We start from the raw sequence: 114227 nt of genomic DNA, 5'->3' as shown, positions 1-114227 counted from the left end.
AAGACGGAACGGCGCCTGGAACATCGCCGTGTTGGTGCTGACGGGCGTGCCGTCCACGTACATCGTGCCGGTCGAACCCGATAGCGTGACGGCCACGTGCACCCATCGCTTGCTCGGCAGCGCGGTGGGGGCGTCGATGATCTGTTCCGGAGGGCCGTCGCCGGGGCCGTTGGCCGTCATGGCGAAGCGCATGCCGGCCCAGCCGGTGCGCGACTGCCCGCGCGGCGTGAACATCATGTAGCGGTGAAAGCCGGTGCCGAAGTCGAACAGGCGTGTCCACGTCTGCGAACCGTTCCAGAACACCCAGCTCGCGATGGTGAAGTCCGACACATCGGCCAGCAGATCGTCGGGCAACGCCACATACGCGCCCGAGCCGTTGAGCGAGACCGCGTTGCCGCCGCGCCCCACGGCCCACGTTGCGCCGTTCAGCGTGCCATTGCGCCCGTTGCCCGAGCTGTCGGCGGCCGTGACGCCGCCGCCTTCATCGAATGCGAGGTGCGCGAGCAGTTGCTGCGCCGTGATCACTTTCACTTCGTTGGAGAGCGCCGATTCGCCCGCAATCGTTTGCGCCGTCACGACATAAAAATACGTGCCGGCGCCGGCGGGCATATCCGTATAGGTCAGCAGATCGGTGATACCGCTCTGGATGGTTTTGTACGGTCCGCCGGCCATGGTGGCCCGCTTGACGGTGTAGCTGACGGCGTTGCTGCTGCCCCACCACGACAGCACCACCTTGCCCGCGCTGGCATAGCCGGTCAGGCCGGTCGGCGTTGGGGCCGGGGCGCCGGGGTCGAGCGTGCAGGTGAGCGTGCCGTAGCCGAGCTGGTCGAAGCCGCCACTGTTGGGGCCGTAGTTGCCGCCGCCGCCTTCCGGCGCCACCAGCTCGGCGGCGCGCCTGGTGTAAGGCGCCGCCAGACCTTTGCGGTTGATGTAATGGTTGGCCACCAGCGCCCAGCAGGGCCGCCCGAGGGCGCCGCCTTGCCCGCCGGTGGAGAACTGCGTCTGGACGACGCCGGCGCTGTTCTGGTACGTGACGAAAGGCACCGTGTAGAACGTGCCGTCCGCCTGCTTCAGGTTGGCCTTGGCCACGTATTCCGCGCCCGCCAGAAAGCGATTGTTGTCATAGCCGTACAGGTCGATGCCCTGATTCCACGCCATCTCGCAAATGGCGCCCGTCAATGCAATGCCGAGCGTGCTGTGGCCCTGGTCCCGGCCGGCTTCCTGCCATTGCCCGACGTTGCCGGGGTGCAGGTAATACACGGCTTGCCGGATACAGCCATTACTGCCACCGGTCTTGAAATGGGTGACGGCCTCGTCGACGAGTTCGGCATCGTCGCACAGCACGCCGATGGCCAGGACACACGCGATGTTGGCCAGGCCCCAGTTGGCCCAGTAGTGCGTGTCCATCGCGGTGTCGATACGGGTCAGGAAAGCATGGCTGACCGGGTAGAAGACATTGCGCATCATGGCCTGAAACGCGGCGAGTCCGGCCGGACTCCAGCCGCTGTAGCCGCGCATGATTTCGGCTGCGTTGGCGAACTCGTAGCCGTAGATGCCGGCGGCGAGCGCCACGTCGCTGCCGCCAAGCGTCGTCAGCGTCGACGCCCATTGGTCCAGATACTCCACGGCCTTGTCGGCATAGCGTGTGTCGTTCGACACCTTCCAGCGCAGCGCGTCGCCATAGGCGGCGGCGATGTCGTTGTAGAGGGCGCCGTAGTTCTGACCATGCGTCGGATCATTGCCGCGATAGATGCCGACCTGCGGGTTCGGCTTGTTCGTCAGGCGCGTGTGACCGTTGGCGACGAGCACGTTCCAGCTATCGATCCACGGGGAAGCCTGCGCGGCGACTTTAGCGCGCATGCGTTCGAAATCAGCGTCGGTATGCAGCAAGCCAGGATGCGTGAAGGTGCGGGTTTGGGCGGTGCCTGCCGACTTCGCCCCTGCGCCGCTACCGTCCGAAGCCGGAGCAACTCCGGACGCCTGGCCGCTGCTGGTTGCCGATATACGCTCGCCGTCTGTAACCGCGCTACCTCCGTCGCCGCCGCATCCGGCCACAAGCGTTGCACCGAGCCCCATCACGAAATGGCGTCGTGCAATATTCTCGATGCCGCCGAGTGGAACGATTTCCTCGGACAGCAGCGTCGCTGCTCCCTTGTCTCGCATGTCTGGATCCTCTGTTTTTTGCTATGGTCGAAGCGACAAAATGTACTAACCATTCCGTATTTATCGGAACGGGTAGCATTCTATCCAGTGCGACCGGGATCCAATCAAGCGAAAAAAACAAATTCATCAATGACACGAACGTGTCACATCGGTGATGCAGGGATCGAGGGATGCGCGAAGTGGTTGGGCAGAACCAAGCAAAGGTCGTCACCGTTTGCGGAGTAAAAATGTCACTTCATCGGTCGACACCGACGCGGAATCGGTAAACTCTCCCGGAATCGTGTCTTTTCGTTGGACGAAATAAAATCGTCAGCAACCGCGGTGTCGCGAAGAGCGGTGTCGCCTCCGCTGCCGTGCCTGCATCACCGCCCTACCGCCCCAGAACCCGCTCCACCAACTTCACGAAATAACTCGCCCCCACCGGCAGCAACGCATCGTTGAAGTCGTAACTGGCGTTATGCAGCAGGCACGGCCCGCCGCCGTGCCCATGCACGCGATGATCGCCCGCCCCATTCCCAAGGAATGCATAACAACCCGGCTTCTCGCGCAGCATGAACGAGAAATCCTCCGCCGCCATGGTCGGATCGACGGCTGCGTTCACATGCGCGTCGCCCACCAGCTCGCGCATTACCGCCACCGCCACCGCCGTCTGCTCGGCGTCGTTCACGGTGGCCGGATACTGGCGCTGGAAATCCACCTCGCTCTCGCAATCGAAGGCCGCGGCCGTCGCGGCCACCACGGCGCGCATGCGCGTCTCGATCAGGTCGAGCGTCGCATCGGAGAAGGTCCGCACCGTGCCGCCGAGCCAGGCATCGGTCGGCACCACGTTCATCGCCTCGCCTGCATGCACCTGCGTGACCGACAGCACCGCACCGTCGATCGGATTGCGGTTGCGCGTGACGATTCCCTGCAGGGCGCTCAGCACCTGCCCCGCCGCGAACACCGGATCGCGGCCCAGGTGCGGCATGGCCGCATGGCAGCCGGCACCGCGCAAGTCGATCCGGAACAGACTGGTCGACGCCATCAGCGGCCCCGGCCGCACCGCGAAATCGCCGGCCGCGATGCCGGGCCAGTTGTGCAGCCCGAACACGGCATCCACGGGGAAACGCTCGAACAGGCCGTCCTCGATCATCGCGCGCGCGCCGCCGCCCGCTTCCTCGGCCGGCTGGAAGAACAACTGCACGGTGCCGTCGAACTCGCCATGCCGGGCCAGATGGCGCGCGGCCCCCAGCAGCATGGTGGTGTGCCCGTCGTGGCCGCAGGCATGCATCGCGCCGGGCACCGTCGACCGATGCGCGAAGGTGTTGGCCTCCTGCACGGGCAGCGCATCCATGTCGGCGCGCAGGCCGATCGCACGCGCACTGTCGCCGCGCTTCAAGGTGCCGACCACGCCGGTGCGGCCGACGCCGCGCGTAACGGCGTAGCCCCATTGCTCGAGCCGCCCGGCAACGAGTTCGGCGGTGCGGAACACGTCGTAGCCCACCTCGGGATGGGCATGGATATCGCGGCGTAGCGCCGTCAGTTCGTCGGCGTGCGCGACGATGGAATCGATCAGTTTCATGCGGATGGGAGCGCTTTTGTCAGGTCGTCGCGGCACGGCGGCGGGCCGGCCCATGCCGCCCGCCGCCGTGCCGCGAGGCATCGGATCAGATATGGAACAGTTGCGCCACCAGGGTCGCGCCGATGAAGGTGCCGGCATTGGCCACGAAGGACACCAGCACGATGCGCCAGCCGAGCCGGCGGAAGGCCGGGATGTCCTTGGCGATCGACAGCCCCGCGAACACCAGCATCGGCGTGGTCACCCCGAGGAAATCGTTGTGCGAGCTGAGCGCGGCGATCTGCGATGCCCACGGGGACCACGGCGAGGTCAGGAACATCGCCACCACCGACACCCAGCAGACCGCCGGAATCCGCCGCCCCGTCACGCGCGCCAGCGCATCGCCGACGATCGTCGCGCCCACCATGATCGCGATTCCCGGCAGTCCCGCCAGCGGTGTGGTGCCGTGGGCGATCCAGTCGCACACCAGCGCCATCGCGGCCGTCACGATCCAGGCCAGCAGCTTGCCGCCGTAGCCGAGCGCGGGCGCCTCGGTCCTCACCTCGCCCAGCGACGGGCTGGCCGCCTCGGGCTGCGCCGAGGCCTTGGTGGTGCGGCCGATCAGCGGCTCCAGCACGCGATAGCCCCAGACCGCCAGCGGCAGCGAGATGAACAGCGTGAAGTACGTGCCGATGGTGGTGGTGATCAGGTTGCTGGCCGCGGCGAACGCGAGCACCGATTTCGCCGTCTCCGGGTCCTGCTGCGCGGCGATCGCGCCCGAGGCGGCCGCCATCATGCTGCCCGAGCCGACACCCGAGCCCATCGCCAGCGCGAGCGGATCGAAGATGCCGAGGCTGGTCACGAAACCCGCGAACACGGCGATGAACACCGCACCGAACACGGTGCCGGTCAGGTACTCGGCCAGCACGCCGCGGCCCTCGGCCGAATCCATGCCGTACTTCTCGCCGATGATCGCCAGGCTCGGCTCGCGGCCCACCGAGAACGTCGCGCCAATCGCCTCGCGCTTGATGCCGAGCAGCAACGCGAGCGGCAGGCCGAGCAGGATGGTGCCGACGAAGTGGCCGAATTCCTGGAAGGCCAGTGCCCAGCCCGCCGACGCCAGCTTGGGCAGCGCGCTGCCCACCATCAGCCCGAGCTTGGAGACGAACAGCAGCAGCGCCGGCTGCAGGATCGCCGCCGCGAAGAACTGGTCGGGCACGCTCAGGCGCGCGCTGCCGTTCCAGCGCGCGCTGGCGAGCCCCACCGCGGCGCCGAGCAGCAGCGCCCAGATCATCGGCAGCAGCACGACCTTGCCTGGGCCGAGCTTGAACGTGAACGAGCCGATCCATTCGGCGACCAGCAGGATGCCGGCCGCGTAAAGCAGGACCTTGGCGGTGGCCGCGCCGCCCAGCTCGCGGCGCTCGATACCCAGTGCGTGTTCCATGACGAGTCTCCCCTTGAAGCCCGGCTGCCGTCGAATGCGGGCCGGTGGTTACAGATAACCGAACGCGGTGGGCGGCGCTTCGGCCGTCTCGACCCACACGCTTTTGGTCTGCGTGTATTCGTACAGCGCCTCGACCCCGCTCGAGCGGCCGTAGCCGCTCATGCCGTAGCCGCCGAACGGCGACGCCACGTTGATGGTCTTGTAGCCGTTGACCCAGAAGGTGCCGGCATTCACCTGCGCGGCCACGCGATGCGCGCGCGCCACGTCGGTGGTCCAGGCCGCGCCGGCCAGGCCGAAGTCGGTGTCGTTGGCGATCGCGATCGCCTCGTCCTCGGTGTCGAACGGGATGGCGGCCACCACCGGCCCGAAGATCTCGGTGCGCGCCACCTCCATCGCGTTCGACGCGCCGGCCAGCACGGTGGGCGCCACGAAGTAGCCGCCGCGGCCCTCCGCGACGCGCTCGGCCGAGCCGCTGGCGAGCGTGGCGCCAGCGGCCACACCGCGCTCGATCATCGACATCACGTGGTCGTACTGCTTGCGATTGTTGATCGGGCCCACCTCGGTCGCCTCGTCGAGCGGCGCGCCGACACGGATCTTCTTCGCGCCGGCCGCCACCATCGCGACGAATTCGTCGTAGACGGCGCGCTGCACCAGCAGGCGCGAGCCGGCCACGCAGCTCTGGCCCGCGCCGGCGAAGATCGCCGCCTGGGCGGTCAGCGCGGCGCGCTTGAGGTCGGCGTCGGCGAACACGATATTGGCCGACTTGCCGCCCAGTTCCAGCACGCAGGGCAGCACGCGCCGCGCGGCGGCCTCGGCGATGCGCGCGCCGGTGGCCGGCGAGCCGACGAACACCACCTTGCCGACCACGCGATGCGCGATCGCGGCCTGCCCGGCGGTGTGACCGAAGCCGGCCAGCACGTTGACGAGGCCGCGCGGCAGCCCGGCCCGCTCGCCGAGCCGGGCGACCGCCAGCGACGTGAAGGGCGTCAGCTCCGAGGGCTTGAGCAGCACGCCGTTGCCCATCGCCACCGCGGGCGCCACCTGCCAGCCGCAGGTGAATACCGGCGCGTTCCAGGGCGTGATCTGCAGCACCACGCCGGCCGGCTCGCGGCGCGTGTAGTTGAGGTGCGAGGTCGGCACCGGAATCACGCTGCCGTAGAACTTGTCGGTCCAGCCCGCGTAGTACTCGAACATTTCGGCGACCTTGCCCACCTCGCCGCGGCAGTCGCGAATCGGCTTGCCCGAGCCCAACGCCTCCAGCCGCGCGATCGCCTCGGCCTCGGCACGGATCGCGCGCGCCACCTCCTGCATCACGCGGCCGCGCGCGGCATGCGTGAGCGCCCACCATTCGCGCTGCGCGCGGCGCGCGCTTTCTGCGGCATGGTCGATCACGGCTGCGCCGGCGTCGCGATAGGCGAGCGTTTCGTCGCCCGTCGCCGCATCGTAAAGCTGGATCGTGTCGCCCTGACCGGCGACGAGTTCGCCGTCGATATACGAGCCGATCGTGGCGGCACCGGGGAAGAAATGCGCGAAGGCGGCGAGCAACTGGTCTGCGTGCTGGGTCATGTCGGGTTTCCGTACAGGTGAGTCGAGCGGGATCGTGGCGCGGGCGGCCCGGCCTCAGGCCGGGTCGAGGAAGTCGACGATGCGGTTGAAGTCCTCGCCGTCGGCGACGGATGCCTCGCTGGCGGCCCACACGCGCGCCGCCTCGCGCGCCACCGGCGCGACGCTGTCGAACTGGTCGAGCAGGCCCAGCGCGAGCCGCACGTCCTTGCGCATCAGCTTCATCGTGAAACCGGAATCGAATTTGCCGTTGAAGATCCAGGTCGGGTAGTTGGTCAGCGTCGCGCTGTTGCGGCCGGAGCCGCCGTTGAGCGCCTCGACCAGCTTTTCCGGATCGACGCCGGCCGCGCGCGCGGTGCGTACCGCCTCGCTGGCGGCCAGCAGGTGCACGCCGGTCAGCAGGTTGTTGAGCAGCTTGGTGACGTGGCCGGCGCCCACCGGGCCCACATGCACGCGCTTGGCGCTGATCGTCGCGAGGATCGGCTCGATGGCCGCGATATCGCTGTCCGAGCCGCCCAGCACCATCGTCATGGTGGCGGTGGCCGCGCCCTTCGGGCCGCCGCTCACCGGGCCGTCGACGAAGCCGATGCCGCGCTCGGCCAGCGCCGCCGCCACGCGCCGCGTGCTGTCCGGATCGGCCGTGGTGGTGTCGATCACGATCGTGCCCGGTCTCGCGCTCTCGAGCACGCCGCCCGCGCCCAGCACCACCGCCTCGACCACCGCCGAGGTCGGCAGCGACAGCAGCAGCACGTCGGCGTCGCGCGCGATCCCGGCCACCGAATCGCGCGCCGACAGTACCGCCTGTTCGGCCAGCGCGAGCGCCACGCCGGGCGCCGCGTCGTAGCCGAGCACCGTGTAGCCGCCGCGCCGCAGCGAGCCCGCCATGCCGCGCCCCATGTTGCCCAGACCGATCACGCCCACCGTTTTCATCCGACGACTCCCGATAGCTGTTGGTTCGAGGCCGGCGCGCCAGCTTGCGCCCGCCCTGCATGACCACGATGTTCGGCCCGGCGATCCGTATAATCAATCAACGCCAATATTGAGATTGTTCTCTTTTTTAGAACGCCAGGATCATGAGCGAGACCCTTACGGACAGCCGCATCGTCTATTTCTACGAGGCCGTGCGCTGCGGCACGATCCGCGCCGCGGCCGACTGGCTCGACGTGGCGCCCTCGGCGGTGAGCCGCCAGATCGGGTTGCTGGAGAAGGAGCTCGACGCCACCCTGGTGGAGCGCCACGCGCGCGGCGTGACGCCCACCGAAGCGGGACGCTGCGTGATCGAGTATTTCCGCGAGCAGCTCGCGCACCGCGACGACCTGATCTCGCGTCTGCAGGAACTGCGCGGGCTCAAGACCGGCGAGGTCAGCCTGGTGCTCGGCGAGGGCTTCGTCTCGGATCTGCTGGCCGGGCCGATGCAGCAGTTCTGCCGGCAGTTCCCGGGGATCCGCGTCAACCTCGACGTGGGCAGCACCAACGACGTGATCCGCAAGATCTCGAACGACGAGGGCGAGATCGGCCTGGTGTACAACCCGCCGGCCGAGCCCAAGGTGGTGTCGCGCGCGTCGAAGCGGCAGCCGATGATGGCGATCGTCGGCCCCGATTTCCCGCGCCGCACCCACAAGGTGCTGACGGTGCAGCAGCTCGCCACCTACCCGCTGGCGGCCACTCACCCGTCCTACGGTACGCGGCAGATGATGGAGGCCGTCGAATACGCCGAGCGTGTGCGGCTCACGCCGGTCGTCACCACGAATTCCTTCGCGATCCTGAAGGAGTTCGTGAAATCCGGGCTCGGTATCTCGGTGATGCCGGCCTTCGCGGTGACGGCCGAACTGCAGGCCAAGGAGTTGTTCGCGATCGAGATCGCGCATCCGATCCTCGAGAACGCCGAAGCGCACATGGTCACGCGCGTGGGCCGCAAGCTCTCGGTGGCCGCCAACAAGATGCTGCAGATGATGACGGGGCAGATGCGGGCGTTCCGTTAGCGGGGGCTGCCCGTACGCCGTCCGGCGACGCGAGGCCGGGCTTGGAGACGGTTTGCCCAAGACCGCTGATTCCGCTGCAAGGTGTTCCGGCAGATCACAGCTGCAGCCGAATTCGAGAAAGGCTTCATGGTCATGGGCACATAACCAAAGTCAAACGCCGTCAAACATCCGGATCCTGAATCCGCGCCGACTGAATCACCACCAGCGTATCGCCCGCCTCGATCCTGCACGGCGGATCCTCGTAAAACGAATAGATCTTCCCGCAGCGATCGAGCCCGACCACGATCGCGCCCGGCACCACGTTCGTCAGGCAGCCGATCTCATGCGGCAACGCCTCGCGCTCCAGCAGCGTCGCGCGCCCGCGCGTCGACAGCATGTCGTTCACGAACGGCACGATGTAGCGGCTGTGGACCGCATCCGCGAGCAACAGCGCGCCGATCTTCGTCGACGACACGATCACGTCCGCGCCCGCCTGCCGCAATTGCCGCTGGTACAGGTTCTCCTGGATCCGCACGACGATCTTCGTATCGGGCGCGATGCTGCGCACCGACAGCGTCAGCAGGATCGCGGTCGGATCGTCGGTCACCGAAATGATCACGGCCTTCGCCGCGCGCACCTGCGCCTGCTGCAGCAGATCCTCGTGCGCCGGATCGCCGAGCAAGCCGGTCACGCCGAGCGACGTCGCCGCCTCGAGGGCCTGCTGCTGCGAATCGATCACGATGATCGTCGCCGGATCGACGCCGCTTTCCAGCAACTCGCGCACCGCGATCGATCCCGACAGGCCATAACCGCACACGACGATGTGATCGGACAGTTGCTTCTGCAGGCGTTTCATGCGGAATTCCTCGATGACGCGCTGGATCACGAACTGATACGCCGTGCCCAGGAAAATAAACCAGATGCCGATACGGATCGGCACGATGAAGAACGCATCGAGCAGGCGCGCGCGCGCCGTGACGGGCACGATATCGCCGTAGCCGACAGTCGCGACCGTGACCATCGTGAAGTACACGAGATCGGCCACCGTCATCGGCGTGCTCTTGGTCGAATCGCGCAGGCCGTCGCGATCCAGATACAGCACGAGGAACGCAAGCGTGCACAACAGCACGACCGCGCCGAGACGGAACAGCAGCGTGCGCTGCGGCGACGTCGCCGGGCGCGTGAACAGCGTGCGCGCGCGCGGCGCCTGCCACGGGTTGCGGGCGCGACGCAGGCGCATGCGCAACGAGCGGCGCTGATCGGATGGCGTGGCCAACGGGGAATCTCCTGAAGGATGCGGGCTCGATTCTACGACGGGAACGCACGCGCGCAGCCGTCACAGCATGCTGCGCGGCCGCACCATCGTCCCGTCGACGAAACGCCGCGCGCGAAACGCCGACAGATCGAGCGACGGCGCGCCCGTGTCGATCCATTCGGCGAGCAGCCGGCCGACGATCGGCCCCATCGCGAAACCGTGCCCGCAGAACCCCGTCGCGATCGCGAGCCCCGACGGCGTACCCGGTGCATCGATCACCGGAATGCCGTCGGGCAGCACGTCGATCAGGCCGGCCCACGCCTCGACGATCTGCGCATCCTTCAGCGCAGGAAAGATCGCCTTGAGCTTCGCGAGCGCGCGCGGCGCATGCGCGCGATTCGGCTGCGGCTGCGGATCGCGCGGCTCGATCGGCCCCGTCGCGCCGCCGATGCGCGCGAGCACGTCGCGCCATGCGGACGCATTCAGGTGCAGCCGGAATTTGTCGCGTTGCGACCAGAATTGCGGCCAGAAGAGGCTCAACCCGCGCAGGTGGCCAAGCGTCAGATCGACGTCGACCTGCATGTCGTCGGCAAGATTGATCGCGCCGTTCGTGCGCTGCCGGATGCCGAGACCATGGCCCCACATCGTCGCCGCGGACACCGGCGGAACCACGTTGGTGCGCATGCAGGTGCCGCGCACGGCCTGCTGCGGCAGCCGGATGCCGACGCCGTCGAGCAGCCGGAAACTGGTCGCGCCGGCCGCGCAGATCACGCGCCGCGTGCGGATCGCGCCGCGCTCGGTCGCGACGCCGACGACCGCGCCGCCGGCCGTCTCGATCGCCGTCACGCCGCAGCCTTCGAAGAAACGCGCGCCCGCCTCGGTCGCGCGCGCCGCGAATGCGGCGGCCACGCGACGCGGCTCGGCCTGCCCGTCGGTCGCCGTATACAAGCCGCCGAGAGTACGGGCCTGCGCCGACAGCCCGCTCACGTGTTCGTCGATCTGGGCGCGCGTCAGCGTGCGCGTGTCGAGCCCGTGTTCGCGCGCCACGGTGAGCCACGCCTGGAACGACGCCCAGTCGTCTTCGTTGTCCGCCATGTAGAGGCAGCCGCCCTGCCGCCATTCGAGATCGAAGCCGAGCGCCTGCTCCAGGCCTTCCCAGATCCGCATGCCGGCCATCATCAGCGGCACTTCGGCGGATTCGCGCCCCTGCTGCCGCACGAAGCCCCACGCGCGCGTCGATTGCTGGCCGGCGATGCGCGACTTGTCGAGCACGACGGCTTTCAGGCCGCGCAGGCCGAGGTAGTAAGCGGCCGCGCAGCCCATGATGCCGGCGCCGGCGATCACGACGTCGGCTTCGGTCGGAAACGCCGTTTCGGCGTGAGTCAATGCGTCGTGCAGCGGATAGGTGGTGGTCATTGTTTTCTGTTGGTAATCGGTGCATGGCCGGCAAAGCTTATCGCGGCAACGTCATCCGATGAAGCGAGCGCCGCGCAACGATCCCGGGCGCCTTGCGCATCCGCACACGACAGCCCGCTCGCGTCTTTCCGGCCGTCCCCGTTTTTTCGGCTTGACGCCCCCGGATCGTCACGCGACGATACTGGATATCCATACAGCATCGTCGCAGCAAAATGATCCTCCCCCCATTCGATCCGCCCAAGCTGAACGACCTCACCGAATGGTGGACGCAGTGCACCTACGCGGACGTCCAGCGTCTGATACTCGAAGTGCAGCACCTCCGCCTGACGCTGTGGGAGTTGAAAGCCCACGTCGCGGACGCATCGCGCCGCATCCGCGTGCTCGATCCGGACATGCTCGCGCATGGGTCCGCGCTTCGGCGGCTCGGCTACCTGCTCGACAAGGAGATCGAGCGCGCCAATCCGATCGGACGCACCCGCGACGTGTATGCGCCGTTTTCGGACGAGTGGCGGGCTCGCGCGGCACTGCGCTGCGCATTGCGCGGGCAGCCCGAGCCGGCCGACGCAGGCACGCTGCCGCGCGCGATTCCGGAATTTCAGCGCATCACCTGGGCCGAGCTTCGCGATCGCTGGCGTCACCTGAGCGACAGGAAATCGAATCGACAGAACGTCGAGCAACGGATGGTGCTCGAGATCGCCCGTCAGCGAACCGTGATCCTCGCGCGGGCGCGCAAGCTCGTCGACGCCGCGATCGCCGAGGCGGCGGCGGAGGGAAACCGGTTATTCGCGCTGGATCAGCTCCAGCGGCTCCTGGCGGTCGAGCGGGAGGACGGCGAGCCGTTCATGTACATGCCGCCGTAGCGCGAACGCCGTGAACGACGGTCTGCATGCACAAAGTGGACATTCGCAGCCTCCAATCGCGTTGCCCTCGGACGATCGATATCTCACGACGGGAGCCGTCAATCTACGAATTTCCGGGGGCATTCGCAATATTCAGGCAGGAATTCCGGCCGTTCGGGGCGCCGCACGCGCTGCACTACGCATAGCGGCTCAGCCATTCTTCGGAGAATCGTTTCGCGTACGCGACGGCCTCGGCTTCGGTGTCGAATTCACCCAGCTTGCGGAACGCGGCTTCACGGCTGAAACCCACCTTCGTGACCTCGACCTGCGCGGCGTATTTGCCGGCCTCCGTCACGCGCGGCTCGCAGTTCATCTCGTAGCCGCGCATCAAGAATTTCTTCTGCATCGGTTCAACACTTTTTTGAGACGGCGAAATCGTAGCACGCAGCGCCGCGGGCGCCAAAAAATGTATCCGCGCTGGTTTCACTAGAAGAAACCATCGATTATTCGTCCTGCAACTGCTTCGGCCGTTCGCCGCGCGATATCCTCCGAACATCCCGGCCGGGCGTGATCGCGCCCTGCGTTGGTGCGTCGCGTTGCGATTACCTGCCGCCTCGTGGGGAATCACACGCCGGCCCATGGGAATGCAGCCCAAAGGTGCCGAACGCACCGTCGCGCGCACGCGCCGACGCAGGCCCGGCGTAACTTCATGACACACCTTTCACACAAACGCACCTTTCACCACACTGAATGACGACCATTTTGCGGTAAAGTTATCTTTTCCGTGCGTGGCCGGTCGGCTCGCCATTGGACGTCATGAAGACTGTCCGCCGAGACTGCCGCAAGGCGTCGTTCTGAACGTCACGATCCGTTCCCGTAGCATGACCACTGAAGCAATCACCACGGATTCCCTCGCGGTTGCCGAGCGCGTGCGCGAGCTGATGACCCGCAACGGCATCGGCAAGCGCCAGCAGACCACCGAGCTGTGCCGCATCCTCGATCTGAGTTTCTCCCAAGGCCACCGCAAACTGCGCGGCAGTAGCCCCTGGACGCTCGCGCAGATCAAGAAAGTCGCCGAAGCGTACGGCGAACCCGCCGCCCAGCTGTTCGGCGCGCAAACGCTCGACCCGGGCATGGTCGGCGCCTATAGCCAGGAAGCCGTCCTGTATGCGGGCGTCGCCGAGATTCCATGCACCGCCTGGATCGGCGCGCCGCTCGAAGCCGGCGCGCGCCCCGAGTTCGTCGCGTACGAACAGAACGGCCGCTGGCGCGTGCTGCGCCATACCGGCGTGCTGTACCAGAACGCATACGACGTGCACAAGATCGAGATCTATCCGCGCCGCGCGGAAAGCGACAAGCTCGTCGTCGCGGTAATCGACCCCGATCGCGTCAGCGCAACCGAGCTGTGCCGCTATCTCGAACGGCAGGGTTTCGCGACGGCCGCGTTCGACGGTCTCGCGGCATTCGTCGATGCGCTGCAGGGCCAGGCTTTCGACGCAGTCCTGACCGAATGGCTGTTCGACGACGGCACGGCCGCCACCGCGATCAAGGCCGTGCGCACGTCCGACAACCCGGGCGCGCCGGTTTTCGTGCTGACGGGCGCCCTGCTCACCGGCCGCGCGAGCGAAGCCGACATCAGCGAAGTGATCCGCGCGTTCGATGTGGTGTGCTACGAAAAGCCCGCGCGCATGGCGATCCTCAGCGCCGATCTCGCGAAGCGGCTCGCGCGCGGCTGACGTTCGCCGGGCCGGCCGCCCGTCGAACGGCCAACGCCCGCGCGGCGCCGTGGGCATGAACCGGTTCCTCAGTACAATAGCCGCACCCGTTCACGCCCACGCCGGCATCCGCCGCCCGACGCCATGGCCCGCCTCATCCCCGACGACTGGAAAAGCCTCGCCGCGACCGGCGCGGCCGAACGCGAGCGCGAAACGCTCGCCGCGCTCGAACACGCGCTGCCCGACAGCTACACCGTGTATCACGGCGTCCACTGGACGCGCGCCGATCAGGCGTTTTCGGTATTCGGCGAAGCCGCGTTCGTCGTCGTGAGCCCGGCCGGCCGCGTGCTGCTGATCGAGCAGAAGGCCGGCTTCCTGCGCGAGACCCCGAAAGGGCTCGTGAAGGTCTACCTGCAAAAGGAGCGCAATGTCCCGATCCAGCTCGCACGCACGCAGGAGACGCTGCACCGGCGCCTGACGGCCGCGCTCGGCGCGGGCGTCTACGGCGTCGAGGCGCTGCTGTACTGCCCCGACTACTCGATCCGCGACGCGTCGATCGCCGGCGTCGCGCCCGAGCGCATCGTCGATGCGTCGCGCAAGGCGCAGCTCGCGCAAGTGATCCTGCAGATCCTGCCCGAGGACGACGAACACTTTCCGAACGCGCCGAAGCTCCACCATTTCCTCGCGGACGAGCTCGCGCTCACGCCCGACACGAGCGCGCTCGTCGGGCAGGCCGGCACGCTCGTCACCCGGCTGTCGGGCGGGCTCGCCGCATGGGCGCGCCAGCTCGACTTCGCGCCGTTCCGGCTGCGCGTGACCGGCACGGCCGGCTCGGGCAAGACCCAGCTCGCGGTCCAGGTGATGCGCGACGCCGTCGCGGCCGGCAAGCGCGTGCTGTATGTGTGCTTCAACCGGCCGCTCGCCGACTACATCGCGCGCATCGCGCCGCCCGGCGCGAAGATCGCGAACTACCATCAGCTGTGCGACTGGGTCGCGCGCGATGGCGGCTATACGCCCGACTTCCAGGCGCCCGGCGAATTCGAACGGCTCGAGGCGCGTTTCGCGCAAGCGCCGATCCCCGAGCGCTGGCGCTTCGACGTGCTGGTCGTCGACGAAGGGCAGGATTTCCACGCACCGTGGGCGGCCGCGCTCGAGCGGCTGCTGGCGCCGGACGGCGCATGGTGGTGGCTGGAAGATCCGCTGCAGAACCTGTACATGCGCGAACCCGTCGCGCTGCCCGGCTGGGTCACGCTGAAGGCGCTCACGAATTACCGCAGCCCGCGCGACCTGCTCGAATTCGTGCGCGACGTCGTCGGCCGCGTCGAGCCGCTCGCGGCCGAACTGCGCTCGGGCAGCCCGTTCGACGGCTCCGAACCGTCGGTGTCGGCCTACGGCGAAGACGGCGCGTCGGACGACGCATTGGCGCAAGCCTGCATCGATGCGACCAAGCGCGCGATCACGCATGCGTTGTCGCTCGGCTTCCGCAAGCAGGACATCGCGGTGCTGTCGTACCGCGGCCGCGAAGGCTCGGTGCTTGCGCCGCTCGACCAGCTCGGCCCGCACCGGATCAAGCGCTTCACCGGCAAGTACGACTTGTTCGGCAATCCAGAGTATCGCGAAGGCGACGTGCTGCTCGATTCGATCTACCGCTTCAAGGGTCAGTCGGCGCCGTGCGTGATCCTCACGGAAGTCGACTTCGACGCGCTCGACGCGCGTGCCGCGCGCAAGCTGTTCGTCGGCGCGACGCGCGCGACGATGAAGCTGCTGATCGTCGCGTCGTCGCGCGCGGCCGCGCAACTCGCGGACGCGGCGGGTTGACGCGGCGGGCGGGCGAACGCACGCCCTGGACGAACTTCGACATCGTGGCCGTTGACACAATCGGGCACATTTCCCGACGCTCCGCACCCTTGCCCACGCTCGTTTCAACCTGTTTCGGCAATCCCTGACGCTTTGTCCGCTTGCAGCCGGCCGCTACGATGCCAGGCCATTCGTTGCACGCGGAATATTCGATGGCCGACGTAAAAAAGCTGCCTTACTACGAACCGAAAAAGGGATTGTTCGGATCGGCGTTGAAGGAATACAAGGGTTCCCGAGGGTGTGTCCCGCTCGATACGCAAAGGAGCGTATCGATCGACCGGCTTGCACCGGGGGAAAAGCCGCCGCCGCCGCCCAAAGCGATTTCCAGGCCTTCGATTGCTCCGAAGCCTCCTGCAGCACCTCAACCGCCGCCGCAAGCCGATCAGGCGATAACCAAACGACCGCAGACGCAGGCGGAATCGGAGGTTTGCGAAAATCCGCCCCCTTTCGATCTCCAGGACGTGCCAATCGCGATGGACAATCTGGGCTGGAAGGTTTCGGCCAGGCTTGCCCGGATCTGGTTCGCGGGCGCTGCGCATGTTTACAACGACGATCCAACGTCAGCCCAGCCGCTGAATGACGATGACGTTACCCTCGAATGGATTTTGAAATTCGGAAATGTCAGAAAAAAGTACAATAAACTTCTCGCGAGCGATATCTACAGCGAACGTTCCATACGAACAGCATCAGATATAACCAAGTCTTTTGTCAAAGAGCTCTTTTTAGAAAGAAATTCTACGTTCAACTTCAACACCGCCTCATTCACAAGAAATTTGCGTAAACTTCACAACGACTGGCAATTCCAGCTATATCGAAAATAGGAAATTGGGACACCCTGGAGAACCTTTCCCCAACGGATCTCACGGGGGCGCTGGCCAATTTCAACATTTATGCAGCCATTGGAAATGTTGAAATTTCAAGCGAAAAATACTTCAAATATGAAAAATCAGGCACGCTTTACTGCCTAAGCGCCACGGGTAGAATCACGCATATATATGTTTACGTGAAAGACAACTACTCATTCAACGGAAAACAATATTTAGGCCACTGGAACAAACATGGCGTCATCATCGCCCCGGGGTCAATTCTTACAGGATCAAGCTCGCCAAAACGAGAATCCGACATTGACATTTGGTCAAAAAACATCAACAAACCTGTCGACACACGAAGAAGTATATTAGGAAAATTCAAGACGTCCGATGTTTATTTTCCAATCCATAATGCAGACTACACCCGATGGCGAGAAAGACATCACAGGGGCAGGGACTTCATGATATATTCGAATCCAGTTTATTTGAAGCTGAAGAAACCGATCGATCTTGATCTTGGTGAAATATGCAGAATAGAGCCATCAGATACATTGGCTTAGCCATTGTCATTTACGTATGCGCAGGTTTGATCGTTCATTTCAATCGCCCCGCCTATGGACGGTGTGACTTCTATGATCGCCCGGAGACATTAGATGGCGGTATGAAAAACATGAATGGCGTTTGGTACCGATTCAAGCTGTGCGGCACCGGCGGAAATGATCAGGACGCGACGAATGACAACATTGAGTTAAGAGTGTTTAGTGAAAAGGGCGAGCTTCTTGCAAAGCGATATTTCTCCGTCAACTGGTATCATGGAGAAAGCTCTCACCCGCCTCTGGGTTACGAGGGCAATCTGGTACGCTATATCGACTTGGCCGATGAATCGAATTACAAAAAACATCTGATGATTCCGCCCTCCAAGTGGGATTGGCTTCGTGCCAGACTACCTTTGTTTTAAAGGTTGCACATCAAATCTTGATTTACAAAAAACAAAGCCCCGGTAGCGGGGCTTTGTTTCTCAATAGACTACTCGCTCGATCATACGACGATAGCATCGACCCACCCGTGAAACAGGTCGCATCAGCCGACAGATCCGCTGCGATTCACCTCGCCCTGCTCAAGCCACCCGGAACGCCCCCACCGCACGCCGCAACCCATCCGCCTGCTCCTCGAGCGACGCGGCCGCGGCCGCCGCCTGCTCGACGAGCGCCGCGTTCTGCTGCGACACCTGGTCCATCTGCGACACCGCGCGGTTCACCTGCTCGATCCCGTCGCGCTGCTCGCTCGAGGCGGCCGCGATCTCCGTCATGATGCCCGTCACGCGGCCGATCGCCTGCTGGATGTCCTGCATCGTCGCGCCGGCCGTACTGACGAGCCGCGAGCCCGTCGCGACACGCTCGACCGATTCGCCGATCAGCGTACGGATTTCCTTCGCCGCGGACGCCGAGCGCTGCGCCAGCGTACGCACCTCGCCCGCGACCACCGCGAAGCCGCGGCCCTGCTCGCCCGCCCGCGCGGCTTCGACCGCCGCATTCAGCGCGAGGATGTTGGTCTGGAACGCAATTCCCTCGATCGTCCCGATGATGTCGGCGACCTTCTGCGAGCTCTGGTCGATCTCGTTCATCGTGCCGATCACCTCGCCGACGACCGTCGCGCCGCGCGTCGCGATCTCGCTCGCACTGTCCGCGCAGGCCTGCGCCTCGAGCGCGTGGTCGGCATTCTGCTTCACGGTCGCCGTCAGTTGCTCCATGCTCGCGGCCGTCTGCTGCAGCGCCGACGCCTGTTCCTCGGTGCGCTGCGACAGGTCGGTGTTGCCGGCCGCGATCTGGTGCGTCGCCGTCGAAATCGCCTCGGAACCCTGGCTGACCTGGCGCACCGTGTCCGCGAGGCTGCGCTGCATGCCCGTCACGCCCTTGACCAGTTCGGCCATCTCGTCGCGCGACGACCAGCGCAGTTCCGACGTGAGATCGCCGTCCGACAGCCGGCGGAAATGCGACAGAAGGCGATTCACCGGTTGCGTGATCGCGAAATGCAGGCCGATCGCGCAGCCGAGGCATGCGGCCAGCCCGAATGCGATGCCCGCGATCGCGCCGATGCGCATCCAGCCGTAATAGGTCTGCGCGGTGTCGTACACGTCCTTGCCGCGTGCGGCCTGGTACGCATCCAGCGCGTCGGTCGCCTGCGTGAGCGCGACCGACAGCGGCGGCGCGACCGTCATCAGCAACCGGTCGGCTTCGTCGCGCCGCCCTTCGCGGATCGCATCGATCATCGGCTTCAGCGCCTGCCCGATCAGCGCCTGGCGCGCGGCATCGAGGCGGCTCGCGAGCGGGCCCTCGTCGCCCTCGTGCGGCATCGCCGCGTAGTTGCGCCATGCCGTGTCGGCCTTCGCGAGATAGCCCTCGGCCTTCTTCACGAGATCGGGAACCTCCGCCGCGTCCGGATGCAGCAGCGCACGGTCGAGCGTCGTTCGCACGATCGTCAGGTTCAGGCTCGCCGCGGACAGCGCGGTCTTCGCCGCCAGTTGCCGCGTATAGGCCTCGTCGAGGGCGCGATTGGAACTCTGCATGCCCGCGAGGCCGATCAGCCCCGACACGACGAGCAGCGCGGCGACGAGGCCGAGCGTGGAGAAAATCCGCGTACGGATCGAGAAACGGGAAAACAGGGCGTTCAGGTTCATGACGGCACGTGAGCGATGAAAAATGCCGCGGCAATCGGTCCGCGGCCCTCTGTATTACGGTTTGCCTGCACAAAACTTGAGTCCGTCCCTGCTTCGCGGCTGATCGTCGTCAATTTTTCGGGCGGGCAAGCCGCCCGCGCCCGCCGTCACGCCAGCAGCACGACGCCGCCCGTGGTCGCGCGCGACTCCAGCAACCGGTGAGCATCGGCCGCCTGCTCCAGCGGCAGCCGCGCGCCGATCTCGACGTGCATCCCGCCCGCCAGCCGGTCGAGCGTCGCGCGCGCGGCGTCGCGATACGCGCCGACGTCGCGCGCGATGAAGCCGAGCACGCTCGGCCGCGCGAGCGCGATCGAACGCGCCGGGCCCAACTCGTCGAGATCGAACGTCTGTCGCGCGCCGATCGCGGCCACCTGCCCGATGCTCGCGACCATCCCGAACGGACGAATCGCCCCGAGCGTGCGGGTCAGCACGTCGCCGCCGATGCCGTCGATCGCGTAGTCGACGCCCGCACCGCCGCCGAACGCACGCGCCGCCGCGACGAAATCCTCCTCTCGATAATCGACCACCGCTTCGGCGCCGTGCGTGCGCACGAGCGCGGCCTTCGCCGCCGAACCGACGGTGCCGATCACCCGCGCGCCGAGCGCACGCGCCCATTGCGTCGCCAGCAGGCCGACGCCGCCGGCCGCCGCATGCACGAGCACCGTATCGCCGGCGCCGACCTGCCGCACGCGATGCAGCAGCATGTACACGGTGATCCCCTTCAGCAGCCCGGCGGCAGCGGCTTCGTCGCTCAGGCCGTCGGGAATCGGCAGTACGCGCTCGGCCGGCATCGTGCGCAGGCTCGCATAGCTGCCGGTCGGCATGCCGGCATAGGCGACGCGCCGACCGGGCACGAGATCCGGCACGCCCGGCCCGACCGCGTCGATCACGCCGGCCGCCTCGACGCCGAGCGCCGCCGGCAGCGCAGGCAATGCATGCGCGCCCGTTCTGAAATAGATGTCGACGAAATTCACGCCGATGGCGGTCTGGCGAATCCGCACTTCGCCGGCGCCGGGCGGCGCGACGGGCGCATCGACGCGGCGCAGCACGCCGGCGTCGCCGTAACGATCGATCCCGATCCGGATGGCGTGGGTGGTTTCGGTCATGACGTTCCTCGTTATCGAATGAAGTGACACGATCATCCCATCGGGCATAATTCGACGGAATTCACGTTGAATGCCCATCTACTGTGCAAAATTCGACCGACCGCGATCCTGTTACCTCGCCCGCATTGCCGATGAGCTGGGACGACATCCGCTACTTTCTGGCGGTGATGCGCGGCGGCAGCCTGTCGGCCGCCGCCCGCGTGCTACAGGTCCAGCATTCGACGGTCGCGCGGCGCATCGACGCGCTGGAATCGGCGCTCGGGATCCGGCTGTTCGATCGGCTGCCGCGCGGATGGCCGCCGACCGACGAAGGGCTGCACCTCGCCGAGCACGCCGCCCGCCTCGAAGCCGACGCGCATGCGTTCGCGCGCGCCGCGCAGGGCGCGGCCTCGCTCGACGGCGTGGTACGCGTATCGGCGTCGCCGGTGTTCGCGAGCCACTTCCTCGCGCCGCGCCTCGCCCGTGCGCAGCGCGCGTGGCCGGCGCTGCGGATCGACCTGATGGGCGAGATGCATGCGGCGAACCTGTATGCGCGCGAAGCCGATCTCGCGGTGCGGCTGTCGCGGCCGAGCGAGCCGGGGCTCGCCGCGCGCCGGCTCGGTACGATGCGCTTCGCGCTGTGCGCGGCACCGGAATGGGCGGATGCGCCGCCCGACACCTGGCCGTTCGTCGGCTACGACGACGCGCTCGCGCAAACGCCGCAGCAGCAGTGGCTCGAACGCTTCGCGGCCGGGCGCCGCTTCGCGTTCATCGCCAACGACCTGGCCGCGCAACATCGCGCGTGCGCAGCCGGGGCCGGTGTCGCGCTGCTGCCGCGCTTTCTCGTCGACGATCCAACGGCGCACGCCGGCGCGCCGCTCGTCGAGCTGACGGCCGCCCCGCGTTGCGACATCGAGCGCGAGATCTGGCTCGTGGTTCATCCGGACGTGCGCCGATCGCCGCGCGTGCAGCGCGTCGCCGACGCGATCGCCGACGCGGTGCATGCGGCGGACGGCCGCCTGTAAGCCGCCGAAACCGCAAACGGCTTTGCCACGCGCGTCGGCGGCCGGCATAGTAGCGCTTTCACTTCATTCGCCCCGCCGCCATGTCCACCGCCTCCGCCTGCGTCGTGCGTGACGCGACCGACGCCGACCTCGATGCCATCCATGCGATCTATGCGCACCACGTTCGCCACAGCGTCGCGTCGTTCGAGGAAACGCCGCCCGACGTCGCCGAACTGCGCGCACGCCGCGATGCGGTGCTGAACCACGGGCTGCCGTACCTCGTCGCCGAATGCGACGGCCGCGTGGCCGGCTACGCGTACGCGACGCCGTACCGCACGCGCAGCGCGTACCGCTTCACGATCGAGGATTCGATCTACATCGACGATGCGCAACGCGGGCGCGGAATCGGCCGCGCGTTGCTCGCGGCGCTGATCGCGCGCTGCGAAGGCGGCCCGTGGCGGCAGATGATCGCGGTGATCGCCGACGGCGGCACCGGCGGCTCGACGTCGCTGCATCGCGCGTTCGGTTTCGAGCCGGCCGGCCTGTTGAAAGCGGTCGGCTTCAAGCACGGCCGCTGGATCGACACGGCGCTGCTGCAGCGCCCGCTCGGCGACGGCGCGAACACGCGCCCCGCCTCGCCCGAGCCTGCCCCGGCGCGCTAGAATGGCCGCATGTCAAAACAGACTCATTCCACGCCCGACGAGGCCGCGCCGGATTCCCGCAACGAATACACGGTCGACGAGCTCGCGCGCGTGTCCGACACCACCGTGCGCAACGTCCGCGCCTACCAGGATCGCGGGCTGCTCGCGCCGCCGGAGAAACGCGGGCGCGTCGGCATCTACGACGACACGCACGTCGCGCGCCTGAAGCTGATCAACCATCTGCTCGCGCGCGGCTACACGCTGTCGAACATCCAGGATCTGATCAAGGCGATCGACGAAGGCCACGATCTGCGCTCGATCCTCGGCCTCGAGAACGCGATCGGCGGCCGCTGGTCGCACGAGTTGCCGAAAACCTACTCGCTCGCGCAACTCGCGCAGATGTTCGGCGCGCAGGCGACCACGCAACTGTCGCGCGTGACCGAGCTCGGGCTGCTCGAACGGCGCGGCCTGTCGTTCGTCGCGAAGAGCCCCGCGCTGCTCGAGGCGGCGGCCGCGATGACGAAAGAAGGGATTCCGCCGCGCGAGTTGCTCGACGTGATCAGCCTCGCGCGGCCGCATTTCGACGCGATCGCGCGGCTGCTCGTCGATCTCGTCGTGAAGCGGCTCGACCGCTACGACGCCGGCACGCTGCCGCCGGCCACCGACGTGCCCCAACTGGTCGACGCGATCTGGCGCCTGCGCCCGCTCGCGGCCGTGTTCGTCGAAGGCGAGACGAACCGCGCGCTCGAAACCGCGGCCGGCGCATATCTCGGCGGGCGGGTCGCGACGATCCTCGACAAGAAGCTCAGCGACGAAGCAGCGCGGCAGTCCGGCACGACGGACACGCCCGATCCGGCAGGCGGCGGCGACAAAGCATAGGCCCGACGCCGTCATATCCATATCGGCAATGCTTCGTTTGCGGGCGCGATCGCCCGTGCGACGATTCTTCCAACCGAGCGGCGCCGGCCGCTCCCCGAAGATGCCTCGCATGGAGTTCGTTCGATGATTCGTTTCACCCGCTGGATCACCCGCGCCGCCGCCGTCTCGCTCGTTGCCCTGTCCGCCGCGTCGGCGCTCGCGCAAGGCGGCGCCGACAAGATCGTGCGCATCGGTTATCAAAAGGCCGGCCTGCTGTCGGTCGTCAAGGCGCAGGGCGCGCTCGAAGCGCGGCTCAAGCCGCTCGGCTATGGCGTTCAATGGTTCGAATTCCCGGCCGGCCCGCAACTGCTCGAGGCGCTGAACGCGAACAGCATCGACTTCGGCTACACGGGCGCGCCGCCGCCCGTGTTCGCGCAGGCGGCCGGCGTGCAGTTCGTCTATGTCGGCGCGGAACCGCCGGCGCCGCACAACGAAGCGGTGTTCGTGAAGGCCGATTCGCCGATCCGGACGGTGGCCGGCCTGCGCGGCAAGAAGGTCGCGCTGCAGAAAGGCTCGAGCGCGAACTACCTGCTGCTCGAGGCGCTGAAGAAAGCCGGCGTGCGCTATGACGAAATCCAGCCGGTGTATCTCCCGCCGGCCGATGCGCGCGCCGCGTTCGAAAGCGGCAACGTCGATGCGTGGGCCGTGTGGGATCCGTACTACGCGGCCGCGCAAAGCGCGCTGAAGGTGCGCACGCTGTCCGACTACACGGGGCTCGCCGCGACCAACAATTTCTACGAGGCGACGCGGAGTTTCGCGCAACAGCATCCCGACGTGGTCGGCGCGATCCTGAAACAGGCGCGGGAAACGGGCCAGTGGGTCAACGCGCATCCGGCCGACACGGCGGCGCTGCTTGCGCCGAAGGTCGGGTTGCCGCAGGCGCTCGTCGAGACGTGGATCAAGCGCGTGCCGTTCGGTGCGGTGCCGATCGACGAACGCATCGTCGCCGCGCAGCAAGGTGTGGCCGATGCGTTCCACGCGGCGAAGCTGATTCCGCAGAAACTGAGCGTGGCCGAAAACGCCTGGGTCGACAAAAGCGTGGCGGGTGCGCTGGCGGCGAAGTAACGCGCGCGGCCCCCGCATCGGCAGGCCGGCCGGGCGCGAGGCCCCGCCGGCCGCTGTCGCGTGCCGCGCGCCACGCGCTCAACGCAACGCCCCCGCCACCTTCTTCTGCCGCCACAGACACAGCAGATCGCACGCCACATGCGCGGCCGCGATCGCCGTGATGTCCGCGTGATCGTACGCCGGCGCCACCTCCACGACGTCCGCCCCGACCAGATTCACCGCCCCGAGCGCGCGCACGATCGCCAGCGCCTGCGCGGACGACAACCCGCCCGCGACCGGCGTCCCCGTTCCCGGCGCGAACGCCGGATCGAGGCAATCGATATCGAACGTCAGGTATGCAGGCCGCGTACCGACGATCTCGACGATGCGCTCGACCGCCGCCCGCGCACCCTGGTCATGCACCCACGCGGCGTCGAGCCGCTCGATCCCGAGAAAGTCGTCGTTCCACGTGCGGATGCCGACCTGCACCGACGTCGCGGGATCGATCAGCCCTTCCTTCACGGCCTTGTAGAACATCGTCCCGTGATTGAGGCTGTCCGGATCGTCGTCGGCCCACGTATCGCAGTGCGCGTCGAAATGGATCAGCGACAGCGGCTTGCCGTGGCGCTCCGCGTGCGCGACCAGCAGCGGATACGTGATGTAGTGGTCGCCGCCGAGCGTCAGCATCTTCGCGCCCGAGCGCAGGATCGTGCGCGCATGCTCGACGATCGCCGGCTTGATCGACAGCGGGTTGTGCGCGTCGAACCAGCAGTCGCCGTAGTCGACGGCCGCGAGATCGTCGAACGGATCGAAGCCCCACGGATACGGATGGAGTTCCGCGAGCTGCACGCTCGCCGCGCGGATCGCGGCCGGCCCGAGCCGCGCGCCGGAGCGATAGGTCGTCGCGAGATCGAGCGGCACGCCGGAGATCGCGACGTCGACGCCGTCGAGCGCGCGCGAGTAATTGCGGCGCATGAACGACAGCACGCCCGCATAGGTGTTTTCGATCGAGGAACCGTACGGCGTCGTGCGACGGATCGCGCCGTCGCCGTGGAGAAGTTCGGTCATGGTCGGACCTGTTTTCGTGGCGGCCGCGCCGCCCCGCTTCGAACGAGCGCGCGGGCCGGGCACGGCGGGGATTCATCGGGCATGCATCGGCTCGCGCATTCAGTCGAGAGGCGACGCGGGACATCGACAGCGACAACGGCAATACCGCGGCGATCATAGCAAGCCGAATCGCAGCTGTTGCCCCGGTTCCGCCGGGGCAACGCGCGGAAAAATCCGGTGCCGCAGCGCAGGCCGCCGTCGTCGTTTCCTAGAAGGATTCGCCGGTTTTGGCGTGCTCGTTCTTCCGGATAATGGCCGGCAGCCGCGCCCCCGACGGCGCGTCGTCCACCGCAGACGACAACAAACCGGAGACACCCGCCTTGATCGCCACGCTTCCCGCCACCTACCGCCGGCTCTGGCCGCTCGCCATCGCTGCGGCGCTGCTGTACGGGCTGTCGCTCGCCGCCGCCCCCTATCCGGGCCAGGCCGCCGCGAAAGCCGCGATGGGCATCCTGCTGCTCGCGGCGGGCAGCACCTGCGGCGCGGCGCGCGAACGCGCATGGCTGTGCGCGGCGCTCGCGACCGCCGTGCTCGGCGACGTGCTGCTCGCGCTGCCCGACTGGCCGCTGTCGTTCGTCCTCGGCCTCGGCGCATTCCTGCTCACGCACGTGTGTTATTGCGCGATCTTCTTCCGATGGCGCGCGCGGCCGCACGGCTGGCGCATCGTTGCGCTCGTCGGGCTGTGGATCGCCGCGCCGGCGTTCTACGCGGCGTTCTTCCCGCACCTCGGCGAGCTGCTGGCGCCGGTCGCCGTCTACATGCTCGTGCTGTGCGTGATGGCGAGCTTCGCGCTCGCCGCCCGCACGCGCGGCCCGCTGGTCGCCATCGGCAGCCTGATCTTCGTCGGCTCCGACACGCTGATCGGCGTCGGCCGCTTCCTCGGCGTTTTTCCGGGCATCGACTATCTGATCTGGGGCCTCTATGCGCTCGCGCAGGTCACGATCGTGGCCGGGGTTTTCCATGAGATCGCCGGCCGGTCGATCAGCCCCTGATACCGTTTCAAACGGGCCGCCGCGCGCGGGCGGCCCCCGGTTTTCCCCTGTCTTGCCCTGCCGACGGCCTTTTCCGCTCATCCCGCATTGCGGAAGCCGGACCGTTCCAAACCCCGCTCAGCCTTTTCCCGTCCGGCTTCCGGCCCTTAGAGCGCCGCCTCTAGCCTCTTGCGGTTTCCAGGTTCACCCACTATCGTTACATCAACCAATGTAACATTAAAAAATGAGCCAGATCGGAGACACCCGGATGAATGCTCGCACGTTGCCTTTCGGTCCACCCGGCCACGACGGCCTGGACGAAACCATCGACATCGCCATCATCGGCACCGGCTTTGCCGGCCTCGGGATGGCGATCCGCCTGAAGCAAACGGGCGTGACCGACTTCGTCGTCCTCGAGAAGGCCGCGTCGGTCGGCGGCACATGGCGCGACAATCATTACCCCGGGTGCGCATGCGACGTGCAATCGCACGTCTATTCGTTCTCGTTCGCGCCGAACCCGCGCTGGACGCGCATGTTCGCGCCGCAGCCGGAGATCCGCGCGTATCTGGAAGACTGCGTGCAGCGCTTCGGCATCGGCCCGTACCTGCGGCTGAATCACGAGTTGCAGCGCGCCGAATACGACGAAACCGCGCAACGCTGGCGCCTCACGTTCGCGAACGGCAAGCGGCTGTCCGCGCGCGTGCTGGTGTCGGGAATGGGCGGGCTGTCGCGCGCCGCGCTGCCGGCGATCCCCGGTGTCGAAACCTTCCAGGGTCGCGCGTTCCATTCGCAGCAGTGGGATCACGACTATCCGCTCGAAGGCAAGCGCGTCGCGGTGATCGGCACCGGCGCGAGCGCGATCCAGTTCGTGCCGCGGATCGCACCGCGCGTGAAGTCGCTCGCGCTGTTCCAGCGCACGCCGCCGTGGATCATGCCGAAGCCCGACCGCAACCTCACCGGCTTCGAGAAATGGCTGTTCCGCACGCTGCCGTTCACGCAGAAGGTCGTGCGCAGCGGCATCTACTGGATGCTCGAATCGCGCGTGCTCGGCTTCGCGATCCATCCGTCGCTGATGAAGAACGTGCAGAAGCTCGCGCTGCGCCACATCCGCAAGCAGATTCCCGATCCGGAACTGCGCAAGGTGGTGACGCCGAACTACACGCTCGGCTGCAAGCGCGTGCTGATCTCGAACGACTACTATCCGGCGCTGTCGCGCAAGAACGTCGACGTGATCACGACCGGCATCGACCATATCGAAGCCGACGCGGTCGTGACGACCGACGGAAAGCGCCATGAAGTCGATTGCCTGATCTACGGCACCGGCTTCCAGGTGGCCGACCCGTATCCGCGCGGCGCGATCGTCGGCCGCGGCGGCCTCGACATCGTCGACGCCTGGCGCGACGGCGCGCACGCGTATCTCGGCACGACGCTGCCCGGCTACCCGAACTTCTTCATGATCGTCGGCCCGAACACGGGCCTCGGCCACAACTCGATGGTGTTCATGATCGAGTCGCAGATCGAATACATCCTCGGTGCGTTGCAGGCGATGCGCCGCGAGCACGCGGACGCGATCGAGGTGCGCCCGCTCGTCGAGGCCCAGTTCAACAACGATCTGCAGGGCAAGCTGAAAAAGGCGATCTGGTCGACGGGCGGCTGCAAGAGCTGGTACCTCGATCCGCGCACCGGCAAGAACACGACGCTGTGGCCGGGCTTCACGTGGCGCTTCCGCCAGGCGACCGCACGCTTCTCGATCGCCGATTACCACGCCTATCGCGCACCGCACGACACGACCGCGCGGCCCGCCGCCGCGCCGGCCGCTTCCGCTTCCACGTCCGCCGAAGCGGCCTGAGCCAGACAAGGAGCCACCGACATGAGAGATTTCGCCAACAAGGTCGCCGCGATCACGGGCGCCGGCTCGGGCATGGGCCGCGCGCTCGCGATCCAGCTCGCACAGGCCGGCTGCCACGTGTCGCTCGCCGACAAGAACGGCGTCGGCCTCGCGGAAACCGAACGGATCGTCCGCGCGATCGCGCCGAACGTGCGCGTGTCGACGCGCGTGCTCGACGTCGGCGATCGCGACGCGATGTCCGCGTGGGCCGACGACACCGCGCGGGAGCACGGCAAGGTCAACCTGATCTTCAACAATGCGGGCGTCGCGCTGTCGAGCACGATCGAAGGCATGGACTACGGCGATCTCGAGTGGATCGTGAACATCAACTTCTGGGGCGTCGTGCATGGCACCAAGGCGTTCCTGCCGCACCTGAAGGCGTCGGGCGACGGCCACGTGATCAACACGTCGAGCATCTTCGGGATCTTCGCGCAGCCGGGCATGAGCGGCTACAACGCGACCAAGTTCGCGGTGCGCGGCTTCACCGAATCGCTGCGCCAGGAACTCGACATGATGAAGTGCGGCGTGTCGGCCACGTGCGTGCATCCGGGCGGCATCCGCACGAACATCGCGCAGTCGAGCCGCGTCGCGAAAAACATGGTCGGCTTCATCGTCGAGAGCGAACAGCAAGGCAAGGACAGCTTCGAGAAATTCTTCATCACGAGCGCCGACGACGCCGCGCGCACGATCCTCGCCGGCGTGCGCAAGAACAAGCGCCGCGTGCTGATCGGCCGCGACGCGAAGGGCGCGGACTGGATGGCGCGCATCCTGCCCGCCGCATACCAGGCGCTCGTCGTGCTCGCGACGCGCCGCGAGGCCGCGAAGGCCCGCCGCGCCGCACGCGGCACGCCGGCGCCGGTGCACGCCACCTACAACAATGCAGGCAATCAGGGAGAACAATCATGACGACACCGAACATGATGCCCGTGCGGCGCGACATCCGTTTCGCGCTGCCGCCCGAACGCGCGAAGGACTGGCACGTGCAGGGCGTACCCGTCACGCACTTCATGAATGCGCTGTCGCTGCTGTTTCCGGCCGGCGAACGCTTCTTCATGGACTCGGTGCGCAATTACCGCGACCGGATCGAGGATCCCGAGCTGAAGAAGCAGGTGCTCGGCTTCATCGGCCAGGAAGCGATGCACACGCGCGAGCACATCGAGTACAACGACCTGCTGCAGGCGTCCGGCCTGCCCGCGCACAAGCTCGACAAGCGGCTGTGGACGATCCTCGGCTTCTTCAAGAAGACGCTGCCGCATTCGATGCAGCTCGCGATCACGATCGCGCTCGAGCACTACACGGCGATCCTCGCGAACCAGTTGCTGTCGGGCCACGAGCACCGGATCGACGGGTCGGTCGAAGGCTATCAGCAGATGTGGATGTGGCACGCGATGGAGGAAACCGAGCACAAGGCGGTGTCGTACGACGTGTGGAACGTCGTGATGAAGCCGGGCCTCGGCAGCTACCTGCTGCGCACCGGCACGATGCTGCTTACGACCGTGATGTTCTGGACGATCGTGTTCGACTTCCACGTGCGGCTGATGCTGTCGCACCGTCGCAAGCATGGCAAGTTCGGCGGCATGTGGCGCCTCGTGAAGTATCTGTACAGCCCGAGGAATGGCGTGTTCCCGAGCATCGCGCGAGAATGGCTCGACTATTTCCGGCCGGGCTTCCATCCGTGGGACCACGACAACCATCAGTATCTGCAGGGGCTCGACACGCTGCTCGCCAACATCGACGCGACCAACGCTCGTTATGCGGCGCAGGCTGCGCCACGCCGCGTGCCGCTGCATCCGGTTGCGCAGGCATGACGCGATGGCGCACCCTCACGAGATGCTGACCGTCCCGTCCGGCGACGTGAAACTCGCCGTCTACGTCAGCGGGCCGCGTCGCGCGCCGCCGCTGATCCTCGTGCATGGCTACCCCGACTCGGCAGCCGTGTGGGCGCCGATCCGCGCGCGGCTCGCGAAGCGCTACCGCGTGATCGCGTACGACGTGCGCGGTGCCGGCGCATCCGATGCGCCGCGCCGCCGCGCCGACTACACGCTCGAGCGGCTCGCCGGCGACCTGAAGGCGGTGGCCGACGCGACCTGCGGCGGCCGGCCGTTCCACCTCGTCGGCCACGACTGGGGCTCGATCCAGTGCTGGGAGGCCGTGACCGACCCTGCGTTGCGCGGCCGCATCGCGTCGTACACGTCGATCTCGGGCCCGTGCCTCGATCACGTGTTCCGCGCGAAGATGCGGCTCAAGCAGAGCCTGAAATCGTGGTACATCGCGTTCTTCCATCTGCCGCTCGTGCCGTCGCTGGTGTGGCGGCTCGGCGGCGCCGCGCTGTGGCCGCGCTGGCTCCAGCTCACCGAGCGCGTGCGCGCCGAGCGCGATCCCGCGCAACTGAAGAACGCGCTGAACGGAATGCAGATGTACCGCGCGAATTTCATCGCGCGGGCCCGCAAGCCGCGTGAACGGTATGCGCAGGCGCCGGTGCAGATCCTGGTGCCCGTGCGCGACCGCTACGTGACGCCCGAGATGTCGGCCGACCTCGACCGCTGGCTCGGCGAGCACGTGCGCGAGGAAATCGACGGCGCGCACTGGATCGTGCTGCGCCATCCGGACCTGATCGCGTCGCGGATCGACCGGTTCGCGTCCGCGCATGAAGGGGCCGCGGTCGCGGCAGTACCGGCGGCGACGCCGGCCATGCGGACGGGAGCGGCCATTCAGCGCAGCGGCGGCAAACGCTTGAACAGCGTTTCGTAGTCGATCACGAGCCCGTCGTCGTCGATGTCCATCTCCGCCGTGAAATTCCGGAAGATGCCTTCGTATCGGTAGCGACGGCCCGGTTCGATGCACGCATAAGCCTGCTTGACCGGCGTGACCTTCAGATCCGGCGTCGAGATGTACGCGACGTCGATCGGCCGTCGCTCGCCGCGCGCGAGGCCGAGGCGGCCGATCGGCAGCGAATTCGTGAACGGCGTCGCAGCGATGTCGATGTCGACGCAGCCGTCGAGCTCGTGCAGTTCGCGGCCTGAACCGTCGCGCCAGTGTCCGGCCCCGTCGCCGCGCAGTTCGAGCGTGCCGCCGCCCATCACCTTGAGCACCGCGCAGGTCACGCGCCATTGCGCATCGCACTCGACGCGATACGCCAGCCCGTATGCACGGCCGTACCGCTGGCCGACCACCGCGCTTTCGACGACGATGCCGGAATCATTCCGGTCAAACGTCAGATGTTCGATTCCGTCGCCCTCGAGCGACGCCCACCGCAGTTCGCGCATTCTGCTGCCTCCTTGTTACCGCACATCGAGGCATCGTCACACAAATCCCGGCTATCGAGAATGCCGCCGTCGACGAGTCCAGCGCGCGTCATTCGTGTTCGGCTGCTATTGCCAGCCCCTCGAACACCGATCGGATAGCTTCCACGACTCGCGCCGCTCCGCGCTCATCCTCGAACGGCGAACTCGGTCCACCCGGTGGCTGGCGCACCGTCCAAGGTTCAGTCCAGATTCACGCTCGCCACTCGTTCACGTTCAAGCATGTGGCACGCGCACGGTTAGCCCTGGCAAATCAGCGAAATCCGCGACGTTCAGCGTCATCAGCGCATAGCCGTGCTCAATCGCCTGCGCTGCAATCCACAGATCGTTGTAGCGCGGCCGCGGCGAGCGGCCCGCCTGCTTGACAGCAGCAGCCAGCACCCCGAAAGCGGCCGCAGTGTGGCGCGTGACTTCAAGCACAGGTCGGCGCTCAAGTTGGCGCAAATGGGCGGCGCGCCGCGCGCGTTGGGCAGCGTCCGCGCAAGCCTGCACGCCGAATGCCAGTTCGCCCAACGAAATCGTCGAGATGAACACAGGCGCATCGCCCGCCGTGTCGATCACGGCACGCGATTCGATCGTGCCGCCGGCCAGCCCCACCCACACGCAACTGTCGATGATCATGCCCACGGATCACGAACTCCGTCTTCGAAGCCGCTGCGACTATCTCGCAGCCAACGGGCTGCGTCCTCGGCGTCGAAACTTGCAGGCAGGCCTTCGAGCGCTTGTGCGGCGTCCATAACGGGCTCGGCCGGGACCAGCCGCGCGATCACGGTCTGGTTGCGTTCGACCACGATCGTCTCACGGCGTTGGGCGACCTGATCGAGGATCTGGCGAGTATGGCGGGCCAGTTCAGTTGCGGTAATGGTGACCATGGCGTCTCCGGGACGAGTAATACGTATTGTACGTATTATACGCATTCAATGCCCGGTGCGAGAACGAATGGCTGAACGTGGCGGGCTTCGTGGGCGAGTCGAGACCCAGAGTCCCCTTGCCGCACGGTTCTACAACAGCGCATTCGCGAGAGCAGACCTCGCTATCGAGCTTCGGTCCGCGTCCGGCGAGCGTGGTCGAACCGCAACCATATCGCCTTGAGATCACAGCCTGGTCGAGCTCTCGGAGCGATACGCGATTTCGTCCAACGTTGGGTCGTCGTGGTCAACATGACCGGGGCGCCGAGCCGCTCGGCGAAGTCGACTACCCCCGCGCCGAATACACACCGACCATGCCCCACATCAGGGCATTCGCCACAAATCCTGACTATCCAGAATTCCCTATTCCGGTGCATCGAAACGTGCCCTATGCTCGCGGCTTGTCCTGCTCCGCCGCCATCATGCCTACCGCCCGCCCCGCCTCGCCGTCGATCGACCTGCGCATCCTGCTGCGCGGCGTCGGACAGATCGTGCTCCAGGCGCATGCGCTCACCGGCGCGCTGCTCCTGGCCGCGCTGGCGCTGACCGACCTGCGGCTCGCATGCGCGGCGCTGGTCGGCTCAGCCGCCGCCAGCATGACGGCGGTGCTGACAGGCGCCGAACGCCGCGACGTCGAACAGGGGCTGCACGGCTTCAACGGCGCGCTGGCCGCGCTGATCGCCGTCCTGTTCGCGCCCGGTCAACTCGCCGCCATCGCGCTGGTGCCGCTGGTCGCGATCGGCGCGGCGCTCGTGCAACGCGCGATGCGGGCGCCGCTCGCCCGCTGGCGCCAGTGCCCGTATTCGAGCCCGTGCCTGGCCGTCACCGCGCTGTGGCTGCCGTTTGTCGCGTCGCAGCATGCGGACGGCGCGAGCGCCGGCCCCGTGCCGACGCTCGCTTCCGCAACCGACGCGCTGCTGTCGGGGCTCGCTCAGACCACCTTCGCGCAAGGCGCCTGGGCCGGCGCGCTGGTCGTCGCCGCTCTGGCCGTCGCGTCGCGTCGCGCGGCCGCGTTCGCGCTCGGCGGTGCGATCGCGTCGACCGTGCTGCTCGTCGCGCTCGGCGCGAGCGACGCATCGCTCGCCGATGGCCTGCTCGGCTTCAACGGCGCGCTCGCCGCGCTCGCGCTGATGTCGCGCGGGCCGCGTGCGGCGCTCGCGGCCGCCGCCCTCGCCGCGCTGATCCAGTGGCTCGCGATGCGCGCAGGCATTACCCTGTTCACGGCCCCGTTCGCGCTCGCGTCATGGGTGACCGTAGCCGTCGCGCGCCGCCTCACCCTCGGAGAACCCGATGTCATTCGCACACCGTCCTGATGCCGTGAAGCCCGGCGGCCCGATCTCGGACGCCGAACGCAAGCTGCGCGTCGACCTCGCCGCCGCGTACCGGCTCGTCGCGCTGAACGGCTGGGACGACCTGATCTACACGCATCTGTCCGCAACCGTGCCGGGCGAGCCGGGCCACTTCCTGATCAACCCGTTCGGCCTGACCTTCGACGAGGTCCGCGCCTCGAACCTCGTGAAGATCGATCTGGCCGGCAACCGGATCGGCGACGGCGAGCACGCGGTCAACGTGACCGGCTTCGCGCTGCATGCGGCCGTGCACGCCGCGCGCGCGGACGCCGTCTGCGTGATGCACCTGCACAATACGGCCGGCATCGCCGTGTCGATCCAGCGCGACGGGCTGTTGCCGGCGTCGCAGCACGCGCTGCGCTTTCATGGCGATCTCGCGTACCACGAGTACGAGGCGCTCGCGTTCTCGCCGGACGAAGGCGCGCGGCTGACGGCGAGCCTCGGCGCGAAATCCGCGATGCTGCTGCGCAATCACGGCACGCTGACGGTGGGCCGGACCGTCGCCGAAGCGTACGTGCTGATGGATACGCTGATCAAGGCGTGCGACATCCAGTTGCGCGCGCAAGCAGGCGGCGGGCCCCTCGTGCTGCCGGAACCGGCCATCGCCGAGCGCACCGCCGAACAACTGCGCGACGGCGGCGCGATCGAGGGTGAACTGGAATGGCCGGCGCTGCTGCGCCGGCTCGACCGGATCGATCCGTCGTATCGCGACTGACGCCGCATCCGCACCGTGCCGAATCGCTCGTCTTCAATCGTTCAATCCCAACCGGAGCATGTGTCATGCCGACTTTCAATATCCAGCTGTTCGAAGGCCGCACCGTCGAGCAAAAGCGCGCATTCGTCGAAGCAATCACGCGCGTCACGTGCGAGACGCTCGGCTGCGCGCCGGACTCGGTCGATATCATTCTCACCGACGTGAAGAAGGAGAACTGGGCGACGGCCGGAAAGCTGTGGAGCGATGAGGGTTGAGCGACACGGGCGGCGTCGCTTCGGCGTCGTCTGCCCGGTGCCGCACCCAAACCCTACCCCGCGGCGCCCGCGACAGGCGCCGCACGCGGGCGCCTTCGCCCGCCGCCGTTGTGCGCCCGCACATCGCTTCGTCACGCAATCGGCGCATAATGCGGGACAGACGCAGCAGCCGATGGCCACCCGACGAGGAGACCGCCATGGAAGCGAAGAACGAGGAAGTCGTCGCACACCTGCTCTCCGATGTCGTCGAATTCGCGCGCGCTCGCCTGCCCGACGCCACGTTCCGGATCGTCGAACCCTTCCTGCGTCATTACTACGACTTCGTCGATGCGGACGATCTGCAGAGCCGCGGCATCGCCGACCTGTACGGCGCCGCGATGGCGCACTGGCAGACCGCCCAGAAATTCGTGCCCGGCAGCGAACGCCTGCGCGTGTACAACCCGATCCTCGAACAGCACGGCTGGCATTCCGACCACACGGTAATCGAGATCGTTAACGACGACATGCCGTTCCTCGTCGACTCGGTGACGATGGCCATCAACCGTCTCGGGCTCGCGCTGCATTCGGCGCTGCATCCGGTGTTCCGCATCTGGCGCGGCGCCGGCGGCGGCATCGAGCGGGTCGACGCGGGCGGCGCGACGTCCGGCGACGGCCAGTCGCAACTCGCGTCGTTCATCCATTTCGAAGTCGACCGCTGCGGCGACGCCGCGTTGCTCGACACGCTGCGCGAGGACATCGCGCGCGTGCTCGGCGACGTACGCGCGTCGGTGGAAGACTGGCCGAAGATCGTCGACATCGCCCGCGCGACGATCAAGGAGATGAAGGCGCGCGAATCGGCCGCGGAGGACATCGAGGCGCGCGCGTTCCTCGAATGGATGGCCGCCGATCACTTCACGTTCCTCGGCCAGCGCGACTACGCGCTCGTGTCGGACGGCACGGGTTTCGGCCTGCGCGGCATCGAGGGCTCGGGCTTCGGCATCCTGCGCGAATCGTTGCGCACGTCGGGCGCGCCCGACGTGACGCCGCTGCCGCCGGCGGCCGCCGAGATCATCACTGGCCCCTGGCCGATCTTCCTGACCAAGGCGAATTCGCGCGCGACCGTGCACCGGCCCGGCTATCTCGACTACGTCGGCGTGAAGCTCGTCGGTGCCGACGGCAAGGTCACCGGCGAGCGCCGCTTCATCGGCCTCTACACGTCGACCGCCTATTTCGGTTCGTTCACCGAGATCCCGATCGTGCGCCGCAAGTGCGCGAACATCGTGCGGCGTGCGGGCTTCCTGCCGAAGGGGCATCTCGGCAAATCGCTCGTGACGGTGCTCGAAACCTATCCGCGCGACGAACTGTTCCAGGCCGACGAAGACCGGCTCTACGACATCGCGCTCGGCATCCTGCGCCTGCAGGAACACCAGCGCACGCGGCTGTTCGTGCGCCGCGACCGCTTCGACCGCTTCGTGTCGTGTCTCGTGTTCGTGCCGCGCGACAAGTACAACACCGATCTGCGCCGCCGCATCGCGAAGCTGCTGGTCGATGCGTACAACGGCGTGAACGTCGAGTTCACGCCGCTGCTGTCGGAATCGGCGCTCGCGCGCATTCATTTCGTCGTGCATGCGGAACCGGGCACGATGCCCGACGTCGACACGCGCGAGCTCGAAACGCGGCTCGTGCAGGTCACGCGCCGGTGGCAGGACGATCTCGCCGACGCGCTGCTCGACACATTCGGCGAAGAGCAAGGCAACCGCCTGCTGCAGCGCTATGCCGATTCGTTCCCCGCCGGCTATCACGACGACTACCCGGCGCGCACGGCCGTGCGCGACATCGAGCTGATCGAGCGCGTGAAGGACTCGGGCCAGCTCGCGATGAACCTGTACCGCCCGATCGAGGCCGAGCCGCGCGCGTTCCGCTTCAAGGTGTATCGCGCGGGCGACCCGATCGCGCTGTCGCGCAGCCTGCCGATGCTCGAACATCTCGGCGTGCGCGTCGACGAGGAGCGGCCGTACCGGATCCAGACGCAGGACGCCGCGCATGCATGGGTACACGATTTCGGCCTCGAGCTCGCCGACGATACCGAGTTCGACATCGAGCGCGTGAAAGGCCTGTTCGAGGACGCGTTCGACCGGATCTGGAGCGGCCGGATCGAGAACGACGACTTCAACCGTCTCGTGCTGCGCGCGCACCTGAGCGCACGCGAAGTGACGATCCTGCGCGCGTATGCGAAATACCTGCGTCAGGTCGGCTCGACCTTCAGCGACGCGTATATCGAACGCGCGCTGACCGGCAATCCGGCGATCGCGCGGCAACTCGTCGAGCTGTTCCTGCTGCGCTTCGACCCGCGCATCGGCGACACGCGCGACGTGCAGGCCGAACGGCTGCTGAAGGCGATCGAAGGCGCGCTCGACCAGGTGCCGAACCTCGACGAGGACCGCATCCTGCGCCAGTTCCTCGGCGTGATCAACGCCACCGAGCGCACGAACTATTTCCTCGCCGACGCGAACGGCGAATCGAAGCCGTACCTGTCGTTCAAGTTCAACCCGGCGAAGGTGCCCGGCCTGCCCGAACCGAAGCCGATGTTCGAGATCTGGGTGTATTCGCCGCGCGCCGAGGGCGTGCACCTGCGCGGCGGACGCGTCGCGCGCGGCGGCCTGCGCTGGTCGGACCGCCGCGAGGATTTCCGCACCGAGGTGCTCGGGCTGATGAAGGCGCAGATGGTGAAGAACGTCGTGATCGTGCCGGTCGGCTCGAAAGGCGGCTTCGTCGTGAAGAACCCGCCGCCGCAGACCGATCGCGAAGCCTGGATGCGCGAAGGCATCGCGTGCTACCAGACGTTCCTGCGCGGGCTGCTCGACCTCACCGACAACCTCGCCGGCAACGCGATCGTGCCGCCGCCCGACGTCGTGCGCCACGACCCCGACGATCCGTACCTGGTCGTCGCCGCCGACAAGGGCACGGCCACCTTCTCCGACTACGCGAACGCGATCTCGCACGAATACGGCTTCTGGCTCGACGATGCGTTCGCGTCCGGCGGCTCGGTCGGCTACGACCACAAGAAGATGGCGATCACCGCGCGCGGCGCGTGGGAATCGGTGAAGCGGCACTTCCGGGAGATGGGCATCGACACGCAGACGACCGACTTCACCGTGGTCGGCGTCGGCGACATGTCGGGCGACGTGTTCGGCAACGGGATGCTGCTGTCGCCGCATATCCGGCTCGTCGCCGCGTTCGATCACCGGCACATCTTCCTCGACCCGAACCCCGACCCGGCGACGAGCTTCGCGGAGCGCCAGCGCATGTTCGCGCTCGAACGCTCGAGCTGGGCCGACTACGACGCGGCCGCGATTTCGCCGGGCGGCGGCGTGTATCCGCGCACCGCGAAGACGATCCCGCTGTCGCCGGCGGTACAGGCCGCGCTCGGCATCGACGCGCACGCGCTGCCGCCGACCGAGCTGATCCGCGCGATCCTGCAGGCGCCGGTCGACCTGCTGTACAACGGCGGCATCGGCACCTACGTGAAGGCCGCGCGCGAAACCCACGCGCAGGTCGGCGACCGCGCGAACGACGCGGTGCGCGTGAACGGCGCGGACCTGCGCTGCAAGGTCGTCGGCGAAGGCGGCAATCTCGGCTGCACGCAGTTCGGCCGCATCGAGTTCGCGCAGCGCGGCGGCCGCATCAACACCGATGCGATCGACAACTCGGCCGGCGTCGATTGTTCGGATCACGAAGTCAACATCAAGATCCTGCTCGGGCTCGTCGTGTCCGACGGCGAGATGACCGAGAAGCAGCGCAACGCGCTGCTCGCCGAGATGACCGACGAAGTCGGGCTGCTCGTGCTGCGCGACAACTACTACCAGACGCAGGCGCTGTCGATCGCGGGCCGCCATGCGGTCGAGCTGCTCGACGCCGAGGCGCGCCTGATGCGCTGGCTCGAACGCGCGGGCCGCCTGAACCGCGTGATCGAATTCCTGCCGACCGACGACGAAGTCGCCGAGCGGCAGGCCGCGAAGCTCGGCCTCACGTCGCCGGAGCGCGCGGTGCTGCTCGCGTACAGCAAGATGTGGCTCTACGACGCGCTGCTCGAATCCGACGTGCCCGAGGATCCGCTGGTAGCGGCGATGCTCGTCGACTACTTCCCGAAGCCGCTGCAGCAGCGCTTCAGCGAGCCGATGCGCCGCCATCCGCTGCGCCGCGAGATTCTCGCGACGCACCTGACCAACGCGCTCGTGAACCGCGTCGGCTGCGCATTCGTGCACCGGCTGATGGAGGAAACCGACGCGAAGCCCGGCGACATCGTGCGCGCATGCATCATGGCGCGCGACGTGTTCGACCTCGATGCGGTGTGGCGCGACATCGACGCGCTCGACAACCGCGTCGCCGACGACGTGCAGGCGCGCATGTTCGTCGACGTCGCGCGGCTGCTGGAGCGCGCGGCGCTGTGGTTCCTGCGTCACCTGCAAGCGGGCGCGGTGGCCGACGGCGGCGTCGCCGAGCTGATCGCGCGTTGCCGCGACGCCGCACAGCGGCTCGCGCCGCAACTGCCGTCTCTGCTGCCGGCCGACGATCTCGATGCGCTGTCCGAGCGGCAGCGCGTGCTCGTGGATGCCGGCGTCGACAGCGCGCTCGCGGTACGCGTCGCGAGCGGCGACATCTCGGCCGCGCTGCTCGACATCGCCGAAGTGGCCGCGACCGGCAACCGCAGCCTCGAACTCGTCGCGGGCGTCTATTTCTCGCTCGGCACGCTGCTCAATTACGGGTGGATCGGCGAACGCGCGGCGACCCTGCCGACGCCGACGCACTGGGACATGCTCGCGCGCGCCGCCGCACTCGCGGAAGTCGCGCGGCTCAAGCGCACGCTCGCGACGAGCGCGCTCGCGGAATCGCCGGACTCGACCACGCCGGACACGATCGTCGCTGCGTGGCGCGCGCGCCGCGAGGCCGCGCTCGCGCGTTACGAGCACCTGCTCGCGGATCTGCGTGCGTCGGGCGGCGCGAGCCTCGCGGTGCTGCTCGTGGTCGTGCGGGAAATGGCCGTGCTCGAACGCGCGTGACGGGAACGACGGGCGCGACGGGTCAGACCGTCGCGACGAGCAATTCTTCCGCGCGGTTCGGCGGCCGCAGGCCATCCGTGCGGTCGGCGAAATAACGGCGCGTCAGCTCGGCGGCCGACACGTGTTCCGCCTTCGCGAAGCCGGCCTCCAGGGCGAGCGCCTGGATCTGGTCCGGCATGAAGAAGCTGATGAACGGCGTGCCGCTCGCGTGCGCGCCCTTCGCGGCCATTTCCATCCCCGGGCGCACGTCCGGATCCGCATTGTCCAGCGGCAACAGGAACGTCATCGCGAACGTCGAACCGGGCGCGAGCGATGCGACTTCGCGCAGCGCGGCCGCATTCGCTTCGCGCGTCAGGTACATGCTGACGCCGGTGGACACCACGACCGCCGGTTTGCCCGCATCGAAGCCCGCGCCGACGAGCGCGTCGCGCCACGACTGCTTCGCTTCGAAATCGACCGGCACGAAGCGCAGCCAGTCCGGCACGCCGAAGCCGAGTTCGACGAGGCGCCGCTGCTTCCAGCGCTGCGGCGCCGGCTGGTCGACTTCGAATACCGTCACGCACGACGCCATGTCCGGCCGGCGCTGCACGAAACTGTCGAGCCCCGCGCCGAGGATCACGTACTGGCTCACGCCGCGCGCGACCTGCTCGGCCACGAGGTCCTCGATGAAGCGCGCTCGCGCGACGATCGACGCACGAAACGGCCGCGTGAACTGCGGATCCATGTCGCCGCGCTGCTGCCAGCCGGGTGCCGGCGCGAGCAATTGCAACCCGATCTCGTCGGCGAGCACATGCGGCGGCGCGTCGAGTTCGACGTGCAGCGCGCGCCACAGCGCGACACGCGCGGCCGTGCTGTCGGGTGCGTCGTCTTCGCGGATATCCGTCATGTCGACCTCATGCGCCCTGCTTGCCCGGCGCCTGCAGGCGCCACACGCGACCGTCCGGATCGCGCACGGTCATGTCGCGCGTGCCCCAGTGCGTGTCCTCGAACGGCGTGACGACATCGACGATCGGCTGCGGCTGCACCGCCTGCTCGTCGGCCACCTTGATGACGACCTGCATGTCGGGCTTTTCGCTCGGCGGCACTTCGGCGATGAACAGGAACGGGCCGTCGCCGCTGCGCAACTGGCCCGACTGGTGATCGGTTTCGAATTCCAGCCTGAAGCCCAGCGCCTGAAAGAACTTCGCCGACTTGCCCCAGTTGTGCGTGGTCAGGTACACGGCTTCGATCCGTTCGGACGACATGTCACCCCTCCTTGTTGGACGGCTCCGCGCCGGGCGGCGGCGCGGCCAGATACGCGCGCAACGCGTCGGCCACCAGCGCGGACAGCGATTGCTCCGTCTCGATCGCGCGATGCTTGACCTGCCGGATCAGGCCGAGCGGCAGGTACACGTTGAATTGCTTCACTTCTTCGTCGGTCATGAAGGCTAGTATGCTAGCAATCTAGCAAAAGTCAACGGAGGACGATGGCGGGATGATCGCGGCCCATGTGCGAGCCGCCGTCGGATGTCGTGCGTCCGCGTTACCGCGCAGCGCGCGCCGCAAGCCGCACGAACAGCGCGTCGAGGTCGAATCCCGCCGTATCGATGCCGATCGTGTCGCGCAGGCACGCGGCCCAGTCGGCTGCATTGTCGAGCGCGATCGTGCGCCCGGCCCCCGCCGCGTCGCGCAGCGTCAGCACGGTATTGAGCAGCGCCGCGCGGCCGTCCGGCAGCACGCGGCACGCGATCAGGTCGTTCACGAAGATCGAATCGGGATACGTCGACGTGAACCAGTTCGCGGCTTCGTAATCGATCCATTCGGCCGGCTTCAGCGAGAAGCGGTAAGTCGTCTGCCAGCCGTCGGGAATTTCGAACTGCATGTCGAATTCGCCGTCGACCGGTGCGTCGACCACACGAAACGCGCCGTGCGGCGTCAGTTGCCGCTCGCCCGGCGCGAAGCGCAGCGGCGCGGTCAGCGTCGCGCTGCCGAAGCCGATGTCCGCGAGCCACGCCGCGCCGTCGACGTCGATGCGCAGCAGCATGTGCGTCTGCGCGGTCACGATTTCGGGCGGCCGCATCCAGCGCACGCGCGCGATCAGCGGCGTCACGCGAAAGCCGATCGTCGTGAGCGCGGTGTAGAACAGCTTGTTGAGTTCGAAGCAGTAACCGCCGCGGCGGCGTTCGATCAACTTGTCGACGATCGCGGGCAGGTCGAGCGCGACGCGCGCGCCGGTCAGCGGATTGAGGTTTTCGAACGGAATCGCCTGCGGATGCAGCAGGTGCAGCCGGCGCAGCACGTCGAGCGTCGGCTCGGCCGGGCCGTCGTAGCCGATGCGGGAGAAATAGCGCGAGAGGTCGAACGAGTCAGTCATGAACCGGCACCGATAAAAGGAACACGCCACGATAGCATCGCGCGAAATCCCCATGTTGGGCGGGACGATCGTTCGTGGTCGGCGCGCGCGATGCCGGCGACGCATCGCGCACGCATCCGCGCGACGTTACGGCAGCAGCTTCAGTGCGGACGACGCAACCGACGGCACCGAAATGCCCTGGCTCGTCGCGAACTGCACGGCCTGGCTGAGCGTCGCCGCGAGCGATTGCAACTGGCTCGGCGCACTTTGCGCGATATACGACGCGGCCTGCATGTTCTGCGGATTCAGGCCCGATTGCAGCAGCGACGCCGCGCTCGTCGAGCCGAGATTGCCGAGCCCCGACTGCAGTTGCGAATACTGCGTGAGCCCCTGCCCGAGCGAGGCGAGGCCGTTGCTGAACGCCTGCTTGTCGATCGGGCCGTGCGTGGCGCCGCCGCTCGCGAACGCCTGGCCGAGCGCCTGCGACACCGATTGCTGCGCGCCGCCCATCTGCGACAGCGTGGCCGGCGACAGCGCATCGCCGCCGGACAACTGGCTCGCGGCCTGCTGCGCCTGCCCGGCCGCGCCCGTCAGCCCCATCGCCGATGCGAGCGACGACTGGCCACTCAGCACCTGCTGGTTCGCGCCGACATAGGCCTGCAGCAACTGCGCGACACCGCCCTGCGCCGGCGCTGCCGCCTGCTGCTGCCCGCCGCCGAGCAGCGACGCGCCGATCGACTGCAGGTCGAGCTGCGCGTGTGCGGCGCCGCTCACCAGGATGCCGAATGCGATGCCTGCCGAGGCCAGATGCCGGCCCGTCGCGCGAATGTGCTTCATGTGTTTCCCTCGTGCCCGAATGATCGAGGCAATATTGTCGAAGCGCGTCGCGCGCCGCCGCAACGACTGAAACACATCGAAACGAAATCACGCCGCGCCGCCGCTTGCAATTCGGCGACCGACGGGCCCCGTCGCGCGGATTCGCGTACGTTTGCCGCGCGATGCCGTGCACGCGTTGCGATTCTTTCTCCGGTTGCATCAATGAATGCCGGCTCCCGCCTGCGCCGGCGAGCTTCAAGCGAATGATGCAAAACGAAACGGGCAGCTCGCCGCCGCCCGTTTCGTCACCCGCCTACCGGCCACCCGCCGGCCGCGGTATCACGCCGCCATCCATGCCGGCACGCGCCGCGCCACCCAGTCGGCCGCCTGCTCGTATCCGTGCGCAAGCTGCAGCACGGCGAGATCGGCGCGCGGACGCCCGATCAGCTGCATCCCCATCGGCAATCCCGCGTCGTTGAAGCCGACCGGCACGTTGATCACCGGGCAGCCGGCGAGCGTCCACGGCACGACCGTTTCCATCCAGCGGTGGTACGTGTCCATCGCGCGCCCCGCGATCTCCTGCGGCCAGCGCTGTTCGACGTCGAACGGGAATACCTGCGCGGTCGGCGCCGCGATGAAGTCGTAACGATCGAAGAAGCTCAGCACCGCCTGATGCCACGCGGTGCGTTCGACGCTCGCGTCGAACACGGCCGCGCCCTGCATCGCGAGCAGCCCTTCGACCTCGTAGATCGCCTCGGGCTTCAGCAGCGCGCGGCGCACCGGGTCGCGATAGTGCGCGAGCAACCCGCCGCCCGACAGCAAGTGTCGATGCGTGAGCCACAGGCGCCAGATCCGGTCGGGCGCGAACGCCGGCAGCGCGGCATCGACGTCGCCGCCGATCTCGCGCAGCGTCGCCAGCCCGCGCTCGCACTGCGCGAGCACGCCGGCCTCCGTCGCGAGATAGCCGTTCCAGTCGCCCACCCACGCGATGCGCTTGCCGCGCAGGTCCGCGTCGAGCGGTTGCGCGAACACGGCCGGATCCTCCGCGAGCGACAGCGGATCGTTGCGGTCGTAGCCGGCCTGGATCGCGAGCAGTTGCGCGACGTCGCCGACGGTGCGGCCCATCGGCCCTTCGATGCCGAGCTGCTGCATGAACACGTCGACGCCCGGCCAGCGCGGCACGCGGCCTTGCGACGGACGGAAGCCGACGATGTTGCAGAACGCGGCCGGATTGCGCAGCGAGCCGCCGAAATCGCTGCCGTCCGCCACCGGCAGCATCCGTGACGCGAGCGCCGCCGCCGTGCCGCCGCTGCTGCCGCCCGCGCTCTTCGTCAGGTCGTACGGGTTGCGCGTCGCACCATAGACCTCGTTGAACGTGTGCGAGCCGAGCCCGAACTCGGGCGTGTTGGTCTTGCCGATGAAGATCGCGCCGGCCGCGCGCATCCGCGCGACGCCGACGGAATCGGCCTGCGGCACGTTCTCGCGGAAGATCGGCGAGCCGTAGGTCGTCCGCAGCCCCTTCGTCATCGCCAGATCCTTCGGCGCCTGCGGTATCCCGTGCAGCCAGCCGCGGTACTCGCCGCGCGCCAGCGCCGCATCCTTTTCCGCGGCTTCGGCCAGCAGCGCATCAGGCTCGCGCAGCGCGACGATCGCGTTGACCGCGCCGTTCACACGCTCGATGTGATCGAGATACGCACGCATCGTCTCGACGCACGAAACCGCCTTGCTGCGGATCGCCGCCGCGAGCTCACCGGCCGACAGGCGCACGATCGGATCGACGGAAATGGAAGCGGGGGCGAGAAACTGCGGGGCGCCGTGCGGCATGCGGGGTCTCCTGGAATCGGAATGGAAGGCTCGACGGCGCTCGCTCCCATGCCCGCCGGGAGGCGGTCGCGCCGCGGCCGATGCTCTACTCTACGTGACGCCGGATGCTCGACCTCCGATATTTTCCGTCGCGATTCATTGAGGATTCGACTAAATCCCGGCGCCTCATGCCGAACGGCTCCGGCCGCCACGCCCGATGAAATCGTTTATGCGCATAAACTTAAATTTCTTATATTTCCAATAGGCGCGTCATGTGCCGGCGCCCGTTAACGACATTTTTACGCGGCCGCGCGATCTCTTTAGACGGCCCGGCCCGGCCGCGCGCTACGCTGGAAGCATCCCGTTTCCTGGATATCGCTCATGCTCAAGCTGCTGGTTCCGGTCGGCCATTCGCCGCGCTCGCTTCAGGCGGTTCGCCACGCGACATTCCTGTATCGCGAGCGCTGCGCATCGGAGGTCGTGCTCATCAACGTGCAGGCGCCGCTCGAATCCACGCGGCTCGAGGCCTATCACCCGCTGTCGCGGTTGCGCGCGATCGAAGAAAAATTCGCGGCCGGCGATCTGGCGATGGCAGAGCGGATTCTGAAGGAGGCCGGCGTCAAATACACCGTCGAGGTGAAGGTCGGCCCGGTGGCCGACACGATCGCGGCCGTGGCGGCCGAGACCGGTTGCGACGAGATCGTGGTGGTCGCGCCGCGGCACGATCCGCTGCACGCGCTGATGTCGGTGTTTCGGCGCAGCGTGATGGGCCGGCTGATGCGGATTTCGAATGTGCCGGTGACGGCGGTGCAATGACGGCAACGGCGCGTCACGCGTGCGCCCCGGGCGCACGCCGTCGCGCAGCGTTTATTTGATGGCCTTGCGCCAGAACACGAAATAGGCGGCCGCCGAAGAAGCCAGCAGCAGGATGGCCCACATCGGGGCAAGACTGATCAGGACGGAAGAGACGTTCAACATTTGGATTCCTCACTATTTCGACAGCGATATTCAACATTTGCCTGCTTGCCGGACCTGATGGGTCGACCCCGCATCGCGTTCCGTCAAATCATGCATTCATGCTATCGCTTTGAACGGCCGCGCGACCGCCGTCGCCCGCCCGCACCCTGACATTCGTCAAACTCGCGCGCATTGCCCGCCTCTCCAGCAACGGCGGAAAAACAGGACGGGATCGCCCTGCCCCGCCACCGCTTTCAGCAGACGTTTACCGGGGGAAGCCCCAAGTGCTTCGTCGGACGTGTCCGCGTTACGCTTGAGCGACGAGGAGACGAACCATGAGACGAGCCGTACATATCGCTGTTTTCGCGCTGCTGGCCTATCTCATCGGCGATCGCGCGATCCTGCACGCGCAGGGCCGCGACGCCAGCCCGCTCGCATGCGAGCAAGGCGCCGCGCAAGTGAAGGCCGATGCGCTCGGCCGCGGCTTCGGCGAAGCCGCCGCCGGCAGTCAGAGCGAGGCCTTCATGTCGGGCTGCCTGGTGACGGGACGCAGCAGCCAGGACGTTGCGATGGCGGCCCGCTGACGCGTATCATCCGGCGGCAAACCAGCCGCGCCTGAGCCGGCCGCGCCCGACGTGGCTCGCGCGGGTGTCGGCTCGCGCTGCCCGCCGCCGCTTTTCCGTTCGACGTTTCGACGAACGTCACCACCCGCCTCCCTGCGCACTCATACCCGACATGACCGATCCGAACACCGCATTGATCCAGCGCTTCTACACGGCCTTTCAGCAGCGCGACATCGACGCGATGCTCGCGTGCTATGCCGACGACATCGTGTTCAGCGATCCCGCGTTCGGCGAACTGCGCGGCGAACTCGCGCGCGACATGTGGCGGATGCTGGTCGCGCGGGCGCAGGAATTCTCGCTGACGTTCGGCGAAGTCGCCGCGGACGGCCAGGCCGGGCGCGCGCAGTGGAGCGCGCATTACCGGTTCGCCGCGACCGGCCGAATGGTGGTCAACCGGATCGATGCGCGCTTCCGGTTTCGCGACGGACGCATCGTCGAGCATCGCGACCATTTCGACCTGTGGCGCTGGGCGCGTCAGGCGCTCGGGATGAAAGGCGCGCTGCTCGGCTGGACGCCTTTCATGCAGCGCGCGATCCGCGCGCAGGCGCGGAAGAATCTCGACGCGTATCGCGCCAAACGGCGATAAACCGCGCGCGCCGCGGCAACTCCGCTAAGGCTTCATCGTCGCGTCGATCAGGTCGTAGGCCAGGTCCGGCACCACGCCGTCCGGGTTCGCGAGACCATTCTGGCGATACCAGCTTTGATCGGCCTCCGGATGCGGACCGGCAAGGCCGACGCGCCCTTTGCCGTAGCGGTACGTGGCCGCCGCGATGTCCTTGTTCGGGTAGATCGCCAGCACGATCCCGCCGGAGCCGATCGGCGCGACCGGGAGCCTCGCGCCGTCCTGAAAGTAGATCCAGCGCTTTTTCCCGCGCCAGACGACCGGCGTCACCGTGTCGGCGATGCCGTGAAGCGTCGAACCCGGCCGGTCGACCTCGGCGTCGATATCGCCGGCAACCAGCCCGAAACCCTGCGCGCCGGCCAGGTAGGCGCCCATGCACAGTCCGAGGTATCGGCCGCCGTTCGCTACGTATCGCCGCACGGCCCGGATTTCATTTCGGCCGATGCTGGCTGCCGCGCCGGCAATGTCCTGCCCGCCGCCAGGCTGCACATAGAGCGCCGCACCGGCCAGCGCCGCGGGCGTGATCTTAAGCTTTTCCGCCGGCCCCACATAGATCACCCGGAACCGGTGGGCCGATTCCCACAGGCGTCTGGCGATGGTTTCGGCGCACCCGTCGCACGCGGCAGGACCGCGATAGACCAGCGCGACCGGCCGGCTCGCCGGATCCCGCGTTTCGTCGCCGGGCGCGGCCGCGTGAACGGCCGGCGACGCGACGAGCGCCATCATCAGGAAAATCGCGTCTCTGGAGCGCATGTCGTGGATCGCCGGAGTCAAGGGAATCGCTGCCGCCCGGGGCGAATCGACAGGCGCGCGACGACCCCCGCCTCCCGTTCCGACACTCGATGCAAGCCGCGTGACAGCAAGCGTAGCGGCCCGAACGCGCCCGGTGTGTACCGTTTCCTGCGCGCTTGTGCAGATATGTGCGACACCGACGGACCTGAACCGACACCCCAGCATCCGCCCGACAAGGCCGGCTGCGCCATACGGCCGCGCCCCGTCTTCCCCACCCCTAAGTCTTATATAAGACATAAGACATTTGACGTTCCAGACCATTGAGACTAGAATCCCGCTCAAAGCAGTGCCTGGAATAGCCCCGGAGTGCCGGCAAGGCCTTCCCCTCCAACGCAATATCAGCAGGTCTCCCCATGCTTGAAAACTTTCGTGCTCACGTGGCCGCCCGCGCCGCGCTCGGTATTCCTCCCCTGCCGCTGACGGCTCAGCAAACCGCCGAACTGGTCGAATTGCTGACGAACCCGCCCGCCGGCGAAGAGCAGACACTGCTCGACCTGATCACCCATCGCGTGCCGGCCGGCGTCGACGAAGCCGCCCGCGTGAAGGCCGGCTTCCTGGCCGCCGTGGCCAAGGGCGAGACCGCCTGCCCGCTGATCTCGCGGGCGCGCGCGACCGAACTCCTCGGCACGATGCTCGGCGGCTACAACATCCAGCCGCTGATCGAGCTGCTGTCCGACGAAGCCGTCGCAGCGGTCGCCGCCGACGCGCTGAAGAAAACCCTGCTGATGTTCGACCAGTTCCATGACGTGAAGGAACTCGCCGACAAGGGCAACGCGCACGCGAAGGCCGTGCTGCAGAGTTGGGCCGATGCCGAATGGTTCACGAGCCGTCCGGAAGTGCCGGAAAGCCTGACCATCACCGTCTTCAAGGTCACGGGCGAAACCAACACCGACGACCTGTCGCCGGCGCCGGACGCCACCACCCGCCCCGACATCCCGATGCACGCGCTGGCGATGCTGAAGAACGCGCGCCCGGGCATCACGCCGGAAGAAGACGGCAAGCGCGGCCCCGTCAAGTTCATCGAATCGCTGAAGGAAAAGGGTCACCTGGTCGCGTACGTCGGCGACGTGGTCGGCACGGGCTCCTCGCGCAAGTCGGCCACCAACTCGGTGCTGTGGTTCACCGGCGAGGACATCCCGTTCGTGCCGAACAAGCGCTTCGGCGGCGTGTGCCTCGGCGGCAAGATCGCCCCGATCTTCTACAACACGATGGAAGACGCCGGCGCGCTGCCGATCGAGCTCGACGTGTCGCAGATGAACATGGGCGACGTGGTCGAACTGCGCCCGTACGAAGGCAAGGCGCTGAAGGACGGCAAGGTCATCGCCGAATTCCAGGTGAAGTCCGACGTGCTGTTCGACGAAGTGCGCGCCGGCGGCCGCATTCCGCTGATCATCGGCCGCGGCCTGACCGCGAGGGCGCGTGAAGCGCTGGGCCTGCCGCCGTCGACGCTGTTCCGCCTGCCACACCAGCCGGCCGACAGCGGCAAGGGCTTCTCGCTCGCGCAGAAGATGGTCGGCCGCGCGTGCGGTCTGCCGGAAGGCCAGGGCGTGCGCCCGGGCACGTACTGCGAACCGAAGATGACGTCGGTCGGCTCGCAGGACACCACGGGCCCGATGACCCGCGACGAACTGAAGGACCTCGCGTGCCTCGGCTTCTCGGCCGACCTCGTGATGCAGTCGTTCTGCCACACCGCCGCATACCCGAAGCCGGTCGACGTGAAGACGCACCAGACGCTGCCGAACTTCATCAGCACGCGCGGCGGCATCGCGCTGCGCCCGGGCGACGGCGTGATCCACTCGTGGCTGAACCGCATGCTGCTGCCCGACACCGTCGGCACCGGCGGCGATTCGCACACGCGCTTCCCGATCGGCATCAGCTTCCCGGCGGGCTCGGGCCTGGTCGCATTCGCGGCCGCCACCGGCACGATGCCGCTCGACATGCCGGAATCGGTGCTGGTCCGCTTCAAGGGCAAGATGCAGCCGGGCGTCACGCTGCGTGACCTCGTCAACGCAATTCCGCTGTACGCGATCAAGCAAGGCATGCTGACGGTCGCGAAGCAAGGCAAGAAGAACATCTTCTCGGGCCGCATTCTCGAGATCGAAGGCCTGCCCGACCTCAAGGTCGAGCAAGCGTTCGAGCTGTCGGACGCGTCCGCCGAACGTTCGGCTGCCGGTTGCACGGTGCGCCTGAACAAGGAGCCGATCATCGAATACCTGAACAGCAACATCACGCTGCTCAAGTGGATGATCGCGCAGGGCTACCAGGATCCGCGCAGCCTGCAGCGCCGAATCGCGGCGATGGAACAGTGGCTGGCCGACCCGCAACTGCTCGCGCCGGACGCCGACGCCGAATACGCGGCCGTCATCGAAATCGACCTCGCCGACATCCACGAGCCGATCGTCGCGTGCCCGAACGATCCGGACGACGTGAAGACGCTGTCCGACGTCGCCGGTGCGAAGATCGACGAAGTGTTCATCGGCTCGTGCATGACCAATATCGGTCACTTCCGCGCCGCGTCGAAGCTGCTGGAAGGCAAGCGCGACATTCCGGTCAAGCTGTGGGTCGCGCCGCCGACCAAGATGGACCAGAAGCAATTGACGGAAGAAGGCCACTACGGCGTGTTCGGCACGGCCGGCGCACGCACCGAAATGCCGGGCTGCTCGCTGTGCATGGGTAACCAGGCACAGGTGCGCGAAGGCGCGACGGTGATGTCGACGTCGACCCGCAACTTCCCGAACCGTCTGGGCAAGAACACGAACGTGTATCTCGGCTCGGCGGAACTGGCGGCGATCTGCTCGCGTCTGGGCAAGATCCCGACCAAGGAAGAGTACATGGCCGACATGGGCGTGCTCACCGCGAACGGCGACAAGATCTATCAGTACATGAACTTCGACCAGATCGAGGACTTCAAGGAAGTCGCCGACACCGTGCAGATCTAAGCGCGCAACCGGGCGGCGACGGGTGGTCGACGTCGCCGCGCACCAGGCGCCGCGGGCCGAATGGCCGCGGCGCCTTTTTTATGCGGGCGGAAAGGACGCAGCGATCGGCGCATCGCGGTGTCGATGCGGCGTTGCCGCCCTGCTCACGAAGGCGCGCTCCGAATCACCAGTTCGTTGAAACCGGTGTCCGCATCGGGCTCGCGCGAAAAACGATGCGCCGGCAGCAGCGCGAGCAGGATCTCGGCCGTCGTGCGCACCACGCAGCCGCTCGCGACGTGGCCGCCCGTCACGCGGCCGGCTGCATCCGAGATCGATATATGCAGATGCGCGCCGTCCGGCGACACCGAGCCGGCCAGCGTCAGGATTTCGAGGTCGCCGCGCAGCTCGGTCGGCTGGTCGGCGCCGGCGAAACGCAACTGCGCGACGCTCAGGCTGCCGATGCCCTGGATCACGAAGGCCGCGTGCGAATCGTGGCGGCGCAACGCCAGCTCGATCGCGCCGCGCAGATCGTCGCCGGGGGAAAGACGCAGAGGACGAGCTTGCATGGTCGAGAACCTGTGGGTGGACCGTGATATCGACCAAGCGTACGTTCGCCCGGTGAATCCGGCAAGTCAGCCGTTTACGCGCGACGCTCGCTCGCGAGCAACCCGTACAGCGCACTGTCCGACACTTCGTCGCCGACGATCCAGCGTTCGCGCAGCAGCCCTTCCCGCACGAAGCCGAGCCGTTCGAGCAGCCGCGCCGACGCGGCATTGCGCGGATCGATATCGGCTTCGAGGCGGTTCAGTCGGAGCGTACCGAAGGCATGATCGATCATGGCCGACGCCGCTTCGCGCATGTATCCGCCGCCCCAGAACCTGCGCCGCAGGCTGAAGCCGATCTCCGCGCGCCGGCACTGCGCGTTCGCATGGAACAGCGCGCATTCGCCGAGCGCTTCGCCAGTCTCCCGCAGTTCGAGCACGCAGGTCAGGCTCTCCCCGCTCGCGGCGGTCTGCACGTTGCGCGCGACGCGCGCCCCGGCCTGTTCGAGCTGCGTCATCGGCGAAAACGAGAAGTAGCGCATCGCCTCCGCATCGGACCAGATCTCGAAGAAGGCGTATGCGTCGGCGTCGCGGAGCGGCCGCAGGACGAGGCGGGACGTATTCAGCGTGACAGGTTCGAACAGGGGCATGGCAACGGTCTGATGAAAATCGGGACCGTGAATTAGAACACGTGAATCATGCGGCAACCGTTGCGCCAGTTTGCAACGCCCGATACGGCATGGCCGGATGCCGCGAAACAAAAGGCCCGGGGAACGTCACCCGGGCCTGTGCACATCGTCCGTTACGCCGGCCACGCTTACGCCTCGAGCGCCTCCAGCACCTTCCCCTTCGTCTCGATCCCGACGAAATGCACGGTCGCCGCCGCGATCAGCGGCACGACGCCGATCAGGTAGAACGCCGGCGCGAGGTTCCCGCCGATGATCGCGTGCGGCACGATCATCGGCGCCGCGAACGACGCGATCTTCAGCCACGCGCTGCCGAGCCCGCAGCCCGACGCGCGGATGCTCGTCGGATACTGCTCCGGCGTATAGACGTACGCGGTAATGAAGCCCGACGCCATCAGCCCGAGCGACAGCGAGCAGAAAGTCGCGACCACATACACCGACGACGCGTGATAGATGCCTGCGAACGCCAGCGACAGCGCGCACAGCACGAACGACCACACGATCACCGGCTTGCGGCCGAGCTTGTCGACCAGCAGCGCGGAGGCCAGCGACCCGAGCACGCCCATCACCGAGCCGATCACCGCGAGGTTCAGCGCGAGCTGCAGCGGCGCGTGATAGAAGTTCTTGTAGATCGTCGGCAGCCAGGTCGACAGCCCGTACTGGATGAACCCGCAGGTCGCCCACAGCGTCGCCACCGCGAGCGTGCGCTTGCGATACGCGGCGCTGAACAGGTCGCTCATCCTGCGCTTCGGATGCTGACGCACCATCTCGTCGAACGCGGCCGCCTGCGTGGCCGGCGGCAACTCGCCGCGCACCGATTCCTCGAACGCGCCGACCGCACGCCCGGCTTCCGCGAGCCGCCCGCGCGACGCGAGCCAGCGAGGCGACTCCGGCACGAGATGCGTGAGCACGAGCGACAGAAGCAGCGGCAGCCCGCCGACGAAGTACATGATCTCCCAGCCGAAGCGCGGAACGAGCCAGGCGCCGAGCGCCATCGACACGAGCAGGCCGATCGGGAACACGATCTCGTACAGCAGCACGAAGCGGCCGCGGCCATGCGCGCGCGTGATCTCGTTGATGTACGTCGCGGCGACCGGCAATTCGCCGCCGAGCCCGAGCCCCTGCAGGATCCGCAGCAGCACGAACACCTCGAACGTCGGCGCGAAGCCGCACGCGATGCTCGTGATCCCGATCACCGCCGAACTCCACGCAATCGCCTTCACGCGGCCGTGCTTTTCCGCGAGCGCGGGAAACAGGAATGCGCCGATCAACTGGCCGATCGCGCCGGACGCGATCAGCATGCCGATCTGCGTCGGCGACAGCCCCCACTTGTGAATCAGCAGCGGCAGCGTCGCCGCGATCGTGATCACGTCGAAGCCGTCGAAGAACGTCGCGGTGCCGATCAGCACGCGCGCGCGGATCTGCATCGCGTTGGCCGGCAGCCGCTCGAGCCGCGCGATGATCGCACCGGGCGTGGCGGCGGCAGCTTCCATCGTGGCCCTGCCGGCCACGACGTTGTCGAAAGTGCTCATGCGGGGTATCTCCTGGATCTCTTTCCGGGTTGGGCCGGTCAGGCAAGCGCCTGGGTCGTGTCTGCCAGAGCTTCCGTATCCACCGCCCGGCCCTGGTTCATCCACTTGCGCGCGAGCTTCAACTCACGCGCGTTGTTCACCGCGACGACACCTCTCACATGCCCGTCGCCAACGAAAAACAGCGTCGCACGGCGCGCGGCGAGATCGCCTCGCACGACGAGCTGCGCATCGGCCGGCAGATCCCCGAGGATCTGCAGGTTCACGTCGTACTGATCGGACCAGAACCACGGAATCTCCGCATACGGTGCGCGCACGCCGAGCACGGCCTTCGCCGCCGCGATCGCCTGGTTCTGCGCGTTGGCCCACGATTCGAGCCGCACGCGCCGCTTCAGCCAGCCGTTGTGATGGTTCGCGACGTCGCCGCACGCGAAGATCGCCGGATCGCTGGTCGCACCGTATTCGTCGACGACGATGCCGTCGTCGATCGCGAGCCCCGCATCGCTCGCGAGCGACACGTTCAGCGCGAGGCCGATGCCGGCCACCGCGAAATCGGCGTCGATCGTCGTGCCGTCGGCAAGCGTCGCGCGTACCTTCGACGCGTCGTCCGGCTGCGGGTCGAGCGACGCGAGCGCCGCGCCCGTCCGCACCTCGACACCGTTCGAACGATGCAGGTCGAGCAGGAAGTCCGACACGATCTGCGGCACCGAACGGCCGCACAGGCGCGGCGCACCTTCGACCACGATCGCATCGACGCCGAGCTTGCGCGCCGTTGCCGCGACTTCGAGGCCGATCCAGCCGCCGCCGATCACGAGCACGCGCCGGCTCGCGCGCAGCTTCTCGCCGAGCGCGGCCGCTTCGTCGAGCGTGCGCAGGTAATGCAGGTTCGGCGTGTTGACGAGCGCATCGGGCAAGCGGCGCGACGTGCCGCCGGTCGCGATCACGAGCCGGTCGTATGCGATCTCGCGGCCGCTTTCGGTCTTCACCACGCGGCGCGCGCGATCGATCGACGCCGCGCGTTCCGGCTGCCACGCTTCGACGTTCAGCGCATCGAATTCGTCGGGGCGCACGACGCGCACGGTTTCGATGTCGGCGTCGCCGGCCAGCACGGCCTTCGACAGCGGCGGGCGCTCGTACGGCAAGTGCGGCTCGTCGGCGATCATCACGAGGCGGCCCGCGAAGCCTTCCGCGCGCAGCGTCTTCAGCACCCAGCCGGCGGCCTGGCCCCCGCCGATCACGACGACCGTGCCCGGCGTGGCCGATTCCTGCGAGTTCGTTTCGCTCACGATTTGCGCTCCGTCATGAACTTGCCTTCCGGCGCCTTCGCGTTCTTCTGCCGGCGCGTGTTGCCGTCGAGGCCGCCGTCGACCGCCCATTCGGCGAACACGGTCGGGCCCGGCTCGAATTCGCGCGGCTGCCACTCGGGCGTGAGCACGTCCTCGTCCGCGTAGTATTCGATCAATGCGCCGGCCGGGTTCTGGAAGTACCAGAAGTACGCGGACGACACCGGATGACGCCCCGGGCCGAGCTGCGTTTGCCAGCCGCAGCGGTCGATGTGCATGCCGCCGCCGAACACTTCGTGGATGTCGCGCACGGTGAACGCGACGTGGTTCAGGCCGCGTTTTCCATTCGGCAGCGCGAGCAGGAACAGGTCGTGATGGCCGCCGTGCGGCGCGCAGCGCATGAACGCACCGCGGCCCGGGTAACGATCCGACGTCTCGAAGCCGAGCAGTTCGTGATAGAACGTTTCCTGCGCGTCGAGGCGGTTCGTGAAGAACACGACGTGCCCGACCTCGACCGGCTCCGCACGCGCATAGATCGGGCTCGGCTGGTCGACGCGCAGCGTCTGGCCCCACACGTTCGACGGCGAGCCCGTGATGTCGAGTGCGCGCTTGCGCGTGACTTCGACGCGGATCGCCATCCCGTTCGGATCGATGCAGCCGACCGCGTCGTCCTGCGCGTAATAGCCGGGCTGGCCGGCGAGCTTCGTGCGCAGCGCGTCGAGTTCCTGCCGCGTCGCGACGCCCCACGTGACTTCACGCAGCGTCGGGCCGGCTTCGAATGCGGGCGGCAGCGACGGATCGTCGGCCCGCACGACCAGCACGGTGCAGCCGTTCAGCGTTTCGAAACGGGCGCGGGTGTCGTCGTGCGCGACTTCCTTCAAGCCCCAGTCGGCGAAAAAGCGCCGGCAGGTGGCGAGGTCGTCGACACCGTACGTGATCTGCTCGATTCCCAAGATGCTCATTGCGTCATTCCCCTTCGCTCAGTTCGCCCACGGCAGCGGCGCGTCGTTCAAGCCCCAGTAGAGGCTCTTCTGCTGCATGTATTCGCGGATGCCGAGACGCCCCTTCTCGCGCCCCATCCCGCTCTCCTTCCAGCCCGAGAACGGCGTGGAGATCGAGAACAGCTTGTACGTATTGATCCACACGGTGCCCGTCTCCAGCGCCCGCGCGATGCGCCACGCACGCTTGTAGTCGCGCGTCCAGATGCCGGCCGCGAGGCCGAACACGCTGTCGTTCGCCTGTGCGATCAGCGACGCTTCGTCGTCGAACGGCATCGCGACCAGCACCGGCCCGAAGATTTCCTCCTGGCAGATGCGTGCGCTGTTCGGCAAGCCTTCGAGAATCGTCGGCTGATAGAAGAAGCCTTGCTCGCGCCCGTCGCCCGTCGGCCGCTCGCCGCCGCACAGCAGGCGGCCGCCTTCTTCCAGCCCGAGCGCGACGTAGCGTTCCACCGACTCGCGATGCTTCGCGGTGATCAGCGGGCCCATCTGCGTGTCGGGCCGCGTCGGGTCGCCCACGCGCAGCTTGCGCGCGCCGGCCACCAGGCGCTGCATGAATGCGTCGTACACCGCGTGCTGCACGAACAACCGCGACCCGGCGATGCACGCCTCGCCCGACGAGCTGAAGATCCCGTACAGCACGCCGTTGACCGCGTGATCGAGATCGGCGTCGTCGCACACGATCGTCGGCGACTTGCCGCCCAGTTCGAGCGACACGGGCATCAGCTTCTCGGCCGCGATGCGCGCGATGCCGCGGCCTACCTCGGTACCGCCGGTGAACGACACCTTCTTCACCAGCGGATGGCGCACGAGCACGTCGCCGATCACCGAACCCTTGCCCGGCAGCACGCTCAGCACGCCCTTCGGCACGCCGGCTTCCTCGCAGATGCGCGCCAGCGCGAGCGATACGAGCGGCGTGACCTCGGCCGGCTTGAGCACCACCGCGTTGCCGCCGGCCAGCGCCGGCGCAAGCTTCTGCGCGTCGGACGCGATCGGCGAATTCCACGGCGTGATCGCCGCGATCACGCCGATCGGCTCGTACACGCTCATCGTCAGGTAATCGCCGCGCGACGGCGTCAGTTCTTCGTCGAGCGTTTCGAGGCAGGCCGCGAAATAGCGGAACGTGTTCGCGGCGCTGGCCACCAGCACGCGCGTCTCGCCGATCGGCTTGCCGTTGTCGCGGCGCTGCAGGTGCGCGAGCGCCTCGTGGCGTTGCATGATCAGGTCCGCGACGCGGTACAGCACCTGCGCGCGCTGGTGCGGTTTGAGCCCGGCCCAGTCGGCGCGGCGCCATGCGGCGTCGGCGGCCGCGACGGCGTCGGCCGCGTCTTCCGCGTTCGCCGTCGACACTTCCATGTTCACCGACTGGTCGGCCGGATAGATGCTCGTGTAAGGCGCGCCACGGCCGCGCCGCCACTCGCCGCCGATCAGGATGTTGCCGTCGGGCACGAGGCTCGTATCGAAAGAAGTCATGTCACCAATCCCACAAATCTGTCTCTGCGCATCCGCCCTCGCCGTGGCGCGGGCGAACGCTCGATGGTCCGGTCAGATCACGCAGCGGGCCGCGCGGTTGCGCAGCGCGCGGATCGCGCTGTACGCCGTCAGCGCGGACGTCTTCGGGTTGTCGGGCAGCGGCTTGCCGCTCATTTCCAGCGACATCTCGCCGAACGCGCCGCGCGCGGTGATGCGGTGCACGTTGCGCGCGACCGCCGGATCGGCGATCAGGCGCACGTGGGTCGCGTCGAGCCCGAGGCCCGCGAGCGCGACCGTCGCCGCGACGTTCGCGTTCTTCGGATAGAGCCGCGCCGCGTCGCGCGCGGTGCCTTCGAAGATCATCTTCTCTTCGGTCATCGCGTGCAGGTCGCACAGTGCCTCGGCCGGTGTGCCGAGCCAGCCGAGCGGCGGCTTGCGGCCGACGTACAGCACTTCGTCGAGGCCGCCCTGCTTCGCGGACGCCAGCGCGTCGATGCCGCCGATCGCACCCGACAGCAGCGTCACCGTCGTGCCGCCTTCGTCGGCGGCCTGCGACAGTACGTCGAGCAGCGCGAGATCGGACAGCGCGCCGATCGACGCGACCGCGCAGTCGGTGCCGGCCTTCAGCAGCGGCACGACGTGATCGACGAGCGCGCTGTGGCCCGCGCATTCGAGCGCGAACTCGGGGCGGCGAGCCAGTGCGTCGACCGACGACACGACCTCCACCGCGCCGCCGAGCTCACGCTGTACCGCGTCGCGCTGGTGTTCCGGCACGATCACGTGCGCGACGCGCAGCGACGCATCGTGCTCGACCGCGTGGTACACGGCCGCGCCGATCGCGCCGAAGCCGATCATCGCGATGTCGACCGGGGCGTGCGCCCGCTTTTGCCCGTTATGCATACTGGCGCTCCGTCGGCGCTTCCTGCTTCACCGGCGGGCCCGCGAAGGCGGACGCGAACGAGCCGACCGACAGCATGTCGACCTCGACCATCACCGGCCCTTCCTTCGCGATCCCTTCGCGCACGACCGCCTCGGCCTGGTCGAGCGACGTGATCCGGTAGTGCGTGAGGCCGAAGCTCGCGCAGAACTGCGCGAAATCCGGCTGGTGCAGCTGCACGAAGCAGCGGCGGCCGCCGTAGTGCGCGTCCTGGATGTTGCGGATCACGCCGTAGCACTGGTCGTTCATCAGCACGATCATCACGTTCGCGTTTTCCTGCACGGCCGTCACGAGTTCGCCGACGTTGACCATCAGGCCGCCGTCGCCGACGAGGCAGACCGTCTTCGCCGCGGCGCCCGCGAGCGCCGCGCCGATGCCCATCTGGATGCCCTGGCCGATACCGCCGCCGAGCGCATGCACGCCCGAGCGCGGCTCGAAGATCTTCAGCAGGCGGTTGCCCCACGTGCTGTTCGAGATCGTCACGTCGCGCACCCAGTTGTAGTCGCGGCCGACGGCGCCCTGCAGCGTGTCGACGAGCTTCTTGTACGGCCCGAGCCCCTTCGCCACGTCGGCCACCGCGTCTTCGCGGGCCGCCGCGAGATCGGCCGCGAATTGCGGATCGACGGACAGCCGGCCTTCGAGGCGGTCGGCCAGTTCAGCCAGCACGCGCTTCGAATCGCCATGCACGAACAGTTCGTTGCGATAGCCGCGGTTGTCGGCGAGCGCGTCGGCATCGACGCGGAACAGCGGCTGCGGCAGCGCGAGCTTGTACTTCAGCGTCTCGTTGCCGCGCAGGCGCGAGCCGACCACGACGAGCGCGTCGCAGGTCTTGTAGAACGCTTCGACCGACGCATGCACGTTGAACGCGCCGAGCGTCGCCGGGTGATCTTCCGGCAGCACGCCGCGGCCCTGCACGCTCGTCACGACGCCGAAGCCGAGCTTCACGAGGCGTTCGACTTCCTCGCGTGCATGTCGCGCGCCGCCGCCGAGCCACAGCAGCGGGCGGCGCTTGGCCGCGAGTGCGTCGGCAAGCTTCGCGACGCGCGCGGTGTCGTGCTCGCGCACCGCGACGTGGGCGGGTGCGAGGTCTTCCGGCCATTCGATTTCGGCCGCCTGGATGTCGATCGGAATCTCGACGGACACGGGGCCCGTCGGGGCGGTCTGCGCGATGCGCACGGCTTCGCGAATCGTCGGCAGCACGGTTTCGACGGTGCGCACGCGGAACGCGGCCTTCGAGATCGAGTCGAGCATCGACAACTGGTCGGGCGCTTCGTGGATGTACGCGAGATCGCGGTCGAGATACGGCGTCTCGATCTGCCCGGTCACGTGCAGGAGCGCGGTGCCGGCCGTCAGCGCCTCGACCATCGCGCCGGCCGCATTGCCGGCCGCCGTGCCCGTGCTCGTGAACGCGACGCCGAGCCCGCCCGACACGCGGGCCAGCCCGTCGGCCATGTTCAGCGCGCCGGCTTCACCGCGCGCCCCGACATAGCGGATGTTGCCGCGCGAGTTGATCGCGTCGAGGATCGGCATGTTGTGGATCGAGATGACGCCGAACGCGGTTTTCACGCCGCACTGCTCGAGAAAGGCGGCAATCAGCTCGCCAACCGTGGTTTTTTTAGACATGGCGTGCAAAGCCTCCAGAAACGTCGATATGGCTGCCCGTCGTGTAGGACGACAGATGCGTTGCGAGATAAAAAAGTGCCCAGGCGGCCTCGTCGGGCTTGCCGAAGCGATTCAGCGGAATGTTCTTCTTGCGGGCGAGCGCGCCCGTCCAGTCTTCCCAGCTTTCGCCGGGCTGCGCCTGCGTGTCGTAGCGGCGGCGCCACTGCCCCGACTCGACGATGCCGATCAGGATCGAGTTCACGCGGATGCGCTGCGGCGCCAGTTCGGTCGCGAGCGATTTCACGAGGCTCAGCACGCCGGCGCGCGCCGACGACGTCGCGACCATGTGTGGCTCCGGCTGCAGCGCGAGCAGCGAGTTCACGCAGGTGATCGTCGGCGCGGCCGCATCGCGCAGCAGCGGCAGGAAGGCGCGCGTCGGACGGATGATGCTGAAGTACTTCAATTCGAGTTCTTCGCGCCAGGCGTCGTCGGTCGTATCGGCGAAAGTCGACACACGGCCCTGGCCTGCATTGTTGACCAGCATGTCGGCACGGCCGAAACGCGTGGACACCGCTTGCGCGAATGCGGTCACGTCGGGTTCGTCGAGCACGTCGCAGCGCGCGGCCAGCAGTCGTGCGCCTGCGTACTTGTCGCGCAGCATCGCTTCGGCGCGGGCGAGGCGCTCGCCGTCGCGGCCGCAGATCGCGACCGACGCGCCCGCCTGCAGGAACCGTTCGGCGGTCGCGAGGCCGATGCCGGACGAACCGCCCGTCACCACCGCCACCTGCCCGGTCAGATCGATCTCGATCATGTCGTCGGTCCTCGCCGGGCCGCCCCAAGAAGATTGACCGCCCCGTCGGGGGGCAGCGTGCGAAGCATGCGTTGGGGTCTCATTTCAGTCCTAAAGCTTTCATGAACGTGTGCTCGTCATCCGAGCGGTAATTGAGCCGCCGCGACAATTCCGCCGCCGCGCGCTGCACCTTGTCGATCAGCCCGTCCGCGATCAGCGCCGCGTCGATCTCCGGCCTCGGCACCGTCACCGTGATGCACGCGACGATCTTCTGCGTCTCGTTGCGCACCGGCGCCGTGACGACCGAGATCCCGCGTTCGAACGACGAATTGCTGACGCCGTAGCCGCGCAGTGCGTCCTCGCGGATCACGTCGTACAGCGCGTCGACCGTTTCCGGCGTCGCGCTCGTCATCCGGTTCAGCACGCGTTCCGGATACAGCGCATGCAGTTCCTTCAGCGACAGGTCGCCCATCAGCACGTGGCCGTGCGTCGTCGCATGCGCGGGCAGCCGCGTGCCGACGTTCACGCGGATCGAGCTGAACACCGGCGACTGACTCTGCGCCTTCGCGACGAACACCACGTCGCGGCCGTCGCGGATCACGATGTGCGTCGTGAAGCCGGTCGCATCGCGCAGGCTCTCGATCACCGGCAGGCCGAGATCGGTCAGCTCCAGCGAGCTCAGGTATTCGAAGCCGAGCCGCAGCACCGCGATGCCGAGCTTGTAGTTGCGATCCTTGTCCGCGCGTTCGAGAAAGCCGAGCGATTCGAGTGTCTGCAGCAGACGGAACACCGTCGTGCGCGGAATGCCGAGCCGTTTCGACAACTCGGGCGCGCCGAGCACGGGCTCGCGCGGCGAGAATTCGGCGAGAATCCGCAGCCCGCGTTCGAGGCCCGGCACCACGTAGCTGGCTTCGGCCTTCGCGTTGTCGGATTCGTTTTGTTGCAGCGGTTCGCTCATGCCAGCCCCCACTGCGTGTCGCACTGCCGGCAGAAGCCTTCGATCAATGCGGAATAGACGGACGGCGCTTCCACGTAACCCGCATGTCCTGCCTGCGGAATCACCTGCAGCCCCACGTGCGCGGCCGCGGCGATCCGCTCGCACGCGGCGGGCGGCGTGATCGCATCGTGCGCGCCGACGGCCACGGCCGTGCGGCCGCGAAAGCCGGCGAGATCGGCCGCGAGATCGGCGTTCGCGAGCAGATGCGTGGCCTGCGCATAGCCGGCCGGCACGATGCGCGCCATGTTCCAGCGCACCCACGCCCGCGCCTCCTCGTTCGCGAAACCGGACAGCATGTTGCCGCTGCGCTGCTCGGCGAGCCCGGCCGGGCCGAGTTCCGCGAGCATCGCGAGCCGCGCGTCGCGGCGCGATTCGCGGGTGTCGGCCGGTGCGCTGCCGTAGCCGCCGGCGGGCGACACCAGCAGCAGGCCGGCCATCCGCGCGGGCATCACACGGGCGAGAGCGCCCGCGATGATCGCGCCGAGCGAATGGCCGACCAGCACGCAGCGTTCGATGCCGAGTGCCTCGAGCCACGCGTTCAGCGATGCCGCGTAATCGGCGGCGGCGGGCGACGCGCCGTGCACGGGCGTCGACACGCCGTAACCCGGCGCATCCCACGCGAGCACGCGGCGCGATGCGCCGAGCGTGTCGAGCTGGCACACCCACGATGCGGCGCCCGAGCCGATCCCGTGCAGCAGCACGGCGGGCAGCGCGCGGCCCGCATGCCGCGCGCCGGCCTCACGGTAGCCGATCGTGCCCGCCGCGCCGGCTACGCAACGCTGTTCGGGAAACTGCCCGAGCAGCGCGGCGAACGCCGCGGTGCGGTCGCGTTCACGTTTGTCGATGACACTCATTGCTTCGCCCGCCCCGCCTCAGCGCTTGATCTTCGCGAGCGGCGAATCGGGCGGATACGTCGGCGTGATCGGCTTCGGCGAACCGAGCATCACGCACATCAGCGCATCTTCCTCGCCGATGTTGATTTCCGTGCGATACACGCCCGGCGGCACCGAGATCAGGTCGCGCTCGCCGAGGATCGCTTCCCACGTCTCGCCGTCGCGCTCGCAGATCACCTTCATCTTGCCGCGCAGCACGAAGAAGATTTCCTCGACGTCGATATGGATGTGGCTCGGGCCGATGTTGCCGGCCGGGATGACCATCGTCGAGAACGTGAAGTTGCCGGCCGGCACCGTGTTGACGTCCTTCGCGACGCCCGTGCCGCCCGTGCCGACGTAGCGCATCTGCGCGCGGCGGTACTTCGGGTCGTAGTCGGCCTGGAACTTCAGCGCGTCCCAGTCGTAGCGCCGCGTCGCGTAGCGCGCGACGCGCCCTTCCATCCAGTCGTTGAAGCTTGCGCCTTCCGGCTGGTCCCACGACTTGCGTTCGAGATCGGCGTCCGCCATCGTCCTCTCCTTCATTCCGAGTGAAAACTTCAATTCAGTTCATTACGAAGCCGCCGTTGACCGGCAGCAGTTGACCCGTGACGAAGCGCGCGCCGTCCGACAGCAGGAACAGCACCGGGCCCGTCACGTCGCCAGGCACCTGCGCGCGCGTCAGCGCACGGCCCTGCAGGTAGAACGCATGGCGCTCGGCCGGTACGTAGGCGGTCGCCTCGACTTCGGTGAGCCCTGGCGCGATCGCGTTGACCGTTACGCCGTGCGCGCCGAACTCGCGTGCCTGCGCATGCGTCATCGCGATCACCGCGCCCTTGCTCGCGACGTACGCGAGCAGCTTCGGCGCGCCCCACAGCGCGGTATCCGATGCGAGGTTCACGATCGCACCGCGTCCCGACTGAGCGAGATAGGGCAGCGCTGCATTGCTGACGAGCCATACGCCGCGCACGTTCACGTTCATCACGGCGTCCCACGTCGCCACGTCGAGCTCGGTGGAAAGCTTCCCGCCCGAGTTCGTGATCGCCGCGTTGTTGATCAGCGCGTCGATGCCGCCGAGCGCCGCCGCGCCCTGCGCGACGAAAGCGTCGATGCTGGCCGGATCGGCAAGGTCGAGTGCAAAGAAATGCGCGGCGTGGCCGGCTTGCGTGAGCTGCGCGGCGAGCGAGCGCCCCTCTTCCGCGAGCACGTCGCCGAACGCGACCTGCGCGCCGGCTTCGACGAGCGCCTTCACGAACGCCGCGCCGAGACCGCGCGCCCCGCCCGTGACGAGCACGCGGCGACCGGGCAGCGCCACGACCGGTGCGAGCTCAGCCATTCGCGGGCTCCGCGGCGGCGTGCGCCGCACGATGCACGTCGAGCGCGGACAGGTGTTCCTGCGCCCGCTGGCGCAGCATCCGGCGCACACGTGTGATGCCGACGTCGTGCTGGTACAGGTATTCGTGATCGCGCGCATGCGGCGCGAGGCTTTCGAGGACGTAGCGGTCCTGCTCGAGCACGTCCCAGTGCAGGCCTTCGAGGCGGTTGCGGTACATGAAGCGCCACACGTCGCGCTGCCAGCCGCTGACCTTGCGGGTACGCCAGAAATAGACCTGGCAGTGGTCGCCGTCGACCGGCGTCGCGAAGCCGATGATCCCGAAGTTGCCGCCCGGGCCGAATTTCTGCTTGTACGGAATCGCGAGACGCATCCACAGGCAGCCCGTTTCGCCGAGTTCCACCCAGTCGAAGTTCACGTCGCGCTGGCCGATCTTCTCGAACATCAGGCCCGTTTCCGTCTTGCGCACGCGCATGTCGGCCTGCTTGTCGCCTTCGGCCATCGAGTGCGACGTCGCATGCAGATACGCGCCGTGCATCGGGTCCATCACGTTGTCGATCGCGTACTGGTAATTGCACTTCCAGTTCGATACGCACAGAAAGTGGCCGTACTCATCGGCGACCAGTTCTTCCGGCAGATTCAGCGGCGCCGGCTCGCCGTGCGCTTCGTCGCCGAACCACAGGAAGATCGCGCCGGCCTTCTCCTCGACCGGATACGACTTCACGCACTTCGTGCCTTCGAGCGGACAGTTCGATACCGCCGGCACGCGGTTGACCGTGCCGCCGCCGTCGACTTCGATGCCGTGATACCAGCACGCGATCTTGCCGCCGAGGTTCCAGCCGAGCGACAGGCGCGCGCCGCGGTGCGGGCAGCGATCTTCCAGCGCATGGACCTTGCCGTCGTGATCGCGCCACAGCACGATCTGCTCGGACAGGCGCGTGACGCCGACGGGCGCGTTCGACACCTGCCAGCTCGGCGCGACGGGATACCAGTAGTTCTTGATGCCGCGATCGAGGTAGTCGCGGACCGGGTCGTGTTGGGTTTCGTGTTGGTCGGGGGACGTCATCAGTGTGCTCCGGATGCGGTTGTCGGGTCGGCGCTCAGGCGCGCGGCGCGGTCGGTGCGCTCATTCCGCCAGCGAGGCCATTTCGGCGCGGAAACGCTCCACGGTCCATGCGGTGCCGTCCGGCGCGCGAAAGCCGATGCGGTTCAGCCCGGCGACGACATCGTCCAGTTCGGTCGCGCCGCTCTCGAACACGCGTTCGAGCGCATCGCCGAGGTCGTTCTCGTACTGGGTGGGTTCCGCCTTGCGGTTCTGCCAGACCAGGTTCTCGACCTGGCCGGGGATCTCGATCTGCCCCTTGCCCGCGACGTTGTTCGGCTGCGGCGCCACCCACGGTTTCAGGAAGGGATTGAAGTTGACGGTCGCTTCTTTCATGTTCAGTCCACCTTGATCTGGATTTCCTCGCCGGCGAGGCGCACCGCGTACTGCTTCAGCGCGCGCCCGCCCGGGCCCTTCAGGCATTCGCCCGTCTTGATGTCGAACACGGCCTCGTGCAGCGGGCATTCGACCGTGCCTTCGTCGACGAACCCCTGCGTCAGCAGCGCGTACGCATGCGGGCATACGTTCTCGAGCGCATACACGTCGTCGCCGACGCGGTAGATCCCGATTTCCACGCCGTCGGTCCGCTTGAACTCGATCGGCGTGTCTTCCGACAGCGCGCCGGCGTGACCGGCGCAAATCCATTGTTCAGACATCTCGCACCCTTCCTTCTGATCGACTCTCGGTTTGTTCCGTTTTGTTCCATATCAGGAACATCAGTTTATGGATGGTGATTATAGGAGCGACTTTCCGCGAGTAGAACAAAAAGCTGCGTGTCCTAGGGAAAACACCGACCGGGAGGTCGACGAACGCTTTCGCCTGCCTGAGCGAATGTAATTTTTTGTTATGTGACGTGGATTTATCGGCTTTTCCCACGCATCGCGCCGTATGAGCGTGCGTCGGCACGGCGCCCATCCGTCCCGAAAAATTTATTTTTGATACGGTGTTCGGCGCCTCTATACTCCATTCCACCAGAGGCACGTCGTTCCTTATATGGAACATACAAATGCCCATGCGGCGATGAACATGCGCGACGGTCGGCCGTCCCCGCGCAGGCCGTCACGACACGTATTCATCAGGTTGGAGAGCCAGGAGACAAAATGGTCAAGCATGCGGTAGCAGCAGCAGTCATCGGAATGAGCGCCGCGTCGGGCGCGTGGGCGCAGAGCAGCGTGGTGCTGTACGGCAGCATGGACGCGGGTGTCGCGTACGTGAACAACGTCGGCGGCCACGCGAAGTGGGCGATGATCCAGGGCAATACGCAGCCCGACCGGTGGGGCCTGAAAGGCAAGGAAGATCTCGGCGGCGGGCTGTCGGCGATCTTCCAGCTGGAAAACGGCTTCTATACGAACAACGGCCAGTTCGCGACCGCGAACACGATCTGGAATCGCGCGGCGTTCGTCGGCCTCGGCGCCGAGCGCTACGGCACGCTGACGCTCGGCCGCCAGACGCCGCTGGCGTTCGACTATCTCGACCCGCTCAGCACCGCGTACCTCGCGATGAGCTGGTACGCGTTCCATCCGGGCAACATCGACGGGCTCGCCGCGACCGGCAACGTGCCGTACAACAATTCGATCAAGTATCGTTCACCGACCTTCGCGGGCTTTTCGGCCGCGGCGACGCTCGCGCTCGGCAACACGACGAACTTCTCGACCGGCAAATCGGTCGGCGTCGCGCTGAACTATGCGAACGGGCCGTTCAAGGCGTCGGCCGTCTACTCGAACGAGCACGATCGCTCGCTCCTGATCGGCCAGACGGGCATCACGTCGTTCCAGGGGCAGAACACCGCGAACGGTTATCTCGCCAGCAAGGTCGAGAACATCGGCGCGGGCGCGTCCTACCAGATCGGCGACTTTCTCGTGCACGGCCTCTACACGCGCGTGAAGATGCAGTCGAACGGGTTTTCCGACACGTTCCAGAGCTACGACGCGGGCGTGAACTACCGCAGCAGCGCGTTCAACACGATCGCGGGCGGCGCGGCAACCACGACGCTGGCCGGCCGCCGCTGGACGCAGGTCGAACTCGGCGACATCTACGCGCTGTCCAAGCGCACGCAGTTGTATGCGAACGTGCTTTATGAACACGCTTCCGGCGGCGCGAAGGCCGCGTTCTTCACGGCCGGCGTGTCGAGCACCGCGAACCAGGTGATCGTGCTGACCGGGATTCATCATTCGTTCTGAACGCGTTCGGGCACCGGGCTTCGGCGCCCGAAAACGACAAGAGCGGCCCGCGGGCCGCTCTTGTCGTCTGCAATGCCGCGCGCGGCGGCCGGATCGATACGCGAGCGTCAGAACATCGCGACCTTGTGGCGCGCATGCGCGAACGTCGGGTCGCTTTCGAGCGGACGATAGTTCAGCCGTTGCGACAGGTCGACCGCCGCACCGCACACGGCCTCGACGAGCCGCTCCTTCTCGCCGGCCTCGCCGATCTCCGAGCGCGGCACCGTCGCGGTGATCGCCGCGACGATCGAGCCCGAATGATCGCGCACGGGTGCGGTCACGGCCGAAATGCCGCTCTCGAACGCCGCCTCGCTGACCGCATAGCCGAGCCGAGCGTAATGACGCACGCGTTCGTACAGTTCGTCGACGGTGCCGGGCGTGCGCTCGGTGAACTGTTCGAGTTTCTTCTCCGGATAGAGCTGCCGCATCGCATCGCGCGTCAGGTCCCCCATCAGCACGTGGCCGTGCACGGTTGCATGCGCGGGCAGGCGCGTGCCGACGTGCACCTTCACCGAACCGAACATCGACGCATTGCTCTGCGCCTTCGCGACGAACACCACGTCGCGCTGGTCGCGGATCAGCAGGTGCGTCGACAGGCCGGTCGAATCGCGCAGCCGTTCGAGCACGGGCGTGCCGAGATCGGTCAGTTCGAGCGAATTCAGGTATTCGAAGCCGAGCCGCAGCACGCCGACGCCGAGCCGGAAATAGCGATCGCCGTTCACGCGTTCGAGAAAACCAAGCGCCTCGAGCGTCTGCAGCAGGCGGAACGTCGTGGTGCGCGGAATGCCGATGCGCTTCGACAGTTCCGGCGCACCGAGCACGGGTTCGCGCGCGGAGAATTCGGCGAGGATCCGCAACCCGCGTTCGAGCCCCGGCACCAGATAGGACGAAGCGCCGCCCGACGATTCTTCGTCGCCGGGCGCCGCCGGATCGGGTGCACCGCTCATCGTTGTCTTGACCATGTGGACATGGACGGAAGGAAATCGGTCACGAAACAGGTCATCGATCGTCGTGGATATTCAGTCATGCTACCTCAGTGCGCGCGTGGGCTCGCACCGGCGCGCGGCGCCGCGACGCAGCATGCGCGTCCACGCCACCATGACGCGTCATTCAAGGTCGAGAGGATAGCAGCGTTGGACCGCGCGACGCCATGCAGAAATCGCCGGACGCCAGCGCGCTGACCGCACGGCGCCCGCCCACGGCACGCGGCCGGACGACGGCCAGCAGCACGGAACTTGACGTCGGACCGCCTACAGGCGCGACAGATAAACACGAATGGTCGTGCGGTCGTACGTAAAACCGCCGGCCGGATCCGGCTGCAGCACGCGTGCCAGATCGACCGGATGCAGCCAGCCGGCGCCCAGCAGGCCGCCGTTGATCCCGCGGATCCGGGTGCCGCCGACGGCAATCGCCGCGTGAAAGACATTCGCGCCGCGAGCGAAGCCGACCGCGGTGCCCGCCGGAATGCTCGCGCGCCCGTCCCATTGAGTGCCGGTCTCGAAGTTGAAGCGCGTCCTCCACGACTGGCCGATCGTGTCGAGCAGCGCCGCGGGCGTGATCATCGCGTCCGCGCGCAGCAGATACCGCACGTAGGCCGCGGCGTCGTAGCAGACGCCGCCGGACATGTACTCGTCGATGTTCGCCATCCCGAACATCAGCGCCTGCGCGTGTTTTTGCCGTTCGGCGATGCCGGATTGGGCGACATGCCCGCCTAACTGGGTCAGTTGCACGGATAGCTCCTTTCAGGAAAGCGGGACGTCATTGTCTCGCCGATGCAATAACCTCATATCTTATTACGATATGAATCGGCGTTTTCCACGCTCCCTCGTGCGATATGTGGTTCGCACCTGCTCGGGAGGTCATGAGCCTGCGTGCAGACTTTCGCCACGCGTGTCGCATCGTCGACGCGATGCCCGCGCATCGAAGGCGGCATAGGCATGCCTGTGTCGAACGGCACGGACCATTTGGCACAGCGAATGCCGGCAAACGGTCGCATTTCGCGCCTGGAGAAAAAACGGAAGCAGTCGGAAAAGCGCCGTCCGGCAACGGACGGCACAGAGGAAGGCGATCCCCGCGCCGGATCGCCGCGACGACGTCAGGCCGTCACGGCGGCGTCATATTCGGCGCGGGCAAGCTGGCCAGCGGCGTATGCCTCGGCTTCGCCGCGAAAGCCTTCGCGGCTGAACGCCACGACTTTCACGCCGACGCCGGTCGCCCGCTTCACCGTCAGCGCCCATTGCCATCCGCCGTCTTGCTCGAAGACGTGCAGCGAGGGTTCGAAGGAAGGGTCGAATACGGTCACGCGTTGTGCTCCTGCCCCGTTGCGCGCTGCATCGGCAACGCACGGAGGCATGTCGAAAAGGGGGCGCGCCGGTGTGCCGACGCGCTTCTGCCATTCCACAGTCTAATCAGCGATTGTTGCGACGCACCATCAGAGGTTTCACTCATCTATCGGAACCGCCCGTTCGATCGAATCTGACTCAAAGCCTTGCGGGACGGGGCTGAGCGACACGTCGGCCGGCCCGCCATCGCGTTCGTGCGGCAACGTGCCGCACGCGCGATGGCTTGCATTGGCCTTTCGCGAATCACGGAAACGGGGTGCGACCTATTCGGCCGCCATCGACACGCGCCGGAAGGTCAGGTTGACGCGTTCGCCCTGTACGCTGGGCGCCTTCGGCACGCGGTGCTGCCATTCGGCCTGCGTGCGTCCGCGCATCACGAGCAGGCTGCCATGCACGAGGCGGTATGCATGCGTGACGCCGGTCGCGCGATGGCGAAGATCGAACACCCGCATCGCGCCGAGGCTCACCGACGCGATCACCGGCGCATCGCCGAGTTCGGATTCGTTGTCCGCATGCCAGCCGAGGCTGTCCAGCCCGTTGCGATAGCGATTGAGCAGCACGCTGTTGAAACGCACGCCGCACGTCGCCTCGACCGCATGCTTGAGGCCGAGCACGGCCGGCGTCCATGGCTCCGGCACGTTGCGGATTCCGGAGTACACGTACACGGCATCCGGTTCGCCCTGCCACGCGGTGAGCCTCGGCAACGGAATGCGTCCGCGCGGCGTACGGATCGTGTCCTGCCGCCACGCGACCTCGTCGATCAGCGCGGCCAGCGCGCGATCGGCGTCGGGCGGCGCCAGCCAGTCCGGGTACCAGTCCACGTCGGGCACGGGCGTATCAGCGAAGAGATCGGGCGTCGACATGTCGGCAGGAACGGGCAAGGAACGGAGCGAACGCGCATGTCTGCATACTAGCCAACGGCGCCGCACGCCGCCATGCGCTGTCATTCCCGACGAAAGGAAACCGCGGGGCGCGCGATGCGCGTTCGCGTCGCGTAACGGCCGTCCTCGGCCACCGGCTACCCGCGTGTCAGCCGAATCAGCGTGATCTCGGACGGCACGCCGAAGCGGTTCGGCGGCCCCCAGTACCCAGTGCCGCGGCTCGTATACAGCCACATGTCGCCGATGCGGTTCAGCCCGCCGATCACCGGCTGCTGCAGACGCACGAACGGCGGCCACGGCAGGAACTGGCCGCCATGCGTGTGCCCCGACAACTGCACGGTAAAGCCCGCGCGGTTCGCCGCTTCCGCGCTGCGCGGCTGGTGCGCGAGCAGGATCTTCGTGCCGACGTCGGGCGGCGCACCGGCCAACGCCCGCTCGGGATCGCTGCGATGGGCGGGATCGAAGCCGCCGGCCGTGAAGTCGGTCACGCCCGCGAGCACCGCCCGCGCGCCGCCGCGCTCGATCAGCACGTGCTCGTTCAGCAGCACGGTCAGCCCGATGCGACGAAATTCGTCGATCCACGCATGCGCACCCGCGTAGTACTCGTGGTTGCCCGTCACGAGGAAGGTGCCGTGCCGCGAGCGCATTTGACCGAGCGGCGCCGTATGTTCGCGCAGGCGCTTGACCGAACCGTCCACCACGTCGCCCGTCACGACCACCAGGTCGGCGTCGAGCGCATTGACCGCGCGCACGATCCGTTCGATGTAGGGCCGCTTGATCGTCGGGCCGACGTGGATGTCGGACAGTTGCACGATCGTCAGCCCGTCGAGCGCGGCCGGCAGGCCGGCGACCGGAATCGACACGCGCTTGACCGCCGCCGTGCGGCGCGCGCCGACGAACCCGATCGCCGTCACGAGCACCGCGGCCGCCAGCACGCCGAGCGCCGTGTCGGGCGCCGCGCCGCTCCATGCGCCGTCATGCCCGAGATGCCGCCACGCGAGCACGCCGAGCAGCACGATGTCGCGCAGGAACGTCAGCACCAGCAGCGACGAGAAGAAGCCCATCGCGAGTGCGCCCGCCCAGCCGACCAGCGTCGCCGCCCACCCTTCGTCGAAGCGGCGCGAGAACATCCCGACCGGAATCAAGACGACGAAACTCGCCAGCACGAGCGCCGCGATCGTGCGCGCGAGCGGCGACACGAACGCATCGGGAATGATCCGCATCCCGACGTACAGATGGAACAGCACGCCGATCGCAATGAACCGGACAAAGAAACTTCGCATGGAACGCTCACCTTCGTTGCACGACCGCTTCCGCGACGCGCGCGGCATCGGGCCGCCATGCCCGGTGCCGCGCGTCGCACCCTACGCACGATGGTACACAGATCCCGGCCGCGACGACGGGTCGCGGCCGGCGGTGCGGCGCCGCTGTCTCGTCGATCATCCGCACGTGACATCGCCATGCAGGAACGGGTGAGCCCCGACATCGTGCGCGCTGCGCAGGCAGGCTTGATCGACGTCGGCATCGTCGCCGGCGGAGTGCTGCTCACGCTGCGCAGGCGCATCCAGGTCGGCAACTTCGAGACGGCCTGCCGAATGATCGAAGCAAACGTCGCGTGCTGCCCGAAGGCACCGCGCGCCGTCATGCGAAGACGATGGCGCCGCGCCTCGTCGCGCTCGAAGACGACCGGGCCGAGCGCCGGCTGCAGATCTGCTCGCCGATCTCGATGCGCCTCCGCGTTTCGCGCGCGATTTCGCCGGCCTGCTCGTCGAGGACGCACGCGGCCAGCCGGACTGATTCGCATGCGTTCGAGCGGCAATCAGCGGTTTGCGCGCCAATTGCCGCTGCGTCGACATGGCAAACCCCGCTGCACGATTTCGTCTGACGATCCTTGACAGTCCATTCGCAACCCTGCGCGAGCGGGTGCTGGCAGAATTGCGGCGGTCCGATCATCGCTGCCGACACGCACTGCCGGACCGTCCGGCATGACCGATGGCGCGGCCACGATCGGCCCCGACCCCTGCCGTGGACGCGCGCCGGATCGCTGGCGATCCGCATTACGCTGATTTATGATCGGCCCCGTATCCTGAAATCGTCGTCGCGGCCCGGCCGGTTGCGACGATCCGCATTGCGCCGTGCCCGGCATCCACCCCCAACGTCGAGCTCGTCACACCATGAGAACAACAACGCCGCGCGCGCCGCTGCGTATCGCCGCCGTCCTCGCGCCCGCCCTGCCGCTCGCGGGCTGTGCATCGCGCGGCGCGCCGTCCTACGTGCTGTTCGGCGCGTACTTCCCGTTGTGGCTCGTCAGCGCGATCGTCGGCATCGTCGGCGCGATCGTCGCGCACCGCGTATTCGTCGCGACCGGCTGGGCCGCGACGGTGCCCTACCAACTCGCCGTCTGCACCGCGATCGGGCTCGTGGTCGCCGTGCTCGTCTGGCTCACCGGCACGGGGCCGTTCGCATGAAGGCCGCCGGCATCGCCCGCCCCTCCGTGAAAGGCCGCGTCATCGCGCTCGCGATCGTCGCGCTCGGCATCGCGGCGCTCGCGTACGCGTACCACCGCACGACGGCCTACCCGTCCACCGACGACGCGTCGATCGACGCGGACGTCGTGCACGTCGCGTCGCCGGTCGGCGGCCGCCTCGTGCAGCTCGCGGTGCATGAAAACCAGCGCGTCGCGAAAGGCGACCTGCTGTACGTGATCGATCCCGTCCCGTACCGGCTGACCGTCGCGCAGGCGCAGGCCGATCTCGAACTCGCGCGCGCGTCGCTCGACACACGCCGCCGTTCGCTGATCGGCGAGCGTTCGAACGCGTCCGTCGCCGCCGAGCAGGTCAAGCGCGCGACGCAGAACTACGATCTCGCGACGCGTGACGTGAACCGGCTCGCGCCGCTCGCCGCGCAGGGCTACGTCAGCGCGCAGCAGTTCGACCAGGCGAAGGTGCGCCAGCGCGACGCGTCCGTCTCGCTCGCACAGGCGCGGGAACAACAGCGCGCGTCCGCGCAGACGATCGGCGACGACGCCGACGCGATCGCGACGCTGCACGCGCGCGAAGCGGCGCTGGCCCGCGCACGGCATGCGCTCGACGATACGGTCGTGCGCGCGCCGCACGACGGGCTCGTGACAGGCCTGAGCGTGCTCCCCGGCGAAACGCTTGCGCCGAACCAGTCGATCTTCACGCTGATCGACGCGAGCGAATGGTTCGCGGTCGGCAATTTCCGCGAAACGTCGCTCAATCGCATCGCGGTGGGCGACTGCGCGACCGTCTATTCGATGATCGACCGCGACCGCCCGATGACGGGCAAGGTCGTCGGCATCGGCGCGGGCATCGCGGACAGCGACCGCATCAACCTGCCGCGCTCGCTGCCGATCGTGCAGCGCTCGGTGAACTGGGTGCACGTCGCGCAGCGCTTCCCCGTGCGCGTGAAGCTCGACGAACCCGACGGCAAGCTCGTACGTGTCGGCGCGAGCGCGATCGTCGAGGTCCGGCATGGCTCAGCCTGCCGCTGACGTCCGCTCGCCGGGCCCGCGCGAAGTCCTGCGGCTGCTCGCGCCGTTTCCGGGGCGCGCGGCCATGGCCGTGCGCGTCGCGCTGATCTGTGCGCTCGTCGTGCTCGTGACGAGCGGATACGGCACGCCCGAAGCCGCGATTTCCGCGTATGTCGTGTTCTTCCTGAACCGCGCCGATCGCGTGACGAGCGCCGTGCTCGCGGTCGCGATGCTGCTGCTCGTCACGCTCGTGATCGCGCTCGTGATCGGCGTCGCGATCTTCAGCATCGAGTATTCGGTGCTGCGCGTCGCGTGCATGGCCGTGCTGTCGGTCGGCCTGCTCTACCTGACGTCCGCCAGCAAGCTGCGCCCGGTCGGCGCGATTCTCGCGATGATCGTCGGCTTCGGGCTCGACGAGCTGGGCCTGGCGCCGGTCGGCGAAGCCGCGACGCGCGCGCTGCTCTATGCGTGGCTGATGGTCGCGATCCCCGTCGGCGTCGCGATCGTCGTCAACCTGCTGATCGCGCCGTCGCCGCGCAAGCTCGCGCACGCGCAGCTCGCGAAACGGCTGCGGCTCGCCGCGCGGCGGCTGCGCGGCGACGGCGGCGCGCGCGACGCGTTCGATGCCAGCCTGCGCGAAGGCGACAAGCAGTTGCTCACGTGGCTGAAGCTGTCGAAATTCGAAGGTTCGTCGCCCGGTGCCGATGTCGTCGCGTTGCGGCAGGCCGTCGCGTCGAGCACCGCGCTGCTCGTCGCGGTCGCGCTTGCGGATCGCGAACCGGCGGCGCGGCTGCCCGACGCATTCGCCACGCCGATCGCGGCGACGCTCGACGAGATGGCCGCGATCCTCGAACAGGGCGGCTATCCGGTCGACGTGACGCTCGCGCTGCCGGCGCCCGGTGCACTGCCGCCGCTCGCACGCGTCGTCGCGGCGGACCTGCACATCGCGATCACGCAGTTCGCGCAGCCGCCCGCAACCGACGCACCGGCGGTATCGGCCCCATCAACCGATACCGCCGCCGACAAACCGGCGGAACCCGCCGCACCACCCGCCCCGCGCGGCGGCTTCTTCCTGCCCGACGCGCGCACCAATCCCGACCACGTCCGCTATGCGCTGAAAACGACGGCAGCGGCAATGTTCTGCTACCTGCTGTACTCGCAACTCGACTGGTCGGGCATCCATACCTGCTTCATCACCTGCTACATGGTGTCGCTCGGCTCGACCGCGGAAACGGTCGAGAAGCTCACGCTGCGCATCGCCGGCTGCATCGTCGGCGCGCTGATCGGCACCGCCGCGCTCGTGTTCGTCGTCCCGTCGCTGTCGTCGATCGGCGAACTGATGGCGCTCGTCTTCGCCGGCGCGTGGCTGTCCGCGTGGGTCGCATTCGGCTCGCCGCGCATCGCGTACGCGGGTTTCCAGGTCGCGTTCGCGTTCTTCCTGTGCGTCATCCAGGGCGCCGGCCCCGGCTTCGACCTGACGCTCGCGCGCGATCGCACGATCGGCATCCTGCTCGGCAACGTCGTCGTGTATCTCGTGTTCACGCGCATCTGGCCCGTCAGCATCGGCAAGCAGATCGACTCCGCGTTCGCCGCGCTGCTCGACCAGTGGCGACGCATCGCACAGATCGCGCAGCCGGCCGAACGGCGCGCGCTGGCCGCCGAAGCGTTCGCCCGGCACGGCGCGATCTCGCAGGAGCTCGGCCTGATCCATTACGAGCCGTCGTGGGTGCGGCCGGCCGCGGCGTGGCTCGCCACCCGGCGACGCGCGCTCGCGGAACTCGGTGCGCTCGAAGGCCCGCTGTTCCTGCTCGCCGAACGCAAACCCGGCGACGCGGCGATCGGCGAGCAACTCGCGCGCGTGACCGCGCCGGGCGATGACGAAACCGCGCCCCGCGCGAATGCCCCGGCGGCGCCATCGAGCACAGCCCATACCGACCCCGCGCGCGACGCGCTGCTGAACCTGATCGACACGCGGCTCGCGCACATCGCCGACGCCGCCCGTCAAGCCACACCGAAGGAGCCTGCCCCTCATGCGCGTACCTGAACCGCCGGCCGCCCCGATCGCCGCCGCCGCGCTCGCGACCGCCGTCGCGCTGGCCGGCTGCGCGACGTCGTCGATCGATCTGGCGCCGGAGGCGTCCGACCGCCCGTGGCAGCCGCAAACGTCGGCCGCGGGCGACATCGTGGCGGCGCCGCCACACGCCGCCGTGCAAGGTGCGCACGACTACATGCTGCCCGCGTCGCCGGCGCTCGCGTCGGTGCCGCCGCCGGCCGCGCTCGATGCCGCGCATGCGTACACGCTGCCGGAACTGATCGATCTCGCCGAATCGGCCAATCCGCTGACCCGCATCGCATGGAACGACGCGCGCAACGCGGCGCTCGCGGTGGGCCTCGCCAAGTCCGCCTATCTCCCGCGCCTGTCGGCGACGGCGATGGGCGCATATCAGGCGAACCACGGCTCGACGTCGACGATCCTAGGCGATTCGTCGAGCAACACCAGCGTGCACGGAACGATTTCGGCGCTGTCGCTGCAATGGCTGCTGTTCGATTTCGGCGGCCGCGCGGCACGTGTCGAAGCGGCCGAACAGGCGTCGATCGCATCGAACGTCGCGTTCACGGCCGTGCACCAGCAGGTGATCCACGACGTGACGGTCTCGTACTACCGCTACGAAGCCGCTCGCTCGCGGGCCCTGAGCGCGCAACAGGGCCTCGCGAACGCGGATGCGATTCTCGCGGCGTCCCGTGCACGGCTCAAGCACGGCGTCGGCACGGTCGTGGAGCTCGCGCAGGCGACGCAGAACCGCGCGCAGGCGAACCTCGCGCTCGTGCAGGCCAACGGCGCCGAGAGCGACGGTTACCTCGCGCTCGTCTCCGCGCTCGGCATCTCGCCGCTGTCGAAGCCGACGATCGCCGCGCTGCCGAAGCGGCCGCTGCCGCCTGCGCTCGGTTCGTCCGTCGACGCGATCGTGTCGGACGCGATCGCGCGCCGTCCCGACCTGCAGGGTGCGTTCGCGCTCGAAAAGGCCAATCGCGCGAAGATCAAGGCGGCGCAAGCCGCGTTCATGCCGAAGATCTTCCTGTCCGCGTCGACGTCGTATGCGAGCGGCGGCACGTCCATCTCCGCGCTGCCCGCGATCGGCGACCAGGCGCCGACCGTCAACCTGAACGGCAGCCGCTACGGCGGCGGCGTGTTCCTCGGCGTGACGATCCCGCTGTACGACGGCGGCCTGCGCTCGGCCGTGCTGATGCAGGCGCGCAACGACGCGGAAAGCGCATCCGCGCGCCTCACGCGGACCAAGGAGGAAGCGGTGCGCCAGATCGTCGCCGCGCAGAACGCGGTGCAGACGAGCCTCGCGTCGCACGACGCCGCGAAGGCGCTCGTCGATGCCGCGCAAACGAGCTACGATGCGGCGCTGACCGCGTACCGGAACGGCGTCGGCTCGGTCACCGACGCGACGATCGCGCAAAGCCAGTTGCTCGCCGCGCGCAACGCGGAAGTCGACAGCTATGCCGGCGCCTTGTCGGCCGCCGCCGCGCTCGCGCTCGCGACGGGCACGATCGGCTCGGCGCAGTAGCACCGCCCAGGCGGTTGACGCGGCCGCGCGCCGCCTACTAGAATGCCGCCCATTCTTCCTTCAGGAACCATCGTGGACAGTTGCAGCACTCCGTTGCGTGCGCCGCTTGCCGCCTGAACGCCTGTCCGCCGCAGTTCTCCTGCCCCGGCTCGCGTTCCGCGAGCCGCACGCCATCCGTTTCACATTTGAATGACGCATTCGCGCGGTACAGTACCGCGCGATGACGGCTGACGCCGCGTCGCCTTCGGCCTTGCGCCGCGGCGACGCGAGCCGGCACGCGCTTCTTGCACGGCAGGACAACCATGACTTTCGATTTCGCACTCCGTCTTTTCACCGCGTTCGCCTGCGGCGTCGCCATCGGCCTCGAGCGCCAGATGCGCCAGCGCACGGCCGGCCTGCGCACCATCACGCTCGTCGCGAGCGGCGCATGCCTGTTCGTCACGCTGGGCGTGCTGACCGGCAACGGCGTGGCGGGCGTCACGCAGATCGCCGCCTACGTCGTGTCCGGCGTCGGCTTTCTCGGCGGCGGCGTGATCATGCGCGACAAGGGCTCGATCCAGGGCATCAACACGGCCGCGACGCTGTGGTGCTCGGCCGCCGTCGGCGTGCTGGCCGGCTCCGGCCACTACGTGCCCGCGCTTGCCGGCACGGGCGTCGTGCTGCTCACCAATACGGTGTTGCGCGGCGTCAGCCAGGCGATCAACGCGACGCCCGTCTCGAACGCCGACCTCGTGCGCGAATACCAGATTACCGTGATCTGCCTCGCTGCCGACGAAGTCCACATCCGCACGCTGCTGTCGAACGCGATGTATGCGAAGCCGCTGTCGTTCCAGAGCCTCACGAGCGAAGACGTGCCCGACCAGCCGGACCGGCTGAAGGTCACCGCGACGCTGAAGCTGCATCCGAAGGATCAGCAGAAACTCGAGCAGATCGCGAGCCGGATGAGCATGGAGAAAAGCATTTCCAGCGTGAGCTGGACGGCGAAGGAAGTGGAACCGATGATGGAGTGAGCCGCGTGGCGGCAGCCGCCTCCGGCGGCGCCGTCGCGCAACGTCACGTCACGGTGCTTCGATGAGCCCGGCCGAGATCGCCTTGACAACCGCCTGGACCTTGTTGGTCGCGCCGAGCTTCTCGAGGATGTTGTTCACGTGGAAGTTCACAGTCCGCTCCGAGATGCTGAGGATCTGGCCGATTTCGCACGCGGTCTTGCCCTCGGCCGTCCAGCACAGCACCTCGCGCTCGCGCGCGGTCAGCGTGACGCCCGCCGCGGGCGACAGCTTCGGCACCATGAAGCGGCTCATCAGCGAATGCGACAGGTTCGCGAGCCAGTTGGTCTGCAGCGTCAGCATGTTGATCTCGGCCGGCGTCAGCCGGTCGGCATGACGGGCGATGCTCAGCAGACCGAACGCACCGCGCGCCGCCCAGCTCGACTGCGCGACGCCCACCGACAGCCCGAAATCGCGCGCGTCCTGCCACAGCGGGCACGGGTCGATGTTGTCGACGTCCGGCCAGACGATCATGTTGGTGCTGAGTGCGCCGTCGCGAACCGTCGAATCGATCTCGATATAGTTCCGCGCCTGGTAGTGCGCCATCCAGCCGTCCGGATAGGTATTGAAGATGGCGACCGCCGGCTTCGAAACGGGTAGCGGTACGCGAATGCCGTAACAGCAGTATTCGAACCCCAACCGCTTGGAATAGGCAGCAATCCGCTGGAAGAGCTGCTGCTCGTCTTCCGCGGCGCTGAATTGTTGGTAGGCATCCTGCCAGCGCAGTTCCATTCTTTCTCCGACAACGTCACGCTGTCATACTTGTCAGGTTCCAGCACCCTTTCGAGGCTGATACATTCCGCGCATGACTTCACCCTTGCTGCACCCTGTCGCCGGCCCGTCCCCGGACGGCTACGTACGCCTGTCAGAAAGCGCACTGGCCGCCCTTGTGCTCGACCATGTCGAGAGCGGCCTCGACCCGTCGCTGCTGGCCGAACTGCGCGACAACGCGATCGACGCGCGCCTCGCCGGCTATACCGAATGGCATCGCGCGGCCGGTGCCGGCGTCGCGTACGTGACGGTCGGCTGGGACTGGTATCTCGAACGCGCGACGGGCACGTTCATGATCGCGGGCGGCGATGTCCGCAGCAACGTGATGGCCATCGACGCCAAGGGTGCCGACATCGGCATGTTCCGCACGGCCGCCGCGCTCGCCGCAAGGCTCGCCGCCATCGACTGGCCCGCCGCGGTCGCGTCGGCCCTCCTCGGGCACAACGACGCCTATCATGCCGGTCCGACGCTCCAGTGACAACTGGCTGCGCATTCCTCTGACGATATTGCAAGACTGGCGCTCTTTATAAGCAAAAGCGGCCCGGTTTTCAATCCCGTCGATCAAGAAACCGTTGCCACGTCCCCAATGGCGTCCATCGACGCCACCCTGTAAGAGTTACCAGTTACAGGCTCCTCGTGCCGCGCGCTGTAATGCACGCATACAAAAGCACAGATCCGAGGACATCCATGCAGACCTTCGTTCACGAGGAAGGGCGGTTGCCACACGAACTCGCGGCGGATCTAGGGCGCTATCGGCGCCGTGTGTTCGTCGAACAGCTCGGCTGGGCGCTCCCGTCGGCGAACGAAAGTTTCGAGCGCGACCAGTTCGATCGCGACGATACCGTCTACGTGTTCGCGCGAAACGCCGCCGGCGACATGTGCGGATGCGCGCGCCTGCTGCCGACGACGCGCCCGTACCTGCTGAAGTCGCTGTTCGCCGACCTGGTCGCGGAGGACATGCCGCTGCCGCAGTCGGCCGCCGTCTGGGAACTGTCCCGATTCGCGGCGACCGACGACGAAGGCGGGCCCGGCAACGCCGAATGGGCCGTACGCCCGATGCTCGCGGCCGTCGTCGAGTGCGCGGCGCAGCTCGGCGCGCGGCAGTTGATCGGCGTGACGTTCGCAAGCATGGAGCGGCTGTTCCGCCGGATCGGCATCCACGCGCACCGCGCAGGCCCGCCGAAGCAGGTGGACGGGCGTCTGGTGGTCGCGTGCTGGATCGACATCGATCCGCAAACGTTTGCCGCACTGGGAATCGAGCCCGGGCAGGTCGCCCGGCAAGCTATCGCCGCCTGAGCCGGAACGCGCGTTTCCGTCCAGGCGGCATCGTAACGAAGGAGAACCAACGTGGACCAGTCTCAGGTCTTTCGCGCGATGATGCCCGGGTTGACGGGCGTCGGCGGCGCCCGCATCACGGTCGCCTATCCGTCGTTTCCGAGGCCGTTGCCGCTCGTGCGGCTCGACCGCCGCGGGCTCGTGTTTCGCGCCGCCGGCGCCGCGCCGCTCGTGTGCGGGCTGCCGCGCCCGGCAACCCTGCTGGTCGCGGACGAACCGCTGTGCTCGCTGCGCCTCGTGATCCGCGACATCGCCGCGACCGGCGACGGCCGGCACGACCTGACGATGCAGCCGTCCGGCGCCGCCGGCGACGAACTGCTGTGGCACGCATTGCGCGATCGGGCGCCGTACCGGCGGATCCGGCACCCGCTCGCGCCGGTCGATCGGCCGGTCGCCGTCGACGGCGAACCGCATGCGGCGGCCGGCGAAATCGCGTCACGCCCGTCGCGCAGCGCGGCTTTTCGCCTGCCCTGCCACAGCGACGCGCTGTTCTTCGCCGACTGGCTCGAATATCACTTCGACGAACTTCGCGCGCTGTCGCAACAGCACGGGCCGCAACTGCAGCTCAATCAGCTCGAACGACAGGTTGGCGAGGACGAGGTTGGCGTGCGTTTCGTCTACGACATCGATGGGCATGCGACGCGGAACGCACTGACTGACTGTGCGCGCGAGGCGTGTGCATGGATCGAGACGGAGATGCGCAGCAAATATGCGTTGCCCGTCGCGCAACGGCGGTTCGGCGCGTTTGCGGCGCATGCACGAGCCGGCAGCGTGTGAACGAAGCTCGTGCCGCGCGCCGCCACCGGGCGGGCTGGGGCGGCGGCAGGTTGTGCGGATACAACAAGCGCTTGCAAACGTCCGGGTTTTCCCTTAAATTTACGTCTGTCTCCTCCATGTCTCCAAACATGGATTCGGCCCGCTCAAGCAGCGGGCTTTTTTATTGCCTGAACGGTTTTCGGGGCCATATCCAGCCCCACGTCAGGCTAGCCCGCTGGACGCACGCTGGCCGGGCGTAGCCAGTAGTGATGCACCGCAAATATCAGCGCGACCATCACGACCAGTATCAGCAGCAGGTACAACCAGCCCTTTCTGGTCGTCGGCAGGTCCGTCACGGCGCCGACGTCGCCCGTCAGCGCCGCCAATGCGACCATCGTCAGGCCGGCCAGCGCCAACGTCCCTTTTGCCACCCATCCGAAGGCAACCTCTAGTCCGGCCGCCCATCGCGACTGGCGATAAGGTCCGGCAACTGGCCGGCGAAGATCGGGCTTACCCATTCGTCACGTCCGAGCCGGCATGCGCTTAAATTTCTCCACGCGCACGCTTCAACTCGCGGTAGTTCTGGTTTGCCACTGGATCATCCGCCCGATATGCAACATTCGGAGCACTGCTGCCATCCTGTCCGTCGAGGCCCGGCAGTGACATCAGATGGTCGCGAAGATCGCCGCCAGCAATGGGAGCGATCATCAACGGCAGGAGATACGTGTCCAGGTGCTTGCCTTGGGGATCTTGCAGTTCCCGAGTAAGCGCCTCCAGGTAATCGTCCTTCCGCGACGCATTCCAGTTGATCGCGAAGCCTGCGCGGTGGCATAGCTCCGCGTGAACAAGAAGCATGGTGCGACCATTTCCGTCGAGAAAAGGGTGCCCCCAAGCGAAAGCACCCATGACCATCCCGGGTTTTTCGCGCATCGTGTTTGGATTGTTGCCAGAAGATAGCCCCCATTCGACGGCACGCTGGCACAACTCCGAAGCCTCGAACTGTATTCGCTGCCCCTTTCCGACAAGTCGACCAACGCCGAGATGATGGCGATCCTGACCCGCCCACGGGTAGAACTCGCCGAACAGGATTCGGTGAACTTCAAGAAAGTGAGCGTACGCGATCGGACCTCTGATCGCCTGAAGGTACGCCAACGCAGTCTCGAGACCCGACTCGAAGAACCCGTGCTCAATGTACTTGAGTTCGTCCAGGTCCTTGATGCTGTCAATGTTACGCAGATAGCCCCTGGTGTCGTAGTCCCCGAACGGGTCGAACACGCTTGATCTCCCTGATGTGGTTCGCCATCAATCGGGCAAATTGCCGACCGTTGATTCGATGCTGCTTCTTGAGCGCGACCAGCAGTTTCCCCGTGCGATCAAGTTCGACATCGTCGCCCGCGACTCGCGTCACTGCTTCTGCGAAATCATCGAGGCCCGAGCGTCTGTATTGCACGTCGTAGGCTTGTGCGAGCCGCTCAACAAACGTGCCGACATTTCGGGTCGGAAGCTTGTCGACATCTGCCGGAAGCCTGGGCACCGCGCCCGTGGACGGGCTTTCCTGCTCACCGACATATCGGACGGTGATGTTGCCCCACCCAAGCTTACGAGAAATCCGGCTCCTGCCGGTGTTGACCAGGCAAACGGTGCGACCGTTTTCGTGCTGAATCGTCACATCGATCACCTCGACGCCCAGCTTCCCGAGTGCCTCGCGCAACAGTACCTCATTGCCGACGGCAAATCGCGCATTGCCTTCGAGATCCGAATCAGTCTTGGCATAAACGCCCGCGCCGAGCCGAGTGAGACGTCCCTCGGCAACGAGGCGTTGAAGCGCAGTACTAAGGTGTGATGAACTCCCCAAGCCTGCCAGTTCACGCCGGAGCACGACGTTACCAGAGCGCTTCTTCAACGACATCAAAAGCTTACTGTCCAGATTCATCGGTCACCCCCAACCTCCAGCACACGAGGCTCCATTATAAACCGCGAAAATTTCCTTGTTTAACAATGATTTACCGATTCAGATTCGGCCGATTTGACGGCATGCTTTGTCGCGCGGACACCTCTGAAGGCACCTCAGACATCCCTGCAAATTGGCCGATTGGTCCAGGCCGAGAAGGAAGGATCGAGGCGCCGCAAGACTCGGCAGCACCTGCCATCGCGCGACCGTCGGTCGGGGGAGCGTGTTCGGCAATCGCGGGCGCGAGGCGCGGATCTCGAAGGTGGGGCCAGACACCAACGGCTGGGGCAGGCGCACGCCTGGCACAATTCGCGCAGGCCACCGATACCTGCTCTACGATAGTTACGCCTCATACCACGCATGCATCGCCGCTCTCACAATGTCTTTCGGCAAGAATTCTTGTTCCAAGCGCCCGCGCTCCTGCGTCAGGAGGTATTCGAAGAAGGCGCCCTCGTCCTCGGTTAGTCCGTCAGGACGGCGCCCGTCGACGGGGACGAGTTCACGCACGGCCAGATTTGCCGCGTATCGTTCAAAACAGTCCCGATTCATCAGCAGCGCGCTCAAGGACGGAATAGCTTGACGCACTTTCCCCAACATTTTCAGCCCCCAGGTATCCATATCCCCCCAATACGCTACACGCTTGCTCGCGAGCCACGGATCATGCGTCCAGTCCAAACTCAGTCCCGCACCGAGGATCGCCACCGCATCAGGTAGCTCCGCCAACTGATGAACGGACCGTTCGTTTTCCACAATGATGATGTGGCCGACGCACTTCGGAAGCTGAACGAGTTCACCGGCCCGGATGCGCTGCTGGCGAAACGGCAATATCCCGGCCGCGAGCGGCACGACGAGCAACCAACGCTCGTCGTCCTCAGGCGCGCCGAGGAACGCCTCGAGCCCCAGTTCGGAAACTTGTCCGCCAAAGCGAACGTTGAGCATGTGACAGAGCAACGCCCGGTGCCGCTCGAAGAACTTGCTATCGGTATTGCAGACACCAAGCGCCCGCAGTGGACGCCCTTGCGCACATCCCGGCGATAACGCCAAGGCCACTTCCCCAGCCTTGATGATCTCGTGCACCGGGCGCTCCATCATCAACCTTCGCTGACGTACCACCAGTGCGTGGAACTGCGCGTCCATGTGCCGAACCACCTCACCGAGCCGTTCGTACTCGGCCGCAATCGCGGCATCCTGGGTCGCGCGCACCCAGTCCGACGGGCTTCTCAGTTCCCAAAGGTGCGGCAGTCGCACGGGGCTGCCCCCCGCACGATAGGCCACGGTTTCCCAATGCACGATGCCAATCTCCACCGATCGCCAGGCATCGCAATGCCGTTTGACGCTTTCGGTCTGTTCGGTAAAAGCCTTGGGACTGGGTCTGCCGATAGGCAATCGCAGCGGCCAGCTATCGGGGTAAAGCAGCCGCGCCTCGCGTTCATCGGCCGATTGCCATGATCGAGCGAGGCGTGCAGCCATATCATTCGGTGATTTCATCTCGTCCGATCATTTGCCGGGCTCGTGCAATGGAATCCAGCTCTTCCCAGCTCAAAGACGTCATCGTTGCCTGCAGTCCTTTTCGATGGATCAGAATGGCCGAGCGCGTATGCGCTCGAAGTAGCCGCATTTCCTTGTTCGGCGTCACAAAGAGCGGATGAAGGCCAAACTCTCGCAGTGCTGAAATAATGCGTCCTGCCACCGCCTGTGAACTCTTCGAGAACGCCTCGTCCAGCACGATGGTGCCAAACAATGGACGGTCCTTGCCATCCGGGCACAGCGCATAGCTCAACGAAGCCGTCAAAATATAGCTTGCAATGATCTCCTTTTCTCCGCCGCTGCCGCCTTGAGATCCCTTCCGGGTTTCACAGACTGCCCCCGAACTGCGCTCGATGACGGACACCGCAAACTGCAGCCGATAGCGAGGATCCAGAAGCGCCTTCGCCCCAACGGTCGTGCGTCGCTCGCTCGCGTCCCTCATGAGCCTGACGACCTCGGCTAACGCGTTGAACTGGCTCTCGCCCTGGTCGTCTTGCAGTGTCGCGGCGCGCAGAGTGCGTTGCGCCTGCTCCAATGTTCGCAGACTCTCATGGACGACCCGACGCGGCTCCAGTTGCAAATACCGCCCCGGCTGAAAGTCGACGCGGCGCATCGTGGCGTTCAAGTCCTCGATCCGCTCGACGATGGTCTCCACCTCGTTATCGATACTGCGGAGCAATTGCGTCACCCCCTCGTCCGAGGATTGATTCAGATACCCAAGAAAACGATCCAGCTTTTCGGGTAGCGCCTCATCCCTGAGCACGCGCAGTCGCTCTAGATACTGTGGTACGTCTTCAACTTCCGTGCCGACCTCCGCCAAGGCACCCGTATCGACAGCACGCGCCGCGCCCATGCCACGGACCAGTTGCCGTTCGTGATCATTGATCCTTGCAGCAAGTTCCTCGAGGCGTGCTCGCAACCGGACGTCGATTTGCGCCTGCTGTCGCATCAGTGTATCCACGGTCTGGACACCGACGAAATCAAAGTGTTGCTCGACCAGCGCCATCTCGATCGCATTCAGTCCTTCGCCGATCGTCGCGAATGCGCGTTCTCGCCCATTCACGGCGGTGTCATACTGCTCTTGAAGCTTCGTCTGCTGTATGAGGCTCTCGTCGCGCGCCTGGCTGATCTTCTCGAGTTCCGCGCGAACCTCCTCCCAAGCCTGTTTGGCCCTCGCGGTATCCGATGATGGATCCGTCAGCGCCGAGAGCCGTCGGGTGGAATCCGCCACGTTACGCTCGGCCTGACGCACATCGATATCCGCAAAATCAATCGACAGCACGCGGTCAAGCATTGTTCGGCGAACCTGTACCTCTGTAACCTGCGCCCTCGCCGCCTCAAACTTTGCCGTAAGCTCAGCGAGTTCCCGTGCCGTCTCGTCACACTGACGCTCGAGCTCGGCGAGAAGGTCCTTGTTGTCAAAACCGGTGAGCCATCCCTGGCTCAACGGGGTCTTGTCCTGCTTTTCGAAGAAACCGCTCTTGCCCGACATGAGCCCCTGCGCGGTCATACCATGCGGCGTATGTTTCAACACCTCGGGGGACGCCACGCAATGTCGATCGATTTGAGCAAGTAGCCCTCGAACAGCCTCCCGATACGGATGGTCCTTGAAGTTAAGTTTTCGCGTGAAGCCGTCGGTCAGGAATTCGACGGCGCGATCCGGCGCCATCACGTCCACAAGACGAACATGCAACCGGTTGTCGCGGCCATTCACCCATGCGAGTGCAAGCTTCATGTGTGATGCCGGAACCATGATGCGCAACCGATGGCCGCCCATCGCGCGCTCGATCGCGCCGCGCCATGCCGACTGCGATTTTTGCACCTCGACCAGTTCCGCAACGAAGGGCAGATCCTCATCGTGCAGGTTCAGTTGGCCGGCCAGATCGCGTCTGAACTGTTGATACAGCGACGGTATGTTGGATCCCGGGTGTGACCTTGCATTTGCAAGGGCCGCCTGCTGTTCTGTAAGCGTCTGTTCAGTGCCTGCCAGCGCGGCCCCCTTGGCGTATGCCAAGCGTTCCGCTTCCTCGATCGCGACGGCCGTCGAAGCGAGCAAAGCCTGCGCGCTGGCCTCATTCTGCCGAAACGTCTCCAGGGTAAGCGCCTGGCTGAACTGAAGCTTCTTGGCGAACAACACATAATCGTTCGCGTGGCGCCGAACCGTCTCAAGGTGCTTGCGTTCAGCCTCAAGCTTGCCTTCGAGTTCCTCGATGCCGCTCCCGCCATCACGAAGATAGATGTCGCGCAGCCTTTGTGCCGCTGATTCGAGCTCCTTTGTGCGACGGGTGTGGTCTTCGATCCGTCGTTCACAGCCCGCTTTCTCCTGTCCCAGTTCGCGCTCCCGATCGACCCACAATTGATGCTCGCGAGTCGCAACCGCGATGGGCAAAAGCGAAACGAGACGAACCTGAAGATCCCGCTGCTCGAGTCTCTCCGCACGCTGCGCCCACCCCTTTTCGATCGGCACCAGCGAATCCCGCTGCTTTCTTGCCGTCTCCAGTTCCTCCCGAATCTCCGCGAGATTGTCGAACTCGGACGCCACCTCCAGCGCCCGCGGAAAGGCCGATCGATCGTCCAGCACCAGATCCCGGAAGAGGTCGTCAATGCTGTTGAGTTGCTTCAGGCCGGCCGCGCGATTGAGCAGGGTGAACGCGTTCTCGCCGACCTCGAAGATGCGACGCAATTCCAGGATGTACGCCTTCTTGCTGTCGTATACTTTCAGGCTCCCTGAAGAGGCTCGCTCATGTTGCCTGAGCGCCCGCTTGCCCCCGGCGTTATGCAATTCCAGCAATTCGTCAAGACCAAACTCCGCGCCCCGCTCGATCATCCAGATCCGATCGAGTTCAGTGGCCGAGGAGCCGCTTCCCTCCAGCGAAAATATTCCGGCAATCGTCAGCGTGTCGCTGCCATTGCCAAAGGTAGCGGCAATCGCTGACACAGTCTTTCCCGGTCTGGAGATATGGTCTGTATCACCTTCACGTCCCGCGCCGGAAACCCCACGCACATACGAGACGAGGTCGCGATCGCTCTCGTGCCCTCCGGTCGACGCGAGGTTGTAGCGCGGCTGCGCGGCAATCAACGTCATCAGGGCGTCAATCAGCGTGGTCTTGCCGCTGCCTGTCTGGCCAATGATCGCCGTACCTTCGATATCGATGGCTGCCTGATGGCGCCCGCCGAACGGCCCCCAATTGAAGAGATCGAGACGGGTGAGAATGAATGCCGGCGTCGACAACAGCGCGTCGATAGCGCGATGGTCCGAGTTGGCCGAGATCATGCAATCTCCCCGTCGTCCCCCACCGGCGCACAATCATCCGTGCGCTGTATGCCCGGCGATGCCTGCTTGAGCGCCTGGAGCAACCCTAACAAGTTCTCGGGATTGGCAAGATGGACAATAATCGGGCGAATCATAAACTGATCCTGCTGGTCGACTTCCGAGACGACCCCATGCGGCTTGAGCTTATCGAGCAGATTGCGCGCGCGCTGGAGTTCCCGCGTGTCGCTTCCCAAGCCTCCAAGGTAGAGTTGCAACTGAGCAGCGACATCTTCGACCAACGCAGGTGCATCGGGGACGCCGATACCCCGTTCCTGCTCATGAGCCAGATAGCGCTGCCGCAGTAGCGCAACCAGAAGCGATTGCTCTAGCGTCAGGCGCTGTCGGCGAACCAGCGGATGAGACCATTCGTCGTCCTCGGATTCACGGCAGTACGACTGAGCGACACTGACGAAGGCCAGCCCACGAATGTCATCAATCTTGAGCACCAAATCCAGCGGCTCCAGAATGCGGTCGATGTCTGCACGACTCGTCGCGGTAATCCGGTAGAGGTTGGGTTTGCGAGCAACCTCGAGAAGGCCGAATTTGAGCAGTTCCTGGCATGCATCCTTCACGTCCCGAGATGTGAAACTCGCCGCCTCCGCCGACGGACCGGCGTCAAATTCGCTGGCCTCGTCATGAGCTCCCGACAACTGCGCAACCTTGTCAACCTCACGTCCGTCGTCCTTCGATGCGGTCAGCGTATCGAATATGCTTACCATCTTATAGCTCCATATCCAAGCCGCGCACGTCGTCGAAACCGAGCGCCACGACCGGAACGTCAAAGCGCAGCGGCATGCCATCACGCCCCATTACGTCGACGCTTTCCCGCTCCCCGTCCATCGAAACCCCTGCTTCCCGCGCCATGCTCAACCAGAGCGCGATTGTCTCCAGATCATGCGTCGGCGGCAGATGCCGCGCCAGTTCTGCGATCCCCATGCGCGTGCCATGTTGCTCGAGCAACGCCACCGTACTCTCACACAGCGCCTGTCGATCCAAACCATCGAACGCCTCCCAAAACTCGTCGTCGATGGATCGTGGGTCCATGCTTCGCGCCTGCAGTTCGAGCACGAGTCGCGCATCGTCCTGGATGGCCTTGAACCTGATTCTTTCCACGAGCGGTAGACCCGCCACGGAAATTGCAACGGGCGGCAACGGACCGTCCATGTTGCGCGTCGAGGCGCTCGCCCAGTCGAGTGCCAGCGCTTGCTGCAACACGTCGTGGATCAGTTCGCCAACCCGATGATGTTCGACCGCAAGTCCCGTACGGAGGAACCCCTTGACGTCACGTTCACTTCGAGCTCTCGCGCGGATGACCGCTGCCGATTCGTCGATCAGGCGGATGATGAGCCAGCGCAGTTCATGTTGCTGGCTGGGATTGAGTGCCGAGCGCGTGGCGGGATGCTGAATGATCTGGCGCAGCCGATGCTTCATCGCGTCGAGTTCGGCAGAGCGTCCCAACTGCTGCTGAAAACCGCGAAAAACCTTTCCTTCGGCGGTTTCGAGCAGTTCGTCATGGCTGTTCAACAGTTTGTCCACGACCGCGCCCCGATGACCGCGCTCGCTAATGATCGACTGCCGCAACGCTTGATCGGCCTCACGATAAGAGTCTTCGACCCGACGAAAGTCGGCACGCAAACTCGTAGCCAGATTGTAGATTTCCCGGATACCCTCGATAGCCTCCGATTCCGTCATCGCACGCACGTTACCCGTCTTGACGTCTTCGAGTTCCCGCTCCAACTCCTGGATCTTCCGCTGCAAATAGCGCGATCTACTTCGACGATCCGGATTAAGGTTGGATTCCAGGTTTTCGATCTCGCGTTGCACGATCGATAGCCGTGATGCCGTCGAGGTCATTAAGCGCCCGTCCAGGGCGGCGACGAATCGCAGCGCTTCCTCGAGCGCATCGGTGGCATAGAGACGCCCAGCCCGTTCAATCAGCAACGAACGCCGAATCCATCCCCGCAGCTCCTTGCGCGCCAGTGCCGCACAATCGCCCTCGGGATCAACGCCAAATTCGTCTGAATTCGCGTGCTGCTCCAGCACGGCTGCGAGCATTTGTTCGGCCACGTCGACCTCAATACCGTCGTGACTCTTTTCAAACAACGTCTGTAAGCAACTCAGCACGAGCGGTGCGCTACGCGCCGCCAGCAATTGCCAGGCAGGGTGTTGACGCCGCGACTGGACGTACTGATGCGTGCGCTGTTTCCAATCCAGATCCATTCCTTTTCCGCGCCACTTGGAGGTGAAGAAGCCGACGACGCGAAACTGCGGATCATCGTCGCAAAGACGTCACTGCAATACCCAGCCCCTCTGCATTCAGGCCCACAGGATTAATGGCCGGAATATTGCCACGACAATCGCAAGCATGACACGCCACGTCAGACCACGGAATGGACACAGTACGTCTGGAGAAGGCCCTGTCCAGGTGTGGCGAGGTGCCGGCCGGCGTCGGAGGAGGCGAACGGAACAATGCGGACGCCGCGTCCCCCGGATCGCCCAATTGCCTGGTAACGCCAAAGCGCTGAGCGGAAAGTGAGGATTGACCATACGCACGCGCATCCGCTACGGGCTTTAGCCAGCGAAGCGATCAAGCGAATTATTGTTGCGACGGGCCCACGAACTGCAGACGAAATTTCCGTTCGCCAACGCGTTATTTCCCACGCAGAGATCAAGGCGTCAAGTGCCCCCCGCATAGCGCACGTCGCTCGTCGCAAGCGGTTCGACCGTTAATCAACGATTTGTGGCAAAACGTCAACGACTGTCGACTTATCGAAACCTAGAGATGAGGCCCGGGAATCTGCCTAAAAAACGATGTAGGTTTGGTGCACAACGCCGAAAAAACCACGCCGACGCAACGTGCTTGGCCATGCGGAGGCAAGCGCCCATGCAGGCGCCGACACGACGGAATCCAAATATTCACTTTTAAATCAAAAGCTTACTGGATTCACCAGATCAATTCAGAGCAATCCGGATAACGCCAAAGTTTCCACTATTCATTTTCTTCGAAGTAATGCCCGAACTTCGTTTGCTTCGTGCGGATATAACGTTCGTTTTCCTCGCGCACGGGCACCGCGAGCGCCACGCGCTCGCAGACGGGAATACCGTGCTTCACGAGCGTGTCGAACTTCTTCGGGTTGTTGCTCATCAGCCGCACCGACGTCACGCCGAGGATGCGCAGGATCGCGGCGGCCGAATCGTATTCGCGGGCGTCGTCGGGGAGACCGAGATCGAGGTTCGCCTCGACGGTATCGCGCCCCTGCTCCTGCAGCGCGTACGCGCGGATCTTGTTGCTCAGGCCGATGCCGCGGCCTTCATGACCGCGCAGATACAGCAGCACGCCGCGGTTTTCGGCGGCGATGTAGCGCAACGCGAGATCGAGTTGCTCGCCGCAATCGCAGCGGTACGAGCCGAACACGTCACCGGTCAGGCATTCGGAATGCAGACGGGTGAGCACGGACTGCTCGCCGGTCACGTCGCCCATCACGAGCGCGAGATGTTCGGCATCGCTGCCCGATACGCGAAACGCGTATGACGTGAACGTACCGTAGCGCGTAGGCAGCGACGCGGTGGCGACGAGCGTCACGCACTCGTCGGCCTGGCCATTGCCCGGCGAGGGCGATTGGGGACGCGAAGACATCATGAATTCAATCGAAACGTTCAGGAATGTAGGAGTTGTGTGGATGGTGCGTGACGGGAGTTTACCGCTAATCTGGAAACGTCACGCGACTGCCGCCGCCCGCCCGGCTATACTGGGCTCACCGGGTGACGCGCATCACGTCCCGCCTGCCCTGCATCGACCTGCATACGGAGAAAGCGAATGAGCACGACTGTCGCGCAGATTCTCAAGGCCAAGCCGGATTCGGGCCGTACCATCTACACCGTCACGAAGACCGATCTCGTCTACGACGCCATCAAGCTGATGGCCGAAAAGGGTATCGGTGCACTGCTGGTCGTGGACGGCGACGACATCGCGGGCATCGTCACCGAGCGCGACTACGCGCGCAAGATCGTCCTGCAGGACCGCTCGTCGAAAGCCACCCGCGTCGAGGAAATCATGACGGCGAAGGTGCGCTACGTCGAACCGTCACAATCCACGGACGAGTGCATGGCGCTGATGACCGAGCACCGGATGCGCCACCTGCCCGTGCTCGACGGCGGCAAGCTGGTCGGCCTCATCTCGATCGGCGACCTCGTGAAGAGCGTGATTGCCGATCAGCAGTTCACGATCAGCCAACTCGAACACTATATCCACGGCACGCCTACCGTCACGTCGGCCTGATTCGCGTCAGCAAAAAAGGCCCAAACGCGTCAGCGTCTGGGCTCAAAGCCGCCGGCATGCGGCGACGGAGGTTCTGCTCCTGCGGGCGAACGACGCGCGGTCAGCGCGCGTCTCGTCGATTCAGCGGTGCGCTCGGGCAGACCCGGGAAACGTTCAATTAGTTACCGAAGTAGACCGAATTCACGGGATTCGGCGCTTCCCGCGTCACACGGCGGCCGGATTGTGCGGCACCCGTCGCCACGGCACCGTAGCCGCTCGTATCGGCCTGCGCGAGCGCAGGCTGGTTCGGCTGGATACGCTGTTCAGCAGCCTGGATGTCGCTCGGATATTGCGAATCGCTCGCCACCGGCTTGTAGCCGTTCTGCTCGAGTTGCACGAGTTCGGCCTTGACCTGAGCGCGGGTCAACCCCTGCTCGGACTGCGCGAACGATGCAATCGGAGCGGCAAGGACGGATGCGGCGATGGCTGCGTAGACGATCGACTTCATGATTTACCTCCGGAATATGTTGTCTTTTGACGTCGCCTCGACGGGGACTGTCTGAAGCGATTGAGTCCAGTGTAGTGCTCGCCGAACCAAGGGGAAACCCTTAGTTTGAATATACAGCGTTGCGTTTCTGGAAAAAATCGCCGATGGTTTTCAGACAGAGGCGTTGCAACTTGCTTCATCCGCACAACAATCGCTGACGAAACGCCAACAATCGAATCACTTGCCCGGAAGGTTGTGTTGTAGAATCGTAAGGTTTTATTCGCCAGTCGATATTCCGTCCACCATGTACGCGCTCACGCCCCTTTCGGTTTCGCCGTCCGGCCCGGCCGGCGTGCGCGCGTGCGCCGGCCAGCCGGCGCATCCCCTCGCTCGACGCACGGCCCAGGCGCCGCTCGCCCCTGCCCGGCGCCTGATCTGACCGCTCGGTCTCCACCCCGGAGCCAAGTCAGACAGGCTCCGGGCGATCCTCATAGGCACGCCACGCCTGCCCCTGCCGATCATTTGGAGAACTCCCATGAAACAACGCCTTTACCAGCTGACCGAACTCGACGTCGCTCGCCTCGAAAAGCACGCCGAGCACAACCCGCGCTTTCAGACGATGCTCGACACGCTGCTCGAACGCGCCGATATCGTCCAGCCCGACGCCATCAAGGCGAACGTCGTCACGATGAACTCGCAGATCACGCTACTCGACGAAGCGACCCAGGAACAGGCCACCTGGACGATCGTTTATCCGGACGCCGCCAACCTCGAACTCGGCCGCTTGAACGTCTTCTCGCCCGTCGGCATGGCGCTGCTGGGCACGCAACGCGGCCAGATGGTCAAGGTGATGCAGCCGAGCGGTGCCGAAAAGCTGATGAAGGTCGCCGAGATCGTGTTCCAGCCGGAAGCCAACGGCGAATACACGCGCTGAGCCGCTGGCGGCCAATGCTGCGTCACACGGCGCGCAGAACGAAAAAAGCGAGGCCCGTGCCTCGCTTTTTTGCAGCCGGACGATCCGGATCATCGTCATTGCTTTCCACAGACGAAAAAAGGCGCCCGAAGGCGCCTTTTCGATGCTGCGAAGCGGGTTGCCCCGCTCGTCACGCTTAGAAGCGGTGACGCAGACCAACCGTTGCTGCGGTTTGGTTGATCGACGAGCTCGGAGCCGTCGTGTTGTCGCCGTTGTAGATCGACGTGCCAAACGCGTTGTTCTTCGCACCGCGCTGGTACACAGCTTGTGCGTACACGTCCGTGCGCTTCGACAGCGAGTAGTCAGCTTGCAGGCCGAACTGGTTCCAGTGCGAGCTGCCACCGTTAACCTTCGCGTTCGTGTACGTGTATGCTGCGCCGAGGCCGAGAGCCGGCGTCAGGTTGTACTTTGCGTTGACTTCGTAGTTGTCAGCGCGCAGCGACGGAACGCCGACAGCTTGGTTGTCGATACGCGACTGCGTCCATGCAGCGCCGACTTGCGCCGGGCCGAATGCGTAACCAGCAGCAGCACCGTACGTGCGGACACGGCCTTGTGCAGCGATGTTCGTCGCGCCGTTGGCGTTGGTACCGTCGCCGAGGTTCGCTTGCGAGTATGCCGCACCCAGCTTCAGGCCTTGGAACTGGTACGACAGACCGCCGCTGTATGCACGGTTGTTGCCGAAGTTCTGGTTGTTCGAGAACGAGTACGTGCCGCCGAATTGCAGGCCAGCGTAGTTAGCGCTCGTGTACTTGATCGAGTTGTTCAGCGCGACGTCGCCGTTCGTGCTCAGACGGTCGTTGTTCAGCGGGTGAGCGAAGTACGTGCCGCCCCACGAACCCGTTGCCGTCAGCGGCGCCAGGTAGTCTTGCGTTGCGTCGTATTGCTTACCCAGCGTGACCGTGCCGTACTGGCTCGACAGACCGACGAACGCTTGACGGTTGAACATGCCACCGTTGTTGCCCAGACGGCCGTTACCGATGTTGAAGCCGCTTTCCAACGTGAAGATTGCCTTCAGGCCGCCACCGAGGTCTTCCGAACCACGCAGGCCGAAACGGCTCTGGTCGATACCCGAGCCCATCGACCACAGCGACTTGCTGGCGACGTTGCTTTGGTAGGTGATGCCTGCGTCCAGCACGCCGTACAGCGTGACGCTGCTTTGTGCGTGAGCGACGGTAGCGAACGATGCTGCAGCTGCTGCAACGATCAGAGTCTTGTTCATTCGTGGAGCTCCCTTCTAAAAAGAGGCAGGTCTCGCGACCTTGTTCATAAACGGTCTCAACCGCCCGGGAGCGCCATCGGTCCTGCTGGCGGCGCCCGGATAGTTGCCCGTTTGGGAACCGTGAGTTTAGGGGTGTACCCTAGGGGAGCGATCCGCAAATAAAGAAATAACCTTTTCCAGAACTAGAAATAATGAAAGTGGGGAGGCTTCATAAGTATTTGTTTTGACGTTTGTTTTTGACTTCTTGACGCGTGCTTTTTGGAGCCTTTCATCGCACCATTCTTACATGTCAGCGTCTTGACGGTTGCATAGAAACAACAAGCGGATTCGGTTCGGCACTCCAAAATCGGCAATATTTACCCGATTCGATCTCAAATATTGGCCAGCCGGCGCCTCAAACGGCCGCTCCACCCCACAAACCGCAGCGACGCCCATAGCCACGACGAGATCCCGTCAGCCGTCGGAAAGGGAAAGAGTGGCGTTTCGTGACACTCGGTAACAGCCTTGACCGCCCGTGTAACCCTCCGGGTGCACCGGCAGGCTAATGTAAGGCGTCCTCGAATACTGAACAGGAATCGCCATGAATCGACGCTCGCTGCTGCGCGCCATCGGATTGACCGCCGCCTTCGCGGGTACCGGCTGGCTGCGCGCCGCCTCGGCCCAGCCCGCCCCGCCCGCGTACCGTCCATCCGGCCCGAACCGCGTACCGGGCGGCCCACCCCATGCGGATCGCCCGACCTTCGCGCCGCCGGCCGCGCGGCGCGACCGCCGCCCACCGCCGCCACGGCCGCATGGCTATATATGGACGGACGGCTACTGGCGCTGGCAGCGCGGCCGCTATATATGGGTGTCCGGTCGCTGGGTCGCACGGCGCCCCGGGCGCCGCTGGGTGCCCGGCTACTGGCGCCGCCAGGGGCCGGTGTGGGTCTACGTCGACGGTTCGTGGCGGTAAACAGCAGCGCGGCTCCGGCCAATGAAGGTTCCGAGCGGAACGGCGCGCGAGCCGGCGCCGTCCTCGCCACGGAATCATGCGCGATGGCAGCGGGTGCCCGGCAACATATCGCCGGGCTATCCATTTCGACGACATCTCTTGGATCGCGAAGTGATTTCATGGCGATGCAAGTGCATCCGCCACGCTTCACGCGCCCCGCTCGTTCGCCACGTATCACGCTCAACTCACGCCCTCTTCCGACTCGCGCGCACGACGGCGCGACGCGCAGATCGCACGATGGTGTTCGTCGGCCCACCGGATCATCGCGTGCATCGGTGTCAGGAACGAACGCCCGAGGTCGGTCAACGCATATTCGACCCGCGGCGGCACTTCGGCGAACAGCGTGCGGCTGACGAAGCCATCCTGCTCGAGCCGCTTCAGCGTACGCGACAGCATCTGGTTCGACACATCGCCGATCGTACGGCCGAGTTCGTTGAAGCGCATCGTTCCGCCCGACAGCGCCTCGAGCACGAGCAGGCTCCACTGGTCGCCGATGCGGTCCAGCACATCGCGGATCGGGCACGGCTGATCGAGATCGACGGATTCGTCGGCGGACGGCAGCGGCATGACGGAATTCTCTTTCACGGGCGGTACACAGTCATCGCGGCGTGACCTGTTCACACCGCGGTGACTTCTTGTGACGGGTTCGCGGCAACTGTACCATTCGATCGGCCCGACAGCCGCCTGCCCGCCGTCCGGATTCGCCAGTTCAACGAAGCATGACGATATCGCGCACTATCGGCAGCGGCATCTCGTGGTCTTGTCGGCGAATCGTTCATGCCGATACGGGATGCATCGCGCGGCCACGGCTCGATCGCTCGCCGGCGAGCGCGTTCAGCGCCGCCCGAGTCGCGCATCCCTCCATGCATCGTCAGACCAGGAAAACGCTACATGTCATCGTTTCGCTCCCCCGTTCACGCCGTTGCCGCAGTCGTTCTGCTGGCCGCATCGACGGCCGCGCTGGCCACCGGCCCGGCCACGCGCGACCTGGCCGCCGAGGAAGCCAACCGCCAGCTCGTGCTGACGTTCTACGACCGCTTCTTCAACCGGCACGAAGCGGTCGAGGCCGCCGCCGTGGTCGCGGACGACTACAAACAGCACAACCCGCACGTGCCGGACGGCAAGAAGCCGTTCGTGTCGTACTTCGTCGGCGCGTTCCAGAAGAATCCGGCGTCACGCGCACGCATCGTCCGCAGCGCGGCCGACGGGGATCTGGTGTACCTGCACGTGCATGCGACCGAGCGCCCGGGCGATCGCGGCGAAGCGGTGGTCGACATCTTCCGCGTGAAGGACGGCAAGATCGTCGAACATTGGGACGTGATCCAGCCGGTGCCGGAAACGTCGGCGAACCGGAACACGATGTTCTGACGCATCGCGCCGGCGCGTCGCGATGCCGGGGGGCTGGGACGCGGCCCGGACCTCGTCCGCCGCGCCGGTGTCGGGCCGTGCGAAGTTGCGCGACGGCCACGCACGGGACCGCGTTCGGCAGAAGCGGGCCAACGTCGCGCGGCCCACGACAGCCCCCCCCTACGACAACACGGCCGTTCGCGCGCCCGGCCGCGTACGGCCGTACGCCACCATCATCGCGAAGCTGAGCAGGAAACCCGCGCCGCCGATCAGCAGCAATCCGATTTCGCCGAATACCGGCAGCAGATTCGTCAGCGCGCCCGTCACGACCCACGCGACCGCCATCACCGAGCCCGCGACGCCGAGCGCCCAGCCCTGCCGATCGTCGCTGACGGCGTCGGAAAACGCCGTATACATCGTCGTGTACGCAACCATGTCGAAGCAGCCGACGACCATCGCGAGCGTCCACAGCACCGGTTCATTCGGGAATAGCGCGGACAGGATCTGGCCAAGGCCGGCCACGAGCAGGCCCGTCTTCGCGATATCGATCACGCGCCACACGCGCAGCATCAGCCGCACGACGCACAACAGGCCGAACACGAAGCAGATGCCGATCACGCCGCTGAACAACCCGAGCCGCGCGCTCGTGTAACCGAATTTCGCCTGCAACAGCAGCATGACGGTCTGCAGGTAGAGCCCGTAGCCGACCTGCATCAGGAAGAACACCACCGACAGGAATGCGACGTCGCGCTGCCGCGCGGCTTCCCGGATGATCCGCAGCGGCAACAGCGGATCGATGCGCGTATCGCCGCGCGACGCCGCGGAATCGCGATACGACGCCCACGTCCAGCACGCGCAGATTAGTGACAACGCGGCGACCAGCGCGAACGGCGTGCCGTAGTCGAACAGCGGCGAGATCGTCCGGTCGGACGTCACGCCGCCGAGCACCGGGCCGACGATCACGCCCGCGCTGAACGCGAGCGACATGATGCTCATGTTGTACGCCTTCGTCTCGGGCGTGCTGAGATCGGTGATGGCCGCCTGCGCGATGCCCTGGCAGCCGGCCATCAAGCCCGTGAGCCCGCGCCCGGCCAGCAGCAGCGCGACGCCGGCATGCGACGCACCGGCCGCCATCATCGCGTAGCCGGCCGCGAGGCCGAACACGCACAGCAGCAGGATCCGGCGGCGGCCGTAGCGATCGGACAGCTCGCCCATCAGCGACGAGCCGAAGAACATGCACAGCGGATAGATCCCGTAGCCGAGGCCGAGATAGAAATTGCGCACGTGCACGCCGGCGTCGGCCGGCAGGATGCCCGCGTGCGGATCGCTGAAAATGGCGGACATCATCGGATAAACGAGGCCGAACCCCATCGCGTCGAGCGCGATGGCGAGCAAGCAGGGGCCGAGCAACTTGTAGTCGAGCCGGGACATGGCGACCTTCCGGACAGAGTGGATGATCGCGCCAGCGTAAAGACCAGGCGACGGCCGCGGTAGGCCGCCGGACGCGATGCTGATCATCGGCTCGCCCGATACCCGCGATACCGCCCGCGCCGATGGGGCGCCGCCGCAGCCGCGCGGCCGCTACATCGCGCGCATGCATCGCGGCGGGCACCGCACCACACGGCCCTGCCCGCCGCCCGCGTGCGACGGGCTCATCCGTCTGAACCACACGAAGCGCACGCCTTGTTGCGATCATGGCCCAGGCAGCGCCGGCGATGCGACGTCAGTGCGCCGCCTCGGCCGTCGGCACCCGGCATGCGCTCAGGCCGCGCTGAACGGCCGGCCGCGCGGCGATCTCGGCAAGCCAGCGCTCGACGTGAGGAAAGCCGGCAAGGTCGAGATCGAACTCGGCCGCCGTGCGCAGCCACGGGAACGCGGCAATGTCGGCGATCGAATACCGCGACGACGCGAGATACGCCGATTCCGACAAGCGGCCGTTCACGACGCCGTAGAGACGCAGCGCCTCCTTCCGGTAACGGTCGATCGCTTCCGCATTGCCCGTGTTCGAGGCGTGCAGGAACCACCACAGCTGACCGAGCATCGGCCCGATCCCGCCGATCTGGACATGCAGCCATTGCTGGACCGCCGTGCGCTCGGCCAGCGTTTCAGGCTGCAGGCAGCCCGTCTTCTCGGCGAGATAGCCGAGAATCGCGCCGGACTCGAATACGGCCAGCCCCGTGTCGTGGTCGACGATGGCCGGGATCTTGCCGTTCGGATTGATCGCGAGATACGCCGCGCTGCGCTGCTCGCCGGCGGACAGGTTCACCTGCACGCGGTCGTGGGCAAGCCCGGCCTCTTCCAGGTAGATCGCGATCTTGTGCCCGTTCGGCGTGTCGGCCGTATAGAACGTGAGGGAGTGCGTCGAGGTCATGTCGGTCCTTGTCATCGGTTATCATTGCAACTGCAATCGTTGCAATTGCAATCCTATGCCGAAACCGGCGATGCCGGCGACATGCCAGTACTCGAAGGAGGGACATGCAGATGGCGCGGCCTGGTCCGCCCGTGCGGCGCCCGACACCTGCCGCGCCGCGTCAGCCCGCCTCGAACGGCTGACGACGCGGCGGCTCGTGCCGCATGGCCGGCCGGCGGCCGCGCTCGATGGGCGGCACACGGCCGCTCCGTGTGCCGGATACCGTTACTTCACTCCGGCTGCCGCGTCGCGCGCGGCGGCGGACGCGCGATCGAGCGCAACGGCCATCGCCGCCCGCTCCTTGCCGGTGAACTGGTCGAGAAAAAGCTCGGCGACCGTCGACTGGTAGACCTTCCACATCTTTTTGCGCAGCGTCCGCCCCTTGGCGGTGATGCTCGCGAACGCGGCGCGGCCGTCGTCCGCCGAACGCGTGCGCGTGACGAGCCCCTCCTGTTCGAGCCGATCGATGAGCCGCGTCAGGTTGTAGCGCTCGATCGCCAGCACATCGGCCAGTTCGTGCATGCGGCGCGTGCCGTCGGGCCCGCTTTCGAGCCCCCACAGTGCGTCGTACCACGCGTATGCGGGCAGGGACGCCGCCGCGAGGCGACGCTCGATCTCGCGAATCATCGTCCGGTGCGCGCGGACGAACGAGAACCACAGATCGGGTTCGGTTGCGCTCATGTCAGGTCGTTCCTCCCTCTTAATTGCATTTGCAATCAAATTTTATCGCGAGAACGATGATCCTTTCATGCGATTGCCATTGCCGCCTTGCTCGCCGATCGCTGCGCGTTGCTTCGCGCGGAGCGACGCGACGCCACGATCGCCGCGCCGCACTGTTCGCGCTACTTCTCCGACTGAGCAAGCGGGCCTTGTGCGCCCCACCCCGTACCCGACGGCCAGCCGCCCGCGAGCGCCTTGTACAGCGCGACCGTCGATGCCGCGCTGCGCCTCCGCCCGTCGGCCGCCGCGTCCTGCGCCTGCAGCAGCGTCCGTTGCGCATCGAGCACTTCGTAGTAGTCGATCGCGCCCGCCGAGAAGCGCGCCTGCGCAAGTTGCGCGGCGCGCGCGCTGTCGTCGGCCGCGCGCACGAGATGAGCGGTCTCGTCACGCGTGCGCGCGACGCGCAGCAGTGCGTTCTCGGTTTCCTCCAGCGCGCCGAGCACGGTCTGCCGGTACTGCGCAAGCTGGCCGGCGGCCTCCGCGTCGCTCGCGGCGATCCGAGCGCGCACGCGGCCGACGTCGAGGAACGACCAGTCGATGCCGAGCGCGATCAGGTTCGTGTCGCTGCCCGCGCGGAAGAACCCGTAGCTGCTCGTCGCGCTGCCGAGCAGCCCCGACAGCGTGAAGCGCGGAAACAGGTCGGCCGTCGCGACGCCGACGCGCGCGGTCGCCGCATGCAGCCGCGCCTCGGCGGCCGCGACATCGGGGCGGCGGCGCAGCAAGTCGCCCGGCGTGCCCGGATCGATGTCGGCCGCGAGCGCCGGCAGCGGCACCGGTGCGACTGTCTTCGGCGGGTCGAACCGGCCGATCAACGCATCCGGCGTCTGCCCGACCAGCACCGCGAGCCGATGCTCGTCGACGCCGATCGCGGCTTCGTACACGGCGATCCGCGACGTCGTCGATTCGTACTGCGCACGCGCTCGCGCCGCATCGAGTTCGGAGCCGCGTCCCGCGCCGACGCGCGCATTGATCAGCGCAAGCGTCTGCTTCTGGTTGTCGGCGTTCTCGCGCGCGATCCGCAATCGTTCCTGCGAGCCTCGCAGATCGACGTACGTGCTCGCGACCTCTCCCGCGATCGCGACGCGCACCGCGCGCACGTCGGCCGCGCTGGCCGCCGTTTCCGCGCGCTGCGATTCGATCGAGCGCCGCACGCGGCCGAACAGGTCGAGTTCCCACGCGGCATCGACGCCCACGCTCGACGTCGGCGCATCGCGCTGGCTGCGCGGCGCGCCGAACGCCTGGTCCTTGCTCATCAACTGATGGCCGATCCGGCCGCTCGCGGTGATTGTCGGATAGCGGTCGAACGTCGCCTGCGACAGCAGCGCATTCGCCGCGTCGTAGCGCGATACGGCCACCTGCAGATCCTGGTTCGCCGCGAGCGCCGCGTCGATCAACTGCGTCAGCGCCGGATCGCCGAAACCGCGCCAGAACGCGGCATCGGCCGCCGCCGATGCGTCGGGCGGCATATCGGGCCGTGTATCGGACCATGTATCGGCCGGCGCCGCATCGCGCTGCGTCGCCGGATGCGCATCGCGCGCGAACCGCGCGGCCGTGGCCGTATCCGGTCGTTTGAAATCCGGGCCGACCGCGCATGCGGCGAGCGTCACCGACATCGCGAGCGCGGAAAGACGGAAAGCGGCGCTCATCGGTTTTCTCCTTCGAGGGTGCCATGCTGTTCGCTCCAGACGGCCGGCGTGCCGCCCGCGAGCTTGCGGATCGTCACGTAGAACACGGGCGTCAGGAACAGCCCGAACAACGTGACGCCCAGCATCCCCGCGAACACGGTGACGCCGGTGGCCGCCCGCACCTCGCTGCCCGCGCCGCTGCCGATCAGCAGCGGCACCGAGCCCGCGATAAACGCGACCGACGTCATCACGATCGGACGCAACCGCAGCTTGCACGCTTCGAGCGCCGCCTCGACCACACCCTTGCCCTGGATCTCGAGCTCGCGCGCGAATTCGACGATCAGGATCGCGTTCTTGCACGCCAGCCCCATCAGCACGACGAGACCGACCTGCACGAACACGTTGTTGTCGCCGCCGGACAGCCACACGCCGAACAGCGCCGCGCACATGCACACGGGCACGATCAGGATCACCGCGAGCGGCAGCGTCCAGCTCTCGTACAGCGACGCGAGCACCAGGAACACGAGCATCACGGCCAGCGGGAACACGACGATCGCCGCGTTGCTCTGCGTGACCTGCTGGTAGCTGAGGTCGGTCCATTCGAGCGTGATGCCCGGCGGCAGCACGTCCTTCGCGATCTGCTGCAGCTTCGCGATCGCCTGCGACGACGACATCGTCTTCGGGTCGGCATCGCCGATCAGGTCGGCGGCCGGATAGCCGTTGTAGCGCACGACCGGATCGGGGCCGTACGCGGGCCCGACCGTCACCATCGAGCCGATCGGCACCATCTCGCCCTTCGCGTTGCGTGTGCGCAGGTTCGCGATGTCGGCGGCCGTCTGCCGGTGGCCGGCATCCGCCTGCGCCATCACGCGATATACGCGGCCGAACACGTTGAAGTCGTTCACGTACATCGAGCCGAGATACACCTGCAACGTATTGAACAGATCGGTCAGCGCGACGCCCTGCGCCTTCGCCTTCAGCCGGTCGACCTTCACCTCGAGTTGCGGGATGTTCGCCTGGTACGAGCTGACGGGATAGCTCATCCCCGGCGTCTTCGCGACCGCGGCCTGGAACGCGGTGAGCGCCTTCTGCAATTCGCCGTAGCCGAGGCCGCCGCGATCCTCCAGATACAGCGCGTACCCGGAGCCGTTGCCCAGGCCCTGGATCGGCGGCGGCATCAGGGCATACGTAATGCCGCCGCCAATCGCCGCGAAGCGCGCGTTCAGGTCCGCGTTGATCTGCGCGGCGCTGCGGTGACGCTGGTCGAACGGCTTGAGGATCACGTAGGAGTTCGTGATGTTCGGCGTGTTCACGCCCTGCAGCGCATTCAGCCCGGCGAACGCCGGCACCATCTCGACGCCGTCGGTACCGAGCGCGATCTTCGTCATCTGCTCGGTCACCGCGCTGGTGCGCGCGAGCGACGCGCCTTCCGGCAGCTTCGCGCCCGCGAACAGGTACAGCTTGTCCTGCACCGGGATGAAACCGCCCGGTACCGCGTCGAACAGCAGCGCGGTCGCCGCGAGCAGCGCCGCATAAACCGCGAACACCACGCCGCGCCGCTTCAGCGTGCGCGCGACGACGCCGTGATAGCGATCGGCGCTGCGCTCGAAGAAGCGGTTGAACGGATGAAACAACCAGCCGAATGCGCGGTCGAGCGCGCGCGTCAGTGCATCCTTCGGCGCGCCGTGCGGACGCAGCAGCTTCGCGGCGAGCGCGGGCGACAGCGTCAGCGAGTTGATCGCGGAGATCACCGTCGAGATCGCGATCGTCACCGCGAACTGCTTGTAGAACTGGCCGGTGACGCCCGACATGAACGCCATCGGCACGAACACCGCGCACAGCACGAGCGCGATCGCGACGATCGGCCCCGACACCTCGCGCATCGCCTGGTGTGCGGCATCGCGCGGGCTCAACCCTTGCGCGATGTTGCGCTCGACGTTCTCGACCACGACGATCGCATCGTCGACGACGATCCCGATCGCGAGCACGAGCCCGAACAGCGTCAGCGTGTTGATCGAATAGCCGAGCAGATAGAGCCATGCGAACGTGCCGACCACCGATACCGGCACCGCGACGAGCGGAATGATCGACGCGCGCCACGTCTGCAGGAACAGGATCACGACGAGCACGACCAGCACCACGGCCTCGATCAGCGTGTGCTGCACCGCGCGGATCGATTCGCGCACGAACACCGTCGGGTCCCACACCGGGCGGTACGCGACGCCAGGCGGGAAGCGCTTCGACAGCTCGTCGAGCTTCGCATACACGGCCTTCGCGACGTCGAGCGCGTTCGCGCCCGGCGACAGGAAGATGCCGACCACGGCCGAATGCTTGTCGTTGAAATACGAGCGCAGCGTGTAGTCACCCGCGCCGAGCTCGATGCGCGCGACGTCGGACAGCTTCACGACCTGCCCGTCGTCGCCGTTGCGCAGCACGATGTCGCTGAATTCCTGAACCGTGCGCAGGCGGCCGCGCACGTTGATCGACACGAGAAAGTCGTTCTTCTTCGGCGACGGCTCCGCGCCGAGCTGGCCGGCCGACACCTGGACGTTCTGCTCGCGCACGGCCGCGATCACGTCGCTCGCGGTCAGGCCGCGCGATGCGAGCCGGTTCGGGTCGAGCCACAGCCGCATCGCGTAATCGCCCGAGCCGTACACGCCGACGTCGCCGATGCCGGTCAGCCGCGACAGCTCGTCCTTCACGTTCAGCGTCAGGTAGTTGCGCAGGTACAGCGAATCGCGGCTGTTGTCGGGCGAATAGAGGCTCACGTACATCAGCGGCGTGGGCGACTGCTTCTGCGTGGTCACGCCGTACTGGCGGACCTCGTCGGGCAGGCGCGACAGCGCCTGGCTCACGCGGTTCTGCACGCGCACGGCGGCCGTGTCGGGATCGACGCCCTGCAGGAACGTGACGACGACCTGCAGGCTGCCGTCCGACCCGGCGACCGACTTCATGTACATGATGCCTTCGACGCCGTTGATCGCCTCTTCCAGCGGTTCGGCGACCGACTCGGCGATTTCCTTCGGGTTCGCGCCCGGGTACGTCGCACGCACGACGACGCTCGGCGGCACGACTTCGGGATATTCGCCGGCCGGCAGCATCGGGATCGAGATCAGGCCGATCGCGAAAATGACGATCGACAGCACGACCGCGAAAATCGGGCGGTCGATGAAGAAGCGGGAGAAATCCATCGTATCGCTCCCGTCATTGCGCGGCAGGCGCGCCGGCATCGGCGCGCGCGGGCAGCGCCTTCGGCTTCACCTGCGCGCCCGGATAGTAGATGCGCTGCACGCCGTCGACCACCACGCGGTCGCCCGCCTGCAACCCCTTCTCGACGATCCGCTCGCCGTCGAGTTCGCGGCCGATCGTCACGTCGCGGCGCAACGCCTTGTCGCCGGGGCCGATCACGTACACGTACTTGCGGTCCTGGTCGGTCAGCACGGCCTTGTCGTCGACCAGCAATGCATCCTGGTCGCGGCCGCTCACGAGCTGCACGCGCGCATACAGGCCCGGCGTAAACGTATGGTCCGCATTCGGCAGCCGCACGCGGGCGCGGATCGTGCCGGTTTGCGGATCGAGCCGGTTGTCGAGGAAATCGACGGTGCCCGCATGCGGGAAGCCCGTCTCGTTCGCGAGGCCGACGCGCACCGGATCGGCACCGATCGCGCGATGCGCCGGATCGGCACGCCGCGCGTTGTAGCGCAGGTAGCTCTGCTCGTCGCAATCGAAATACACGTAGACCGGATCCTGCGACACGACGGTCGTCAGCAGCGTGTCGTCCGCGCGCGCGAGGTTGCCGACGGTCGCGACCGCGCGGCCGACGCGGCCCGCGATCGGCGCGCGCACTTCGGTGAAGCCGAGATTGAGCTTCGCGTCGGCCACGGCCGCCTCGGCTGCCTGCAGGTCGGCGCGCGCCTGCTCGGCGGTGGCGCGCGCGTTGTCGAGTTCCTCCTGCGACGTCGCATGCGCATCGATCAGCGTCTGCACGCGCTTGAGCTGCACGTTCGCGAGGCTCGCGGCCGCACGCGCGCGCTGCTGCTGCGCATTCGCACGGTCGAGCGCGATCCGGTACGGGCGCGGATCGATCTCGAACAGCAGCGCGCCCTGCGCGACCACGTCGCCCTCCTTGTACGCGACACGCTGCAGATAGCCGCTCACGCGCGGCCGCAACTCGACCGCGTCGACCGCTTCGACGCGTCCGTTGAATTCGTCCGCGAGGCGAACGGTACGCGGCGCGACGGTGGCGACGCCGACTTCGGGCAGCGGCTGGGCCGACGACGTGCCTTTGCCGTCGTGACAGCCCGACAACGCCAGCAACAGGGCGCAGGCCACGCCCAAAGGCGACGTCCTGCGTAGGGAAAAGGAGCGCATGATGCCTCGCGACGGGTTAAACTGCCGCGTAGCATAAAAGTTGAAGTTAACTTCAAGTCAAGCTTTCCCGGAGGGCGTCATGGGTATCCCGGAAACCCCGCAATGGCCGCTGATGTCGATCCGCGAAGTGGCCGCGCGCAGCGGCGTGCCGGCGTCGACGCTGCGTTTCTACGAAATGCGCGGGCTGATCAAGTCGCACCGCAACGGCTCGAGCCATCGCCACTATTCGCGTGCCGTGCTGCGGCTGATCGCGTTCATCGTGTTCGCGCAGAAGATCGGCTATTCGCTCGACGAAATCGCCGAGCAGCTCGTCAGCCTGCCCGAGGACACCGCGCCGACCAACAAGGACTGGCAGCGGCTGTCGCGCGGCTGGAAGCAGCGCGTCGCGAGCCGGATCGAGGAATTGCAGCGGCTCTACATCAATCTCGACGAATGCATCGGCTGCGGCTGCCTGTCGCTGAAACGCTGCAAGCTGACCAACCCGGAAGACCGCGCGGGCCGCAACGGGCCCGGCGCGCGACGCTGGCTCGGCGACAAGCCGCCGACGGATTGCGAATGACGCGCCGATCGTGGATGCCGTGCGTCACCCGACGCGCCAGCCGCCGTTCACCGCGATCGTCGCGCCGGTGACGAACGACGCGCGCGGCCCGGCGAGCCAGGCAACCGCATCGGCGACGTCGTCCGGCTGCCCCGCGCGGCCGGCCGGCGTCTGCGCGCGGATCATCGCCGCGACCGCCGGCGCGACCCCGCCGTCCCCGAAGAAACGCGTGCCGGCGATATAGCCGGGCGCGACCGTATTGACCGTCGCGCCGCGCGGCCCGAGTTCGCGTGCCAGCGCGACGGTGAAGCCTTCGACGCCGGCCTTCGCGGCCGCATAGGCGAGGCCGCCCGGCAACAGGCTGCCGGCGCGCGCCGCGATCGAACCGATATTGACGATTCGCGCGGCGCGATCGGCGAGATGCGGCAGCACGGCCATCGTCGTCAGGAACAGGCTCTTGAGGTTTGCGTCGAGCACGGTATCCCACACGGCCTCGGCCTCGCTCGCTTCGGTATTCGCACTGACGCGGGCGGTCCGCCCCGCGTTGTTGACGAGGACGTCGATACGCGGCCATCTTGCGACGATCGCCGCCACCACCGCCTCCGCATCGCGTCGCACGCTCAGATCGCCGGCCTGCCCGACTGCCGCTCCGCCCAGACGCGCGACAGCCGCCTCCAGCCGCGCCGCATCGCGCCCGACGAGCGCGACGCGATACCCGTCCTGCACCAGCCGGCTCGCGATCGCGAAGCCGATCCCGCTCGACCCGCCCGTGACGATGGCCGTGCGCTGCTGTTCATTGCCCGTCATGATCTGCCCTCCCGAGTATCGACGGTTGACGACAAGGACATTCTGGGCAGCGCAGGGTGATAGGTAAAATACGAATTCGATGATCTACTGATACATGGAAGGTATCGCATGATCGATCTGCGCCAGTTCCGGCAATTCATCGCGGTCGCCGAAACGCTCAGCTTCCGGCGCGCGGCCGAGCGACTGCACATGGCTCAGCCGCCGCTCAGCGCGGCGATCCGCAAGCTCGAGGACGAACTGGGCGTCGCACTGCTCGAGCGCGACAACCGCGGCTCGCGGCTCACGCCGGCCGGCGAAGCGTTCCTGCTCGAAGCGCGGCGCGCGCTCGAACAGGCCGAGCGCGCGGTGGCCGTGGCGCGCCGCGCGGGCGCCGGCCTCGGCGGCACGCTGCGGTTGCGCTTCGTCGACAGCACGGTCAACGCGCTGTTGCCGCTGATCCTGCGCGCGTTCCAGGAGCGCCATCCGGACGTCGATTTCCAGCTCGAGGAAGGTACGACCGCCGAGCAGGTGCTTGCGCTGCGTCAGGACCGCACGGACGTCGGCATCGTCGTGCTGCCGGTGGCCGATGCCGGCGACGTGCATGTCGAGCCGCTGCTGCGCGACCGGATGGTGGCCGCGCTGTCCGACGGCCACCGCCTCGCGCGCCGCCGCCGCATCGCGCTGGCCGAGCTGGCGGATGAACCGTGGGTCATGTTTGCCACGCACCACGGGCCCGGCATGCACGCGCTGATCGTGACGGCGTGCGCGCAGGCGGGCTTCGCGCCGCGCGTGGTCCAGCAGCCGCGCCAGATGCAGACGACAGCCGGGCTCGTCGCGGGCGGCATCGGCGTCGCGCTGATGCCGCGCCTGTTCGTGCCGATGCAGCCGCGAGGCATTACGTTCTGCGAACTGAAGGGCGCGGGCAGCCCGCTCGCGTACGAGCTCGCGATCGCATACCGCGCGCCGTCGCCGCTTGTCGATGCGCTGCGCGAGAGCGCGCGGAACGCGGTGCGCGAGCTGGGGCTGATCGCGGCGACGTGACCGCGCGCATCGCGCGCGCGGCGCTCAGTCGCCGAGAATGTTCAGCGCGACCGCGAGCACGGCCTGCCTGAATTCGTGCTGCCGCGTGGGCAACGACGTGAACTCCAGCATCATGTGGCTGTACGACACCGTCGTACCCACGGCGCTCGCGATCATGAAGAACAGCACGTTCGGGTCGACCGGACGAATCGCGCCGGCCTCGACCGCGTCCGCCAGCAGCGGAAACATCGCGTCGTGGTACGGACGCACGAGCCGCTCCCGCAGCCGGTCGAGCCGCGCGCCCTCCTCGGTCGCCGCCGTCGAGAAGAACATGCCGATATCCGGCTCCGCGAATTCGTGATCGACGCACAGCTCGAGCGCGCGCCGCACGCGCTCGCGATGCGGCAGCGGCGACGTGCGCAACGCACGCAGCGCGTCGAACATCGGTTCGGCCAGCTCGACGATCTGCTCGACGACCGCCAGCCACAACGTTTCCTTCGTGCCGAAGTGATGGGCGATCAGCGCCGCGTCGATGCCCAGCTCGCGCGCGACTTCACGCACGCTCGTCGCGTCGTAGCCGCGCTTCGCGAACGTGCGGCGCGCGGCCCGCAATATCACGTCCGGACCGACGGACGCATCCGCCAGCGGCCGTCCGCGCGTCCGCCGCTTCGACGGCGCGCGCTCAGTGACTTCTGCCACGTTTTTCCTGCTCCTTGAACGATTCGAATGCCCATGTCCGGCCCCCGCTTCGACATGCCGGAATCGGGCCGTCCGCCCCGCTCCGTTGACACGCGGAGCCGGGAAGCGCTAGGATCATACCTTATTCATCACGTGATGATTTATCCATGACAACCCCTACACGCATCGTCATCGTCGGCGGCGGGATCGCCGGGCTGCAGCTCGCGACCCGCCTGGGCGAGCGTCTCGGCCGGTCCAGGCGGGCACGGATCACGCTCGTCGATCGCAGCCCGACGCACATCTGGAAGCCGATGCTGCACACGATCGCGGCCGGCACGCGCGACGTCCAGCAGCAACAGGTGATCTTCCTCGCCCATGCGCGCGACCACGGCTATACGTACCAGCCCGGCGAACTGAAGGGGCTCGATCGCGCGCGCCGCCGCGTGCAGCTCGGCGCGATCCGCTCGCGGGACGGCGACGTGGTGATCGGCGCACGCGAACTCGAATACGACGTGCTGATCCTCGCGCTCGGCAGCCAGGCCAACGATTTCGGCGTACCCGGCGTGCGCGAGCACTGCTACTTCATCGACAGCCAGCAGCAAGCCGAGACCTTCAACGAAGCGTTGCGGATGCGCGTGTTCCGCAGCATCGCGCGCGACGAGCCGTTTCGCGTCGCGATCGTCGGCGCGGGCGCGACGGGCGTGGAACTCGCGGCGGAGCTGAGCCGCTTGCTGGAAGTGGCGCAGGCGTACGGCGACGAGACGGTACGCGAGCGGCTGCAGCTCACGCTGCTCGAAAGCGGCCCGCGCATCCTCAACGCGTTTCCGCCGCGGATTTCCGCGTCGGCCCAGCGGCGGCTCGAACAGATCGGCTTTCGCGTGCTGACATCGACGCGCGTCACGTCGGCCGACGCGAACGGTTTCCACTACGGCGACGGATCGTTCGCCGAAGCCGATCTGATGGTCTGGGCGGCCGGCGTGAAGGCGCCCGATTTCATGCAGGCGCTGGGCGGGCTCGACACGAACCGCGCGAACCAGATCGTCGTCGGCCCCACGCTGCAGGCAACTGGCGACGAGTGCGTGTTCGCGATCGGCGATTGCGGCAGCCTGCTGCCCGACGGCCACGAACGGCCGCTGCCGCCAACCGCGCAGGTCGCGACGCAACAGGCCGAGCACCTCGCGAAGCATCTGCCCGCATGGCTCGACGGCACGCCGATTCCGCCGTTCGCATTCCACGATTTCGGCGCGCTGGTGTCGATCAGCGATTACGACGCATTCGGCACGCTGGGGCAGTTCGGGTTCTTCCGCGGCGGCTTCATCCAGGGGCGCTTCGCGCAGTTCAGCCACCTGATGCTCTACCGGCGGCACCAGCAGGCGCTGCACGGCTTTTCCAAGGCGACCTTGCTGTGGATCGCCGAACGGATCAACGGCTGGGTGCAGCCGCGCATCCGCCTGTCGTGATGCCGCGCGTCGCGGCACCGCGTAACGTTTCGAGGAACAGAGACATGAACAACCGTGCAGCGCCCTGGCTCATGACCGTCGCCGCAATCGGCAGCTTCGACATGCCGTCCGTCTCGTGGGGTGCGCCGCGGCGGCGCAGCGTCACGCGCGACCGGCTGCCGTCGTGGGACGCGACGAGCAAGCCGACCATCGACGTGCTCGAACGGCCCACGGCCGACACCGTGATGATTTCGTGGTGCGACGCGTGCACCGGACACTACGGCTACCAGAAGTGGCGCCTGTTCACGACGCGCAAACGCGGCGTGTGCGCGCTGTCGGGGCGGCCGATCGAGATCGGCGACAGCGTCTATGCGCCGCAACTGCTCGGCTCGACGCCGGGCAACGCCGCCGCGATGGTGCTCGCGGCGTGCATCGACGACGCGCTGGCGGCCTGAGCGTCAGGTCGCCGTGGTCTGACCGGCGCCATAGGCCGGATCGCCGTTCTGCCGTTCGAGTTCGGCATCGAGATGCGCGGCATGCGCGCGTGCTTCGGACTCCGACATCAGCTCGCCCTCCCACTTCGCGACCACCGCGCTCGCGATCGAGTTACCGACCGCATTGGTGGCCGAGCGGCCCATGTCGAGGAACGTGTCGACCCCGAGAATCAGCAGCAGCCCGGCTTCCGGGATGTTGAACTGGTGCAGCGTCGCCGCGATCACGACGAGCGACGCGCGCGGCACACCGGCCATTCCCTTCGACGTGAGCATCAGCACGAGCAGCATCGTGATCTGCGTGCCGAGCGACAGATGGACGTTGTACGCCTGCGCGATGAACAGCGACGCGAACGTGCAGTACATCATCGAGCCGTCGAGGTTGAACGAATAACCCATCGGCATCACGAAGCTCGAGATCTTGCGCTTCACGCCGAAGCGGTCGAGCGCATCGAGGATCTTCGGATACGCGGCTTCGGAGCTCGCCGTCGCGAACGACAGCATGAACGCTTCCTTGATCAGCACCAGCAGCTTGAACACGCGCGGGCCGAGAAACAGCAACCCGGCGCAGACGAGCAATGCCCAGAGCAGGAACAGGCTCAGATAGAAATCGCCCATGAACACCGCGAACTTCAGCAGCACCGACAGCCCGTTCACCGCGACGGTCGCGGCCATCGCGGCCAATACGGCGAGCGGCGCGAGCTTCATCACGTAGCCGGTGATTTTCAGCATCACGTGCGACAGTTGATCGATCGCGGCCACGAGGATCTTGCCGCGTTCGCCGAGCGCGGCGAGCGCCACGCCGAAGAACATCGAGAACACGACGATCTGCAGGATTTCGTTGTTCGCCATCGCCTCGGCGATCGACTTCGGCACCATGTGGCCGACGAAATCCTTCAACGTGAACTTGGAGGTCGCGAGGTTCGCCGATGCGCCGATGTCCGGCAGCGGCAGGCCGAGGTTGTCGCCGGGCCGCAGCAGGTTCGCCATCAGCAGCCCGAGCAGCAGCGAGACCAGCGACGCGGTGATGAACCAGCCGAACGCTTTCGCGAACACGCGCCCGACCGAGGCCGCGTCGCCCATGTGCGCGATGCCGACGACCAGCGTCGAGAACACCAGCGGCCCGATCACCATCTTGATCAGCCGCAGGAACACGTCGGAGACGAGCGAGATGTAGCCGGCGATTTCGGTCGCGGCCTTTTTGTCGGGAAAGCTCGTGAAGACCATGTAGCCGATTGCGATGCCTGCCAGCATCGCGATCAGGATCCAGACGGCTGCAGCATTCTTTTTTCGCATCGAGAGCCTCCCATGCACCGGTTTCGCAATCGGGGATGGAAGGACGATACAGGACCAGAATGACGATGAACAGTGCAACCGGGTCCGGGTTTGCGCTAGCGCGGGGACGAGGCCGATCGGGCTCGGCGATTGCGCCGGTGGCGCTTCGTGCCCGAAGCCGGCGCGATCCGCAACGGGTTGGTGCGGAGCAGCACATTGCCCCATTCGGCGGTCGCGGGGTCGCGACGTCCGGCGCCGCTTCGCCATTTGCGCGTGTCCTGTGCCCGGCGATGCTGCGTTGCCGCGATTCCGTACGCGTCATGCGCGCGAGGACCGAGCCGGCGCGTGCTGAAATCGCATGCCCGAGCCGCGAGCCGGACGGCCTCGGCGGTCAACGGGTGGGCGCGTTCGGCATGTCGCTGCGCGGCTGTCGATCAGCCAGCCGGCGCGACCGATGCGCCCGTGATGCCGTGCCGGCGCAGCGAATCGGCGACGAAGCCCGACGCCTTCATCTCCTCGACGAACGCGTTCAGCACCGCGGCCGCCGCGTCACCGCGGCTCTTCGGCACGCCCATCGCCTGCCGGATCACCATGAAGCGCTCGTCGAGCAGGCGCAGGCCCGGCGTTTTCGCGGCGTCGGCTTCGAGCTGCTGCTTCACGCCGGCCGCCACTTCCAGCTTTTGCTCGACGAACGTCGACACGACCGCTTGCGACGTCGGCGCGCGCACGATCCGCGCGGCTTTCAGTTCGCGGGTGAGGAACAGGTCGTATGCGCTCCCGTTGCCGACGGCCACGCGGTTGTGCGGCTGGTCGACGTCCGCATGGGTGCGGATCGGCGACGCGTCGGGCACGAGATAGAAACCTTCGATCAGCACGTACGGTGCGGTGAACGCAACGGTTTCGCCGCGCAGCGGATCGATCGCGAAGAAGCCGAAATCGGCGCGCTCGTCGGTCAGCGCCTGCACCGATTTGCCGGCGGCGTCGAACACCACGAGTTCCAGATCGGCCGACAGGCGCTCGGCGAATGCACGGGCGAGGTCGATCGAGACGCCGAACGGTTCGCCCGTTGCCGGGTCGCGGTTCGCGAGGATCGGGTTGCCGAGGTTGATCGATGCGCGGAGCTTGCCGGTGGGGGTGAAGGCGGAGACGACAGCAGGAGCGATGGGCATGAGCAGACTCGCGGGAGGCTTGGGGTCGGTCGGGTGACGGGTGCGCGACAGCGCGTCGATGCCGAGCTTATCATCGGGACGCCCGATGTAGCACGCCGCGGGCGTGGCCGCGTCGAAACGCCGAGCCGGCACGCGACTTTTTTAATCGGTCGCGCCCCGATATGTCGGCACGAACGCGAACCGCGTTCGCATGTCACTGACGCATCGACCCCTGCCTGTCGGTCGCCGTTGCCGGATTGCATGTCGTCCCGTCAACGGGGATCAAGGTCAGACATGCTCGCGAAGGTAACGGATGCACGCCATGCGGAGGCCCGCCCGATCCGTCGAGGCGTCCGGAGAAGCGGGCGCCGGCGCCGGTTCGGCATGCGCGAGCGATTGCGCGAGTGCGGCGCTGTCGGCCGGGCCGGCCGATTTCGCGATCTGAAGCGAAGCGTGGCCTATCCAGACGCGATCGCGCCACTCGCATTTCGCACGATGGATGACCAGCCACGCCTGCAGCGATTCGGCGAGTTGGAACGGCGAAAGCCACGCGCGCGTCTGCCTGCGGGTGACGAGTTGCATGACAACGAGGAAGTAGAGCAGATCGACGTACTGGGTCCGGCCGCGCATGGTCCTTTTTGGGGTTGTCGGTGCTGGCGAGTGCGCCGGTGTCGGATTACTGCCGAACGGCGAGCGCCTTCTCGATCGCGGCAATCAGCTTGAACGCATCGCTTCGCC

At 66.7% G+C, this 114227-nt stretch carries 108 protein-coding genes (2 of these 108 running past the window's edge); 42 read left to right on the top strand and 66 right to left on the bottom strand.

The window, feature by feature from the left end; translation table 11 throughout:
- The 5 genes from C5F75_RS21485 to C5F75_RS21465 all read right to left on the bottom strand — a co-directional run.
- Positions 1-2163 carry the 5' portion of a LamG-like jellyroll fold domain-containing protein gene (locus C5F75_RS21485; RefSeq protein WP_181035452.1) on the bottom strand. It extends 135 nt beyond the left edge of the window, so the window shows 2163 of its 2298 coding nt (coding positions 1-2163); it begins with the start codon at positions 2161-2163; its stop codon lies beyond the left edge, outside the window.
- Between the two features lie 370 nt (positions 2164-2533).
- Positions 2534-3724, bottom strand: coding sequence for a M20 aminoacylase family protein (locus tag C5F75_RS21480; RefSeq protein WP_099317580.1), 1191 nt, complete (start codon positions 3722-3724; stop codon positions 2534-2536).
- An 85-nt stretch (positions 3725-3809) separates the two neighbouring features.
- Complete coding sequence (locus C5F75_RS21475; RefSeq protein WP_059584932.1) at positions 3810-5144, bottom strand: DUF3100 domain-containing protein; 1335 nt, start codon at positions 5142-5144, stop codon at positions 3810-3812.
- Between the two features lie 48 nt (positions 5145-5192).
- Complete coding sequence (locus tag C5F75_RS21470; RefSeq protein ID WP_104012729.1) at positions 5193-6710, bottom strand: aldehyde dehydrogenase family protein; 1518 nt, start codon at positions 6708-6710, stop codon at positions 5193-5195.
- 54 nt (positions 6711-6764) lie between these two features.
- Positions 6765-7652: an NAD(P)-dependent oxidoreductase gene (locus C5F75_RS21465; protein WP_407641358.1), complete on the bottom strand. Its 888-nt coding sequence runs from the start codon at positions 7650-7652 to the stop codon at positions 6765-6767.
- A 128-nt stretch (positions 7653-7780) separates the two neighbouring features.
- On the opposite strand from C5F75_RS21465, the gene C5F75_RS21460 reads away from it, so the two are divergent.
- On the top strand, positions 7781-8689 hold the full coding sequence (locus C5F75_RS21460; protein ID WP_059584929.1) for a LysR family transcriptional regulator: 909 nt from the start codon (positions 7781-7783) through the stop codon (positions 8687-8689).
- 160 nt (positions 8690-8849) lie between these two features.
- Here C5F75_RS21460 and C5F75_RS21455 read toward each other — a convergent pair whose 3' ends face one another.
- Entirely contained in the window at positions 8850-9944 is a 1095-nt protein-coding gene (locus C5F75_RS21455) for a potassium channel family protein (RefSeq protein ID WP_059584928.1), read from the bottom strand.
- A 60-nt stretch (positions 9945-10004) separates the two neighbouring features.
- Positions 10005-11339 carry an NAD(P)/FAD-dependent oxidoreductase gene (locus C5F75_RS21450; protein WP_104012728.1) on the bottom strand — a complete coding sequence of 445 codons (1335 nt, stop codon included), beginning with the start codon at positions 11337-11339 and terminating at the stop codon, positions 10005-10007.
- Between the two features lie 212 nt (positions 11340-11551).
- Between C5F75_RS21450 and C5F75_RS21440 the strand changes: the two genes are divergently transcribed.
- Positions 11552-12199 carry a hypothetical protein gene (locus C5F75_RS21440; RefSeq protein WP_059584926.1) on the top strand — a complete coding sequence of 216 codons (648 nt, stop codon included), beginning with the start codon at positions 11552-11554 and terminating at the stop codon, positions 12197-12199.
- 175 nt (positions 12200-12374) lie between these two features.
- Here C5F75_RS21440 and C5F75_RS21435 read toward each other — a convergent pair whose 3' ends face one another.
- Complete coding sequence (locus C5F75_RS21435) at positions 12375-12584, bottom strand: hypothetical protein (RefSeq protein ID WP_059584925.1); 210 nt, start codon at positions 12582-12584, stop codon at positions 12375-12377.
- A 475-nt stretch (positions 12585-13059) separates the two neighbouring features.
- Here C5F75_RS21435 and C5F75_RS21430 point away from each other — a divergent pair, with 475 nt between their 5' ends.
- From C5F75_RS21430 to C5F75_RS21415, 5 genes are all read left to right on the top strand, one after another.
- A complete protein-coding gene (locus tag C5F75_RS21430) occupies positions 13060-13914 on the top strand; it encodes a helix-turn-helix domain-containing protein (protein ID WP_059584924.1) in 855 nt (284 codons plus the stop codon).
- A gap of 123 nt (positions 13915-14037) precedes the next feature.
- On the top strand, positions 14038-15711 hold the full coding sequence (locus C5F75_RS21425; RefSeq protein ID WP_104012727.1) for an ATP-binding domain-containing protein: 1674 nt from the start codon (positions 14038-14040) through the stop codon (positions 15709-15711).
- A gap of 191 nt (positions 15712-15902) precedes the next feature.
- Positions 15903-16571 carry a DUF6402 family protein gene (locus tag C5F75_RS37305; protein ID WP_258048578.1) on the top strand — a complete coding sequence of 223 codons (669 nt, stop codon included), beginning with the start codon at positions 15903-15905 and terminating at the stop codon, positions 16569-16571.
- Positions 16544-17119, top strand: coding sequence for a DUF6402 family protein (locus C5F75_RS37300; RefSeq protein WP_316252120.1), 576 nt, complete (start codon positions 16544-16546; stop codon positions 17117-17119). The genes C5F75_RS37305 and C5F75_RS37300 overlap by 28 nt, the downstream gene beginning before the upstream one ends.
- Positions 17120-17220: 101 nt before the next feature.
- Positions 17221-17517, top strand: coding sequence for a hypothetical protein (locus tag C5F75_RS21415; RefSeq protein ID WP_104012726.1), 297 nt, complete (start codon positions 17221-17223; stop codon positions 17515-17517).
- Positions 17518-17676: 159 nt separating this feature from the next.
- Here the strand turns inward: C5F75_RS21415 and C5F75_RS21410 are convergent, their stop codons facing one another.
- On the bottom strand, positions 17677-19236 hold the full coding sequence (locus C5F75_RS21410) for a methyl-accepting chemotaxis protein (RefSeq protein ID WP_104012725.1): 1560 nt from the start codon (positions 19234-19236) through the stop codon (positions 17677-17679).
- A 146-nt stretch (positions 19237-19382) separates the two neighbouring features.
- Positions 19383-20381, bottom strand: coding sequence for a quinone oxidoreductase family protein (locus C5F75_RS21405; RefSeq protein ID WP_104012724.1), 999 nt, complete (start codon positions 20379-20381; stop codon positions 19383-19385).
- Between the two features lie 131 nt (positions 20382-20512).
- On the opposite strand from C5F75_RS21405, the gene C5F75_RS21400 reads away from it, so the two are divergent.
- The 4 genes from C5F75_RS21400 (at position 20513) to C5F75_RS21385 (ending at position 23988) form a co-directional block, all read left to right on the top strand.
- Positions 20513-21385, top strand: a complete 873-nt coding sequence (locus C5F75_RS21400) for a LysR family transcriptional regulator (RefSeq protein ID WP_099317919.1) — start codon at positions 20513-20515, stop codon at positions 21383-21385.
- A gap of 80 nt (positions 21386-21465) precedes the next feature.
- Positions 21466-22026 (top strand): GNAT family N-acetyltransferase, encoded by a 561-nt coding sequence (locus C5F75_RS21395; RefSeq protein WP_060310781.1) that lies wholly within the window; start codon positions 21466-21468, stop codon positions 22024-22026.
- Positions 22027-22035: 9 nt separating this feature from the next.
- On the top strand, positions 22036-22884 hold the full coding sequence (locus tag C5F75_RS21390) for a MerR family transcriptional regulator (RefSeq protein WP_104012723.1): 849 nt from the start codon (positions 22036-22038) through the stop codon (positions 22882-22884).
- 123 nt (positions 22885-23007) lie between these two features.
- Complete coding sequence (locus tag C5F75_RS21385; RefSeq protein WP_104012722.1) at positions 23008-23988, top strand: sulfonate ABC transporter substrate-binding protein; 981 nt, start codon at positions 23008-23010, stop codon at positions 23986-23988.
- A 78-nt stretch (positions 23989-24066) separates the two neighbouring features.
- On the opposite strand, the gene speB is transcribed toward C5F75_RS21385, so the two are convergent.
- Positions 24067-25035 carry an agmatinase gene (speB, locus tag C5F75_RS21380; protein ID WP_104012721.1) on the bottom strand — a complete coding sequence of 323 codons (969 nt, stop codon included), beginning with the start codon at positions 25033-25035 and terminating at the stop codon, positions 24067-24069.
- Positions 25036-25394: 359 nt separating this feature from the next.
- Here speB and C5F75_RS21375 point away from each other — a divergent pair, with 359 nt between their 5' ends.
- From C5F75_RS21375 to C5F75_RS21355, 5 genes are all read left to right on the top strand, one after another.
- On the top strand, positions 25395-26066 hold the full coding sequence (locus C5F75_RS21375; RefSeq protein ID WP_059585122.1) for a lysoplasmalogenase: 672 nt from the start codon (positions 25395-25397) through the stop codon (positions 26064-26066).
- A gap of 247 nt (positions 26067-26313) precedes the next feature.
- The gene (locus tag C5F75_RS21370) at positions 26314-27894 is read left to right on the top strand and encodes a flavin-containing monooxygenase (RefSeq protein ID WP_059584916.1); all 1581 of its coding nucleotides are present in this window, start codon (positions 26314-26316) and stop codon (positions 27892-27894) included.
- 21 nt (positions 27895-27915) lie between these two features.
- Complete coding sequence (locus tag C5F75_RS21365; protein ID WP_104012720.1) at positions 27916-28839, top strand: SDR family NAD(P)-dependent oxidoreductase; 924 nt, start codon at positions 27916-27918, stop codon at positions 28837-28839.
- Complete coding sequence (locus tag C5F75_RS21360; RefSeq protein ID WP_059584914.1) at positions 28836-29741, top strand: metal-dependent hydrolase; 906 nt, start codon at positions 28836-28838, stop codon at positions 29739-29741. Before C5F75_RS21365 ends, C5F75_RS21360 begins: the two co-directional genes overlap by 4 nt.
- Before the next feature lie 4 nt (positions 29742-29745).
- Positions 29746-30684: an alpha/beta fold hydrolase gene (locus C5F75_RS21355; RefSeq protein WP_104012764.1), complete on the top strand. Its 939-nt coding sequence runs from the start codon at positions 29746-29748 to the stop codon at positions 30682-30684.
- Here the strand turns inward: C5F75_RS21355 and C5F75_RS21350 are convergent.
- The 3 genes from C5F75_RS21350 to C5F75_RS21340 form a co-directional block, all read right to left on the bottom strand.
- Positions 30645-31199, bottom strand: coding sequence for a putative glycolipid-binding domain-containing protein (locus tag C5F75_RS21350; RefSeq protein ID WP_059584913.1), 555 nt, complete (start codon positions 31197-31199; stop codon positions 30645-30647). The genes C5F75_RS21355 and C5F75_RS21350 overlap by 40 nt on opposite strands.
- Positions 31200-31451: 252 nt before the next feature.
- Positions 31452-31862, bottom strand: a complete 411-nt coding sequence (locus tag C5F75_RS21345; RefSeq protein WP_104012719.1) for a PIN domain-containing protein — start codon at positions 31860-31862, stop codon at positions 31452-31454.
- A complete protein-coding gene (locus C5F75_RS21340) occupies positions 31853-32107 on the bottom strand; it encodes a type II toxin-antitoxin system Phd/YefM family antitoxin (RefSeq protein ID WP_059584911.1) in 255 nt (84 codons plus the stop codon). Before C5F75_RS21340 ends, C5F75_RS21345 begins: the two co-directional genes overlap by 10 nt.
- A gap of 458 nt (positions 32108-32565) precedes the next feature.
- On the opposite strand from C5F75_RS21340, the gene C5F75_RS21335 reads away from it, so the two are divergent.
- From C5F75_RS21335 to C5F75_RS21320, 4 genes are all read left to right on the top strand, one after another.
- Complete coding sequence (locus C5F75_RS21335; protein ID WP_104012718.1) at positions 32566-33456, top strand: urea transporter; 891 nt, start codon at positions 32566-32568, stop codon at positions 33454-33456.
- Positions 33434-34207 (top strand): class II aldolase/adducin family protein, encoded by a 774-nt coding sequence (locus C5F75_RS21330; protein WP_089465626.1) that lies wholly within the window; start codon positions 33434-33436, stop codon positions 34205-34207. The genes C5F75_RS21335 and C5F75_RS21330 overlap by 23 nt, the downstream gene beginning before the upstream one ends.
- 65 nt (positions 34208-34272) lie before the next feature.
- Positions 34273-34461, top strand: a complete 189-nt coding sequence (locus tag C5F75_RS37670) for a 4-oxalocrotonate tautomerase (RefSeq protein ID WP_226107341.1) — start codon at positions 34273-34275, stop codon at positions 34459-34461.
- A 197-nt stretch (positions 34462-34658) separates the two neighbouring features.
- Positions 34659-39500 (top strand): NAD-glutamate dehydrogenase, encoded by a 4842-nt coding sequence (locus C5F75_RS21320; RefSeq protein WP_104012717.1) that lies wholly within the window; start codon positions 34659-34661, stop codon positions 39498-39500.
- 22 nt (positions 39501-39522) lie between these two features.
- Here C5F75_RS21320 and C5F75_RS21315 read toward each other — a convergent pair whose 3' ends face one another.
- The 6 genes from C5F75_RS21315 to C5F75_RS21290 form a co-directional block, all read right to left on the bottom strand.
- On the bottom strand, positions 39523-40386 hold the full coding sequence (locus tag C5F75_RS21315; protein ID WP_104012716.1) for a class I SAM-dependent methyltransferase: 864 nt from the start codon (positions 40384-40386) through the stop codon (positions 39523-39525).
- Positions 40387-40393: 7 nt separating this feature from the next.
- Positions 40394-40744 carry a VOC family protein gene (locus C5F75_RS21310; protein ID WP_059584906.1) on the bottom strand — a complete coding sequence of 117 codons (351 nt, stop codon included), beginning with the start codon at positions 40742-40744 and terminating at the stop codon, positions 40394-40396.
- Position 40745: 1 nt separating this feature from the next.
- Positions 40746-40922 (bottom strand): ribbon-helix-helix domain-containing protein, encoded by a 177-nt coding sequence (locus C5F75_RS21305; protein WP_104012715.1) that lies wholly within the window; start codon positions 40920-40922, stop codon positions 40746-40748.
- 100 nt (positions 40923-41022) lie between these two features.
- The gene (locus C5F75_RS21300) at positions 41023-41853 is read right to left on the bottom strand and encodes an arylamine N-acetyltransferase family protein (protein ID WP_104012714.1); all 831 of its coding nucleotides are present in this window, start codon (positions 41851-41853) and stop codon (positions 41023-41025) included.
- 126 nt (positions 41854-41979) lie between these two features.
- Positions 41980-42669: a hypothetical protein gene (locus tag C5F75_RS21295; protein WP_104012713.1), complete on the bottom strand. Its 690-nt coding sequence runs from the start codon at positions 42667-42669 to the stop codon at positions 41980-41982.
- Positions 42670-42987: 318 nt separating this feature from the next.
- Complete coding sequence (locus C5F75_RS21290) at positions 42988-44472, bottom strand: amidase (protein ID WP_104012712.1); 1485 nt, start codon at positions 44470-44472, stop codon at positions 42988-42990.
- 360 nt (positions 44473-44832) lie between these two features.
- Between C5F75_RS21290 and C5F75_RS21285 the strand changes: the two genes are divergently transcribed.
- From C5F75_RS21285 to C5F75_RS21275, 3 genes are all read left to right on the top strand, one after another.
- A complete protein-coding gene (locus tag C5F75_RS21285) occupies positions 44833-45267 on the top strand; it encodes a universal stress protein (RefSeq protein WP_060968762.1) in 435 nt (144 codons plus the stop codon).
- A gap of 476 nt (positions 45268-45743) precedes the next feature.
- Positions 45744-45992: a hypothetical protein gene (locus C5F75_RS21280; RefSeq protein ID WP_059584900.1), complete on the top strand. Its 249-nt coding sequence runs from the start codon at positions 45744-45746 to the stop codon at positions 45990-45992.
- A gap of 151 nt (positions 45993-46143) precedes the next feature.
- Positions 46144-46617, top strand: a complete 474-nt coding sequence (locus C5F75_RS21275; RefSeq protein WP_059584899.1) for a nuclear transport factor 2 family protein — start codon at positions 46144-46146, stop codon at positions 46615-46617.
- A gap of 24 nt (positions 46618-46641) precedes the next feature.
- On the opposite strand, the gene C5F75_RS21270 is transcribed toward C5F75_RS21275, so the two are convergent.
- Positions 46642-47406, bottom strand: a complete 765-nt coding sequence (locus tag C5F75_RS21270) for a BPL-N domain-containing protein (RefSeq protein ID WP_104012711.1) — start codon at positions 47404-47406, stop codon at positions 46642-46644.
- 392 nt (positions 47407-47798) lie between these two features.
- On the opposite strand from C5F75_RS21270, the gene acnB reads away from it, so the two are divergent.
- Positions 47799-50384, top strand: a complete 2586-nt coding sequence (acnB, locus tag C5F75_RS21265; RefSeq protein WP_104012710.1) for a bifunctional aconitate hydratase 2/2-methylisocitrate dehydratase — start codon at positions 47799-47801, stop codon at positions 50382-50384.
- A gap of 143 nt (positions 50385-50527) precedes the next feature.
- Here acnB and C5F75_RS21260 read toward each other — a convergent pair whose 3' ends face one another.
- The 16 genes from C5F75_RS21260 to C5F75_RS21185 all read right to left on the bottom strand — a co-directional run bounded on the left by C5F75_RS21260 (position 50528) and on the right by C5F75_RS21185 (position 65160).
- On the bottom strand, positions 50528-50929 hold the full coding sequence (locus C5F75_RS21260) for a PPC domain-containing DNA-binding protein (protein ID WP_104012709.1): 402 nt from the start codon (positions 50927-50929) through the stop codon (positions 50528-50530).
- Positions 50930-51003: 74 nt separating this feature from the next.
- Positions 51004-51555, bottom strand: coding sequence for a GNAT family N-acetyltransferase (locus C5F75_RS21255; protein WP_104012708.1), 552 nt, complete (start codon positions 51553-51555; stop codon positions 51004-51006).
- 167 nt (positions 51556-51722) lie between these two features.
- Positions 51723-53123 carry an MFS transporter gene (locus C5F75_RS21250; RefSeq protein WP_104012707.1) on the bottom strand — a complete coding sequence of 467 codons (1401 nt, stop codon included), beginning with the start codon at positions 53121-53123 and terminating at the stop codon, positions 51723-51725.
- A gap of 38 nt (positions 53124-53161) precedes the next feature.
- Positions 53162-54406, bottom strand: coding sequence for an NAD(P)/FAD-dependent oxidoreductase (locus C5F75_RS21245; protein WP_104012706.1), 1245 nt, complete (start codon positions 54404-54406; stop codon positions 53162-53164).
- A complete protein-coding gene (locus tag C5F75_RS21240; RefSeq protein WP_099317600.1) occupies positions 54403-55365 on the bottom strand; it encodes a VOC family protein in 963 nt (320 codons plus the stop codon). Before C5F75_RS21240 ends, C5F75_RS21245 begins: the two co-directional genes overlap by 4 nt.
- An 18-nt stretch (positions 55366-55383) precedes the next feature.
- The gene (locus C5F75_RS21235; protein ID WP_104012705.1) at positions 55384-56874 is read right to left on the bottom strand and encodes an aldehyde dehydrogenase; all 1491 of its coding nucleotides are present in this window, start codon (positions 56872-56874) and stop codon (positions 55384-55386) included.
- A 72-nt stretch (positions 56875-56946) separates the two neighbouring features.
- A complete protein-coding gene (locus tag C5F75_RS21230) occupies positions 56947-57774 on the bottom strand; it encodes an aspartate dehydrogenase (RefSeq protein ID WP_104012704.1) in 828 nt (275 codons plus the stop codon).
- The gene (locus C5F75_RS21225) at positions 57767-59434 is read right to left on the bottom strand and encodes a thiamine pyrophosphate-binding protein (RefSeq protein WP_059584887.1); all 1668 of its coding nucleotides are present in this window, start codon (positions 59432-59434) and stop codon (positions 57767-57769) included. Before C5F75_RS21225 ends, C5F75_RS21230 begins: the two co-directional genes overlap by 8 nt.
- On the bottom strand, positions 59427-60224 hold the full coding sequence (locus C5F75_RS21220; RefSeq protein WP_104012703.1) for an SDR family oxidoreductase: 798 nt from the start codon (positions 60222-60224) through the stop codon (positions 59427-59429). Before C5F75_RS21220 ends, C5F75_RS21225 begins: the two co-directional genes overlap by 8 nt.
- A gap of 79 nt (positions 60225-60303) precedes the next feature.
- Entirely contained in the window at positions 60304-61161 is an 858-nt protein-coding gene (locus C5F75_RS21215; protein WP_099317604.1) for an IclR family transcriptional regulator, read from the bottom strand.
- Entirely contained in the window at positions 61158-62054 is an 897-nt protein-coding gene (locus tag C5F75_RS21210; protein ID WP_104012702.1) for an alpha/beta fold hydrolase, read from the bottom strand. The genes C5F75_RS21215 and C5F75_RS21210 overlap by 4 nt, the downstream gene beginning before the upstream one ends.
- An 18-nt stretch (positions 62055-62072) precedes the next feature.
- Positions 62073-62600: a cupin domain-containing protein gene (locus tag C5F75_RS21205; RefSeq protein WP_034180369.1), complete on the bottom strand. Its 528-nt coding sequence runs from the start codon at positions 62598-62600 to the stop codon at positions 62073-62075.
- A 34-nt stretch (positions 62601-62634) separates the two neighbouring features.
- Positions 62635-63405 (bottom strand): SDR family oxidoreductase, encoded by a 771-nt coding sequence (locus C5F75_RS21200; RefSeq protein ID WP_104012701.1) that lies wholly within the window; start codon positions 63403-63405, stop codon positions 62635-62637.
- Entirely contained in the window at positions 63398-64468 is a 1071-nt protein-coding gene (locus C5F75_RS21195; protein ID WP_104012700.1) for an aromatic ring-hydroxylating dioxygenase subunit alpha, read from the bottom strand. Before C5F75_RS21195 ends, C5F75_RS21200 begins: the two co-directional genes overlap by 8 nt.
- A gap of 60 nt (positions 64469-64528) precedes the next feature.
- Entirely contained in the window at positions 64529-64840 is a 312-nt protein-coding gene (locus tag C5F75_RS21190) for a recombinase-like helix-turn-helix domain-containing protein (RefSeq protein ID WP_059584880.1), read from the bottom strand.
- Positions 64841-64842: 2 nt separating this feature from the next.
- Positions 64843-65160 carry a non-heme iron oxygenase ferredoxin subunit gene (locus C5F75_RS21185; RefSeq protein WP_059584879.1) on the bottom strand — a complete coding sequence of 106 codons (318 nt, stop codon included), beginning with the start codon at positions 65158-65160 and terminating at the stop codon, positions 64843-64845.
- A gap of 444 nt (positions 65161-65604) precedes the next feature.
- On the opposite strand from C5F75_RS21185, the gene C5F75_RS21180 reads away from it, so the two are divergent.
- On the top strand, positions 65605-66684 hold the full coding sequence (locus tag C5F75_RS21180) for a porin (protein ID WP_099317608.1): 1080 nt from the start codon (positions 65605-65607) through the stop codon (positions 66682-66684).
- 107 nt (positions 66685-66791) lie between these two features.
- Here C5F75_RS21180 and C5F75_RS21175 read toward each other — a convergent pair whose 3' ends face one another.
- The 5 genes from C5F75_RS21175 to C5F75_RS21155 form a co-directional block, all read right to left on the bottom strand.
- Positions 66792-67685, bottom strand: coding sequence for an IclR family transcriptional regulator (locus C5F75_RS21175; RefSeq protein WP_059584877.1), 894 nt, complete (start codon positions 67683-67685; stop codon positions 66792-66794).
- 288 nt (positions 67686-67973) lie between these two features.
- Positions 67974-68453, bottom strand: coding sequence for a type 6 secretion system effector deamidase TecA (gene tecA, locus C5F75_RS21170; RefSeq protein WP_059639681.1), 480 nt, complete (start codon positions 68451-68453; stop codon positions 67974-67976).
- A 365-nt stretch (positions 68454-68818) separates the two neighbouring features.
- Positions 68819-69025 (bottom strand): hypothetical protein, encoded by a 207-nt coding sequence (locus tag C5F75_RS21165; protein ID WP_059585120.1) that lies wholly within the window; start codon positions 69023-69025, stop codon positions 68819-68821.
- Between the two features lie 303 nt (positions 69026-69328).
- Positions 69329-69928, bottom strand: coding sequence for an alpha-ketoglutarate-dependent dioxygenase AlkB family protein (locus tag C5F75_RS21160; protein WP_059584875.1), 600 nt, complete (start codon positions 69926-69928; stop codon positions 69329-69331).
- 155 nt (positions 69929-70083) lie between these two features.
- Positions 70084-71229 carry a metallophosphoesterase gene (locus C5F75_RS21155; RefSeq protein ID WP_059584874.1) on the bottom strand — a complete coding sequence of 382 codons (1146 nt, stop codon included), beginning with the start codon at positions 71227-71229 and terminating at the stop codon, positions 70084-70086.
- A 177-nt stretch (positions 71230-71406) separates the two neighbouring features.
- Here C5F75_RS21155 and C5F75_RS21150 point away from each other — a divergent pair, with 177 nt between their 5' ends.
- From C5F75_RS21150 to C5F75_RS21115, 6 genes are all read left to right on the top strand, one after another.
- Positions 71407-71841, top strand: a complete 435-nt coding sequence (locus C5F75_RS21150) for a type 2 periplasmic-binding domain-containing protein (RefSeq protein WP_258048576.1) — start codon at positions 71407-71409, stop codon at positions 71839-71841.
- A gap of 279 nt (positions 71842-72120) precedes the next feature.
- Entirely contained in the window at positions 72121-72414 is a 294-nt protein-coding gene (locus C5F75_RS21140; RefSeq protein ID WP_059584872.1) for a hypothetical protein, read from the top strand.
- Positions 72411-73460, top strand: a complete 1050-nt coding sequence (mdtN, locus tag C5F75_RS21135; protein ID WP_089465627.1) for a multidrug transporter subunit MdtN — start codon at positions 72411-72413, stop codon at positions 73458-73460. The genes C5F75_RS21140 and mdtN overlap by 4 nt, the downstream gene beginning before the upstream one ends.
- Positions 73441-75483: an FUSC family protein gene (locus C5F75_RS21130; RefSeq protein ID WP_104012699.1), complete on the top strand. Its 2043-nt coding sequence runs from the start codon at positions 73441-73443 to the stop codon at positions 75481-75483. Before mdtN ends, C5F75_RS21130 begins: the two co-directional genes overlap by 20 nt.
- On the top strand, positions 75470-77014 hold the full coding sequence (locus C5F75_RS21125) for a TolC family protein (RefSeq protein WP_059584869.1): 1545 nt from the start codon (positions 75470-75472) through the stop codon (positions 77012-77014). The genes C5F75_RS21130 and C5F75_RS21125 overlap by 14 nt, the downstream gene beginning before the upstream one ends.
- 302 nt (positions 77015-77316) lie before the next feature.
- Complete coding sequence (locus tag C5F75_RS21115; RefSeq protein WP_059639689.1) at positions 77317-78024, top strand: MgtC/SapB family protein; 708 nt, start codon at positions 77317-77319, stop codon at positions 78022-78024.
- A 48-nt stretch (positions 78025-78072) separates the two neighbouring features.
- Here the strand turns inward: C5F75_RS21115 and C5F75_RS21110 are convergent, their stop codons facing one another.
- Positions 78073-78792, bottom strand: a complete 720-nt coding sequence (locus tag C5F75_RS21110) for an autoinducer binding domain-containing protein (protein WP_059584867.1) — start codon at positions 78790-78792, stop codon at positions 78073-78075.
- Positions 78793-78865: 73 nt separating this feature from the next.
- On the opposite strand from C5F75_RS21110, the gene C5F75_RS21105 reads away from it, so the two are divergent.
- From C5F75_RS21105 to C5F75_RS21095, 3 genes are all read left to right on the top strand, one after another.
- On the top strand, positions 78866-79309 hold the full coding sequence (locus C5F75_RS21105) for a DUF4902 domain-containing protein (RefSeq protein ID WP_059584866.1): 444 nt from the start codon (positions 78866-78868) through the stop codon (positions 79307-79309).
- Positions 79310-79518: 209 nt separating this feature from the next.
- Entirely contained in the window at positions 79519-80127 is a 609-nt protein-coding gene (locus C5F75_RS21100) for an acyl-homoserine-lactone synthase (RefSeq protein WP_059584865.1), read from the top strand.
- Positions 80128-80178: 51 nt separating this feature from the next.
- Complete coding sequence (locus C5F75_RS21095) at positions 80179-80943, top strand: hypothetical protein (RefSeq protein WP_059584864.1); 765 nt, start codon at positions 80179-80181, stop codon at positions 80941-80943.
- A gap of 206 nt (positions 80944-81149) precedes the next feature.
- Here C5F75_RS21095 and C5F75_RS21090 read toward each other — a convergent pair whose 3' ends face one another.
- The 8 genes from C5F75_RS21090 to ribA form a co-directional block, all read right to left on the bottom strand.
- The gene (locus C5F75_RS21090) at positions 81150-81353 is read right to left on the bottom strand and encodes a hypothetical protein (RefSeq protein WP_226223159.1); all 204 of its coding nucleotides are present in this window, start codon (positions 81351-81353) and stop codon (positions 81150-81152) included.
- A gap of 112 nt (positions 81354-81465) precedes the next feature.
- Entirely contained in the window at positions 81466-82197 is a 732-nt protein-coding gene (locus C5F75_RS21085; protein ID WP_059584862.1) for a Fic/DOC family protein, read from the bottom strand.
- Positions 82151-82855, bottom strand: coding sequence for a type IV toxin-antitoxin system AbiEi family antitoxin domain-containing protein (locus C5F75_RS21080; protein WP_081066372.1), 705 nt, complete (start codon positions 82853-82855; stop codon positions 82151-82153). Before C5F75_RS21080 ends, C5F75_RS21085 begins: the two co-directional genes overlap by 47 nt.
- Before the next feature lie 360 nt (positions 82856-83215).
- Positions 83216-84361, bottom strand: coding sequence for a Wadjet anti-phage system protein JetD domain-containing protein (locus C5F75_RS21075; RefSeq protein WP_059584860.1), 1146 nt, complete (start codon positions 84359-84361; stop codon positions 83216-83218).
- Complete coding sequence (locus tag C5F75_RS21070) at positions 84345-87674, bottom strand: ATP-binding protein (RefSeq protein WP_059584859.1); 3330 nt, start codon at positions 87672-87674, stop codon at positions 84345-84347. Before C5F75_RS21070 ends, C5F75_RS21075 begins: the two co-directional genes overlap by 17 nt.
- Positions 87671-88432 (bottom strand): DUF4194 domain-containing protein, encoded by a 762-nt coding sequence (locus C5F75_RS21065; protein WP_059584858.1) that lies wholly within the window; start codon positions 88430-88432, stop codon positions 87671-87673. Before C5F75_RS21065 ends, C5F75_RS21070 begins: the two co-directional genes overlap by 4 nt.
- A 1-nt stretch (position 88433) precedes the next feature.
- Entirely contained in the window at positions 88434-89933 is a 1500-nt protein-coding gene (locus C5F75_RS21060; protein ID WP_059584857.1) for a DUF3375 domain-containing protein, read from the bottom strand.
- A gap of 769 nt (positions 89934-90702) precedes the next feature.
- Positions 90703-91353, bottom strand: a complete 651-nt coding sequence (gene ribA, locus C5F75_RS21055) for a GTP cyclohydrolase II (protein ID WP_059584856.1) — start codon at positions 91351-91353, stop codon at positions 90703-90705.
- Positions 91354-91530: 177 nt separating this feature from the next.
- Here ribA and C5F75_RS21050 point away from each other — a divergent pair, with 177 nt between their 5' ends.
- Positions 91531-91992 carry a CBS domain-containing protein gene (locus C5F75_RS21050; protein ID WP_012339746.1) on the top strand — a complete coding sequence of 154 codons (462 nt, stop codon included), beginning with the start codon at positions 91531-91533 and terminating at the stop codon, positions 91990-91992.
- Between the two features lie 157 nt (positions 91993-92149).
- Here C5F75_RS21050 and C5F75_RS21045 read toward each other — a convergent pair whose 3' ends face one another.
- Positions 92150-92479, bottom strand: coding sequence for a DUF4148 domain-containing protein (locus C5F75_RS21045; protein ID WP_059584855.1), 330 nt, complete (start codon positions 92477-92479; stop codon positions 92150-92152).
- Between the two features lie 514 nt (positions 92480-92993).
- Between C5F75_RS21045 and C5F75_RS21040 the strand changes: the two genes are divergently transcribed.
- The gene (locus tag C5F75_RS21040) at positions 92994-93392 is read left to right on the top strand and encodes a GreA/GreB family elongation factor (protein ID WP_027781009.1); all 399 of its coding nucleotides are present in this window, start codon (positions 92994-92996) and stop codon (positions 93390-93392) included.
- Between the two features lie 175 nt (positions 93393-93567).
- On the opposite strand, the gene C5F75_RS21035 is transcribed toward C5F75_RS21040, so the two are convergent.
- On the bottom strand, positions 93568-94650 hold the full coding sequence (locus C5F75_RS21035) for a porin (protein WP_059584854.1): 1083 nt from the start codon (positions 94648-94650) through the stop codon (positions 93568-93570).
- Positions 94651-95230: 580 nt separating this feature from the next.
- Between C5F75_RS21035 and C5F75_RS21030 the strand changes: the two genes are divergently transcribed.
- Positions 95231-95602 (top strand): YXWGXW repeat-containing protein, encoded by a 372-nt coding sequence (locus tag C5F75_RS21030; protein WP_104012698.1) that lies wholly within the window; start codon positions 95231-95233, stop codon positions 95600-95602.
- A gap of 219 nt (positions 95603-95821) precedes the next feature.
- On the opposite strand, the gene C5F75_RS21025 is transcribed toward C5F75_RS21030, so the two are convergent.
- Positions 95822-96208 (bottom strand): winged helix-turn-helix transcriptional regulator, encoded by a 387-nt coding sequence (locus tag C5F75_RS21025; RefSeq protein WP_060310718.1) that lies wholly within the window; start codon positions 96206-96208, stop codon positions 95822-95824.
- Positions 96209-96532: 324 nt separating this feature from the next.
- Between C5F75_RS21025 and C5F75_RS21015 the strand changes: the two genes are divergently transcribed.
- Positions 96533-97009, top strand: a complete 477-nt coding sequence (locus C5F75_RS21015; protein ID WP_104012697.1) for a nuclear transport factor 2 family protein — start codon at positions 96533-96535, stop codon at positions 97007-97009.
- Positions 97010-97168: 159 nt separating this feature from the next.
- On the opposite strand, the gene C5F75_RS21010 is transcribed toward C5F75_RS21015, so the two are convergent.
- The 6 genes from C5F75_RS21010 to C5F75_RS20985 all read right to left on the bottom strand — a co-directional run bounded on the left by C5F75_RS21010 (position 97169) and on the right by C5F75_RS20985 (position 106114).
- A complete protein-coding gene (locus C5F75_RS21010; protein ID WP_104012696.1) occupies positions 97169-98419 on the bottom strand; it encodes an MFS transporter in 1251 nt (416 codons plus the stop codon).
- 292 nt (positions 98420-98711) lie between these two features.
- Complete coding sequence (locus C5F75_RS21005; protein WP_104012695.1) at positions 98712-99359, bottom strand: glutathione S-transferase family protein; 648 nt, start codon at positions 99357-99359, stop codon at positions 98712-98714.
- A 264-nt stretch (positions 99360-99623) separates the two neighbouring features.
- A complete protein-coding gene (locus C5F75_RS21000; RefSeq protein ID WP_089465637.1) occupies positions 99624-100079 on the bottom strand; it encodes a MarR family winged helix-turn-helix transcriptional regulator in 456 nt (151 codons plus the stop codon).
- 161 nt (positions 100080-100240) lie between these two features.
- Complete coding sequence (locus tag C5F75_RS20995; protein ID WP_104012694.1) at positions 100241-101764, bottom strand: efflux transporter outer membrane subunit; 1524 nt, start codon at positions 101762-101764, stop codon at positions 100241-100243.
- Positions 101761-104934 (bottom strand): efflux RND transporter permease subunit, encoded by a 3174-nt coding sequence (locus tag C5F75_RS20990; protein WP_099317923.1) that lies wholly within the window; start codon positions 104932-104934, stop codon positions 101761-101763. Before C5F75_RS20990 ends, C5F75_RS20995 begins: the two co-directional genes overlap by 4 nt.
- Positions 104935-104947: 13 nt before the next feature.
- Positions 104948-106114 carry an efflux RND transporter periplasmic adaptor subunit gene (locus C5F75_RS20985; RefSeq protein WP_104012693.1) on the bottom strand — a complete coding sequence of 389 codons (1167 nt, stop codon included), beginning with the start codon at positions 106112-106114 and terminating at the stop codon, positions 104948-104950.
- A gap of 79 nt (positions 106115-106193) precedes the next feature.
- Here C5F75_RS20985 and soxR point away from each other — a divergent pair, with 79 nt between their 5' ends.
- On the top strand, positions 106194-106673 hold the full coding sequence (gene soxR / locus C5F75_RS20980; protein WP_059639703.1) for a redox-sensitive transcriptional activator SoxR: 480 nt from the start codon (positions 106194-106196) through the stop codon (positions 106671-106673).
- A gap of 24 nt (positions 106674-106697) precedes the next feature.
- Here soxR and C5F75_RS20975 read toward each other — a convergent pair whose 3' ends face one another.
- Positions 106698-107459 carry an SDR family NAD(P)-dependent oxidoreductase gene (locus C5F75_RS20975; protein WP_104012692.1) on the bottom strand — a complete coding sequence of 254 codons (762 nt, stop codon included), beginning with the start codon at positions 107457-107459 and terminating at the stop codon, positions 106698-106700.
- A gap of 108 nt (positions 107460-107567) precedes the next feature.
- Between C5F75_RS20975 and C5F75_RS20970 the strand changes: the two genes are divergently transcribed.
- Positions 107568-108479, top strand: coding sequence for a LysR family transcriptional regulator (locus C5F75_RS20970; RefSeq protein WP_104012691.1), 912 nt, complete (start codon positions 107568-107570; stop codon positions 108477-108479).
- Positions 108480-108503: 24 nt separating this feature from the next.
- Here the strand turns inward: C5F75_RS20970 and C5F75_RS20965 are convergent, their stop codons facing one another.
- A complete protein-coding gene (locus tag C5F75_RS20965) occupies positions 108504-109157 on the bottom strand; it encodes a TetR/AcrR family transcriptional regulator (protein ID WP_060310710.1) in 654 nt (217 codons plus the stop codon).
- 146 nt (positions 109158-109303) lie between these two features.
- On the opposite strand from C5F75_RS20965, the gene C5F75_RS20960 reads away from it, so the two are divergent.
- Positions 109304-110596 (top strand): NAD(P)/FAD-dependent oxidoreductase, encoded by a 1293-nt coding sequence (locus C5F75_RS20960; protein WP_104012690.1) that lies wholly within the window; start codon positions 109304-109306, stop codon positions 110594-110596.
- 44 nt (positions 110597-110640) lie between these two features.
- The gene (locus C5F75_RS20955; protein WP_059584841.1) at positions 110641-111030 is read left to right on the top strand and encodes a DUF3331 domain-containing protein; all 390 of its coding nucleotides are present in this window, start codon (positions 110641-110643) and stop codon (positions 111028-111030) included.
- Positions 111031-111033: 3 nt separating this feature from the next.
- Here C5F75_RS20955 and C5F75_RS20950 read toward each other — a convergent pair whose 3' ends face one another.
- From C5F75_RS20950 to C5F75_RS20925, 4 genes are all read right to left on the bottom strand, one after another.
- Positions 111034-112362: a dicarboxylate/amino acid:cation symporter gene (locus C5F75_RS20950; protein ID WP_104012689.1), complete on the bottom strand. Its 1329-nt coding sequence runs from the start codon at positions 112360-112362 to the stop codon at positions 111034-111036.
- Positions 112363-112775: 413 nt separating this feature from the next.
- On the bottom strand, positions 112776-113510 hold the full coding sequence (locus C5F75_RS20935; protein ID WP_060967484.1) for an ABC transporter substrate-binding protein: 735 nt from the start codon (positions 113508-113510) through the stop codon (positions 112776-112778).
- 267 nt (positions 113511-113777) lie between these two features.
- On the bottom strand, positions 113778-114119 hold the full coding sequence (locus tag C5F75_RS20930; RefSeq protein ID WP_104012688.1) for a hypothetical protein: 342 nt from the start codon (positions 114117-114119) through the stop codon (positions 113778-113780).
- 46 nt (positions 114120-114165) lie between these two features.
- Positions 114166-114227 carry the 3' portion of a hypothetical protein gene (locus C5F75_RS20925; RefSeq protein WP_104012687.1) on the bottom strand. 145 nt of this gene lie beyond the right edge of the window, so only the last 62 of its 207 coding nucleotides appear in the window; its start codon lies beyond the right edge, outside the window; it ends in the stop codon at positions 114166-114168.

Source organism: Burkholderia anthinoferrum (genome assembly GCF_002925705.1).
Taxonomy (GTDB): domain Bacteria; phylum Pseudomonadota; class Gammaproteobacteria; order Burkholderiales; family Burkholderiaceae; genus Burkholderia; species Burkholderia semiarida.
The sequence above is the reverse complement of the archived record's forward strand: the minus strand, read 5'-3'. Positions and strand labels throughout refer to the sequence as shown.

Excerpts from the sequence above, each read along its gene's own strand:
- C5F75_RS20955 (WP_059584841.1), top strand. The coding sequence starts at position 110,641 with ATGAACAACCGTGCAGCGCCCTGGCTCATGACCGTCGCCGCAATCGGC.
- C5F75_RS21480 (WP_099317580.1), bottom strand. The coding sequence starts at position 3,724 with ATGAAACTGATCGATTCCATCGTCGCGCACGCCGACGAACTGACGGCG.
- C5F75_RS21315 (WP_104012716.1), bottom strand. The coding sequence starts at position 40,386 with ATGACGGATATCCGCGAAGACGACGCACCCGACAGCACGGCCGCGCGT.
- C5F75_RS21475 (WP_059584932.1), bottom strand. The coding sequence starts at position 5,144 with ATGGAACACGCACTGGGTATCGAGCGCCGCGAGCTGGGCGGCGCGGCC.
- C5F75_RS21470 (WP_104012729.1), bottom strand. The coding sequence starts at position 6,710 with ATGACCCAGCACGCAGACCAGTTGCTCGCCGCCTTCGCGCATTTCTTC.
- C5F75_RS21185 (WP_059584879.1), bottom strand. The coding sequence starts at position 65,160 with ATGTCTGAACAATGGATTTGCGCCGGTCACGCCGGCGCGCTGTCGGAA.
- C5F75_RS21000 (WP_089465637.1), bottom strand. The coding sequence starts at position 100,079 with ATGAGCGCAACCGAACCCGATCTGTGGTTCTCGTTCGTCCGCGCGCAC.
- C5F75_RS20975 (WP_104012692.1), bottom strand. The coding sequence starts at position 107,459 with ATGACGGGCAATGAACAGCAGCGCACGGCCATCGTCACGGGCGGGTCG.
- C5F75_RS21180 (WP_099317608.1), top strand. The coding sequence starts at position 65,605 with ATGGTCAAGCATGCGGTAGCAGCAGCAGTCATCGGAATGAGCGCCGCG.
- C5F75_RS21210 (WP_104012702.1), bottom strand. The coding sequence starts at position 62,054 with ATGAGTGTCATCGACAAACGTGAACGCGACCGCACCGCGGCGTTCGCC.
- C5F75_RS21280 (WP_059584900.1), top strand. The coding sequence starts at position 45,744 with ATGAGACGAGCCGTACATATCGCTGTTTTCGCGCTGCTGGCCTATCTC.
- C5F75_RS21300 (WP_104012714.1), bottom strand. The coding sequence starts at position 41,853 with ATGACTGACTCGTTCGACCTCTCGCGCTATTTCTCCCGCATCGGCTAC.
- C5F75_RS21370 (WP_059584916.1), top strand. The coding sequence starts at position 26,314 with ATGAATGCTCGCACGTTGCCTTTCGGTCCACCCGGCCACGACGGCCTG.
- C5F75_RS21250 (WP_104012707.1), bottom strand. The coding sequence starts at position 53,123 with ATGAGCACTTTCGACAACGTCGTGGCCGGCAGGGCCACGATGGAAGCT.
- C5F75_RS21365 (WP_104012720.1), top strand. The coding sequence starts at position 27,916 with ATGAGAGATTTCGCCAACAAGGTCGCCGCGATCACGGGCGCCGGCTCG.
- C5F75_RS20950 (WP_104012689.1), bottom strand. The coding sequence starts at position 112,362 with ATGCGAAAAAAGAATGCTGCAGCCGTCTGGATCCTGATCGCGATGCTG.
- C5F75_RS21340 (WP_059584911.1), bottom strand. The coding sequence starts at position 32,107 with ATGGTCACCATTACCGCAACTGAACTGGCCCGCCATACTCGCCAGATC.
- C5F75_RS21355 (WP_104012764.1), top strand. The coding sequence starts at position 29,746 with ATGGCGCACCCTCACGAGATGCTGACCGTCCCGTCCGGCGACGTGAAA.
- C5F75_RS21025 (WP_060310718.1), bottom strand. The coding sequence starts at position 96,208 with ATGCCGCTGCCGTCCGCCGACGAATCCGTCGATCTCGATCAGCCGTGC.
- C5F75_RS21160 (WP_059584875.1), bottom strand. The coding sequence starts at position 69,928 with ATGTCGACGCCCGATCTCTTCGCTGATACGCCCGTGCCCGACGTGGAC.
- C5F75_RS21460 (WP_059584929.1), top strand. The coding sequence starts at position 7,781 with ATGAGCGAGACCCTTACGGACAGCCGCATCGTCTATTTCTACGAGGCC.
- C5F75_RS21195 (WP_104012700.1), bottom strand. The coding sequence starts at position 64,468 with ATGACGTCCCCCGACCAACACGAAACCCAACACGACCCGGTCCGCGAC.
- C5F75_RS21275 (WP_059584899.1), top strand. The coding sequence starts at position 46,144 with ATGACCGATCCGAACACCGCATTGATCCAGCGCTTCTACACGGCCTTT.
- C5F75_RS21415 (WP_104012726.1), top strand. The coding sequence starts at position 17,221 with ATGAAAAACATGAATGGCGTTTGGTACCGATTCAAGCTGTGCGGCACC.
- C5F75_RS21335 (WP_104012718.1), top strand. The coding sequence starts at position 32,566 with ATGCCTACCGCCCGCCCCGCCTCGCCGTCGATCGACCTGCGCATCCTG.
- C5F75_RS21430 (WP_059584924.1), top strand. The coding sequence starts at position 13,060 with ATGACCACTGAAGCAATCACCACGGATTCCCTCGCGGTTGCCGAGCGC.
- C5F75_RS20930 (WP_104012688.1), bottom strand. The coding sequence starts at position 114,119 with ATGCGCGGCCGGACCCAGTACGTCGATCTGCTCTACTTCCTCGTTGTC.
- C5F75_RS21150 (WP_258048576.1), top strand. The coding sequence starts at position 71,407 with ATGCAGGAACGGGTGAGCCCCGACATCGTGCGCGCTGCGCAGGCAGGC.
- C5F75_RS21400 (WP_099317919.1), top strand. The coding sequence starts at position 20,513 with ATGAGCTGGGACGACATCCGCTACTTTCTGGCGGTGATGCGCGGCGGC.
- C5F75_RS37305 (WP_258048578.1), top strand. The coding sequence starts at position 15,903 with ATGGCCGACGTAAAAAAGCTGCCTTACTACGAACCGAAAAAGGGATTG.
- C5F75_RS21075 (WP_059584860.1), bottom strand. The coding sequence starts at position 84,361 with ATGAAATCACCGAATGATATGGCTGCACGCCTCGCTCGATCATGGCAA.
- C5F75_RS21295 (WP_104012713.1), bottom strand. The coding sequence starts at position 42,669 with ATGAAGCACATTCGCGCGACGGGCCGGCATCTGGCCTCGGCAGGCATC.
- C5F75_RS21080 (WP_081066372.1), bottom strand. The coding sequence starts at position 82,855 with ATGAATCTGGACAGTAAGCTTTTGATGTCGTTGAAGAAGCGCTCTGGT.
- C5F75_RS21010 (WP_104012696.1), bottom strand. The coding sequence starts at position 98,419 with ATGTCCCGGCTCGACTACAAGTTGCTCGGCCCCTGCTTGCTCGCCATC.
- C5F75_RS21205 (WP_034180369.1), bottom strand. The coding sequence starts at position 62,600 with ATGGCGGACGCCGATCTCGAACGCAAGTCGTGGGACCAGCCGGAAGGC.
- C5F75_RS20995 (WP_104012694.1), bottom strand. The coding sequence starts at position 101,764 with ATGAGCGCCGCTTTCCGTCTTTCCGCGCTCGCGATGTCGGTGACGCTC.
- C5F75_RS21240 (WP_099317600.1), bottom strand. The coding sequence starts at position 55,365 with ATGAGCATCTTGGGAATCGAGCAGATCACGTACGGTGTCGACGACCTC.
- C5F75_RS21140 (WP_059584872.1), top strand. The coding sequence starts at position 72,121 with ATGAGAACAACAACGCCGCGCGCGCCGCTGCGTATCGCCGCCGTCCTC.
- C5F75_RS21290 (WP_104012712.1), bottom strand. The coding sequence starts at position 44,472 with ATGCCGCACGGCGCCCCGCAGTTTCTCGCCCCCGCTTCCATTTCCGTC.
- C5F75_RS21200 (WP_104012701.1), bottom strand. The coding sequence starts at position 63,405 with ATGGCTGAGCTCGCACCGGTCGTGGCGCTGCCCGGTCGCCGCGTGCTC.
- C5F75_RS21065 (WP_059584858.1), bottom strand. The coding sequence starts at position 88,432 with ATGGTAAGCATATTCGATACGCTGACCGCATCGAAGGACGACGGACGT.
- C5F75_RS20985 (WP_104012693.1), bottom strand. The coding sequence starts at position 106,114 with ATGCGCTCCTTTTCCCTACGCAGGACGTCGCCTTTGGGCGTGGCCTGC.
- C5F75_RS21435 (WP_059584925.1), bottom strand. The coding sequence starts at position 12,584 with ATGCAGAAGAAATTCTTGATGCGCGGCTACGAGATGAACTGCGAGCCG.
- C5F75_RS21270 (WP_104012711.1), bottom strand. The coding sequence starts at position 47,406 with ATGCGCTCCAGAGACGCGATTTTCCTGATGATGGCGCTCGTCGCGTCG.
- C5F75_RS21175 (WP_059584877.1), bottom strand. The coding sequence starts at position 67,685 with ATGGTCAAGACAACGATGAGCGGTGCACCCGATCCGGCGGCGCCCGGC.
- C5F75_RS21035 (WP_059584854.1), bottom strand. The coding sequence starts at position 94,650 with ATGAACAAGACTCTGATCGTTGCAGCAGCTGCAGCATCGTTCGCTACC.
- C5F75_RS21255 (WP_104012708.1), bottom strand. The coding sequence starts at position 51,555 with ATGCCCCTGTTCGAACCTGTCACGCTGAATACGTCCCGCCTCGTCCTG.
- C5F75_RS21030 (WP_104012698.1), top strand. The coding sequence starts at position 95,231 with ATGAATCGACGCTCGCTGCTGCGCGCCATCGGATTGACCGCCGCCTTC.
- C5F75_RS21115 (WP_059639689.1), top strand. The coding sequence starts at position 77,317 with ATGACTTTCGATTTCGCACTCCGTCTTTTCACCGCGTTCGCCTGCGGC.
- acnB (WP_104012710.1), top strand. The coding sequence starts at position 47,799 with ATGCTTGAAAACTTTCGTGCTCACGTGGCCGCCCGCGCCGCGCTCGGT.
- C5F75_RS20970 (WP_104012691.1), top strand. The coding sequence starts at position 107,568 with ATGATCGATCTGCGCCAGTTCCGGCAATTCATCGCGGTCGCCGAAACG.
- C5F75_RS21405 (WP_104012724.1), bottom strand. The coding sequence starts at position 20,381 with ATGACCGAAACCACCCACGCCATCCGGATCGGGATCGATCGTTACGGC.
- C5F75_RS37670 (WP_226107341.1), top strand. The coding sequence starts at position 34,273 with ATGCCGACTTTCAATATCCAGCTGTTCGAAGGCCGCACCGTCGAGCAA.
- C5F75_RS21350 (WP_059584913.1), bottom strand. The coding sequence starts at position 31,199 with ATGCGCGAACTGCGGTGGGCGTCGCTCGAGGGCGACGGAATCGAACAT.
- C5F75_RS21305 (WP_104012715.1), bottom strand. The coding sequence starts at position 40,922 with ATGACCGACGAAGAAGTGAAGCAATTCAACGTGTACCTGCCGCTCGGC.
- C5F75_RS20960 (WP_104012690.1), top strand. The coding sequence starts at position 109,304 with ATGACAACCCCTACACGCATCGTCATCGTCGGCGGCGGGATCGCCGGG.
- C5F75_RS21155 (WP_059584874.1), bottom strand. The coding sequence starts at position 71,229 with ATGCGAAGTTTCTTTGTCCGGTTCATTGCGATCGGCGTGCTGTTCCAT.
- ribA (WP_059584856.1), bottom strand. The coding sequence starts at position 91,353 with ATGATGTCTTCGCGTCCCCAATCGCCCTCGCCGGGCAATGGCCAGGCC.
- C5F75_RS21105 (WP_059584866.1), top strand. The coding sequence starts at position 78,866 with ATGACTTCACCCTTGCTGCACCCTGTCGCCGGCCCGTCCCCGGACGGC.
- C5F75_RS21050 (WP_012339746.1), top strand. The coding sequence starts at position 91,531 with ATGAGCACGACTGTCGCGCAGATTCTCAAGGCCAAGCCGGATTCGGGC.
- C5F75_RS20935 (WP_060967484.1), bottom strand. The coding sequence starts at position 113,510 with ATGCCCATCGCTCCTGCTGTCGTCTCCGCCTTCACCCCCACCGGCAAG.
- C5F75_RS20990 (WP_099317923.1), bottom strand. The coding sequence starts at position 104,934 with ATGGATTTCTCCCGCTTCTTCATCGACCGCCCGATTTTCGCGGTCGTG.
- C5F75_RS21330 (WP_089465626.1), top strand. The coding sequence starts at position 33,434 with ATGTCATTCGCACACCGTCCTGATGCCGTGAAGCCCGGCGGCCCGATC.
- C5F75_RS21385 (WP_104012722.1), top strand. The coding sequence starts at position 23,008 with ATGATTCGTTTCACCCGCTGGATCACCCGCGCCGCCGCCGTCTCGCTC.
- C5F75_RS21225 (WP_059584887.1), bottom strand. The coding sequence starts at position 59,434 with ATGTCTAAAAAAACCACGGTTGGCGAGCTGATTGCCGCCTTTCTCGAG.
- C5F75_RS21425 (WP_104012727.1), top strand. The coding sequence starts at position 14,038 with ATGGCCCGCCTCATCCCCGACGACTGGAAAAGCCTCGCCGCGACCGGC.
- C5F75_RS21040 (WP_027781009.1), top strand. The coding sequence starts at position 92,994 with ATGAAACAACGCCTTTACCAGCTGACCGAACTCGACGTCGCTCGCCTC.
- C5F75_RS21395 (WP_060310781.1), top strand. The coding sequence starts at position 21,466 with ATGTCCACCGCCTCCGCCTGCGTCGTGCGTGACGCGACCGACGCCGAC.
- C5F75_RS21215 (WP_099317604.1), bottom strand. The coding sequence starts at position 61,161 with ATGAGCGAACCGCTGCAACAAAACGAATCCGACAACGCGAAGGCCGAA.
- C5F75_RS21130 (WP_104012699.1), top strand. The coding sequence starts at position 73,441 with ATGGCTCAGCCTGCCGCTGACGTCCGCTCGCCGGGCCCGCGCGAAGTC.
- C5F75_RS21060 (WP_059584857.1), bottom strand. The coding sequence starts at position 89,933 with ATGGATCTGGATTGGAAACAGCGCACGCATCAGTACGTCCAGTCGCGG.
- C5F75_RS21045 (WP_059584855.1), bottom strand. The coding sequence starts at position 92,479 with ATGAAGTCGATCGTCTACGCAGCCATCGCCGCATCCGTCCTTGCCGCT.
- C5F75_RS21360 (WP_059584914.1), top strand. The coding sequence starts at position 28,836 with ATGACGACACCGAACATGATGCCCGTGCGGCGCGACATCCGTTTCGCG.
- C5F75_RS21410 (WP_104012725.1), bottom strand. The coding sequence starts at position 19,236 with ATGAACCTGAACGCCCTGTTTTCCCGTTTCTCGATCCGTACGCGGATT.
- C5F75_RS21235 (WP_104012705.1), bottom strand. The coding sequence starts at position 56,874 with ATGACTTCTTTCGATACGAGCCTCGTGCCCGACGGCAACATCCTGATC.
- C5F75_RS21190 (WP_059584880.1), bottom strand. The coding sequence starts at position 64,840 with ATGAAAGAAGCGACCGTCAACTTCAATCCCTTCCTGAAACCGTGGGTG.
- mdtN (WP_089465627.1), top strand. The coding sequence starts at position 72,411 with ATGAAGGCCGCCGGCATCGCCCGCCCCTCCGTGAAAGGCCGCGTCATC.
- C5F75_RS21440 (WP_059584926.1), top strand. The coding sequence starts at position 11,552 with ATGATCCTCCCCCCATTCGATCCGCCCAAGCTGAACGACCTCACCGAA.
- C5F75_RS21100 (WP_059584865.1), top strand. The coding sequence starts at position 79,519 with ATGCAGACCTTCGTTCACGAGGAAGGGCGGTTGCCACACGAACTCGCG.
- C5F75_RS21390 (WP_104012723.1), top strand. The coding sequence starts at position 22,036 with ATGTCAAAACAGACTCATTCCACGCCCGACGAGGCCGCGCCGGATTCC.
- C5F75_RS21015 (WP_104012697.1), top strand. The coding sequence starts at position 96,533 with ATGTCATCGTTTCGCTCCCCCGTTCACGCCGTTGCCGCAGTCGTTCTG.
- C5F75_RS21125 (WP_059584869.1), top strand. The coding sequence starts at position 75,470 with ATGCGCGTACCTGAACCGCCGGCCGCCCCGATCGCCGCCGCCGCGCTC.
- C5F75_RS21320 (WP_104012717.1), top strand. The coding sequence starts at position 34,659 with ATGGAAGCGAAGAACGAGGAAGTCGTCGCACACCTGCTCTCCGATGTC.
- speB (WP_104012721.1), bottom strand. The coding sequence starts at position 25,035 with ATGACCGAACTTCTCCACGGCGACGGCGCGATCCGTCGCACGACGCCG.
- C5F75_RS21220 (WP_104012703.1), bottom strand. The coding sequence starts at position 60,224 with ATGATCGAGATCGATCTGACCGGGCAGGTGGCGGTGGTGACGGGCGGT.
- C5F75_RS21070 (WP_059584859.1), bottom strand. The coding sequence starts at position 87,674 with ATGATCTCGGCCAACTCGGACCATCGCGCTATCGACGCGCTGTTGTCG.
- soxR (WP_059639703.1), top strand. The coding sequence starts at position 106,194 with ATGGGTATCCCGGAAACCCCGCAATGGCCGCTGATGTCGATCCGCGAA.
- C5F75_RS21005 (WP_104012695.1), bottom strand. The coding sequence starts at position 99,359 with ATGACCTCGACGCACTCCCTCACGTTCTATACGGCCGACACGCCGAAC.
- C5F75_RS21310 (WP_059584906.1), bottom strand. The coding sequence starts at position 40,744 with ATGTCGTCCGAACGGATCGAAGCCGTGTACCTGACCACGCACAACTGG.
- C5F75_RS21285 (WP_060968762.1), top strand. The coding sequence starts at position 44,833 with ATGCTCAAGCTGCTGGTTCCGGTCGGCCATTCGCCGCGCTCGCTTCAG.
- C5F75_RS21450 (WP_104012728.1), bottom strand. The coding sequence starts at position 11,339 with ATGACCACCACCTATCCGCTGCACGACGCATTGACTCACGCCGAAACG.
- C5F75_RS21230 (WP_104012704.1), bottom strand. The coding sequence starts at position 57,774 with ATGCATAACGGGCAAAAGCGGGCGCACGCCCCGGTCGACATCGCGATG.
- C5F75_RS21260 (WP_104012709.1), bottom strand. The coding sequence starts at position 50,929 with ATGCAAGCTCGTCCTCTGCGTCTTTCCCCCGGCGACGATCTGCGCGGC.
- C5F75_RS21110 (WP_059584867.1), bottom strand. The coding sequence starts at position 78,792 with ATGGAACTGCGCTGGCAGGATGCCTACCAACAATTCAGCGCCGCGGAA.